The sequence below is a fragment of the Sphingobacterium sp. JUb56 genome (assembly GCF_014191365.1).
GTDB lineage: Bacteria > Bacteroidota > Bacteroidia > Sphingobacteriales > Sphingobacteriaceae > Sphingobacterium > Sphingobacterium anhuiense.
In genome coordinates this window covers 1787818-1903160 of record NZ_JACHWL010000001.1, presented here as the reverse complement: position 1 = coordinate 1903160, position 115343 = coordinate 1787818, and the positions used below count along the sequence as shown (strand labels likewise).

General features: G+C 35.6%; 104 protein-coding genes and 1 tRNA gene (2 of these 105 only partly in view). 67 read left to right on the top strand and 38 right to left on the bottom strand.

What is annotated here, in order from left to right:
• The 8 genes from FHR29_RS08000 to FHR29_RS07965 form a co-directional block, all read left to right on the top strand.
• Positions 1-1348: the 3' portion of a phosphocholine-specific phospholipase C gene (locus tag FHR29_RS08000; RefSeq protein ID WP_183913642.1), read on the top strand. 1133 nt of this gene lie to the left of the window's left edge; the window shows 1348 of its 2481 coding nt (coding positions 1134-2481); its start codon lies off the left edge, out of view; its stop codon occupies positions 1346-1348.
• Between the two features lie 207 nt (positions 1349-1555).
• Positions 1556-2020 (top strand): GyrI-like domain-containing protein, encoded by a 465-nt coding sequence (locus FHR29_RS07995; protein ID WP_168126384.1) that lies wholly within the window; start codon positions 1556-1558, stop codon positions 2018-2020.
• A 465-nt stretch (positions 2021-2485) separates the two neighbouring features.
• Positions 2486-3037 carry an RNA polymerase sigma factor gene (locus FHR29_RS07990; RefSeq protein WP_168126385.1) on the top strand — a complete coding sequence of 184 codons (552 nt, stop codon included), beginning with the start codon at positions 2486-2488 and terminating at the stop codon, positions 3035-3037.
• Positions 3038-3086: 49 nt separating this feature from the next.
• A complete protein-coding gene (locus FHR29_RS07985; RefSeq protein ID WP_183913640.1) occupies positions 3087-4172 on the top strand; it encodes a FecR family protein in 1086 nt (361 codons plus the stop codon).
• 131 nt (positions 4173-4303) lie between these two features.
• Positions 4304-7798, top strand: a complete 3495-nt coding sequence (locus FHR29_RS07980) for a TonB-dependent receptor (protein WP_183913638.1) — start codon at positions 4304-4306, stop codon at positions 7796-7798.
• A gap of 10 nt (positions 7799-7808) precedes the next feature.
• Complete coding sequence (locus FHR29_RS07975) at positions 7809-9635, top strand: RagB/SusD family nutrient uptake outer membrane protein (RefSeq protein ID WP_183913636.1); 1827 nt, start codon at positions 7809-7811, stop codon at positions 9633-9635.
• Positions 9636-9645: 10 nt separating this feature from the next.
• The gene (locus tag FHR29_RS07970) at positions 9646-10029 is read left to right on the top strand and encodes a BACON domain-containing protein (RefSeq protein WP_183913634.1); all 384 of its coding nucleotides are present in this window, start codon (positions 9646-9648) and stop codon (positions 10027-10029) included.
• On the top strand, positions 10026-11555 hold the full coding sequence (locus FHR29_RS07965) for a sulfatase (protein WP_183913632.1): 1530 nt from the start codon (positions 10026-10028) through the stop codon (positions 11553-11555). The genes FHR29_RS07970 and FHR29_RS07965 overlap by 4 nt, the downstream gene beginning before the upstream one ends.
• Positions 11556-11798: 243 nt before the next feature.
• Here FHR29_RS07965 and FHR29_RS07960 read toward each other — a convergent pair whose 3' ends face one another.
• Both FHR29_RS07960 and FHR29_RS07955 read right to left on the bottom strand, forming a co-directional pair.
• Positions 11799-13028, bottom strand: a complete 1230-nt coding sequence (locus FHR29_RS07960) for an MFS transporter (RefSeq protein ID WP_221197824.1) — start codon at positions 13026-13028, stop codon at positions 11799-11801.
• An 81-nt stretch (positions 13029-13109) separates the two neighbouring features.
• Positions 13110-13661, bottom strand: coding sequence for a Crp/Fnr family transcriptional regulator (locus FHR29_RS07955; RefSeq protein ID WP_183913631.1), 552 nt, complete (start codon positions 13659-13661; stop codon positions 13110-13112).
• A 134-nt stretch (positions 13662-13795) separates the two neighbouring features.
• Here FHR29_RS07955 and FHR29_RS07950 point away from each other — a divergent pair, with 134 nt between their 5' ends.
• The 4 genes from FHR29_RS07950 to FHR29_RS07935 all read left to right on the top strand — a co-directional run bounded on the left by FHR29_RS07950 (position 13796) and on the right by FHR29_RS07935 (position 16063).
• A complete protein-coding gene (locus FHR29_RS07950) occupies positions 13796-14194 on the top strand; it encodes a hypothetical protein (protein ID WP_183913629.1) in 399 nt (132 codons plus the stop codon).
• A 21-nt stretch (positions 14195-14215) separates the two neighbouring features.
• Positions 14216-14701, top strand: a complete 486-nt coding sequence (locus FHR29_RS07945) for a hypothetical protein (RefSeq protein WP_183913627.1) — start codon at positions 14216-14218, stop codon at positions 14699-14701.
• Positions 14702-14945: 244 nt separating this feature from the next.
• On the top strand, positions 14946-15596 hold the full coding sequence (locus FHR29_RS07940) for a hypothetical protein (RefSeq protein WP_183913625.1): 651 nt from the start codon (positions 14946-14948) through the stop codon (positions 15594-15596).
• Between the two features lie 74 nt (positions 15597-15670).
• Positions 15671-16063 carry a hypothetical protein gene (locus FHR29_RS07935; RefSeq protein ID WP_183913623.1) on the top strand — a complete coding sequence of 131 codons (393 nt, stop codon included), beginning with the start codon at positions 15671-15673 and terminating at the stop codon, positions 16061-16063.
• A gap of 202 nt (positions 16064-16265) precedes the next feature.
• Here FHR29_RS07935 and FHR29_RS07930 read toward each other — a convergent pair whose 3' ends face one another.
• The 4 genes from FHR29_RS07930 to FHR29_RS07915 all read right to left on the bottom strand — a co-directional run bounded on the left by FHR29_RS07930 (position 16266) and on the right by FHR29_RS07915 (position 19955).
• On the bottom strand, positions 16266-17105 hold the full coding sequence (locus FHR29_RS07930; RefSeq protein WP_168126391.1) for a DUF5694 domain-containing protein: 840 nt from the start codon (positions 17103-17105) through the stop codon (positions 16266-16268).
• A 309-nt stretch (positions 17106-17414) separates the two neighbouring features.
• Positions 17415-18107, bottom strand: a complete 693-nt coding sequence (locus FHR29_RS07925; RefSeq protein ID WP_168126392.1) for a DUF1080 domain-containing protein — start codon at positions 18105-18107, stop codon at positions 17415-17417.
• Positions 18108-18245: 138 nt separating this feature from the next.
• A complete protein-coding gene (locus tag FHR29_RS07920; protein WP_168126393.1) occupies positions 18246-19268 on the bottom strand; it encodes a hypothetical protein in 1023 nt (340 codons plus the stop codon).
• Between the two features lie 72 nt (positions 19269-19340).
• Positions 19341-19955 carry an MCP four helix bundle domain-containing protein gene (locus FHR29_RS07915; protein WP_168126394.1) on the bottom strand — a complete coding sequence of 205 codons (615 nt, stop codon included), beginning with the start codon at positions 19953-19955 and terminating at the stop codon, positions 19341-19343.
• Positions 19956-20175: 220 nt separating this feature from the next.
• On the opposite strand from FHR29_RS07915, the gene FHR29_RS07910 reads away from it, so the two are divergent.
• The 4 genes from FHR29_RS07910 (at position 20176) to FHR29_RS07895 (ending at position 25071) form a co-directional block, all read left to right on the top strand.
• Complete coding sequence (locus tag FHR29_RS07910; RefSeq protein ID WP_168126395.1) at positions 20176-20670, top strand: hypothetical protein; 495 nt, start codon at positions 20176-20178, stop codon at positions 20668-20670.
• A gap of 952 nt (positions 20671-21622) precedes the next feature.
• Positions 21623-22744 (top strand): VWA domain-containing protein, encoded by a 1122-nt coding sequence (locus FHR29_RS07905; RefSeq protein ID WP_183913621.1) that lies wholly within the window; start codon positions 21623-21625, stop codon positions 22742-22744.
• Between the two features lie 59 nt (positions 22745-22803).
• Positions 22804-24270, top strand: coding sequence for a sigma 54-interacting transcriptional regulator (locus tag FHR29_RS07900; protein WP_168126397.1), 1467 nt, complete (start codon positions 22804-22806; stop codon positions 24268-24270).
• Positions 24271-24546: 276 nt separating this feature from the next.
• On the top strand, positions 24547-25071 hold the full coding sequence (locus FHR29_RS07895; RefSeq protein ID WP_183913619.1) for a hypothetical protein: 525 nt from the start codon (positions 24547-24549) through the stop codon (positions 25069-25071).
• 991 nt (positions 25072-26062) lie between these two features.
• On the opposite strand, the gene FHR29_RS07890 is transcribed toward FHR29_RS07895, so the two are convergent.
• From FHR29_RS07890 to FHR29_RS07880, 3 genes are all read right to left on the bottom strand, one after another.
• Positions 26063-26296, bottom strand: coding sequence for a TIGR04139 family peptide modification target (locus FHR29_RS07890; RefSeq protein ID WP_132767738.1), 234 nt, complete (start codon positions 26294-26296; stop codon positions 26063-26065).
• Positions 26297-26658: 362 nt separating this feature from the next.
• Positions 26659-27687, bottom strand: a complete 1029-nt coding sequence (locus FHR29_RS07885) for a helix-turn-helix transcriptional regulator (RefSeq protein WP_183913617.1) — start codon at positions 27685-27687, stop codon at positions 26659-26661.
• The gene (locus tag FHR29_RS07880; protein ID WP_183913616.1) at positions 27687-28667 is read right to left on the bottom strand and encodes a helix-turn-helix transcriptional regulator; all 981 of its coding nucleotides are present in this window, start codon (positions 28665-28667) and stop codon (positions 27687-27689) included. The genes FHR29_RS07885 and FHR29_RS07880 overlap by 1 nt, the downstream gene beginning before the upstream one ends.
• Positions 28668-29071: 404 nt before the next feature.
• On the opposite strand from FHR29_RS07880, the gene FHR29_RS07875 reads away from it, so the two are divergent.
• Positions 29072-29560 (top strand): hypothetical protein, encoded by a 489-nt coding sequence (locus FHR29_RS07875; RefSeq protein WP_183913614.1) that lies wholly within the window; start codon positions 29072-29074, stop codon positions 29558-29560.
• A gap of 81 nt (positions 29561-29641) precedes the next feature.
• Here the strand turns inward: FHR29_RS07875 and FHR29_RS07870 are convergent, their stop codons facing one another.
• Both FHR29_RS07870 and FHR29_RS07865 read right to left on the bottom strand, forming a co-directional pair.
• A complete protein-coding gene (locus FHR29_RS07870) occupies positions 29642-29866 on the bottom strand; it encodes a DUF1456 family protein (RefSeq protein ID WP_232789260.1) in 225 nt (74 codons plus the stop codon).
• A 327-nt stretch (positions 29867-30193) separates the two neighbouring features.
• A complete protein-coding gene (locus FHR29_RS07865; RefSeq protein ID WP_183913612.1) occupies positions 30194-30511 on the bottom strand; it encodes a hypothetical protein in 318 nt (105 codons plus the stop codon).
• A gap of 313 nt (positions 30512-30824) precedes the next feature.
• Between FHR29_RS07865 and FHR29_RS07860 the strand changes: the two genes are divergently transcribed.
• The 6 genes from FHR29_RS07860 (at position 30825) to trxB (ending at position 37343) form a co-directional block, all read left to right on the top strand.
• Positions 30825-31829, top strand: a complete 1005-nt coding sequence (locus FHR29_RS07860) for an NAD(P)H-dependent glycerol-3-phosphate dehydrogenase (RefSeq protein WP_132767747.1) — start codon at positions 30825-30827, stop codon at positions 31827-31829.
• A 6-nt stretch (positions 31830-31835) separates the two neighbouring features.
• Entirely contained in the window at positions 31836-32735 is a 900-nt protein-coding gene (hemF, locus tag FHR29_RS07855) for an oxygen-dependent coproporphyrinogen oxidase (protein ID WP_168126402.1), read from the top strand.
• Between the two features lie 19 nt (positions 32736-32754).
• Positions 32755-34008: a pitrilysin family protein gene (locus FHR29_RS07850; protein WP_183913610.1), complete on the top strand. Its 1254-nt coding sequence runs from the start codon at positions 32755-32757 to the stop codon at positions 34006-34008.
• Complete coding sequence (locus tag FHR29_RS07845) at positions 33998-35302, top strand: pitrilysin family protein (RefSeq protein WP_183913608.1); 1305 nt, start codon at positions 33998-34000, stop codon at positions 35300-35302. Before FHR29_RS07850 ends, FHR29_RS07845 begins: the two co-directional genes overlap by 11 nt.
• 92 nt (positions 35303-35394) lie before the next feature.
• Positions 35395-36345: a 3'-5' exonuclease gene (locus FHR29_RS07840; protein ID WP_183913606.1), complete on the top strand. Its 951-nt coding sequence runs from the start codon at positions 35395-35397 to the stop codon at positions 36343-36345.
• 47 nt (positions 36346-36392) lie between these two features.
• Positions 36393-37343, top strand: coding sequence for a thioredoxin-disulfide reductase (gene trxB, locus FHR29_RS07835; protein ID WP_021190301.1), 951 nt, complete (start codon positions 36393-36395; stop codon positions 37341-37343).
• A gap of 71 nt (positions 37344-37414) precedes the next feature.
• On the opposite strand, the gene rnhA is transcribed toward trxB, so the two are convergent.
• Entirely contained in the window at positions 37415-37918 is a 504-nt protein-coding gene (gene rnhA / locus FHR29_RS07830) for a ribonuclease HI (RefSeq protein WP_183913604.1), read from the bottom strand.
• A gap of 107 nt (positions 37919-38025) precedes the next feature.
• On the opposite strand from rnhA, the gene FHR29_RS07825 reads away from it, so the two are divergent.
• The 10 genes from FHR29_RS07825 to FHR29_RS07780 all read left to right on the top strand — a co-directional run bounded on the left by FHR29_RS07825 (position 38026) and on the right by FHR29_RS07780 (position 49617).
• On the top strand, positions 38026-39867 hold the full coding sequence (locus FHR29_RS07825; protein ID WP_183913602.1) for an alpha-L-fucosidase: 1842 nt from the start codon (positions 38026-38028) through the stop codon (positions 39865-39867).
• A 42-nt stretch (positions 39868-39909) separates the two neighbouring features.
• Positions 39910-40356 (top strand): hypothetical protein, encoded by a 447-nt coding sequence (locus tag FHR29_RS07820; protein WP_183913599.1) that lies wholly within the window; start codon positions 39910-39912, stop codon positions 40354-40356.
• Positions 40357-40370: 14 nt separating this feature from the next.
• Positions 40371-41072 (top strand): Sir2 family NAD-dependent protein deacetylase, encoded by a 702-nt coding sequence (locus tag FHR29_RS07815; RefSeq protein ID WP_183913597.1) that lies wholly within the window; start codon positions 40371-40373, stop codon positions 41070-41072.
• A 177-nt stretch (positions 41073-41249) separates the two neighbouring features.
• Positions 41250-42875 carry a beta-N-acetylhexosaminidase gene (locus tag FHR29_RS07810; protein ID WP_183913595.1) on the top strand — a complete coding sequence of 542 codons (1626 nt, stop codon included), beginning with the start codon at positions 41250-41252 and terminating at the stop codon, positions 42873-42875.
• Positions 42876-42885: 10 nt separating this feature from the next.
• Entirely contained in the window at positions 42886-44388 is a 1503-nt protein-coding gene (locus FHR29_RS07805) for an alpha-L-fucosidase (RefSeq protein ID WP_221197823.1), read from the top strand.
• A gap of 87 nt (positions 44389-44475) precedes the next feature.
• On the top strand, positions 44476-45600 hold the full coding sequence (locus tag FHR29_RS07800; protein ID WP_183913593.1) for a DUF2891 domain-containing protein: 1125 nt from the start codon (positions 44476-44478) through the stop codon (positions 45598-45600).
• A gap of 4 nt (positions 45601-45604) precedes the next feature.
• Positions 45605-46465: an energy transducer TonB gene (locus FHR29_RS07795; RefSeq protein WP_183913591.1), complete on the top strand. Its 861-nt coding sequence runs from the start codon at positions 45605-45607 to the stop codon at positions 46463-46465.
• A 129-nt stretch (positions 46466-46594) separates the two neighbouring features.
• Positions 46595-48484, top strand: coding sequence for a molecular chaperone HtpG (gene htpG / locus FHR29_RS07790; protein ID WP_183913589.1), 1890 nt, complete (start codon positions 46595-46597; stop codon positions 48482-48484).
• 115 nt (positions 48485-48599) lie between these two features.
• Positions 48600-48673: transfer RNA gene (locus FHR29_RS07785), tRNA-His, on the top strand.
• Positions 48674-48930: 257 nt separating this feature from the next.
• Positions 48931-49617 (top strand): hypothetical protein, encoded by a 687-nt coding sequence (locus FHR29_RS07780; RefSeq protein WP_183913587.1) that lies wholly within the window; start codon positions 48931-48933, stop codon positions 49615-49617.
• A gap of 142 nt (positions 49618-49759) precedes the next feature.
• On the opposite strand, the gene bglX is transcribed toward FHR29_RS07780, so the two are convergent.
• The 5 genes from bglX to FHR29_RS07755 form a co-directional block, all read right to left on the bottom strand.
• On the bottom strand, positions 49760-52048 hold the full coding sequence (gene bglX, locus FHR29_RS07775) for a beta-glucosidase BglX (RefSeq protein WP_183913585.1): 2289 nt from the start codon (positions 52046-52048) through the stop codon (positions 49760-49762).
• A gap of 33 nt (positions 52049-52081) precedes the next feature.
• Positions 52082-53428, bottom strand: a complete 1347-nt coding sequence (locus tag FHR29_RS07770; protein ID WP_183913583.1) for a glucoamylase family protein — start codon at positions 53426-53428, stop codon at positions 52082-52084.
• A gap of 86 nt (positions 53429-53514) precedes the next feature.
• Positions 53515-54942 (bottom strand): RagB/SusD family nutrient uptake outer membrane protein, encoded by a 1428-nt coding sequence (locus FHR29_RS07765; protein ID WP_183913581.1) that lies wholly within the window; start codon positions 54940-54942, stop codon positions 53515-53517.
• A gap of 19 nt (positions 54943-54961) precedes the next feature.
• A complete protein-coding gene (locus FHR29_RS07760; protein ID WP_183913579.1) occupies positions 54962-58078 on the bottom strand; it encodes a TonB-dependent receptor in 3117 nt (1038 codons plus the stop codon).
• 359 nt (positions 58079-58437) lie between these two features.
• Positions 58438-61323, bottom strand: coding sequence for a transcriptional regulator (locus FHR29_RS07755; protein WP_183913577.1), 2886 nt, complete (start codon positions 61321-61323; stop codon positions 58438-58440).
• Between the two features lie 621 nt (positions 61324-61944).
• Here FHR29_RS07755 and FHR29_RS07750 point away from each other — a divergent pair.
• On the top strand, positions 61945-62658 hold the full coding sequence (locus FHR29_RS07750; protein ID WP_183913575.1) for an HAD family hydrolase: 714 nt from the start codon (positions 61945-61947) through the stop codon (positions 62656-62658).
• 173 nt (positions 62659-62831) lie between these two features.
• Here the strand turns inward: FHR29_RS07750 and FHR29_RS07745 are convergent, their stop codons facing one another.
• Both FHR29_RS07745 and FHR29_RS07740 read right to left on the bottom strand, forming a co-directional pair.
• Entirely contained in the window at positions 62832-63443 is a 612-nt protein-coding gene (locus FHR29_RS07745; RefSeq protein ID WP_021188397.1) for a hypothetical protein, read from the bottom strand.
• Between the two features lie 96 nt (positions 63444-63539).
• Positions 63540-64034, bottom strand: a complete 495-nt coding sequence (locus tag FHR29_RS07740) for a hypothetical protein (RefSeq protein WP_132767783.1) — start codon at positions 64032-64034, stop codon at positions 63540-63542.
• Between the two features lie 249 nt (positions 64035-64283).
• On the opposite strand from FHR29_RS07740, the gene FHR29_RS07735 reads away from it, so the two are divergent.
• The 3 genes from FHR29_RS07735 (at position 64284) to FHR29_RS07725 (ending at position 65820) form a co-directional block, all read left to right on the top strand.
• Positions 64284-64487 (top strand): hypothetical protein, encoded by a 204-nt coding sequence (locus tag FHR29_RS07735; RefSeq protein WP_183913573.1) that lies wholly within the window; start codon positions 64284-64286, stop codon positions 64485-64487.
• Positions 64488-64508: 21 nt separating this feature from the next.
• Entirely contained in the window at positions 64509-65177 is a 669-nt protein-coding gene (locus FHR29_RS07730) for a DUF421 domain-containing protein (protein ID WP_232789261.1), read from the top strand.
• Positions 65178-65346: 169 nt separating this feature from the next.
• Entirely contained in the window at positions 65347-65820 is a 474-nt protein-coding gene (locus FHR29_RS07725; protein WP_021188392.1) for a PA2169 family four-helix-bundle protein, read from the top strand.
• 107 nt (positions 65821-65927) lie between these two features.
• On the opposite strand, the gene FHR29_RS07720 is transcribed toward FHR29_RS07725, so the two are convergent.
• Together FHR29_RS07720 and FHR29_RS07715 are read right to left on the bottom strand one after the other, a co-directional pair.
• The gene (locus tag FHR29_RS07720) at positions 65928-66971 is read right to left on the bottom strand and encodes a DNA topoisomerase IB (RefSeq protein WP_183913571.1); all 1044 of its coding nucleotides are present in this window, start codon (positions 66969-66971) and stop codon (positions 65928-65930) included.
• 96 nt (positions 66972-67067) lie between these two features.
• Positions 67068-67316, bottom strand: coding sequence for a Rho termination factor N-terminal domain-containing protein (locus FHR29_RS07715; RefSeq protein ID WP_132767791.1), 249 nt, complete (start codon positions 67314-67316; stop codon positions 67068-67070).
• A 296-nt stretch (positions 67317-67612) separates the two neighbouring features.
• Between FHR29_RS07715 and FHR29_RS07710 the strand changes: the two genes are divergently transcribed.
• A complete protein-coding gene (locus FHR29_RS07710; protein ID WP_168126409.1) occupies positions 67613-67810 on the top strand; it encodes a hypothetical protein in 198 nt (65 codons plus the stop codon).
• Positions 67811-67916: 106 nt separating this feature from the next.
• On the opposite strand, the gene FHR29_RS07705 is transcribed toward FHR29_RS07710, so the two are convergent.
• Entirely contained in the window at positions 67917-68129 is a 213-nt protein-coding gene (locus FHR29_RS07705; protein ID WP_021188388.1) for a hypothetical protein, read from the bottom strand.
• A gap of 411 nt (positions 68130-68540) precedes the next feature.
• On the opposite strand from FHR29_RS07705, the gene FHR29_RS07700 reads away from it, so the two are divergent.
• A complete protein-coding gene (locus FHR29_RS07700) occupies positions 68541-69119 on the top strand; it encodes a hypothetical protein (RefSeq protein WP_132840226.1) in 579 nt (192 codons plus the stop codon).
• Between the two features lie 33 nt (positions 69120-69152).
• Here the strand turns inward: FHR29_RS07700 and FHR29_RS07695 are convergent, their stop codons facing one another.
• The 3 genes from FHR29_RS07695 to FHR29_RS07685 all read right to left on the bottom strand — a co-directional run bounded on the left by FHR29_RS07695 (position 69153) and on the right by FHR29_RS07685 (position 71844).
• Entirely contained in the window at positions 69153-71039 is a 1887-nt protein-coding gene (locus FHR29_RS07695; protein ID WP_183913569.1) for a PAS domain S-box protein, read from the bottom strand.
• Between the two features lie 99 nt (positions 71040-71138).
• Positions 71139-71324, bottom strand: a complete 186-nt coding sequence (locus FHR29_RS07690) for a hypothetical protein (protein ID WP_021188383.1) — start codon at positions 71322-71324, stop codon at positions 71139-71141.
• Between the two features lie 259 nt (positions 71325-71583).
• A complete protein-coding gene (locus tag FHR29_RS07685) occupies positions 71584-71844 on the bottom strand; it encodes a SemiSWEET transporter (RefSeq protein WP_206368250.1) in 261 nt (86 codons plus the stop codon).
• Between the two features lie 596 nt (positions 71845-72440).
• On the opposite strand from FHR29_RS07685, the gene FHR29_RS07680 reads away from it, so the two are divergent.
• The gene (locus FHR29_RS07680) at positions 72441-73217 is read left to right on the top strand and encodes a tryptophan-rich sensory protein (protein ID WP_183913567.1); all 777 of its coding nucleotides are present in this window, start codon (positions 72441-72443) and stop codon (positions 73215-73217) included.
• Between the two features lie 29 nt (positions 73218-73246).
• On the opposite strand, the gene FHR29_RS07675 is transcribed toward FHR29_RS07680, so the two are convergent.
• Complete coding sequence (locus FHR29_RS07675; protein WP_183913565.1) at positions 73247-73969, bottom strand: MBL fold metallo-hydrolase; 723 nt, start codon at positions 73967-73969, stop codon at positions 73247-73249.
• Between the two features lie 238 nt (positions 73970-74207).
• Here FHR29_RS07675 and FHR29_RS07670 point away from each other — a divergent pair, with 238 nt between their 5' ends.
• Positions 74208-75077, top strand: coding sequence for a DMT family transporter (locus FHR29_RS07670; protein ID WP_168126412.1), 870 nt, complete (start codon positions 74208-74210; stop codon positions 75075-75077).
• Between the two features lie 105 nt (positions 75078-75182).
• Here FHR29_RS07670 and FHR29_RS07665 read toward each other — a convergent pair whose 3' ends face one another.
• Positions 75183-75398, bottom strand: a complete 216-nt coding sequence (locus FHR29_RS07665) for a hypothetical protein (RefSeq protein ID WP_021188379.1) — start codon at positions 75396-75398, stop codon at positions 75183-75185.
• A 57-nt stretch (positions 75399-75455) separates the two neighbouring features.
• Positions 75456-75935, bottom strand: coding sequence for a hypothetical protein (locus tag FHR29_RS07660; RefSeq protein ID WP_132840216.1), 480 nt, complete (start codon positions 75933-75935; stop codon positions 75456-75458).
• Between the two features lie 257 nt (positions 75936-76192).
• Here FHR29_RS07660 and FHR29_RS07655 point away from each other — a divergent pair, with 257 nt between their 5' ends.
• The 3 genes from FHR29_RS07655 to FHR29_RS07645 all read left to right on the top strand — a co-directional run bounded on the left by FHR29_RS07655 (position 76193) and on the right by FHR29_RS07645 (position 77169).
• Positions 76193-76714, top strand: a complete 522-nt coding sequence (locus FHR29_RS07655) for a ferritin-like domain-containing protein (protein WP_206368252.1) — start codon at positions 76193-76195, stop codon at positions 76712-76714.
• 65 nt (positions 76715-76779) lie between these two features.
• Positions 76780-76932, top strand: a complete 153-nt coding sequence (locus FHR29_RS07650) for a lmo0937 family membrane protein (RefSeq protein ID WP_021188375.1) — start codon at positions 76780-76782, stop codon at positions 76930-76932.
• Positions 76933-76968: 36 nt separating this feature from the next.
• A complete protein-coding gene (locus FHR29_RS07645; protein WP_132767806.1) occupies positions 76969-77169 on the top strand; it encodes a hypothetical protein in 201 nt (66 codons plus the stop codon).
• A gap of 246 nt (positions 77170-77415) precedes the next feature.
• Here FHR29_RS07645 and FHR29_RS07640 read toward each other — a convergent pair whose 3' ends face one another.
• On the bottom strand, positions 77416-77610 hold the full coding sequence (locus tag FHR29_RS07640; protein WP_021188372.1) for a cold-shock protein: 195 nt from the start codon (positions 77608-77610) through the stop codon (positions 77416-77418).
• Between the two features lie 592 nt (positions 77611-78202).
• Here FHR29_RS07640 and FHR29_RS07635 point away from each other — a divergent pair.
• Positions 78203-79642: an SDR family oxidoreductase gene (locus FHR29_RS07635; RefSeq protein ID WP_183913563.1), complete on the top strand. Its 1440-nt coding sequence runs from the start codon at positions 78203-78205 to the stop codon at positions 79640-79642.
• A gap of 69 nt (positions 79643-79711) precedes the next feature.
• Positions 79712-80794 (top strand): nitronate monooxygenase family protein, encoded by a 1083-nt coding sequence (locus tag FHR29_RS07630; RefSeq protein ID WP_183913561.1) that lies wholly within the window; start codon positions 79712-79714, stop codon positions 80792-80794.
• A gap of 51 nt (positions 80795-80845) precedes the next feature.
• Here the strand turns inward: FHR29_RS07630 and FHR29_RS07625 are convergent, their stop codons facing one another.
• Entirely contained in the window at positions 80846-83011 is a 2166-nt protein-coding gene (locus FHR29_RS07625) for an ATP-binding protein (RefSeq protein ID WP_183913559.1), read from the bottom strand.
• 429 nt (positions 83012-83440) lie between these two features.
• Here FHR29_RS07625 and FHR29_RS07620 point away from each other — a divergent pair, with 429 nt between their 5' ends.
• Entirely contained in the window at positions 83441-86125 is a 2685-nt protein-coding gene (locus FHR29_RS07620) for a PAS domain-containing protein (protein ID WP_168126417.1), read from the top strand.
• Positions 86126-86262: 137 nt separating this feature from the next.
• On the opposite strand, the gene FHR29_RS07615 is transcribed toward FHR29_RS07620, so the two are convergent.
• Positions 86263-87102 (bottom strand): dienelactone hydrolase family protein, encoded by an 840-nt coding sequence (locus tag FHR29_RS07615; protein WP_206368254.1) that lies wholly within the window; start codon positions 87100-87102, stop codon positions 86263-86265.
• A 328-nt stretch (positions 87103-87430) separates the two neighbouring features.
• Between FHR29_RS07615 and FHR29_RS07610 the strand changes: the two genes are divergently transcribed.
• The 7 genes from FHR29_RS07610 to FHR29_RS07580 all read left to right on the top strand — a co-directional run bounded on the left by FHR29_RS07610 (position 87431) and on the right by FHR29_RS07580 (position 94650).
• Positions 87431-88660 (top strand): hypothetical protein, encoded by a 1230-nt coding sequence (locus FHR29_RS07610; RefSeq protein ID WP_183913557.1) that lies wholly within the window; start codon positions 87431-87433, stop codon positions 88658-88660.
• A 276-nt stretch (positions 88661-88936) separates the two neighbouring features.
• Positions 88937-89335 (top strand): hypothetical protein, encoded by a 399-nt coding sequence (locus FHR29_RS07605; protein WP_132767820.1) that lies wholly within the window; start codon positions 88937-88939, stop codon positions 89333-89335.
• Between the two features lie 162 nt (positions 89336-89497).
• The gene (locus tag FHR29_RS07600) at positions 89498-90436 is read left to right on the top strand and encodes a ketopantoate reductase family protein (RefSeq protein WP_183913555.1); all 939 of its coding nucleotides are present in this window, start codon (positions 89498-89500) and stop codon (positions 90434-90436) included.
• 177 nt (positions 90437-90613) lie between these two features.
• On the top strand, positions 90614-91108 hold the full coding sequence (locus tag FHR29_RS07595) for a GNAT family N-acetyltransferase (protein WP_183913553.1): 495 nt from the start codon (positions 90614-90616) through the stop codon (positions 91106-91108).
• Positions 91109-91161: 53 nt separating this feature from the next.
• Complete coding sequence (gene bla, locus FHR29_RS07590) at positions 91162-92061, top strand: class A beta-lactamase, subclass A2 (protein ID WP_183913551.1); 900 nt, start codon at positions 91162-91164, stop codon at positions 92059-92061.
• A gap of 843 nt (positions 92062-92904) precedes the next feature.
• Entirely contained in the window at positions 92905-93348 is a 444-nt protein-coding gene (locus FHR29_RS07585) for a hypothetical protein (protein ID WP_132767828.1), read from the top strand.
• A 195-nt stretch (positions 93349-93543) separates the two neighbouring features.
• Positions 93544-94650 carry a serine hydrolase gene (locus FHR29_RS07580; protein WP_132767830.1) on the top strand — a complete coding sequence of 369 codons (1107 nt, stop codon included), beginning with the start codon at positions 93544-93546 and terminating at the stop codon, positions 94648-94650.
• Between the two features lie 161 nt (positions 94651-94811).
• Here the strand turns inward: FHR29_RS07580 and FHR29_RS07575 are convergent, their stop codons facing one another.
• Complete coding sequence (locus tag FHR29_RS07575; RefSeq protein WP_183913548.1) at positions 94812-95627, bottom strand: hypothetical protein; 816 nt, start codon at positions 95625-95627, stop codon at positions 94812-94814.
• A gap of 520 nt (positions 95628-96147) precedes the next feature.
• On the opposite strand from FHR29_RS07575, the gene FHR29_RS07570 reads away from it, so the two are divergent.
• The 10 genes from FHR29_RS07570 (at position 96148) to FHR29_RS07525 (ending at position 103398) form a co-directional block, all read left to right on the top strand.
• Positions 96148-97473, top strand: coding sequence for a hypothetical protein (locus tag FHR29_RS07570; protein WP_168126422.1), 1326 nt, complete (start codon positions 96148-96150; stop codon positions 97471-97473).
• A 9-nt stretch (positions 97474-97482) separates the two neighbouring features.
• Positions 97483-97893 (top strand): Dabb family protein, encoded by a 411-nt coding sequence (locus FHR29_RS07565; protein ID WP_132767836.1) that lies wholly within the window; start codon positions 97483-97485, stop codon positions 97891-97893.
• Between the two features lie 29 nt (positions 97894-97922).
• Positions 97923-98399 carry a hypothetical protein gene (locus tag FHR29_RS07560; RefSeq protein ID WP_260291952.1) on the top strand — a complete coding sequence of 159 codons (477 nt, stop codon included), beginning with the start codon at positions 97923-97925 and terminating at the stop codon, positions 98397-98399.
• A 123-nt stretch (positions 98400-98522) separates the two neighbouring features.
• Complete coding sequence (locus FHR29_RS07555) at positions 98523-99209, top strand: response regulator transcription factor (RefSeq protein ID WP_132767838.1); 687 nt, start codon at positions 98523-98525, stop codon at positions 99207-99209.
• Entirely contained in the window at positions 99206-100579 is a 1374-nt protein-coding gene (locus tag FHR29_RS07550) for a cell wall metabolism sensor histidine kinase WalK (RefSeq protein ID WP_183913546.1), read from the top strand. Before FHR29_RS07555 ends, FHR29_RS07550 begins: the two co-directional genes overlap by 4 nt.
• A 114-nt stretch (positions 100580-100693) precedes the next feature.
• Positions 100694-100921 carry a hypothetical protein gene (locus FHR29_RS07545; protein WP_183913544.1) on the top strand — a complete coding sequence of 76 codons (228 nt, stop codon included), beginning with the start codon at positions 100694-100696 and terminating at the stop codon, positions 100919-100921.
• 125 nt (positions 100922-101046) lie between these two features.
• On the top strand, positions 101047-101760 hold the full coding sequence (locus tag FHR29_RS07540; RefSeq protein ID WP_132767844.1) for a DUF4397 domain-containing protein: 714 nt from the start codon (positions 101047-101049) through the stop codon (positions 101758-101760).
• Positions 101761-102131: 371 nt separating this feature from the next.
• The gene (locus FHR29_RS07535) at positions 102132-102467 is read left to right on the top strand and encodes an antibiotic biosynthesis monooxygenase (RefSeq protein ID WP_168126427.1); all 336 of its coding nucleotides are present in this window, start codon (positions 102132-102134) and stop codon (positions 102465-102467) included.
• A gap of 23 nt (positions 102468-102490) precedes the next feature.
• Positions 102491-102898, top strand: a complete 408-nt coding sequence (locus FHR29_RS07530; protein ID WP_168126428.1) for a GNAT family N-acetyltransferase — start codon at positions 102491-102493, stop codon at positions 102896-102898.
• A 14-nt stretch (positions 102899-102912) separates the two neighbouring features.
• Positions 102913-103398, top strand: coding sequence for a GNAT family N-acetyltransferase (locus tag FHR29_RS07525; protein ID WP_168126429.1), 486 nt, complete (start codon positions 102913-102915; stop codon positions 103396-103398).
• Between the two features lie 11 nt (positions 103399-103409).
• On the opposite strand, the gene FHR29_RS07520 is transcribed toward FHR29_RS07525, so the two are convergent.
• The 4 genes from FHR29_RS07520 to FHR29_RS07505 form a co-directional block, all read right to left on the bottom strand.
• Positions 103410-104126, bottom strand: a complete 717-nt coding sequence (locus FHR29_RS07520) for a LytTR family DNA-binding domain-containing protein (RefSeq protein ID WP_168126430.1) — start codon at positions 104124-104126, stop codon at positions 103410-103412.
• Complete coding sequence (locus tag FHR29_RS07515) at positions 104123-105184, bottom strand: sensor histidine kinase (RefSeq protein WP_183913542.1); 1062 nt, start codon at positions 105182-105184, stop codon at positions 104123-104125. The genes FHR29_RS07520 and FHR29_RS07515 overlap by 4 nt, the downstream gene beginning before the upstream one ends.
• Positions 105184-106221, bottom strand: coding sequence for a histidine kinase (locus tag FHR29_RS07510; RefSeq protein ID WP_168126432.1), 1038 nt, complete (start codon positions 106219-106221; stop codon positions 105184-105186). The genes FHR29_RS07515 and FHR29_RS07510 overlap by 1 nt, the downstream gene beginning before the upstream one ends.
• A gap of 71 nt (positions 106222-106292) precedes the next feature.
• Entirely contained in the window at positions 106293-108656 is a 2364-nt protein-coding gene (locus FHR29_RS07505) for a TonB-dependent receptor (protein ID WP_183913540.1), read from the bottom strand.
• Between the two features lie 505 nt (positions 108657-109161).
• Here FHR29_RS07505 and FHR29_RS07500 point away from each other — a divergent pair.
• Complete coding sequence (locus tag FHR29_RS07500; protein WP_183913538.1) at positions 109162-109887, top strand: hypothetical protein; 726 nt, start codon at positions 109162-109164, stop codon at positions 109885-109887.
• Positions 109888-110804: 917 nt separating this feature from the next.
• On the opposite strand, the gene FHR29_RS07495 is transcribed toward FHR29_RS07500, so the two are convergent.
• Together FHR29_RS07495 and FHR29_RS07490 are read right to left on the bottom strand one after the other, a co-directional pair.
• Positions 110805-111668, bottom strand: a complete 864-nt coding sequence (locus FHR29_RS07495) for an AraC family transcriptional regulator (protein ID WP_183913536.1) — start codon at positions 111666-111668, stop codon at positions 110805-110807.
• 502 nt (positions 111669-112170) lie between these two features.
• Positions 112171-113001 carry an AraC family transcriptional regulator gene (locus FHR29_RS07490; protein ID WP_183913534.1) on the bottom strand — a complete coding sequence of 277 codons (831 nt, stop codon included), beginning with the start codon at positions 112999-113001 and terminating at the stop codon, positions 112171-112173.
• Between the two features lie 823 nt (positions 113002-113824).
• Here FHR29_RS07490 and FHR29_RS07485 point away from each other — a divergent pair.
• Together FHR29_RS07485 and FHR29_RS07480 are read left to right on the top strand one after the other, a co-directional pair.
• Complete coding sequence (locus FHR29_RS07485; protein ID WP_183913532.1) at positions 113825-113986, top strand: hypothetical protein; 162 nt, start codon at positions 113825-113827, stop codon at positions 113984-113986.
• 31 nt (positions 113987-114017) lie between these two features.
• On the top strand, positions 114018-115343 hold the 5' portion of the coding sequence (locus FHR29_RS07480; protein ID WP_183913530.1) for a hypothetical protein. The gene runs 438 nt beyond the window's last position; only the first 1326 of its 1764 coding nucleotides appear in the window; the start codon lies at positions 114018-114020; its stop codon lies off the right edge, out of view.

Below are 115343 nucleotides of genomic sequence, written 5' to 3'. Positions count from 1 at the left end.
GTTTAGAGAAGATGTGGACAGTGGCAAACTGCCTACGGTATCTTGGCTAACGGCACCGCAGCTTTTCTCGGATCACCCCGATTCACCTTGGTTCGGAGCCTGGTATGTCAGTGAAGTTCTGGAAATCTTAACCAAAAATCCAGAAGTATGGAAAAAGACTATCTTTATCCTTACTTATGACGAAAATGATGGTTATTTTGACCATGTGGCACCTTTTGCGGCGCCAAACCCTTATCGTCAAGATTCAGGTAAAGTTTCTCAAGGCATCGACACACGGTTGGAATATGTAACAAAAGAAGAGCAATATCATCCCGAAAGCGGCCGTGAAAGTAACATCGGCCTTGGGTATCGTGTACCGATGATCATCGCCTCTCCATGGTCCCGTGGAGGTTGGGTAAATTCACAGGTGTTTGACCACACCTCACCATTACAGTTTTTAGAGCGGTTCATTAATCACAAAACACGTTTTGATATCAAAGAGACTAATATTACAGCATGGAGGAGGGCCGTTTGTGGAGATTTAACCTCCGCTTTCAGACCATATAAAGGGGAAGTTATAGCAAAACCCGAATTCGTTCAGAAAAAGCCATTTATTAAAAGCATTCATCAAGCACAATATAAAGATGTGCCCAAAGGATTTAAAGTCTTAAATCAAGCTGAAATAGAGCAGATAGAGCAAGATCCTCGAACTTCGCCCAACTTCCCGAAACAGGAGAAAGGGAATAGAGATTCATCCGGACTACCTTACGAACTCTATGTTGATGGATATTTTGATCAAGAAAATGTAGCATATAAGATCTCCTTTGAGTCTTCAAATCGCATATTCGGTACTGCATCAGCAGGAGCAGCATTTACCGTTTACAGCGAAACTTCTTATCATAATGAACAAGGAAGAAGTTGGAATTATGCTACCGTTGCAGGAGACCGGTTGCAGGATAGCTGGTCATTAGAAGCCTTCGAAAAGCCTGCTTATAAATTAAGCGTTTACGGTCCCAATGGTTTTTTCCGAAGATTTGCTGGAGGTAAAGAAAACCCAAAAATTAAAATTTCTTGTCGTTATGAACGCGATAAAAAAGGTAAAGGATTTACAGGCCGATTGCTGGTTGAGATCGCGAATCATGAAGACAGTCAGGTTGAAGTATGGCTTCACGATAACAGCTATGGACAACCGGAGCGTAACATTAAGGTGCGTGCCGGTTCGACCTCGGTTGCCGAAGTTGATTTATCCAAACAGCATTTTTGGTATGATATAAAAGTAAGCTGTACTGGATACTTGAACTATTTCGAGCAATTTGCAGGACGTATTGAAGTTGGACAAAACGCGAAAAGCGATCCATTAATGGCATAGAAGTCGTAACGATCCTTCTATTATTAAATAAAAAGCATCATACACCTCAAATTGTATGGTGCTTTTACTTAGATGCAAATTAATAGCGTACCATTCTATATCTGATTCCTTTTATCGGCTATAAGTTTAATTCAATGTGGCTATTACTGCTGACATACCGCTGTCACCCGTCATCGTTATCTTCGTTTAAATATTAAAAATCAAAAAATGAACAACATTACTATTGAAGAAAAGAAGATTATCGGTATGACCATTCGAACTACCAATGAAAATGGACAATCTGCAAATGATATCGAATTATTATGGCAAAAGTTTTGGAAAGATGAAACCATACATCAATTCGAGCAAAAGATAAATAACGACATCTATGCCGTTTATACAAATTATGAAACAGATTTTACAGGCCATTACGATACCATTATCGGATATGAAGTAAGTACGTTAACGGTGGTTCCAGAAGGACTTGTCGGTCTAGTAATCGAAGGGGGAGAATATGCTGAATTTGTGTCCAAAGGAAAGATGCCAGAAGCCGTATTCAATACTTGGTTGGGCATTTGGGGTGATGAAGAATTTAATTCAAAAAGAGCCTACAAAGCAGATTTTACCGTACATGGTGAAAAATACAATGATGGTCCTGAGGCAGAGGTAGAGACCTTTATCTCTGTTAAGTAGTGATCTTTATAGTTTTTTGTTTTTGTAGCGGTACCAAAAAAATATAAATAAGATAGTATTAAAATAAAAGCCGTTTGGAATGACCAAACGGCTTTTTATATGACCTTATTTTTGATGCCGTATTTTGCTTCAACTTTTTGAAAATCGAATAGTAAGAGATTCATGCATCATACAATATGAAGTATAACAGCAATATTTAGGTTGTTGCTAAGAAGTAAAATGTTTAAAACACCTTTTTAAACACGTAGATTATTAATCAAATCAAAAGATATTAAATCAAGTGGACATGTTTTCATTTAAAAGTTTAGTATTGCTTTTGGTAGTTATTACCAAATCTCTTAAATTATTCCAGCGGTTCAGAAATTCAGTCGGGAAGCTGAAGTAAAATTCTTTAAATTTTTTCAATTGTTAACGTTTTATGTATGATTTGTTTATATTAGTCAAGCCAATCAACGAACCATAAACATGTACGATATTAAGGATTTTAGTGAAGAGCAAAAACATAAAATCGCCATTATGCGTGATGAATATGTGTTTAAGGAGTTCTTCATTAAAAATTTAGAAATTCTGGAGGAATATGCCTTATCCATTGTTAAAGACGATTGTCACGCTGAAGATGTCGCTAGCGAAGTATTTTGGGAGATCTGGAATATGGGTCCAAAGCTTATGGAGATCAAATCAGTGTCTGCCTACTTATACCGGGCAACAAAAAATAAATGTCTCAATCTATTACGAAATAAAATAGTTCGTTACGAATCTGTTGAACTGCATTGTAATACCTTAATCGACGACCTATCTCCTGAAGCACTTCTAATATCTACCGAGAAAACCAAAGAGATTGAATTTGCAATCAATCAATTATCACCAAAAACCAAAGAAGCATTTCTTTTGGTAAAAGACTGCCAGATGACCTATAAACAAGCGGCCGAAAGCATGGGTATCGCAGTCAAAACAGTAGACAGACACATGCAGATTGCAATCGAAAAATTATATTTTCTATTAAAAGCAAAAAAATAACATATCGTATTGGGGATTTTGCTCTTTTCATGTGTCTTGCTATTAAACCATGAATATGTCATCAGCAGATCAGCAATATTTACAATTGATTCATAAAGTTTTGAACCAGTCGATTTCGGGTTCAGAATTGGATGAGCTGTATCGTCTAATGGCTGAAGATGAAAATAGAATCGATCTCTATCTCTTTCTAACACAGAGCAAAAGTATATCTGGAAAAAAAACAATCCCCAAAGAAACACGCTACGAAAGATCAAAGCAAAAATTTATGTCTGCTGCTGTTTCCCAAGAACCTGTAATAGCACAACCAATAGAGCCTGAACGTAAAGTGCGAAAATATAGATTCTCAATAGCAGCAGTGATTATATTTTTCATTTTAGCAATAGGAGTTACTTACATCTATATGCCAGTAGCTAGTAATGATAGCATCACACTTGTATCCGCCAAGGGAGAGCGTAAATTCTACAGGTTAAAAGATGGTACGGAAATCTGGTTGAATGGCGAGAGCCAATTGGAATATAACACGTCATATGGACATAGTAACCGTGATGTGAAATTATCCGGTGAAGCTTACTTTAATGTTGCAAAAAACAAAAATCTACCTTTTCAAGTCGATTCTTATGGCAACAGAATTGAAGTATTAGGTACTCAATTTAATGTCAGAGCCTATCCTGAAGAACAGAAAATGGAAACAGCATTGATTGAAGGGAAGGTCAATCTACAAATAAAAGACAATGGTAAATATCGTCAATATATTATGCTGCCGGGAGACAAAATCGAAGTAACCAACATCATGACCAATGCCATGCGTATCAGTAAAAATCGTCAGAATACTTCTCCTGATAACACACAAGTAATTATTGATATGAAAAAAGCTACCGCTACAAACGGTGAACAACTGGATATTCTTTGGACTAAAAATAAGCTTGTTTTTCAAAATGATCCATTGGAACTTATGACAAAAAAAATGGAACGGTGGTACAATAAAACGATTGTCATAGAAAATGAAAGACTCATGAATGAGTCTTTTACGGGTGTATTTGAGGAAAAAACCTGTAAAGATTTACTTGACCTGTTAATTAAAACAGGTGTCAATTTACATTACACAGAAAAACAAGACAGTATATTAATTTATTAAAAACCCAAAATTATGAATCAAACCTTTACAAAAAAGGGTATATCGTAACGATATACCCTAAAAGATGAATGAAAAAGCACAAAGCCCTAGTAAAGTAATGTGCTTAATTACTAACTTCTAATATCTAAATTATGAAAAAAAATTCACATGTCGTCAGTCATGTGCCAATTCTTTATTACCTAAAGTGGCTCTTCATGGTAAAATTTACGCTGTTGCTTATTGTAGCTTTGGGCTACAACAGTTATGCAAATTCGACACTTGCGCAAGGCAACATTACTTTAAAAAACAAAAGCATAAAGTTTAAAACTTTACTACAGCTGATCGAAAAACAAACTGATCTACGTTTTATCTACAATGACAACCAGATTGACAAATTTGTGATCAGCGATGTAAATGCAATTAAAAAACCATGGAATGAATTGTTAGAACCTATTTTAGAAAAAACAGGTCTTAAAATGCAGGAGATCAATGGTGGCCGGATTATTATTTCACCAATCGTAGTACAGGACCCCAGGTTTCATGGTAAGATCATCGATAGCAAAGGCGAACCTTTACCAGGAGTATCCATTAAGGAAAAAGGATCTGATAGGAGTACACTTACAAATGAAAAAGGAGAATTTACGATTGCGGTTAAAAATACACAAAGTACGATCTTAATCAGTAGTGTCGGTTTTGTATCAAGAGAGGTATCGTACTCATCTGCTTTTCAATCTATTCAGTTAGCCGAGGATCTTGCTCAACTTGAAGAAGTCGTTGTCGTTGGTTATGGAGCACAAAAGCGCGTCAATTTGACCGGTGCCGTTTCCGCAATTAGCGGACGTGAACTTGAAAACAGGCCCGTTGTCAATGCAACACAAAGCTTACAAGGGATCGTACCGGGACTGAATGTCAGCGTTGGAGGAAATACTAAGCCTGGTCAAAGTTTCAATCTCAATGTACGCGGAGTTGGAAACATCAGCGGAACAGATGGCCCATATGTACTTGTAGACGGAATGGAGATGTCACTTGCAGATATCAATCCAAGCGATATTGAAAACATTTCAGTACTGAAAGATGCGTCGGCATCTGCTATATATGGATCAAGAGCAGCATATGGAGTTATATTGGTAACAACCAAAAAAGGTACAGCTGGAAAAAAAGTAATCAGTTTTACCGGCAATACCGGAATTACTTCACCTGTTAGATTACCCGATATGGCTAATTCCGTAGAATTTGCCAACTTCTTCAATGCAGCGACCTTTAATGCATTGGGTACGAAGCAATATTCGGAAGACAAGATTGCGCTATTGCAACAGTATATCAATGATCCAAGCAGTCTTTCGATTTTTCCAGAAGTCAACACCAACAATTATGCAAGCTGGGAAAACAGTGCCAATGGAATTGCTAACACCAACTGGTTCAATCTGCATTATAAACCAACTGCTCTACGTCAGAATTATACACTAAACATGAGTGGAGGCAATGCAGGTACGCAATTTTACGTATCGGCAGGTTATTACAACGAAGAAGGAATCTTGCGGTATGCAGATATCGACTATAAACGCTATAATTTCAACAGTTCAGTTTCCTCAGATCTGACCTCTTGGCTAAAACTAAAAGCCAATGTTAAATATACCAGAAGCAATAACCAAACGCCTCTAGCAGGATATGAAGACATGTTCTTCCATAATTTAGCGCGTATGCGTCCCAATGTATCACCTTACGATTTTTATGGTAATTGGAATGAACAATCCATGGTTCCATATTTACAGTCGGGTACAAAAGACGATTTGACAAACAATACACTAGCAATATTAAGTGGTTTGGAAATAAGTCCTTTAAAAAACTGGAAGATATTTGCCGATCTCAATTATAGGTTAGATAATGATGCTAATGATATCTTAAAACTCCCAGGCACAATTTATGGCATTGATGGAGCTTCTTATCTTGTAAATCGTTCTGAATACAATATTCCATTAGGAGGCAGTTTTGAGCGTAAAATGAACAGCAACAATTACCTTACACCTAACATCTATACCAACTACAAATTATCGCTAGACAACCATAATTTTGATGTTACGGCGGGTTTTCAGCAAGAACTAGATCAGTTTAAAGAAATCTACACATCCGCTAGTGATTTGATTAGCTTCGATCGTCCGGGTATAGACCTGTCGACAGGAACCAAATCAAGTAAAGAAGCACGTAATCATTGGGCAACACGTGGTTTCTTTGCGCGTTTGAATTACAATTTCGACCAAAAATACCTCTTGGAAGTCAATGGCCGTTATGATGGTTCTTCCCGTTTCGCGCCCGACAATCGTTGGGGCTTCTTTCCATCGGTATCGGCGGCATACAACATCAGTGAAGAGTCCTTCTTTAAAGATGAAGTCAGCTGGGTCAATCAGCTGAAAATACGAGGTTCATACGGATCATTAGGAAATCAGGCTGGAGCAGGACTCTATGCGTACTCGGAAAACATGAGCATCATCGTACCAGGTGCCAACGGAGCAGGAGGAAGGTATTATTTTGAAAATGGCCGCGAGAGTTATATCAACGCTCCGGGTGCTTTCAATCCATTGATCACCTGGGAAACTGTACGTAGCGCCAATTTTGGTCTTGATTTTACGGCATTCAAATACAGATTGACCGGTGCAATTGATATCTATCAGCGCAACACCAAAGATATGCTCGGTCCATCTCGAGATGTAGCCGATCTTTTCGGTACAGTACCCGCAAAAAGTAACAATGCTGATTTAAGAACACGCGGTTGGGAAGTTAATGTCAAATGGCGTGATCAGCTTTCCGAAGACTGGAGCTATAATTTGGGCTTAATCCTCACAGATTACAAATCAATGGTTACGAAATATCAAAATCCAACAAAATTTGATCCAAGTGGACAATGGTACGAGGGCAAGACATCTGGTGAAATCTGGGGCTATACCGCCAATCAATTAATCCGTACACAGGCAGAAGCAGATGCTTATAATGAATTGGATCAGTCATTTTTGTCCGCTCGCGATTGGATCCCTGGAGATGTCATGTACCTTGATATCAACAATGATGGAAAAATCAATAATGGAACCAATCGCTTAGGTGATATGGGCGACATTTCCATTATCGGAAACAGCACCCCAAGGTATAGCTATAGTATCTCTGGTGGATTAACGTGGAAAAATTTATCGATGAATATGCTTTGGCAAGGTATTGGTAAAAGAGATTTTAGTCCAGCAGTGGCCGATGCTTACTTCTGGGGAGCAGGTGCTTTAGCGCAAGTGACCGTTTTCAAACAACATTTAGATTACTTCTCCGAAAGTAATCCCGATGCTTACTATCCCAATCCTTATGCAGCACCTGCAGGTGCCATTAATTCTTATATCAATAAGACCCAGCTATCTTCAACCCGTTATTTACAAAGTGCTGCATATTTACGCCTCAAAAACCTGACCATCAGTTATAATATCCCTAAATCACTGATCCAACGCTGGAAGTTCGAGCGTATCAATGTATTCGTTAGTGGCGAAAACTTATTGACTTTTAGTCCATTGGCGAAAATGTTTGACCCAGAAACCATCAATGGAGGTTCAGGTACAGGGAAGATATATCCCTTAAGTAAAGTGTATTCTTTTGGTCTAAACGTTAATTTCTAACCCGAGCAACATGAAACTATATAATTTATATTTATGCCTAATTACAGTGAGTATCACTGTGTTTTCAGGGTGTAATAGCAATTTTTTGGATCGAGAACCATTGGATCAATTATCCACAACAGGGAGTTTATCCTCGACCAATGAGCTAAAACTGTATGTCAATCAGTTCTATCAAACTTTACCCGGTCATCCGAATTTTACCGGTGGTATTGGGCCTGCTTTTGATGACGCACGTACCGATAACATGATATTTACCAGTGTAGATCCGAGACTTAGCGGACAGTTAACGGTTGCTAATGCTTCAAGTATCAGTGAATATACGCAAATAAGATCAATCAACTTTTTTCTAAAGCAATCAAAAAATGCAAAAGGAAATCAAACTGAGATCAACAAATATCTAGGTGAGGCATATTTCTTTCGTGCTTGGTATTATTTTGAGTTGGTGAAAAAATATGGCGATGTCACCTGGGTCAATCAATTGTTGAGTTCCGAAGATGAATCTACGCTATTAGCAAGGGACAGTCGTGTTATGATCGTAGATTCTATCCTCAGTGACTTGAACCGTTCGGTCGATCTTTTACCTACTGTATCTACCAATGCGAGTATGCGTGTTCACCGTGATGTGGCCCTGGCATTGAAATCACGTGTTGGTCTTTATGAAGGAACATGGCAAAGGTACCATAAATTAAAAGGGACATCATTTGCGAGCACGGAAGCTACAGAAGATAAGATTAAGAGTTATCTGACTCAAGCACGTGATGCCGCCAAGACCATTATAGATGGTAATCGCTGGAAAATATATACCACTGGAAAATTCAATGATGATTATCGCAATATGTTTAATACGGCAAATCTTTCTACAAACAATGAGGTTCTATTATATCGACGCTATAATCCTTCAGAAAATGTCGGTCACGGTGTTTCCAAATATCTATCAACAGGAGGGGGAGATATCGGTTTGACCCAGAGTCTCGTGAGTGATTACTTAACAGCAGATGGTAAACCTTTTGTAGGTACACTACAGACCGAAGCGCAAAAAACATACAGCCAAGATTTAAAACCTACAGTTCGTGATCCACGATTAGCACAAACAGCAGTAGTGCCACAGGCGCCTTTACGACCTGATGCTGTTGCCGCCAATTTTCCACCGATCAATCAAAGTGGATTCAATCGTTCAACTACAGGTTACCCGATGTACAAATATGTCGAGTACAATAGTCTTCCTGCCGTATCTGATGATGGCATGAGTGCTGCTCCTGTCATTTATTTCCGTTATGCAGAAGTATTACTCAACTATGCCGAAGCTATAGCTGAACTTAAGGAAGATCCGAGTAAAATTATTGAAGCGGTACGACCGTTGCGTGCCCGTGTTAATATGCCGGACATGGATTTCGATCGCGAGTACAATACTGCAGCAAACTACCCATTTGCACAGCTAGACAAATTCGTACAGGGAGTAAGAAGAGAAAGACGTGTCGAGCTCGTAGCCGAGGGACATCGTTTACAAGATATTTTACGTTGGGCAGCGGCAGATCAATTGCTTGTTGGCAAAAGACCTTTGGGAATTCTGTTTACAGGAAGCAATATTGCGCAAGAAAATAACACTACAGGTTTTTACAAAGACAATCTGTTATACTATGACACTGCGCCAGCAGGAAAAACAGTCAATTTCTTTTTGTCCGGTAATCCTGGTGATGCTATGCGCTATATGGATCCTTATAAAGCAGTATTGCCAAATGGGTATCGCTTTAGAGTCGATCGAGATTACTTACTTCCCATCCAACAACGGATGATTGAATTGACAAATGGCAAATGGAAACAAAACCCAAACTGGTAAAATCACTATCATGAAGATATTCATTTATAAAAAAGGAAACATCGGTTTCCTTATACTCCTCATTTTATTCGCGTTAGTTGCTTGCAAAAAAGAAGACCTTCCTGCTAAACCTGTCGCTGGTCCATTTCAGGTGACCAGTACCGTGACAAACGAAATAGAGAAAATAGCAAGTACTTATACCATAAGTATTGAGGGGACCACCAATGGTTGGTGGGTTACTTTACCTGCAAACGTACAGTGGTACACTATGGAACGCAAATACGGCTCTGGTAATGTCACACAGAAACTGACGATTAAGGCCAATGATTCAGGTCAAGATCGATCGGGCTGGGTCAAAATAAACTCGACTTCCAAAGAAGAAGTAATTATCAATTTTAAACAAAAGGGATCATGAAATTAAGTTTTATTATAATTCTAGCACTTGCCTTGACTACAGGAAGACATGTTTATGGACAAAAAAAACCCAATGTCGTCATCATTATTTCCGATGACCATGCATATCAAACCATAGGGGCATATGGCTCAAAATATGGAAAAACACCCCAAATAGATCGTATCGCCAATGAGGGTGCTATTTTTAAAAATGCTTTTGTCAATAATTCAATATGTGGCCCCAGTAGGGCCACTTTATTGACCGGAAAGTATAGCCATAAAAATGGTTTTAAGGATAATGAGACCTCCGAGTTTGATTTTAGTCAAGATCTATTTGTCAAACAGCTCCAGCAGGTCGGGTACAATACCGCCTGGGTCGGTAAAATCCATTTGGGAGACAAATTACAAGGATTCAATTATTTTGACATTCTGGTCGATCAAGGCACATATTTCAATCCAGATTTTATCAGTAAACAGGGACGTAAACGAAGTGAGGGATATGTTTCAGATATTGTGACCGATAAAGCTTTAACGTGGCTCGATACCATAAATCAAGAACAACCTTTTTGCTTGGTTATCGGTCATAAAGCTACCCATCGTACCTGGATGCCCGATCCTGCAGATTTTGGCACCTATGACAGCGTCGATTTTAAATTGCCGGAAACCTTTTACGACGATTACGAAAGCCGTAAACCAGCCAAGCTTCAGGAGATGTCTATTGATAAGGATATGCGCATGGGCTACGATCTAAAGATGTTCGAATCTGTTGAAGCGATGATGCAGGATGGTAATTTCAAACGAATGACACCAGCACAGCAAGAAAAATACATCAATTATTACAGACCGATTTATGAAGAACTTAAGCAATCCAAGTTGACCGGAAAAGCTTTAGCCGAGTGGAAGTTCAAGCGCTATATGACCGATTACCTCAATACAGCACAATCCATGGATAGGAACATCGGAAAAGTATTGGACTACATAGACAATAAGCAATTAAAGGAAAATACAGTTGTCATCTATCTGTCCGATCAAGGTTTTTATATGGGCGAACATGGTTGGTTTGATAAACGGTGGATGTATGAAGAGTCCTTCCGTACACCAATGGTCATGCGCTACCCGCCAATTTTAAAACCCCATACTGAAATCAATGGAAAGGTCGTCAATGCCGATATTGCACCGACTCTCCTGGAACTTGCATCAGTCAAAAAACCGAAGGACATGCAGGGCGAGTCTTTTGTACATGTGCTCAAAAACCCATCAACAGAACATCGGAAAGATCTTTTCTATCATTACTTTGAAAATGGAGAACATGCTGTCAGCCCACATTTTGGAGTACGTGATGACCGTTACAAATTAATCCGATATTATAAACGTCAGGAGACATGGGAACTTTTCGATTTACAAAAAGATTCTCAAGAACTTCATAATGTCTATCATGATCCGGCCTATCATTCCATCGTGAAAATGATGAAGAAAAAGCTAGTTAAGCAAATTCATCTGTTTGATGATACAGAAGCAGCAGCAATCTATAAGATAAATATCGATTAGCACTGTATCTATAGTACATTCTGAACAATTTCGAAAATATATTCAAATATAAAATAGCTTAAAGGTATAATTTAAATCAATTTTAAAGCCGTTTGGTATTCCAAACGGCTTTCTTTAATAAATATTCTTGTTAAATAGTTCAAAATTTAAATGCCAAACGAAGAACACATTGATACATCTGTTAATGGACCATGTTAGACATTTTTCTTCAAAAAGTAGGTCGATAAAAGTTCTGACACTTCCTTAATGCACCTGATGTTCCACCTGTTGCACAGCTGGTATAAAGAACAAAGAAACTCCTGTCAGCATCACAATGATACCCCCAAAAAGGAAAAGCTTTTCAACACCGATTTCGTCAGCAATAAAACCAGCAAAGAGTAAACCAATAATAGCTGGAAACTGGCTTAAGCTACCATATAAAGCGAATACACGACCTAAATAGACCGACTCAAATTGTGTTTGTATCAATACTGTAAACGGGCCTGTAAAAAGCGGTACCGCTAATCCCTGCCCAATTGTCAACACGGCGTAAGTGATGAAGAAACTAGAAGGTAATGCGCCACATAATGCAAGAACAAGCCCTAATCCAGAAAACCCGAATATAATTAATGTCACTTTTTTTAACTTCGGATTCCACACACTTAAAATAACACCACCAACGAGTAAACCAATTCCATACAATCCTTCGATCAAGCTAACCTGATAAGCTGATCCATGAAAGTAATGCAATGTCATCAACGGCATTACCGCGACGATGGGCATAACAAAGAAATTGACCACCACTTCAGAAGCCATCAGCCAGGACATACCTTTATTTCTCAGAATCGCCGTTGCGCCTCCTTTCATGTCTTGTAAAATACTCTTCGCAGATTTTCCGATATCCGTTACATGAGGGATCGAGACAAACAGTAATGATGTACAAGCAATAATAGCACCCGCTACATCTAGTAACATAACAGTACTCATGCCAAATGTCAATAAACATACAGCACCCAACATGGGCCCGCATATGATCGATATTGACTGAATAATTTCATTGATACCAGCAATACGAACCAGTTTAGATTTAGGAGCCATAACCGGTATAATAGACTTCATAGCTGGAGCATGAAATGCACTTCCTACAGATCTAAGCATCAGTAAAATATAGATAGACCATAATTCAACGATATCCAAGTAAAAGAACAAGGCAATGATTGCTGAACAGATGGCAACAAAAAAATCAGCACCGATCATGGTCCATTTGCGGTTCCATCGGTCTATAAACACACCTGCAAATGGTCCTAAAAGTATCTGTGGCAACAAACCTGCTATGGCAGCATAAGCAAGAGCTTCTGCAGACTCAGTTTCTATTCCGATCCACAATACCATGGAAAATTGAGCGATTGAACTGCTCAAGATAGAGAATAATTGTCCTGTCCAAATGATCCCGAATTTATTTTTCCAGTTGTTTATTTCTACGTTTGCTTCCATCTTTTTTTACATTAATGAGTTTAAAATGCAAAATTAGAGGTTTGAAGATCCGTAAACGTGAACATTTGGTAACTTCGACTGTTACTTTACGATTTGCCTTCGAATGCGACTTAGTGATTGCGGAGTCATACCCAGACAAGAAGCAATATACTTCTGTGGGACAAGCTGAAATACTTCAGAATCTTTTTCCAAAACGGTTAGATATCGTGCGCGAGCAGTAGGTTGACAGAGCATGATGAGCCATTCTGTAATTTCAAAATAGTATTGTTCTAAAATGGTACGAATTAGATTTGAAATTTCATGGGACTCTTGACAAAGTATGTCAAGATCATTTTTGGATATGACATAAGCTGAACTATTGGAAATTGATTCAATCCTATAATCTGCAGAAGCTTCTGAATATAGGATGTCGCCATAACGCTCGAACCATAGCGTTCTATCTTCGCTATCAAAAATCCGGTAACCCCTCCAGATCCCTTCGCTTATGATGTAATAATTTTGCTTCCGATTATCAGGTCCCATAACGAGTTCATGCTTACCAAATGATTTCTTCTCCATCTTCAATAGAAGCTGAGAGACTAATTCGGAAGAAACTCCATATTTGTCGCATAAAATGGAAACGAATGACTGCATATTTAAAGGTATAGAATATATATCGTTTTTAATACATCTTGCTCGAACAAGGAACTTTATAATATTTCAATGATCATTATGCAAGTTTTATTTTTAACTTGTCTGTATAAAGTAGGATATAAACAACTTTAATTATGTATAAAATCAAAACGCTTATTTTGTTAGGACTAGTTGCATCTATTGAAGTAATTTATGCGCAGAATAAAATTGTGCCTTCGTCAAGGAAAAATTTATTGGATCAATCATTGGTTTCTCATCCAAAAGAAGAAAGTTTGCAAGCATTCGTAGAAAATATCTATCTAAACTCTTCAATATTTCATTATGGTGTGAAGCCAGCTTTAGAAAAGGGTGACTTTTCTGTACTGATTATGACAAGTGCTTCAGATACTAAATTAATGAAAAGTAGGGAGCTTGCACGAATCAAGAAAGAAGATATCTCTGAAATCTCGTTTAAGAAATCTAAAAGTTATGATGCCCTTTATGGAGAATTTGCCAGCACTTTTGGAATGGTTATTATAACACTTAAGAATTAAGTTGATGGATTGTTAAATCCCATGATGAAGTTTGTAATAGGATTTATATTTTTCTGTTTATCTTCTGTTGATGTTTCTCCGCAGAAAGAAGATATCGTTGTATCTGTTATATTAAAAAATGTTATTGGTAAGTCTTTTACATTCAATCAGAGTGATAGGAAAGACTACTTAAATGATGTCATAATTACCTATCTAGGAAAGGTCGAAACTAAAGACAAAATTAAATATCATATTTTAACTTGGGGGAGAATATGGGGCCCAAATGGACATACAACAGGAATTATTTTGTTATATGATTATAAAAAAAGATACTTTGGTAAATATGTGCTAGGAGCAATTAATGATTTACCAGTTAAGTTAGATCGCAATAAGTTACTCTTTGATAATAAGCAAAAAATTGATTGTGATGGATCGATAATGACTAGGATTGACTTTGAAACTATTCCAAAGGATATATTTCTTAAGTGTAATGGTGATCAAGGGGATATGTATGAACTTAGTTTTTGATGGTTTATATCACCAGTTCCTGCTGCATCATTTACGTTGACGACGCATTGGGTAATATTATTTGTGTACAGAAGGAGTCGGTAAACAGCAAATTCGGCATAAACAAAGGATTAATTGCTGGATTTAAAAAACAGCTTTCTGATATTCGAATTTAAACATGTAAGTTTTTATTTTTGGGGACAATAATATATAAGTATCATAGAAAAACAGATATCACTATCATGAGCTGTTTTAATAAATAAAGATGTTTAGGTTATTTAAAAATAAATTTAGAGCACTAAAAAGCTGGGAAATTGATGTTTTCCATGAACTATTAAATCAATTAGGTGTTGAATATAAACATTATATAGCGCAACTAAATTTTATTGAAAAAGTAGGTGTTAATAGATCTGATATTCTAAATTTGATTAGTTTCATATATCCAACTTCCTTTTATAAAAAATTTGAAAATTATAAGGTATATAATTATAAATTAGAGAACCTAATAATAAAAGATCGGCGCTCAAGTAGAAATATAGTAATAACACTGTATTTTGCTCATGATATCTTTTTAGGTTACTCAAGTGATCTGAAAGACAGTACTTTTGAATTCGATATTAAAAATATTTTTTATGGAGATATTAAAAAGAAAGTGTGGGGCGAAGAAGGATTTAGGCTAATTAAAAAATATTTGACATCAGCGGAATTAAAGCATATAAATCGCAGTGATGTTTATATTTCAAGTATAGAGGGGGTTGAATATTTCCATTTAAAGGAGCTTAGTGATGGAGACTTTTTAGGTGTCAATAATAACGGAGTCTTTTTCATAGTTACTCATGACCCACTTGAAATGAAAGAAATTACTAGAGTGATTGCTTGTCATATTCTACAATTCGGTAATGAGCCGTTTAACTAAACTATTTTAGCATTAACTAGATTACATTCACTGAATAAGAATTGCTAAACTAAAAACTGCGAAAAATAAATATTATGATGAATAAATATGAAGACCCAATTCAATTTAATCTTCAAAAAAGTACAAGAGTGATCGAATTAACCTATTTGAAGTTAACAGAAATTTGTCAAGGTGGACCAGAAATTGGACACCTCACGATTAATGGAGTTAAGATTTCAGGATTATTTGGTGGGCCTGCAATTATTGATGGTTACTATGTTTATATCCCTCTTTTGGTGAACAAGGTGATTGGGCGGGGTTTTAAATTGGCAGTAATTGATACCTCTACTTTTGAAGTTCGTAAATTTGGTCGTACCAAAAGTCTTATTTTTTTAGACCCCATTGAAAATAATAAACTATTTTTTTTTGAAAACATTGATAAAGCAGTAGAGCGGTGTTTTGAATTGCAAAAATTGCACTCGATATGAGGGTAGATAAGCAGCGAATACAAATCGTGTTTAAATTTTTAGCATTTCTTTTAAGTACAATTTTAAACTACTAAAAATACGCTTGACTTTCTTGATATTCTCCTCAATATTAACAAAGATCGAAAAATGAAGAATGCCATTATCTTAAATAAATAATGACATTCTGTTTATAGTTTATTCGCTATTTCTGGAGGAAGAGTTTTTACTTAGCATCGAAGACTTTCGTTAAGTCAACAAGTTCAAAGTTTTTATCGACCTCAAAAAACTGTCTTAGTATAGCAGCATGTCCACTCCCCACCAGAACAAGAATAGTTTTGGTATGAGGTTTTAATTGATTCTGAATATTAGCGTACATAACCAAATTCCTTTTATACCAGTCAGTAACGAGATTGGACCCTAAATAATCTTTATTAGTCATCACTTTATTAGCAAATGAAATATAAAAACCAATGTTTTTATCCAAGTTGGACTTTTTATTTATACATATAAATATATCACTCAGATTGCTTTTTTCTAGGCAGTTATCCGACAAAGAGGCATTAATTTTACTAAATTCTTCTTTCAAAGCTGGATTTGAATTTACCTCTTTTAATAAAATATCAAATCTCATTTCTATCATACTATCAATAGGATATAATTCTTGGTGTTCTAATTTTTTCGCTAATCTATAACCTAATTGAAAAGTTTCACCTTCGATATAATATCTTTTTAACCGTTCTCTTTTTATTGTATCTGTGAACTTGTGATATTGATCTTTTAAATATGATTGGTAGTTTGCATTCAATTCGTTCTTTTTGTTAAAATTACTCTCGACAAATATTTGATCGGGTTTATAAGCAGATGCCTTAATTTTATTCGTAATTTCTTCTAAATCTTGTTGGCTTTCTTTAGATAATATATTTCTGTCTTTTTGTTTGATCATATCATTTCCAGGATTATTAAAGTGATAAGTTCCTAATAATATGACTTTTACTTTTTCTTGAGCCGATACAAATGAGAGTTGAAAAAGTAAGAAAAATAAGATGAAGTTAATTTTGCCCATGTTTATTTATATTTATTTAAGTTATTGATTTTTTGCAAATATATAAAATCACTTGCTTGTTAAATATAAAAAAGGGTATAATTTATAAAGTAAATGGAGCCTTTTCGGATCTGGAAAGAGTTGCGCCTGAGACTATCGATTTTGAATGTAAACAGTAAATCTGAACAGAATGCTACAAAGTGTCATCAATCTAGAAAGCCATTCCGTTAGGAATGGCTTTCTAGATTTTCATTTTTTTATAGCAACTAACTAACTATTGCAAATGCATGATTGCTTAGACTTGCATGAATGCTTTGTTGTCATTATCATTTATTTAGAAAGTTGCGTTATTGGCGTTAGTAAAACCTTACGGAATTCAACCTCAGCACCTTCAGCTTGAAGCGCAATCTGACCACTGTTTGCGGTACAGTCGTAACCTTCATTTACAAGGTCACCATTTACCCATACTTTTATCTTCCGGTCTAAGCATTCAATCCTCATACTGTTCCATTCACCAAGAGGTTTCTCAGAATTGTCGGTAAGATTCAAAATCCGACGTTTTTTATCTTCTGTAATGCCCCATTCAGCAGGTTCACCTCGACGCTCAACCATATTTGGTACTTTAATGTCCTCCACAATACACCAAAAGTCTCCCGCATTTTCATGCATCATCTGTACTTCAATAGATTTTGGAAACATTCCATAAAGCGCGCGTGGAGTAGAGGCATGCACCAGTACACCGCAGTTTCCTGATTTTCCTGCAAAACGGTATTCGACATCCAGACTATAGTTTTTATACGACTTATCGGTTATAATATGGCCATTTGGATTACCCATACTTACCAGCATCCCATCTCTGACAAGAAAAGGGCTTTTTACAGTCGTATTTTTGTCCATTTCTGGAACATCGATATGCCAGCCAGCTAAGTCCTTGCCGTTAAATAGGTTTTTTGATTGCGCACACGAAGATAGGGAAAACGCTAAGCTGCTGACAATAAAAAGAGCAGAATAATAAAAGTTCATATTTGGTTTAGGTTTGAATGATTATCGTTAAAACAAACATACATAATAATTTTCATAGGAATATTAGTTTTTACTTAGATTCGATTCTCTTTTAAACGATTAAAATTGACAAGGTAATGTGATAGTCGTAAGCAATATTTATTTAACTCGGATTGGAACTGTATAATCCATATTTACTTCCATACCTTGCAACCGTCCGGGGTTCCAATTCCCCATTTGTTTTATTGCACTAACGATTTGCTCTCGTACTTTTAAAGGTACTTTTTCAGAAATTCGAAAATTATTAGTATTACCGCCACGATCAATAGTAAAGGTGACAGAAATAGATTGACTTGATACATCCTTTATGAGGTCTTGGGGTATGCTTAGATTTTTATATAATGACTTCATAAATACATCCATTCCTTTTGGATATGTAGCCATACTTCTTACATTTTCTTGAGAATATATAATAACTTCTCCATTTTTTTTAAATCTTTTCCCTTGAACCAATTGATTATCTTGGTAAAGTTCTTCATAAAAAGTTCCCATATTCCTACCTTTCCATTTTCCCACTTTTTCATTATTCTTTAATTCACCTTCTGTATAATCTTCTCTCGCATTCTCAATTCTTAAAAAACCATTTCCCCTTTTAAGAAGATAATTTCCAATGGAATCGAGATACAATAAGTAAAAAGGTTGAGTATCTGTTGTTCCAGAAAATATTTTTTTACCAATTTCCTCATGAACAATAATCATCTTTAGCTTACCATTTGGGTAATAATAATATGAAGAATCAATTGGCTCTGAATATTCGTTAAACTTTTCTAAACTTTCTAAATTGCCATTGGGATAATAAGAAACAAGTTCACCAATATATTTGAGACCAAATTCAAATGGATTATTAAGCCTACCACTGTAACCATTAGATTTTAAAGAATCTGTATCAGTATAATAGCTTGTGATATTAAATAGATTTAATGAATCGTTTCCATAAGGAACTATTTTTTGATAGGAGTATGAATCTTTCTTTGAAGTGATAATTTCTCCATTATTATTAAAATAGATATATGTCGTATCTGGGTGAGAACCATCTATGTTGAAATCTTCTCTTTTGTTCGCAAAGCAGATCTGTGAAAAAGATGTGAATAATATCAGAAATAGTAAAATAATATAATTCATAATTATGGCTATGATAATAAAATTATAAATTTTTGTTCAAAATTCATAATTACTCAAATTTACAGGAAGCAATTAATTTAAGTTATGATCTTTTGGAACTTTTGCACCCATCTCAACTTTAGCGGAAAACACCAAAATTTGAATTAATATTGCAATAACAATTAGGATCACGATTTCGATGTAAGACATTAATCTACTTCTGCTCGTCATACTGATTACTTCATCTAGCTTGACTTTTCCTTCCTCCAATTGAATCGAAGACAATGTTTCTAAAGTTTGTCGTGCTTGTTTGCTGATCTCAATAGCTTTAGCATGATCTGTGGCATTAACATTTTGCGCTATTTGTTGAATATAGATTTTAAATGTATTAAAATTGACATTTTCTTTATCTGTTAGCACAGTTTTTTCATAAAGTGTATTGATTTGCTTGATTTTATCTAGTTCCAAATTAACGTTTTTAGATGAATATTGAGGTGCAGATAGTAAGACAAGTAATTTCTCCATGCGATTTGAAAGCTTGTGAATATAATCAGCCACCACTAAGCGATCCGAATATAAAGAAGTTACCGATTCATTAATTCTTTTGACCAAGTGTTGCTCTTGAATATTGGTCAACATCACCAAACAAAGGACAGAGAAAAACAACATCGCAGCCTTAATTTTATTTTTCACTGTAAAAGTCCACATTGGTCGTATATTTTGGTAAAAAAACTGAAGAATAGCAATTTAATAAAAATTAAGCTAAAGAGGAAAAAGTAGTTTTTTATCCTTAGTTTTCGTCGTTGAAGCAATTTAGATGACGTAGAACAGAATTATAGTAACATCTACATTGTTTACTCACTTATTAGGGATTAAACCATGCTATAGACAATAGTCAAAATTGAATTATAACTCATACTATACAAAAATGAAAATTTTATTATTTATCGTTACATTATTCATTTCTCTTCATCAAGAGTTTAAGAAGGTTTATATTCTTATGGATAAAGATGATACATCAATAATTTATAATGAAGATCTTAAAAAGGTCAATCTTTATATAGATCATACATTAATACCAGATGAAAAACTTCAAATGGGTATAAAGCTATATATCGCAAGTTTTTATGTAAATAATAGAAATAATTTGTCCGCCGATTTTATTAAAATTTTTCAATGCTCTATAAGTGATTTTGGACGCATGAATAGAAAACCTATAAGTAAAGTAATTTATTATTTAGAACACGAGAATCATGGGAATTTGCCTTTCGTTTATCAAAATGATGCATATTTACTATTAGAAATAAATGAATTAAAACCTAATATTACATCGATAAGAGAAAAATTGGAAAAAAGTGGAATGCTTTTAATTGAAGGTGATGGGAATCTTCAACAGAAAAAATTAAAATGGCTTAAAAAGTGATAATATAATAGGTTCGTGACGATCCAATAATTGATATAGTTATTAAAATGGGCAAAATGAAAGATATTGAACAAGTAGTTAGGAACCCAATTTCAGAACAGGAAATGATTACTATATTGTCCAAACTCTCGTATAGAAGTGATTTTATTAATGAATATAATTTTTTTAAAGTGGATGCCACATGAAAATTTAGAAGAATTTTACAGATCAAGTAGATTTAAGAACAATAATCAAACACTTGATGATGCTATTGTACTAGTTGATAGTATAGATTATTGTTCAGACCATCTTTTGAAGATAATTAAAGTAATACTTTTTTCAAAAAAGAATTATTTTATTAATTATCCTGTTTAGATTATTTGTTAAGCCAAAATAGAAAAATAGATCATTCAACTTATATGATGTTAAATAAAAGATTCAAAAATAATTTAAATGAATTTCTAAAACTTCATGCAAATATTAATCTTTTAATAACTGAAAATAAACCAGAACAATATGTGATACAAATAATAAAATCTGCGCATTATCCAGATATTTTTTATCGCTTTTTTAATTCTATCAGTTTTAATACCTCGTCATTTAAAAATCATATAAATAGCGATTAAATATATCGCGTTTACCGAATATTCGAATCGCATAATTTTCCCCGAGCTGCTAAAGGCGAGATAAAGCTAATTTTTGCATTTATGATTCAACATTTTGAGAGATGATATCAGATTGTTAAGAATGATTTATTCTAGGCAATATAGATTCGATAGTATTTGTTGATGGAAGTGATCTAATCTTTGCAACAAAAAGGACTAGTTCAAAACCCTCTTGCCACAAAAATTATTCTTCATATCACAAAGAATCTTGAATTCTTTATAAGGATTTTTATTTCGTAAATTCAACCTGAGAAGTTATTCCGATTACAATATGCGAATAGCTTCATTTATGCTAATAAAATGAATCCATGAACAGTACGAAACGAAATAAGGGTTTTATCTTTAAGCAATATGACGAGCCGTTTCAAACGCCTTTTGACAAATTATTTGATATTTTCAAGGAACTGATTACACACACCTCCGGTGATTTTAATGAAGCTATTGATTGGTTGCGGCAATTGGACAAAGAGTTTAAACTGACCACTTCAGCATATACCGTTGACGATTTCATTGCAGATCTGAAGAATAAAGGATACATCAGAGAAAAATTGGAACCAGGTGGCAGTGGTAGCTCAGCTATTACCTCAAAGCTGGAAAAAGCATTACGTCAACATGCCTTAGATCAGATTTTCGGAAAGATGCGAAAAGGTAAGTCCGGCAACCATAAAACCAATCACCAGGGGCGGAGTGATGAAAATATGGGCGATTTCAGAAACTATCAGTATGGAGACAGCCTTGAGAAAATAGCCTTGACGGAGAGCCTTAAAAATGCGCAGATTAATCATGGAATAGGAGAGTTCGCCTTATCAGAAAATGATCTCGTTGTCGAAGACACCCAGTTTAAATCACAGATGAGTACCGTGTTGATGATTGATATCAGCCATAGTATGATCCTATACGGTGAAGACCGGATCACACCCGCAAAAAAAGTGGCTATGGCTTTATCAGAACTTATCCTGACACGTTATCCCAAGGACTCACTGGACATCATCGTTTTTGGTAATGATGCTTGGCCTATAGCGATAAAAGATCTACCTTATCTGCAAGTAGGACCATTTCACACCAATACGGTCGCAGGCTTGAAGTTGGCGATGGAGATCCTCAGACGTAAACGGCATGCTAACAAGCAGATATTTATTATTACTGATGGAAAGCCGAGCTGTTTAAACATGCCTGATGGTAGTTACTATAAAAATCCGATGGGTTTAGATCCTTTTATCACCAGCAAGTGCTATAGTATGGCCGCACAGGCCAGAAAGCTGGGAATACCCATTACAACCTTCATGATCACTTCAGATCCCTATCTGCAGGAATTTGTTGACGAATTTACGGCTTCAAATCAGGGAAAGGCTTACTATACAGGACTTGGAGATCTCGGAGAAATGATTTTTGAGGATTACGAAGAAAATCGTAGAAAGAGAATACGATAAACAATTACGTTAATAAGATATACATTTTGCGCAGCATTTGCGCTTCATTATAAAAACATATGGATTACACGAAGATAACAACATTTGGCGCACTAAAAGCTTCTGGCTATAAACCTAAAACGATAAAAGAAGAATTGCGTCAGAATCTGATTACAAAGATAGGCAACGGCGAAACCGTATTTACTGGAGTACACGGCTACGAGGACACCGTTATTCCAGAACTAGAAAGAGCTATCCTCTCCAAACATAATATCAATTTCCTAGGTCTTCGTGGGCAAGCAAAGACACGTCTAGCCAGACTTATGGTTAATCTATTAGATGAATATATACCTGTGGTACAAGGCTCTGAAATTAATGATGATCCCTATAACCCAATATCGCGTTATGCTGTAGAACTATTAAAGGAAAAGGGTGATGATACACCGATTGATTGGCTTCATAGAAGTGATCGTTTTGCAGAGAAACTGGCTACTCCGGATGTAACTGTCGCAGATTTGATCGGCGATGTAGATCCGATCAAAGCCGCAAATCTGAGACTGAGCTATGCAGACGATCGTGTGATTCATTTTGGCATGATTCCACGGGCAAATCGCTCGATATTTGTTATCAATGAACTGCCCGATCTTCAGGCGAGAATTCAGGTAGCACTTTTTAATATATTGCAAGAAGGAGACATCCAGATCCGCGGATTTAAATTACGTCTGCCGTTGGATGTCCAGTTTGTGTTCACTGCAAATCCGGAAGATTACACCAACAGAGGAAGTATCGTAACGCCCCTAAAAGACCGGATAGGATCACAGATATTAACACATTACCCCGAAACAGTAGCGATTGCGAAAACCATTACTGCTCAGGAAGCTAACTTGGAAGCGGCACAAAAAGAACAAATATATGTTCCAGAACTGGCTCGTGAATTGATTGAGCAGATCAGTTTTGAAGCCCGCAATAGCGAATATGTTGATGAAAAAAGTGGTGTAAGCGCACGTATGAGTATTACCGCATTTCAAAACTTATTAAGTACTGCCGAACTGCGGATGCTCAAAAATGGAGCTCCGGCCACAGCAATAAGATTGAGCGATTTTATGGGTATTGTGCCGGCTATAACCGGTAAGGTTGAGCTCGTATATGAAGGTGAGCAGGAGGGAGCCGGTACTGTGGCAATTCAGTTGATTGAGAATGCCGTTAAAAGTATATTTCTTACTTTATTTCCAAAAATTGAGAAGTTTGAAAAGGAAAATGAACGCTATCCCTACGATGATATTGTCCGCTGGTTCTCGGAATCGGAGGGTATTGAATTATCCGATGAACTCACTGATGTAGATTACGAACATGCATTGGACGAAGTGACACCTATCCGCAGTTTGATACAGCAGTATCAGCCACAGACGAAGCCTGAAGATTTCTATTTTCTGACCGAATTCATCCTATGGGGACTTACGCTCAATAACAAGTTAAGTAAATACAGAGTAGGTAGCGGTTTGCAGTTTCAAGATAAGTTTCAAGAATATTTGAGGAACAATCTATAGCAAGCTAGCACTGGAAAATCATCTATTTTTTTCATTACTTACGTAAATGATGAAAAAATATGCTTTGTTTTATTTGCTGTTTATTATCTTCACTGGGCGAGCTATGATGTAAAAGTTTGATTCTAAATTTTGATGATATAAAAAATCAGCAAGTCACTTATATTGACTTGCTGATTTTTAACTTTTAGTGATTGTAGGCGCTCCTCCAAATCTGAAAAGAATAGAGTCTTTTTTTAGTAAGAATTGGTGGAAATAGTAAACTTATGAAATGCAGTGATGAAAATAGATTATGCTTTTGTTGTATTCTTATATGCTTATATAAATCAAATTGATTTGTCTTTGGATAGAAGTAGATGGGAATCCATTGATAATTTGAGGAATTTTTATAAAAATCAAATTTCACCCAAAAATATTGTTGCTTATCTAATGAATAGATTGAATTTAGAAGTCGAAAAAGTGGATAATTTAATTTTTCTTAAGGAAGAATCTTTCTGGGTGAGAATTAAAGATTCCTTATTGTCTTCTTTTAAAAAAAATATATTTTTGGAACAAGATAATGTTTACTTTTTGTGTAACAGGCTACTTCTTTTAAATCAATTTTTAGAGAAGGATATGCAAGTTCATCGACTAGAATTAGAAAAACTAAGAATAGATTTCTCGAAATTAAATTTTGACATATTAATGTTGAAATTAACCAAAAAAGATCGCTTAAGGGCATATAGAGTAGAACATTTTTTACAACACACATCCGTAAATACACTTTCTATCAGTGAATTTAGTAAGAACTATTTTAAAAATTAACTTGATCTCCTTCGAATAAATTGAAGTCTATTTTTTTAAAAAATTAGTGTTAAGATCCGCCGTTCATTATCATTGGCAAAAAATTAGAAGCAAGATTAAGAAAATCAGCGTTCAAATTTAATTTTTATCATTTATTATAGAATAATATTAATAAAAATGGAAGATTCAGTAATAGAAGTGTTTTCTCCAAAGAATTTTAACTCATTAAAAAAATATCAAAATTTATTATGCCTCATAGCTTTTATAAATTTATCGATTGCATTGGTAATGGAATTTCCTTTTTCTTTTGAATCAATAAAAATGATGATTCAGACTATCTCATTAACATTATTTTGTATTTGCATATTTTTGTTTATTCTGATTTCCATAATACTGAGAATTTCCAAAAGAATATCTTATTGCTATATAAATAGAAGTGTTCTGTATTAAAAAAAAGATAGTTGCCCAGAGGAAATCAGTATGGATAAAATCAGTTTAAATATTAGTTTATCCAATCTAGCTGAAAAAGATTCGTACTTAGATTGTGGACATTTTATAGAAATTAGCACTTCAGAGGGCAAATCCCAGTTTCCAATAAAATTTAACGTCAGTCTTTTACATGTATTTCCGGAATCTAATGTGAATTATATTCGTAAAAGCCCGATTTTGATGTGTGAAACTAAAAAATTACTTAAAAACTTACTAAATTTGACTTGGGCCACTTCATAGCAATTTGGAGAGGTTATTAAGATAACGGTTTATGTGATTTTACTAGAATAGTACTGAAAAAGAATTATTTTTTACAATCATATTTTGGTCATCATATATAAGTAGTAAATGAAGACTTCACATTTTGGTAGACTTATTATTTTATTAAAAAATCATCAAACAATCAAATATGTATTCTGACTAAGAATTACATATTTGATTGTTATTCAAAGAAGAGATGCTCTTCTTCATTCCATCTAATTTTTTTTAGAATAGATATTTAGCTAATATATCCCTAAGTTTATTACCACGTATTAGCTTCTGAACAATCTGAAGAATTGTCCCAAATTCTGCCAGCAAATGCCCCATATTGATCATAAGTATCAATATCTTGCTGACCTTGCGCATTCAGGAAGTTTGAATAAACGACTGAAGCGCCAATAGAACGACGGCCACCTTGTAGCATTTCCAAAGCTGTTTCATCTAACTTATTGTTTTCTAGTGAAGAGAAGCTCTTCATTCCACTTAACTTTTTCATAATTAAATTTTAAGATTTTATTAGCGATTACCTTACCCTGACCTAAGAGCTTTTGTTGCAATTGCTAATTATTAAATCTAAAATTCGTTATATACAGCAGGTGAAGCAAGCGAAGACTGATATTCGATGGTTTTAAATCTATAACTGTGGTTTATTTATGGATATTCGTTATAGAAGCTATATTTTCGATAATTACTATTGGATTAGTGATTTTTTCGGTATCCATGGTCTACCAACGGTCTTCTTTTGATTTTTTTTATCAAGGAAATGCTAAAGGAGAATTTGAAGGACTCTTTAAGTCAGTCTCTTGCCTAAAAAGTAATTCCCTATGGGCAGAGTACTGCCACATACCATCAACTACATTACGCTGTCGCTTCCTTGCGATTACTCGAGGAAACAAAATCCTCATTTGGAAGTACACCATATCTTTTTTTATAAATAGCCGAGAAATAGTCAGATTTTGAATAGCCCAGAGCATAAGCGACTTCATATATGGTATTGAATTGACCACTTCTTACCATTTCTTTTGCTAATAATAACTTTTCAGATAGAAAGAAGCTATTCGGATTGCATTTATATATTTTTTTAAATAGTCGGGTATATTTAGTCACAGACATACAGGCTATTTCGGCTAGCTTTTCAGTACCTGGAAATTTTTCAAGCAACTGTTGCATGAGGTAAATCTGACTATTCACAACTTGTTGTACATCAAATTCAGATAGCTTACCTACTACAAATTTCTGTTGACTTAACCTTTCAATAAGACTTCCAAAAGCCTGTAAGGCGGCACCTTTGAGAAATAGTTCGTAAGAACTGTCTTCGTATTGACGATCTTTCAGTTTTAGAAGTAAAACCCGGGTACGGCTATCAATGTGACTATAGAAATATATGGTATTCTTTTTGGCATACGTCTTCTCAACAATAGATTCTGGGACAATGTTGCCCAGATGTTTATGAAGAAGCTGTTTTGAAATCAATAACCGAAAAGAATACATTCGTTCTGAAATGGGGGGAATATAAGTACTGCTCAGACCTGCGTCAACAAGTCCCATTCCTAATTTTGAATGATAGCCAACTTTATTCTTCGTGTCATTGACTTTGTGAATGCTGATTTGGTCACTGATATCATAGTATGCAATGCAGAAATCACCGGATGAAGCAACTTTAGTAAAGGATATGCTTTGATGAAAGGTGAGATCTACAACAAGAACTGTCAAGCCAGGAATGACCTCCATAAGATAAGAGCCACCGCTCGCTAAATTTTCAGGAAAAACCAATTGCCGTTGATTAAGATATTTTGCTCCAAGTTTTTCGATAAAATCTTGCCTCCAGTCTGTATCCATGGTTACCGTATGAGAAAATTGAATACTATTTTTTGCAGATGTTTCCATTATAATTTTGTTAAGTAGTCCTTGGGTAAAACACCAAAGTAATTTTTAAACAGATGTGTTAAATTGGATGCGGTTGGGAACTGCAGTTCGTGGGCAATTTCTCCAATGTTATAGTTCCCGCTTACTAATAGATCACGTGCCAATCCCAGCTTATTATGAAGGTAAAATTCATAAGGAGTAAGACCTGTGATCTTTTTATACAATTTTTTAAATTTTGTTTCGGACATAAAAGCCTGTTCAGCAATTGTTTTGATTCCCGGGAAAGAATCTTTAAGCTTACTGATCAGAAATTCCTGAGAGGAAATGATAGCAGTAAAATCAGTGTCGTTAAGTTTACTGACAACAAGGTCTTTTTTGATCAGTTCATCAAGATATTCTCCCAATAAATTATAGACCGTTGCACTAAGAAACAAATCAAAGGTTAGCGGGGCAATATTGCTATTTCGAAATTCATTAATATATTGTAAACTATTATTGCTCATGATATTATAGTGAAATATCGTATTTTGATTCTGATCAAAGACCCGATTGATCAGTTTTTTTATATGTCCAGAACCAATTAAATATTCTTTGAGAAGTGTTTTACGGAGGAAAATGCAAAAGTTGTATGTCTTGGTTCCAGCTTTAACACGGTAGTCGAGGTTTACACTGCTCTCAACAATGGCAAGATTGTAATTCCATCTTCCCATTGCCAATGCGTCATTATTTGTGATGTGAGACGAGTCCCCTTCAGTGAGATTAAAATAGATGCCAATAAAATCTGAATTTGTATTGCGGAGCTTAAAGTGAATATCTTGGTGGTAGAGGACATCTGCAAACATAACAGTGATGTCTGGATTTACAGATAGCACATAGCGGGTTCCGGTATGGACGGTATCCGGAATTAGCATATGGTTACCGCTAATGTATCCACCTAAAGCTTTTGCCATTGGCTCTACCCAGTCAGTTTCTATACCAAACTCATGAATGATTTCTTTCATATATAAATTATGCTCCTTTATGTAACTAAATATTTTACTTGGTAACAGGTACTGTATGATTGATTAGCATTACGTTAGCCCTTTCATTTGTGAATTGATTAACAACTTTGTTTTATAACGTATGAATAGATCGAGATGATACACGAGATCATGTATAGCTTAGCTTTAAAATGAAATAATAATTTATTTATCTCAATATTAGCGCAATTATTTTACCAATATTTAAATAATAGAAATATGTATATGTCATGTCCTCAAATATTTTAAACACTTTGTTAATCAGAAATTTAGTTAAAGTGCAAATTGGTCTTCAGCTGATATTTTATAACGGTATGGTGGTATTACTTCTTAGGAGTAGCTCGTAATTTTGTCTTAAATAAAATTAATATATAAATATAATGAATATGAAGACAAGAAAGATGTTAGGTCAATTATTATTAGTATTAATAATAGCAATAGGCATTACAGCCTGCAGTAAAAATGATGCCGATGAATTAACACCTCCAACAAATGCAATCACATCTGTAAGATTAGTATTTACAGATAGTACAGTCAATGAAAAATCAGCTGGATCAAAAGTAGATCTAACAAAAGTAGCTTCGGTAAAAATAAAATATGCCGTTACTGAAGGAAATATAGGTATAAATGTAGTTAGGGAAGCAACGCTGATGGTAAAAGGTGATAGTTTAAAAGTAAGTACTTTTGATCTTAAGACATTAACTTTTAAAGGAGGAAGTAAACTTACAATTTATGGTGCAACGTTATACGATAACAAAGATAAAGTAGTAGGTGGATGGTCAAAAGCGGACAATGATGCCTTTGAAGTAACGAGCCCCGAAGGTGTAGTGGTTATGGAGCGTATTTATGGAACTGTAGGTTTAGAGCGATTATAGTCGTTAATCTTATACTAAAATAGTGTCGGAAGGTGATGCTTTCGACACTATTTTGCTTTTATTTATACGTTAAAGATTATATTATGCCTTCTGATCATTATTTTTAGTTCGAGGGCCACGGTTATAGATTATTAATCCATTTAAGAAGTTCCGAAGTAACTGGTCTCCGCAAGGTTTGAAATTTGGATGATCTTCTTTACGGAATATGGCACTTAATTCCGTTTTTGTTGCCCTAAAATCGACTAACGCTAATACATTAATAATGTCGTCGTCCGTGAATTTTAAAGCTACTCGAAGCTTTTTCATGATATCATTATTGCTCATCTTATAAATCTGTTACCTTAAAATTTTCTGTATTTTTTTATTCGTGCCCAAGCCAAAACGCTGTTAGCACTGAATATTTCTGTCAAACTTAGATATATTTGTCTTATTATACAATTATAATTAGATCTAATACAAAAGTAAATTTCGATAGCTGCTTGATCATCAAGAATCATTTTACAGAAGGATTATGGTTAAAATGTTCAGATATATAGATCGCATATTCTGTTACATGAAGCAACCCCCTAGTTAACAGTATGTAAATTCTTAAACTCAAGATTTATCGCAATTGGAAATAATACGCACAGTATTTTAGTTATCCTTAGACTTTACAAATAAAAGATATGCAAGTCGTTGTTGTGTAAAATCAGCTTTAGGATAAATATCGCGTATAAGGTTTTTACAATCTTCGGCACTGCATCCGGTGTCTAACCGAGCGATGTATTCAGTGATATCTTCTAGATTGATGTAGGTGATTGCCACAAGAGTGGCGCAACCTTTACTTTCTTCATTTAATGTAATCTCAAATACTTGCCCAGTCTTATACCGTTCATTGGGCATCCGTAATGTTGTAAATGCCTCGCAGTCCAATTTATTATTCCAGTTTTTCGAAAAGTTAATGTGTTCCATTGTGGTATTAGCGAGTAGTTATAGTGATATGCCTATTTGTAGAGTTCGTAATCAGTACAAATATAGGTACATATGGGTATGCTTTAAAATTTGGTCATTTATTCTTTTAATAATATTCATCTATCACATTACGATTTAAATGAATATTTATATAAGCCACCATGATCGCCAAATGACATGTCTTCATGAGTCTGTTGGATTTTCGTCAAAAATAACCTATTTTAAGGCATAATATACCAAGTTAGGACTCAGGTGAATGTTAATTATTATATAATTAAGTATATTTGCTCAAACTGTCTAGTAACAAAATTTAATGCAAAAAAATAGAGTAGGGCTTATTGGTAGTGGTAGTTGGGCTACAGCAATGATTAAAATGCTGGGTGACAACGTCGTTGAAAAGGATATACATTGGTGGGTCCGTAAACAAGAAGATGTTGACTATATCAAAAAGCATAAAAAAAATCCAAGTTATTTAAGTGCTGTTGAAGTAAAGCTGGATACAGATCATATTTCAACAAATGCAAGAGAAGTAATTCAGGTATCAAATATTATTATTTTGAATACACCTGCCGCTTACTTGAAAGCAGCCTTAAAGGATGTGACAAAAGCAGATCTGGAAGGGAAAATTATTGTTTCTGCCATAAAAGGTATCGTACCTGATGAAAATCTGATTATTGGCGATTATTTACAGGAGGTATACGATGTCTCTTTGGAGAATATTTTAGTTGTCGGTGGACCATGTCATGCTGAAGAAGTTTCTTTGGAGAAACTATCTTATTTGACTTTTGGTTCCAAATCTGAAGAAAATGCGAAGTTAGTAGCATCTTTACTGGAATGCCGGTATATAAAAACAATCATTTCGGACGATGTGTATGGGATTGAGTATGGTGCTGTATTGAAAAATATTTATGCATTGGCCGGAGGAATATGTCATTCATTAGGCTATGGCGATAATTTTCAGGCAGTTTTAATCTCAAATGCAATCCGTGAGATGGAAACGTATGTCGAGACCATTGATCCAAATCCGCTTCGCGATATTAATAAATCGGCGTATTTAGGCGATCTTTTGGTAACAGCATATTCGCAGTTCAGTAGAAACAGAACTTTTGGGGCGATGATCGGAAAAGGCTATAGTGTACAGTCTGCCCAGCTCGAGATGAATATGGTAGCAGAAGGTTACTATGCTTCTGCATGTATACAGCATTATATGCGTAAGCATCAGATCGCCTTACCTATCTGTGAAGCCGTTTACCAAATCTTATATCAGCATAAATCTGCTGCAACAATCATAAGCCAACTGGCTGAAAAATTAAGTTAATTCAAGATGATCGATAGATTAAAAATCGCTGAAACTTATAAAACAATTCAGGACGAAATATGTCAAGCACTTGAAAAGCTTGATGGTACCGCTAAATTTGAAGAAGAAATTTGGGAACGTGATGGCGGCGGCGGTGGCCGTACAAGGATTATGCAGCATGGCAATATCATTGAAAAAGGTGGGGTGAATTTCTCTGCTGTGCATGGAAAATTGCCGGAAATGATCAAGAAATCATTTGGAGTCGATGAAGATGAATTTTTCGCTACAGGTGTATCAATTGTTATTCATCCAAACAATCCATTCGTTCCTATTATCCACATGAACATCCGTTATTTCGAATTGAATGATGAAATTCGATGGTTTGGCGGAGGCATTGATCTTACACCGCACTATGTTATTGAAGAAGATGCACAATTTTTTCATCAACAGTTGAAAAACGTATGCGATATCCATCACCAAGATTTTTACAAAGATTTCAAAAAATGGGCAGATGACTACTTCTATGTACGCCATCGTGAAGAAACACGTGGTATAGGTGGGGTTTTCTATGATAAACTAACACCTGAAAAAACAGGTCTGTCATTTGAGGAAATTTTTCAGTTCTCATGTGACCTTGGACGTACATTTGCACCAACATATACCGAGCTGGTAAACAAAAATCGCCATAAAGACTATACAGAACACCATAAAAACTGGCAATACCTCCGTAGAGGAAGATATGTTGAATTTAATCTTGTTTGGGATTCAGGAACAAAATTTGGTCTTGAAACTAATGGACGTATCGAATCCATTTTAATGAGTTTACCGCCACAGGCAAATTGGGCCTATGATTTTCAACCAGAAGAAGGCTCGGAAGAAGCCAAAACACTTTCTCTTTTGAGAAAAGATATCAATTGGATACAATAAATTAATTTAAATAACCTGAATGGTTTCTTATCAGAAATTTGAACTAGAAAATGGTCTTCGCGTACTTGTTCATGAAGACAATAACACAGCAATGGCCTGTGTCAATATACTGTATGATGTCGGTGCGCGGGATGAATCTCCAGACCAAACGGGATTTGCACATTTATTTGAACACTTGATGTTTGGTGGATCAGTCAATATTCCAGACTATGATACACCTTTGCAACGTGTGGGCGGTGAAAACAATGCTTTTACCAGTAACGATATTACCAATTACTACATCACGCTACCTTCTTCAAATCTAGAAACGGCATTGTGGCTGGAATCAGATCGTATGCTGAGCCTTTCCTTCTCTGAGCAAAGTTTGGAAACACAAAGAAGTGTTGTATGTGAGGAGTTTAAGCAGCGTTACCTCAATCAACCCTACGGTGATGTATGGTTGAAATTAAGACCCTTAGCTTACCAAGTACATCCATATCGCTGGGCAACTATCGGGAAAGAACTTAAACATATTGAAGATGCAAAAATGGAAGATGTAAAAGCATTTTTCAAAAAACATTATACACCACAGAATGCCATTATGGTTATTGCAGGTGATGTTAAGTTTGAGGAGATCAAAACACTGGTAGAAAAATGGTTCGCAGATATTCCTGCAGGAAATAAATACATAAGAAATTTACCTCAAGAACCAAAACAAATAGCAGAGCGTAGGGAAGTGGTAGAAGCTGATGTACCACTTGATAGTTTGTTTATATCTTTTCATGCACCTGCACGGATGGATGAAAACTACCATGCAATGGACTTAATATCTGATCTACTCTCTCGAGGATCATCTTCTCGTCTATACCGTCGTTTGGTTAAAGAACAGGAACTATTTAGTGAGATCAATGCCTATGTGATGGGAAGTATCGACCCCAATTTATTCTTAATTGAGGGAAAACCATCAGACGGCATTAGTCTGGAACAAGCAGAGGAAGCCATCTGGAAAGAACTGGATATCTTAAAATCTACACCTGTTCCGGCAGAAGAGCTTGAAAAAGTGAAGAATAAGATTGAGTCTACACATGTATTTGCCGAATTGTCGATCTTGGATAAAGCCATGAATCTAGCATATTATGAGCTACTTGGTGACGCCAATGAATTAAACAATGAAACAGCCAAATATTTGGCCGTTCAATCGGAGCATATACAGCAACAGGCAAACGAAATATTTAGAAAAGAAAACGCATCTATATTGTATTATAAATCAAAGGAGGTGGCAAATGCTGAATAGAGCAGTAGCACCTGAAGCCAAACCGATTGGTGATATTCATTTAAAAAGCCCAAAAGTACTTGCTTTCAACAATGGAATTCCTGTTTATGTCTTTCATTCGCCTGATCAAGAATTGGTACGCATTGAGTGGATTTTTAATAATGTCTTCAATGAAGATGAAAATCCGCTCCTAAATAGTGCCCTAAGCGCTTTGTTGAAGGAAGGAACAAAAAACTATAACAGCGCTGAGATTGCGGATAAAGTCGACTTCTATGGGGCTTTTCTAATGCCAGAATACGGATTTGATATCACTTCGCTGACATTATACACATTAAATAAACATAGTAATGTGCTATTGCCTTTAATCAAGGAGATTTTAACAGAATCAGTTTTACCGCAGAAGGAACTGGATACCTATCTCAGAAACAATAAGCAAAAGCTTCAGGTTTCTCTTCAGAAAAACGATTATTTAGCGAGAAGAACCTATTATAATCATGTTTTCGGTTCGGGAAACCGTTATGGAAAAACACCTTCTTTAGAAGAATATGATTTGATTTCCAGAGATGCTTTAATCGATTTATACCATAAGCAATTTACCCCATCTAATTGTCGTTTAATTATTTCCGGCAATGTATCTGAATCTTTGCTTCAAGAGCTTAGCCTATATTTTGGCGATCAATGGCTGGCTACAGATGATGTACGATTAACCGAACCGAATTTAACTGCAGATACAGGACAATTGATTTATGACGAAAGAGCAGAGGCGTTGCAATCTGCTATACGTATCGGTATGCCGAACATCAATCGTAACCATGTGGATTATCCCGCTTTGCAATTTGTAAATACGTTACTGGGCGGTTTTTTCGGGTCAAGGCTCATGCGTAACATTCGAGAAGAAAAAGGCTATACTTACAGTATCGGTTCAGCTGTGGGTTCTTTAAAATATGGAGGTTTTCTGACTATTGCGACAGAGGTTGGTGTAGATGTAACCGATGCGACATTGACGGAAATCGAAAAAGAAATTGAAATTTTAAGAACAGAATTAGCGACTGTAGAGGAATTAGACTTAGTGAAAAATTACCTCTCAGGATCTATGCTAGGTTCTTTAGAGAGTATTTTTTCACATGCAGATAAGTTTAAAAATGTGCTACTTGCTAACATGGATTTGACTTACTATGACCATTATATGAATGAAATCAATGCGATGACTCCTGAGAAAGTAAAGGAAATCGCTATTCAGTATTTTGACTATAGTAAGATGATTAAAATTGTGGTGGGAAAAATGAAAACCCTAGAATTAGTCTCTGAATTGTAATTAAAGGCTGACAATAAATAATAAATCATTCATACTTTGTATTTTTGTTGTATACAATGATGTATGGAACAATTTAATAAATAAAATTCGTAATGGAATTGAAACTCAAGAAACCTTTAGCATTCTTTGATTTAGAGACTACAGGAATCAATATCTCAGCAGATAGAATTGTTGAAATATCAATATTAAAGGTGTTGCCTAATGCTGAGGAGCAAGTATATACGAAGCGGATTAACCCGCTTATGCCTATTCCTGCAGAATCATCTATGTTCCATGGTATCTATGACGAAGATATTATAGACGCGCCAACATTTCAAGCGATTAGTCAAGAAGTAGCAGATTTTATTGGTGACGCAGATTTAGCGGGTTATAACTCCAATAAATTTGATATTCCGATGCTTATGGAAGAATTCCTACGTTCAGGAGCTGATTTTTCGTTGGAAAATCGTGTTTTTGTTGACGTACAGAATATTTTTCATCAAATGGAACAACGTACTTTGAAAGCTGCTTATAAATTCTATTGCAATGAAAGCCTAGAAAATGCACACAGTGCAGAAGCAGACGTAAGAGCTACATATGAAGTTTTGAAAGCACAGTTAACCAAGTATGAAGGTGCTGTGTATGAAGATAAGCATGGTAAACAATCTGTACCTGTTGTAAATGACGTTGAAGCATTGTCAGATTTTACCAATATGACAAAACCAGTGGATTTTGCAGGACGGATAGTGTACAATGAAGACGGAGTAGAAGTCATCAATTTTGGAAAACATAAAGGACGTCCTGTTACAGAAGTTTTTGATGTAGAACCAAGTTATTATGCGTGGATGCAAAATGGCGACTTCCCACTTTACACGAAGAAATGTTTAGAAATAATCTGGAACTGTCATCGCTCAGCGAAAAAAGCAGCAAAATCAACAGAACCCATTCATGCGGCTGAAGATAAGAAGCAAGCTAAAAAAGAATTTCAAAAGCAAGAAAATAAAAGCCAAGCAACAGCGATCACAAATGATATGTTAGCAAGTCTAAAAAATAAATTTGGTTAGGTCATATTGCTCGTTAATTAGAAAACAATATTTTATAAAATAATATTATGTCTCAAGAAATAGAACACCTACAGTGTTTAATAATTGGTTCAGGACCCGCAGGATATACGGCAGCGATTTATGCAGCCCGTGCTGATATGAAACCTGTTATCTATACAGGGATGGTACCAGGCGGTCAGTTGACGCAGACAACAGAAGTGGATAACTTTCCTGGATACCCAAAAGGGATTACAGGACCGATCATGATGGAAGATCTACGTATGCAAGCAGAGCGTTTTGGTACTGATGTCCGTTTCGGATATGCAACTAAAGTTGATTTCTCTGGTCCAGTACATCAGGTTGAAATCGACGGAATTAAAACTGTTACTGCAGATACAGTAATCATCGCTACAGGTGCAACAGCAAAATGGCTAGGACTTGATAGCGAACAAAAGTATAATGGTTTTGGTGTATCTGCATGTGCAGTATGTGACGGTTTTTTCTTTAAAAACCAAGAAGTAGCGATTGTAGGTGCTGGTGATACGGCAGCTGAAGAGGCTACCTATTTAGCAAAATTATGTTCAAAAGTACATATGTTGGTACGTCGTGATGAATTTAGAGCTTCTAAAGCAATGGTTCACCGCGTGATGAATACACCAAATATCGAAGTACATTACAATTCGGAAACGAAGGAAATCTTAGGTGACGGTCAAGTGGTAACAGGTGTTCGTGTTTTAAATAACAAAGATCAATCTGAAAAAGTATTGGATGTAACAGGATTTTTTGTTGCTATTGGACACAAGCCAAATACAGAACTTTTCAATGGTATCTTAGATATGGATGAAACAGGTTATTTAATTACACAGCCAAATACGACGGCAACGAATATTCCAGGTGTATTTGCCTGTGGAGATGTACAGGATAATGTATACCGCCAAGCAATTACAGCTGCAGGAACTGGTTGTATGGCTGCTTTAGAAGCAGAGCGTTATCTAGCCGCTAAAGAGGATGTTGCATAAATAATAAGTAATCTCATAAAAAGGCCAGGAAATTATTCCTGGCCTTTTTTATACCATATTCGTTCAAAATTTTATAGCTGAGCTTTAGCTTCTTCCATTTCATATACTGAATCAATCTTCCAAGAAGATTGATCTTTCGAAGCTTTTACAGCCAACTGGTCACACCGCTCATTTAAAGGATGGCCAGCATGCCCTTTTACCCATACTAATTTAACCTGATGTAGTTTGTAAACCTGCATCAATCTTATCCAAAGATCTTTATTTTTCTTTCCTGCAAATCCTTTTTGAATCCAACCATATACCCATTTCTTGTCGATGGCATCTATAACATATTTGGAATCTGAATAGACTGTAACCTTCTGGTTGAGATTTTTTAAAGCTTCTAGACCAACAATTACCGCCATCAGCTCCATGCGATTATTAGTGGTCTTACGATAACCACCAGAAAACTCTTTCTCAATCAGTTTACCTTTATACGCTTCATTATCACCCGTATAAACTGTCCTTAATATCGTACCGTAGCCACCTGGTCCTGGATTACCGCTCGAAGCACCATCCGTGTATAATTCAATCATCAGTACAAAGATAAATTATTAAGCCAAAAAACCGACTTTAAGTTTGAATTGAACGAATAAATTCTTACTTTTCACCTTTTTAAAACCTGATATTTCAATAAGTAACTATGATTCGGAAGAAGTCAATATTAGCAGTGTTGTTTTTAGCGCTTTCTAGCTATAACGTTTTTGCACAAGAAACTAAAAACAAGAATGAGGAAGTCAAAAAAATGGAATGGTTTGAAGATGCAAAATTAGGCATTTTTATCCATTGGGGAATTTATTCCGTTAAGGGGATTTCTGAATCTTGGGCTTTTTTCAATAACTATATCAGTCATGAAAATTACATGAAGCAGTTGGGTGGTTTTACAGCCAACCAATATCAACCGGAAGAATGGGCAAAATTGATTCAGGAATCGGGAGCGAAGTATTCTGTTATAACAACACGTCATCATGATGGTGTATCCCTTTGGGATAGCAAATCGAATAATGCAATTACAACAGCGAAAGATGCCGCAGCGAAAAAGGATGTTCTGACTCCTTTTGTATCAGCGCTTCAGAAGAAAGGTCTTAAAACCGGATTGTATTACTCATTACCAGATTGGAGTCATCCTGACTATGATGTCAATACGAGAATAAAAAAACGTTATAACGTAGGCGATGATGCCAATCGTTGGAATAAGTTTGTGAATTACTATCAGGGACAGTTAGCAGAATTGTCTAAAGCATATAAACCAGATCTAATTTGGTTTGATGGTGATTGGGAACACAATGATCAGGAATGGCGTGCAAAAGAAACATTGACGCAATTGCGCAAGTATAATCCTAATATCATCATCAATTCCAGACTGAATCAACATGGTGACTATGATACTCCAGAGCAGGGTATTCCGGTTGTAAAACCTGAAGCACGCTACTGGGAGCTTTGCTATACCATGAATGATTCTTGGGGATATCAGCATTTTGACCATCATTATAAAACACCAAATATGATCGTCCGCACTTTGGTAGATTGTATTTCAATGGGCGGAAATCTTTTATTGGATATTGGCCCTAAAGCCGATGGGACAATTCCTACAGAACAGGTGCAGATCTTGAAAGAATTAGGAAGATGGACTTCTAAACACAAGGACGCTATTTATGGTACGCGAGCCGGAGTGCAATCTCGGTTTTGGAATGATAAAAATGCTTTTTCTAAAGATGGAAAAACATTATATATCTACTTGGACAACGTAAAAGATAAATTAGTTTTACAAGGTCTGAAAACTAAACCTACTTCAATTAAATTTGTTGGAAATTCAGACAAAATAGATTATCAGTATGATGATTACACGTTAGAATTAAATCTACCGACAGCTAATTTCGATCCAGCTGTAACTGTTGTAGCTATTACCTTTAATGAGAAGCCAGCTATTGATTTGGAAAGAAAAGAAGTGAGTTATACTGCTTATGAAATTGCAGGCCAAAGTCAAGTAGCGCATGCAATTGCCACAATTAGTAAATCTACAGCCATAGGATCCAATTTGTTTAAAGACAAGATCAGTGCAGACGGCGATATATTAGACAAAAACTTAAAATTTACAGCCGCCGAAATTAAAGAGTGGGTAACGAAAAATGCAGAAATCTTACATGATGCTGAAGCTGGAATTGCTGATGGACACTACGCGGGATTAAGTGCACTATCTAAAGATAAGCAGACACTTTATCTTTTCGTTGAAGGGACTCCAACGGGTCCTATTGCATTAAAGGGACTTAAGAATACCATAGCACGTATACGCATAGTAGGCGAAGGTTCTATGATCGGACATGATATATTCAATAAATTATACTGGAGCTCGACACCAGGTATTGTGTATATTGATGTTCCCAAAGAACGGATCGATAAAAACATGACAATAATTGCTGTTTTATTAGATAAACCAATTGAATTGTATCGAGAGCACGTAGGAGCTATTGAAAGTAATTTATAAATTTGTAAAGAGGCAATTAAAAATGCCTCTTTTTTTATGACTATGAAATTTTTATTACCACTGTTACCCTTGTCACTGCTACTTTCCTGTAATAACGGAAACGGAAATGAAATGCAAAAGCAACGTGCCGATTCACTTGCCCGGGAAGTGCTAGAGCAACGCCTGGATATTAGAGATCTCGCCAATTCGGATCATTTTATGTACTATGAGGATACCGAAGCTCAAAATACAACAGATATAAAGAAACTCGCTGGAGTTGAAAAAATAAAGGCTAAGGTAGTTGCTTATCGCATCTATAAAAATCTTAGTTTGGAAAACAACCGTTATGTTTTTAAAGCCAAATCTCCCTTAGAATTGCAAATACCGAATAAGATTTTTGTGAGTTTTGAAAGAGCATTTATAACATCCAATAATAATGTCATCAGCAGTAAAGACTCAATTAAATTGCAATTGCCCACAAATTTCCAAGATTCGGTCTTAACTTGGTAGTAGATAATGAAGATATGAAGAAGAAAATCATTGTATTTACCGGAGCTGGTATCTCAGCAGAAAGTGGTATTAAGACATTTAGAGATGCGGATGGATTGTGGGAGGGCCATGATGTAGATGACGTTGCTAGTATTGATGGCTGGTACCGTAATCCCAAACTCGTTCAAGATTTTTATAACATGCGGCGACAAGTCGCTATGCAGGCTAAACCAAATGCTGCGCACCAAGCTTTAGTTGTTTTAGGCAAATCATTTGATGTACAGATTGTGACGCAAAATGTGGATACACTACATGAACGGGCAGGTTCTGATCATGTACTTCATTTGCATGGAAGATTAGATCAAGCTTGCTCATCAAAAGATAAAAAGTTAATCTATCCAATTGACGGTTATGAGATCAAAATGGGTGACTTATGTGAAAAAGGTTCGCAATTAAGACCTAATATAGTATGGTTTGGTGAGGCAGTTCCAAATATGGAAATTGCCATTCACATGGCACGAGAGGCCGACATAATGATTGTTATCGGCACCTCTTTAGCGGTATATCCAGCTGCTGGATTAGTTGATGTAATAGCACCTACATGCGATTTATATGTTGTTGATAAACAAATTAACACATCGCGGATACCCAAACGGGCAAGTACCATAGAAAGTGCTGCATCGGAGGCAGTTCCCTATCTGGTTGCCCAGCTAATAGAGCGATATGCTACTTTGTAAGCAATTCATTACGCTAACGTTTTCGTCATTTACACAATCGTTTGCATCCTAGATATTCCCTGAGATGATCAGCAAGAAGCATATATTTAGATTTTATAAATCGAATTAATACGTTGTTCTTTCTGACCACATCTCGAGACAATCAAGGCGTAGTCGTGATAGGTTTAATAAAATTTTATGATCACAAAAAAACTTGGCAAAGCAGCAGCATTTATCTTCTTGTTGACGATTAACTCCAGTGTTACGGAAGCACAGCTATCGCTAATTCCGAAGCCAGATTTTATACAGATGACGGAAGGGGCGTATTTCTTCCCTTCAGTAAGTAAGATACAAATCGGAGATGAGGCTTTTGATACGGTTGGTCGGTATCTTCAAAAGCAGCTTTTATCAAAATTTGGTTATACAGGACTTATCCATCATGATAAAAAACAGGTTTCAGCAATTCAATTTGTTCGTAAGCAAAATCTTGAAAGTGAAGAATATGAAATTAAGACAGCGAGCAGTACGCTAATTATTTATGCAAGCTCTCCTGCAGGAGCTACCCATGCCGTCAGTTCGCTTTTGCAAGCATTTAGCTTTGGAAATAAATCTGCGTCTGGAATCACTATTCCTGCTTTTGAAATCAAAGATAAACCAGCATATCCGTGGCGAGGTTTTATGTTAGATGAATCACGTCACTTTTTTGGAAAGGAGAAGGTGAAATCCATTTTAGATTGGATGGCATTTTATAAACTCAATAAGTTCCACTGGCACTTGACTGATGAGCCCGCTTGGCGATTAGAAATCCAAAAATATCCTCTATTAACATTGGTCGGTGGTATTGGCTCCCAGACTGATCCATATGCTCCCGCGGCCTATTATACGCAGGCAGATATTACAGAGATTGTAGCTTATGCACAAGAAAGGAACATCGAAGTCATTCCTGAAATCGATATGCCTGGCCATGCCACAGCGGCAAATCGAGCTTATCCGCAATTAAGTGGTGGTGGAAATGATAAACATCCAGATTTTACTTTTCATCCGGCTAAAGATATAACGTATTCTTTTTTAACTCAGGTGTTGCGCGAAACGAAAGCGTTGTTTCCATCGTCGGTAATACATTTAGGGGGCGATGAAGTATCATTTGGCAGTGAAGCATGGAATTCAGATACTAAAGTGCACGATTTGAAGCAGAAGCATGATTTAAAAGATAACAAAGCGGTCGAAAATTACTTTATGCGTCGCATCGCAGATTCGTTAAAAACAATGGATGCCACTTTACTAGCATGGGATGAAATGGTAGATGCCGATTTGTCTAAAGAGAAAACTATACTCATGTGGTGGCGTCATGATAAACCTGAGCAGTTAAAAGCAATATTAAAGGCTGGCTATAAAACAATACTGACACCAAGATTACCACTTTATTTTGATTTTGTACAGGAAGAATCGCATAAATATGGGCGAAAATGGGGAAAACTGTACAATCCTTTAGAAAATGTTTATAATTTTTCTCCAGATAATTATGCCTCGTTGACGACCAATAAAAATCAGATTCTAGGTATTCAGGGAAATTTATGGACGGAAACCGTTATCAATACCAATAGATTAGACTATTTAACTTTTCCACGATTGGCCGCTCTGGCGGAGGTCGGTTGGACGAAAAGTTCAAATAAAAATTACCTGCAATTTTCAGAATCATTGAAAAAACATTTGAATTTGTATCGTGAAGCAAATTTGTACTACTACGATCCATTTACAAATGCACATCCTGAACCGGTGGTGATAAAAAAGACACAACGCGTTTATATTGATAATCCTGAATAACCAATTAAATATGAATAACTTATTAAGCAGATCTATGCTTGCTGTGGCATTGTTAGCTGGAGCCAATTCCCTACAGGCACAATGGACCGGGCCAAAAATTAAATCAACAGAAATCAAAGAAATTAAGTATGGACCGTTGTCACCTGCCAATCGGACAGATGAGGCAATGGTTGCATTCCGTAATTATGGATTAGGTCAATTTATACATTGGGGGCTATATGCAATTCCAGGGAATGAATGGGAAGGAGTGAGTGCACGTGGTGGTGCGGCAGCATCCGAATGGATCCGTTCATGGAGAGGACCATCAGCCCCTAAAGATTGGGTGAATACATACGACAACCTTTACAAACAATTTAATCCCAAAGATTTTGATGCAAAGCGTTGGGCAAAGCAGGCAAAAGACATGGGAGCGAAGTACGTGATTTTTACGACAAAGCATCATGATGGTTTCGCGATGTGGCCAACCAAATATTCGCCTTATAATATCAGTAAGACACCCTATAAAAAAGATATTGTGAAAGAGGTTGTAGATGCCTACACGGCAGTAGGTATCGATGTGTACCTTTATTTCTCTGTATTGGAATGGGACAATCCTGATTACATGGGTAAAGAACCTAAAACGGAAGAGGAGAAGAAAAAGTTTGATAAATTCTTGAAATATACTAGAAATCAATTACTGGAGTTGATGACAAATTATCCACAGATGAAAGGATTTTGGTTTGATGGCACTTGGGATCAGTCTTGGATAAAGTCTTATGATTTTACTTACAATCTTGAAAAAGAACTTCGGGAAAAACACCCTGGTCTTATCATTGGCTCCCGTTTTCGAAATGATGAATTTGGGAAACGTCATTTTGATTCTAATGGTCAGATGTTAGGCGATTATGAACAAGGCTGGGAACGTAAATTGCCGGGAGATATCACTTGGTTAGAGGGGCGCGATTGGGATTGTGTGATGACGATTCCACCAAACGGTTGGGGATATATGAAAGATTGGTCGGGTATTTATACCAAAACCACAGACGATATCATCGATATGCTGACTTATTCAGCATCCCTAAGTGGTAATTTTGTTTTAAATTTCGGTCCAGATGGCCAAGGAAATATGCATCCTGAGGAAGATAAAATAGCAAAAGAGCTTGGTGAATGGATGAAAATAAATGGTGAAGCAATCTATGGAGCCAAACATGCTGGGATGACGAATTCTAAACTAGGGTACTTCACTAAAAAAGCAGATAACTTATACCTCACAGTTTTCAATAGGCCCGTCAATAATATTGTCCGGATATCTGTGCCCAAGGCAGCGACAGAGGTTCCTGTGTCTGCCACGTTATTAGCCAATGGACAAATGTTAGAGGTGCGTCATTCAGATCTTGGTATCGATCTCGATAAAAATACCTATTATGACGTGTTATTGCCAAAAAGTTTCCAGTCGGATAGAGCTTTTGTCATTAAAATGAAAACCGGTGCACCTAAAGGAAAAGCAGAGAAGTTAATGGATGCTAAGATGTAAAATCTATTTTGAAACGTTTAAAAAAGCCAAAAATCATTCATTTTGGCTTTTTTTTGTTACTTTTAAAAATCAATTAATGTACCGCACATGTTCAAAATATTAGTTACCATTTTTACTTGTACTGTTTTATTGTCATGCAACAATAACAACAAAAATCAAGGAACAACTTCTCAACAAACAGAAACAGAAAATAGCGCAGAAGGAAAAAATCAACAGATCGTACTGGATTCTACTGAGGCAAAAAGGATATTGGCACTGCCGTTACATTGCCTTGAACAGGAGTATCCAAATAAACTGGGGCAGGTCATCGGATCTGCTAAGGATCTAAAATCACCAAAACAATTACATCCCATTTTTTATGGCTGTTTTGATTGGCATTCATCCGTTCATGGTTATTGGTCCATCGTTAAAATATTGAAAACATTTCCTAATCTTAGTGAAAGTAAGCAGGCGCGACTGATCTTGAACGATAAAATAACTAAAACGAATGTTGATCAGGAAATTGCTTTCTTTCTAGACAGTAATAACACAAGCTTCGAACGCACCTATGGATGGGCGTGGCTCTTGCAGTTACAGGCTGAATTATTGACTTGGAATGATGCAGAAGGGAAACAGTGGGCCACAGCATTGCAACCTTTGGCAGATCTGCTCGTAAAACGTTACGAAGGGTACTTGCCTAAACTCGTTTACCCAATTCGTTCGGGACAGCATGATAACACCGCTTTTGGATTTACATTATCAATGGATTATGCGAAGGTGACGCAAGATACAGCTTTTCAAAATTTAATTACACAACATGCAAAGCGCCTTTTTATAAACGATAAATCCTGCTCTCTGGCCTTTGAACCAAGTGGTAGCGACTTTCTTTCTCCTTGCTTAGAAGAGGCATTATTGATGACAAAAGTTTTAAATGATGACGAATATAAAAAATGGTTAACAGACTTTATGCCCGATTTATTTGTGAAAGACTTTAAGTTAGAGCCGGGTATTGTTAAAGACCGTACGGATGGCAAGCTTGTTCATTTAGATGGATTGAATTTTAGCCGTGCAACTTGTCTTAATGGTATCGCGACAAAATTACCGGAACTAAATCATTTACATCAACAGGCCAATAACCACCTCACTTACTCGCTGCCAAATATCAGCAATGATGACTATATGGGTTCGCATTGGTTAGGAACTTTTGCTTTATATGCCATAACACATCAGTAAGTTTATGATCAAGTTTATTTTTTTGATTATAATCGCATTGAGCATGATCAGTTCATGTAGCCCGATTTCTTTAAATAAAAAGAAGAGTGATGCCGATGTTGTCGATCAGCATCCTTTACCACCTAAAGGCATGGATGAATTTATGCGCTATATTGGAGATAATTTTCACTATTCTAAGGAGATGATCGATAATCAAATTTCAGGTTTGGTGGAGATCTCATTTGTGGTTGAAAAAGACGGATCAATAGTCGACATGAAAGTTGAAAAAGATTTGGGGTTTGGTACAGGGGAAGAAGGAATACGGCTCATTAAAGAGTATGGCAATTGGAAACCTGGTTATCAAAAAGGTAAACCGGTCAGAGTAGCCTACACACTTCCGATACGCTTAAATTTAATGGATACTCCTGAAGCACCGTTGATTAATAAATCTATTAAGGCGATATTTGATATGCCCTTATCGTGGAAAAAAGATGAAATCATTGGATTCGTAAATCAGAATAAATTTTCCGTTCATGATCAAGGTCATACTGTTTTTGTTCCCAATTATAAATTCAAAGAACTAACATCCAATTTTTTTGGAATTCGTGCATCTGACGAGAAAAAGGTTGATGAATTTGCACTCATGTATAAATTTTCAAATGATGGAAAAGACCAGATAATCTCTAAATACAATCGTTTTTTGCAAGAAATGATACTCCTTTATGGCGAACCTTCGCTTATAAAATTTAGGAAAATTGATCAATATACCGATTTGAATCAATTGGAAGCAAATCCTGTTATTTGGAACTGTACAAATGCAGTAATTTCAATAGCATTTGATAAAAATGCAAATGAATTGTTGACTACAATAACAAATAAGGATTAAATCCAGAAATATACGACTCCGGTATTGTCATTTTAACTTAAAAGATGACATCTTGTCTCAAATTGACTGTTTGGAATATGGATTGATGTTTAACTGTGAAATCAATTAGCAATTAAATATAAAATATATATGAACACAGAAAAAGGATCTATTTCAATCCACACGGAAAACATTTTTCCTGTCATTAAAAAATTCTTATACTCTGATAATGAGATCTTCTTACGCGAGTTAGTTTCAAACGCGGTCGATGCTTCTCAAAAAATAAAACGCTTAGCTTCATTAGGTCAATACCAGGGTGAAGTAGGTGATTTATTAGTTGATGTCAAACTTGATGAAGCTGCGAAAACGATTACCATTTCGGATAATGGTATCGGTATGACAGCTGACGAGATTAAAAAATACATCAATCAAGTTGCCTTCTCAGGTGCAACTGAATTTATGGAAAAATTCAAAGAAGCAAATGATGCAAATGAAATCATCGGTCGATTTGGATTAGGTTTTTATTCCGCATTCATGGTTGCTGATAACGTTGAAATCGAAACGTTATCTTACCAAGATGGGGCAGAGGCTGCGCACTGGACATGTGATGGTAGTACTTCGTATGAAATTTCTGCAGGTACACGTAAGACACGTGGTACTGATATCATTTTACACATTAATGAAGAGTCTTCAGAATTCCTAAGCCAATCGCGTTTACAGGAGATCTTGGACAAATATGCGCGTTTCCTTCCTGTAAATATCCGTTTCGGAACGAAAACAACTTCTGAACCAGATGGCGAAGATGAAGAAGGAAAACCAAAATATAAATCTGTTGAAGTTGATAACATCATCAACAACACAAGCCCAGCTTGGACGAAAGCTCCATCTGAACTGACAGATGCAGACTATTTGGCTTTCTATAAAGAGTTGTATCCATATTCAATGGACGAACCATTATTCTGGATCCATTTAAATGTGGATTATCCATTTAATTTAACCGGAATTTTATACTTCCCGAAAATTAAAAATGAATTAGAAATTCAACGTAATAAAATTAAATTATACTCACGTCAAGTATTCATTACCGACGAAGTAAAAGATATTGTTCCTGAATTTTTAATGTTGTTACATGGTGTAATTGACTCACCGGATATCCCATTAAACGTTTCAAGAAGCTTCTTACAAGCAGATAGTAACGTGAAAAAGATCAACAACTATATCACTAAAAAAGTAGCTGATAAGTTGCAGGAAATCTTTAAAACAGATCGTAAAGGTTTTGAAGAAAAATGGAATGATATCGGTTTATTTATCAAATATGGTATGTTGAGCGATGAGAAATTTGCTGAAAAAGCAAATGAATTCTGTTTATTGACCAATACAAATAAAGAGAACTACACAATTAAAGAGTATTACGAAAAAGTAAAAGATATTCAAGTTGATAAAGATGGAAATATCATTTATTTATATACCCATGATTCCGCTCAACAAGATAGCTTTATTGCTACAGCAAAAACAAAAGGCTATGATGTATTGGTTTTAGACGGACCTCTGGATACGCATATCACTTCTTATTTGGAACAAAAAGGAGGTGACAAGGTACAGTTGAAACGTGTAGATGCCGATGTCATCGATAAGCTGATTCAAAAAGATGAGAAGCAAGAATTGTCAATTTCCGAAGAGGAGTCTAAACAAGCCTTATCAATCTTTGAAAAAGCAATCAGCCGTCCTGACATGAAAGTTGAAGTGGACGCTTTATCTGCAGAAGAATTACCTGTATCAGTAACGATCGATGAGTTTATGCGTCGTATGAAAGATATGGCCAAAACCAATGGCGGAATGAACTTTTACGGTAACTTACCTGACAACTATAAGGTAACCGTAAATGGTAACCATCCACTGGTGAAACGCATTTTATCAAGTACTGAAGAAGAAGGTGCACAATTGGCAAAACAAGCGTTTGACTTAGCATTATTATCTCGCGGTTTGTTAACAGGTGCTGCATTAACATCATTTGTGAAACGCAGTGTTGAGATGATCTAATAAAGATTAAAAAATAATACCTTAATCCTCATTACGATACGTTGTAATGAGGATTTTTTGCTTAAAAACATTTGGAGTATATCAAATAAAATTCTACTTTTGTAGCACAAACACGGTAGATGTAGCTCAGTTGGTTAGAGCATCGGTTTGTGGTACCGAGGGTCGTGGGTTCGAGCCCCATCATTTACCCAAAAGGCGAAAGATTTATCTTTCGCCTTTTCTTTTTTTAGCGCCTTATTTTAATCTTTCACGATTATTCAAAATCAGATCGAAACTATATGCTTTTAAAAGTACGCTTGGGGTTTAATTCTTGCATCTGTATGCTTAAGTTTATGATTTGAAACTTAGTATCAAGAATAGTTATCTTTATTGGGAAAGATAGCAGCTGTTTCTAATAAATCACTAATTTGATCACCTGCAATCATACGTGATTAGTATCCTATATTATGAAAAAAATCATTAATAAAAATCCAAAACTGATATTTGTCATACCATTAGGTATTTTTCTGCTTCTAGGACTCTTGCTATTATTTTTCGCAGTGAAATATCCAGATAATGTACCGTTCTATGGATGGATTACCATTATCCTGTTTGTACTTTTGCCAGCGATCTGTATGTATGGTTTTATATTTGGTTTCCGCTTAACTGAAAAACAACAACGATCTAGTGAAACACAACGCAATGTGATCACTTATTCAGAACAAGGAATTTGGATTCATAAGTCGATACTTGACGGCACCTATAGCATTAATTGGTGTATTATTGATAAGATCGTCTATTTCGATTATCCCGGCGATGATCATGCTTATTATACCTTTTATCTGAACGATTTCCCTGAATTTATTAAAAATAAGAAGCAATGGTGGTTAAATAGACTATTTCCGGTGAATGTAAAGATGAGAAAGTTTACTCTTTATAATGATTGTCAAAATTTTTATGATTTACCGGAGAAGTTAAACGAATATTTAAATGTGGTTACTGATATTGATTTTGCAGATCTTCGTAAAGGAAAACTCATCTCGAAGAAAGAGATCTATAAATCTGGATATACTGAAACGATTGAACATTGGCAGCCGAGTCGTAATATCAAATGGGAAAAGGTTTTATTTCAAAAATCTGACAACAATACGTAGGAGCAAAGAGCAAAACGTTCGAAATAGCAGATCATTTACTAACCTATACGGATATTACCATTAGACATCGATGATGGCTTAATAAAATAAAAAAGGAGCTATCCGGTTAAAGATAACTCCTCTAATATAAGGGGAAATGATATTATTTTAATTCAAATTTAGTAGCTAAAAGATCCTGCGAATTTTTACCGATAAATAAGGTGAAATCTCCCGGTTCAGCGACAAACTTGAGATCGTTATTATAGAATTTTAAATCTTCTTCCGAAACAGTAAAAGTTACGACTTTAGATTCTCCAGCTTTTAAGAATACTTTTTGAAAACCTTTTAATTCTTTAACAGGACGTGTAATTGAACCAACCAGATCTTTAATATAAAGTTGAACAACCTCTTCACCGTCATATTTACCCGTATTACGCAACGTCACCGATGCTTGGATAGATTGTCCAGCTTTAAAAGAAGACTTATCCAATTTCAGATCTGAATAATCAAATGTTGTATAACTCAAACCATATCCAAATGGATAAAGCGGGCTATTGATCACATCAATGTAGTTAGATCTAAATTTTTGGAAAGAACCACCTTCTGCTAATGGTCTTCCGGTGCTTTTATGACCATAATAAATAGGTAACTGACCAACATTTCTAGGGAAAGTTGCCGTTAATTTACCTGAAGGGTTAACATCTCCAAATAATACCTCAGCTACAGCAGCTCCAGTTTCAGATCCACCAAACCATGCATTTAAGATAGCAGGAACATGTTCATCTTCCCAAGTTAAAGTCATCGGTCTTCCTGCAAACAAAACTAAAACAACAGGTTTTCCTGTTTTTAATAGCGCTGCTAAAAGACGTTGTTGAATAGCCGGAATACCAATCTCTGTACGGCTAGAACTTTCACCGGACATCTCCGAAGATTCACCTAATGCTGCTACAATCACATCTGCTTGAGCAGCAGTTTGTAACGCTTCAGCAATAATATCCGACTCAGGTCTATTATCTCTAGGGATCGTACGTCCAAACATGGTAGCATGTTCTTGATAAACAGGGTCTTCAAGTAAATTTGAACCTAAATGTGTAACGATCTTCACTTGGTTGCCCAATACCGACTGCATACCCTCAACCAAAGAAGGAGTATTCACTAAGTCAGAGCTTACTGACCATGTGCCCACCATGTTCGCACGTGTATTCGCTAATGGACCTATTACGGCAACTGTACCTTTTTTCTGTAAAGGAAGAAGCTGCTTGTCATTCTTTAACAAGACAAATGATTTAGTAGCCGCATCACGGGCAACTTTAAGATTTGCAGGCGTCAGTAACTCGGTTTTAGCACGATCTTCATTACAGTAACGGTATGGATCCTCAAATAAACCTAATTTATATTTAGCCTCTAATACTAAACGGCATGCGCGGTCTATATCAGGTTGAGAGACTTTCCCTTCTTTTAAAGATTTTTTTAAGGTATTTAAAAAACCTTCAGAAATCATATCCATATCCACGCCTGCTTTTAACGAAAGTGCAGATACTTGTTGTAAATCTCCTAAACCATGATCCATCAGCTCTGCAATACCGGTATAATCTGTAACCACCATACCGTTGAATCCCCATTCCTTGCGAAGAACATCAGTTACTAACCACTTATTAGCTGTTGCCGGGATACCATTGATATCATTGAAAGATGTCATAACTGTACCTGCACCAGCTTCTACAGCCGCTTTGTAAGGAGGGAAGTATTCATTGTACATGCGGTGCAGACTCATATCTGTGGTGTTGTAATCTTTTCCAGACTCCGCTGCACCATACAAAGCCCAGTGCTTCACACAGGCCATCATGGTATTGATTGCTTTTAAGTCATTGCCCTGATAACCTTTAACCATCGCTCTTGCAATCTGTGAGCCTAAGTAAGGGTCTTCTCCGGAACCTTCCGAAATTCTTCCCCAACGGGCATCACGAGAGATATCGACCATAGGAGAGAAGGTCCAGTTGATTCCATCTGCAGTAGCCTCTTGTGCTGCGATACGTGCAGTTTTTTCGATTAGAGGGATATCCCACGTAGCTGAAAGACCTAATGGAATTGGAAAAGTAGTTTTATAACCATGGATGACATCTAGACCGAAGATCATCGGTATTTTAAGTCTTGTTTTGTTGACAGCAAGTTCTTGAGCAGCACGAATTTTTTTAGGTGTAGTCATAGAAAAGATTCCGCCAATTTGACCAGCAGCAATTTTTGCTTCAACTCCAGTACTGGCAGTGGCACCTGTGGTCACCTCGCCTGCAGTAACTAGATTCAGCTGACCAATTTTTTCGTCAACTGTCATTTTTTTCATCAGTTCTGAAACAAACTTATCCATTTTGGGATCTTGTTTGTGCGCGGGCTGTGTGAATGCCAGAGTCGGAACTAATGCAACAGCGACTAATAGGGAAGTCCATTGTTTCATGTTCTAGTAGTTATTTGTATGTGAATAAAATGCTTATAGATTCGGACCTTTAAAACCTAAGTTCTTCAATCCTGCTTTAACTTCGGGAGCCTGCATAAATAAATTCCAGATCAATCCAGTTCTGTAATTTTCAATCATGACAACAATAGGTCCCTGGTCAATTGCTAGATAACGCTGTGGATACCAGTTTTCTGTTTCTGAAAAAGCATCATAAAATCCATATTTACCAAAAAGCTCTGCACCTTTTTGTTCATAAAAATAGCGCATCGCTTGCAAACTCTCTTTAGGAGCATATGGAATGGATGATAGCGCTGCTGTAGGAGAAATAACACCTTTATCATTATCAGGATGGTGAGCATCGTATCCCTTTACAGAATAGCTCGCGGTCAATCCCCATGAGTTTTCGCCATATCCTTTAAATTGATGAGGATTTTGCTTAGCGTATTCAATGTTAATTTTAGTGTGATTAACGTTCACTTTCCAGTAATCAGCATATTCATCTTGTAAGCCCTTTGGATTTAAACCTAAATAGGAGTAATGAGACCAGAATAGTGGACCGACAGCATTTTCGGGTGCATTGTGTTTTAGCACCAGTGGAATTCCAAACTTCTCAGCACTGGATACGATTGCACCACTTCTTGCCCAACCTTTATGGTAAGTGGAGGCAGGGATTGGATGTGTCGGAGAGCTCGCACCCAGCACATAGCTGATCAAGCATTCATCATAACCCTGTATCGCATGATTCATACCCCAACCATGTGTTGGACTCCAGTGCCAGTATAGGACATCTTTGCCATTGCGAAAGAAATTCCAATCAATACCTTTCCAAAGTGCGTCTGCTTTTTGAGCGACTTGTTTTTGTTGATCATTTCCATTTTGGTAGTACTCACGTAGACAGATTAAGGCCTGGGCCATAAAAGCTGTTTCTACGATATCGGCAGCATCATCCTGATTTCCGAAAACCTTTGATTTTCCAGTAGGACCATCGATCCAGTGTGACCATGCGCCATGGTAACGATCGGCTTTTGCAAGAAAATCGACAATGCGATCAAACCTTTTAGTCGCTTCTTCAGCAGAGATAAAACCACGTTCGGCAGCTACGATTGTAGCCATTATACCAAATCCGGATCCGCCGACAGTGACAACATTAAAATCATTCAACGGATATTGACCATCGATATGGATCCTTTCTCTTGCCATTCCCGAATTAGGTTCAGCACCTTCCCAGAAATAGTTGAAAGTTTGCTTCTGTACCAAAGTCATTAAAGAATCATCAGAAATAGTGGTCTTTTGCAAGGTCTGAGGTGTTTTACACGCAGTAATGCTTGTACCAATTAAGATTAAGCCTAAGATAAGCTTGGGATTAAATTTTAATTTCATAGTAGAGTAAGTAGAGCGATGGATATTAAAGAACTGGGACTTAGTGCTAATAAGTCCCAGTTTCGATGTTTTATTAAGATGTTGGCTTAAAAACCAGGATTTTGCACCATATCTGGTGTTTGTGTTAATTGTTCATATGGAATTGGGAACAAATAGTTTTTGTCAGTGAATGTTTTTCCATCCGCTTTCATAGCTTCAGGGGCTTGTTTCGTACGAACTAGATCAAACCAACGATCGTGCTCAAAAGCTAATTCTAGACGGCGTTCCTTCCAGATTGCTTTGCGTAAGTCCGCTTGATTGATCGCTGTGGTATTAGGCAATTTAACCCGAGTACGAATGGTATTAAGAGCAGCTGTCGCTTCTCCGGTGTTGCCCATTTCATTAGCTGCTTCTGCTAAGATCAAATATACCTCGCCTAAACGTAAATAGCGTACATTTTTATCCCCATCAGCCGCACCTGCATTTGCCGATGAGTATGCTTTCTCATTGTACATTGGATTTTCAACTCCTGTTCCAACAACACGGCCATCCCACAAAGTTTCTCCACGGAAGATAATGGTCGCGTCGCGACGGATATTATCTTTTTCCGTATTAAATGCGTTTAACAAATTCTCAGATGGTGTATTGAAACCCCAGCCCCAGCCGGTAACTCCGCGTGCACCCTGCACTTCAGAATATTGTTGAACACCATGTGCAATTGCTTCGCCACGCGCCTGGAATTCAAAGATGGACTCGGTACCATTCTCAGAACTTGCGCGCCAAAGAACTTCATACTTCGATTCCAAACCATATTGACCGGAGTTAATCACTTCTTTCGCTAACGTATAGGCCTCATTCCAATTTTGATTGTATAAATATACTTTTGATAATAAAGCCTGAGCAGCACCCTTTGTAGCACGGCCAAGGTCTTTAGAGGCATAAGCAGATTTTAAAGGCAATGCTTCGATTGCATCTTTTAAATCTTTAATGATGTAAGCATAAACTTCTGCTTTAGGTGCACGGATTATTAGGTCTTGCGACTGAATAGGGACATCGCCCCAGCCACGGACTAGATAGAAATAATTTAAGGCGCGTAAAAACTTAGCCTCACCAATTAATCTATTTTTATAAGCAGCATCTGCAATTTCTGTGGACTCGGTCAATTCGATAGATTGCGTAGCGCGTCCGATAGATTTGTACCAGTGTGACCATAATGCTCCAAAAGATCCTGAAGAGCTTGTATACATTAAATTGTCAATTTCTTGTTTATCACCCCCTGGATCGGTTGGAGAAGATCCCTTATCTGCATTATCAGAAAGCATATCCGTAATCGCAACATAAGAAAAGGAGTAATTCCAGTCGGTAAACATACCATAAACCGCATTGACATAAGATTCAGGAGTGTAAACCTGATCTTTGTCACCTTCTTCAACAATTTCTTGAGAAGGTACATCTAAAAATGATGAATCTTTACAGGCTGACATGCTCAAACCTGCTGTTAAAATTAAGGCTATATGTAATTTGTTAAATTTCATGATTTTTAATTTTTAAAAGTTAGAATGAAACATTTACTCCGAAAATAAAATTACGTGTCGTTGGATAAGCCGAAAGCTCAATTCCCGCAGTTTCCGAAGGAACACCAGAACCTGTACCTGTAATTTCAGGAGAGAAGCCTGTATATTTTGTGAAAATAAAAGGGTTCTGAGCTGTTACGTACATTCTAATTTTAGAAGTTGAGTTGTATAATTTCGGAATGGTATAACCTAATGTTAAATTATTGATTCTAAAATATGCTCCTGACTCTAAATAGTAACTGGAAGCTAAAGCGTCGTGCGCTGCCCCAGGATGTGTATTAGAGGTTCCTGCTCCAGTCCAACGGTTGTCAAAAGTTTCTTTTGTAATGTTTTCTCCACCATCAACACGAGTACCTTTTAGACCATTGTAGATTTTATTTCCTGCAACGCCATAACCTTGAGCTGTAAAATCCCATTTTTTATAGTTGACACTTAGGTTTAAACCAAATGTAGATGAAGGAAGGTATGAACCATGAAAGATTTTATCATTTTCATCGATAACACCATCTTCATTCTGATCTTTGTATTTTAAATACCCAGGTTTTGCTCCAGTTGTTGCTACGCCATTAGCAATTTCAGCTTCTGTTTGCCACACTCCAACTGCTTCATACATGTACCAAGCATAAATAGGTTGCCCTTCTTTTAATTGTTTTGTGATTTGTCCATTATTTAAGCTTCCACCTATAGCTCCGTCATATGCTGGTTTTACCTCTTTCAATGTGTTTTTGTTGTAAGAATAGTTACCGCCGATACTGTAGGATAAGTTTTCATTAATTTGATCCGTCCAGTTTAAACCAATCTCAACTCCCTGGTTAGACACTTTTCCGCCATGATCAAAATATTTTTGAGAAAATGGTGAATTTAGTAAAGGTTTTACCTCTAAAATAACATTCGTATTAGACTTGTTGTAATAATCAACGTTACCACTTAAACGGTTATTCAATAAAGTAAAATCAAGTCCTAATCCCGATTCTTCAGTTACTTCCCAACCCAGATTTCGTGCCGGACTTCCGTATGCTGCTCCAAATACTAAATCCTGACCGGGCCCAAAAACATAATTGTAGTTATCGGATCCTGGAGATGATAATATTTGCGAAACGTTCAAAGGCACGTTTTGATTACCTAATCGGCCCCAGTTCGCTCTTAATTTTAAGAAGTCGATGCCTGATCCTTGCATAAAGCTCTCGTTGGATACGGTCCACCCCGCTCCAAAAGAAGGAAAGATATCAAAGTATTCGCCTGATGCTTTAAATTTACTTGAACCATCGCGACGTACGGTTGCAGTTAAATAGTATTTCGAGTCGTAATTATACTGTGCACGGGCAAAATAAGATACCAATGCGGTTGGTGTATAATAGGTTTGTTTGATTTGCTTCGTATACGTTGATGATGCTAGATCAATATTCCAGTATTGTGATTGATTAGGCACGTCATAACCTGTTAGGTCAGACATATTTCCAATTCCAAATTTCTCTCTTGAATTACCTAAAGTAGCGTCTATATTATGCTTTCCGAAGCTTTTTTGATAGGAGACAAAATTTTCCCATGTCCATCGGAAAGTCTCTGTTTTAGCGATATTTAAACTGTTGTTCGCATAAGTCAAAGAAGTCGGGTTTTGTGCCTTCAAACGCTCGAATTCCGCAACTGTATTTAGAGGATCTACATTGAGATAACGGTCTCTTATATCATTAAAGCCTCTGTTTTGCGAAAAGTATTTAGTAACTCCTAAGCGAGAAGTGAATTTCAAATCGCTGGTGATTTGATATTCCGCTTGAAGTCCACCTTGAATGCTCAAGTTTTTATTATACTGCTGCTGCATTTTGTTTTCATACACAGGGTTACCGGTGTCGTTTAACTTTCCGCCAACTTGACCTGCTCCAACGATATAGGTTGCTTCACCAGTTGTTTTATTGTAAATAGGTCTACCGTAGCGTCCGTTTTCATACATAACAGGAACTAAGGGTGACTGACGGTAGGCAGCATCAAAAGCACTTAATGGCTTAGTACGGTCGTTTGCAAAAGAAATATTTAAAGTCTGGCTTAGTTTTAATTTATTATCAAAGAATTTGTAGGTATTATTATTACGGATTGTGTTGCGGACATATTGAGATCCTTCTGTAATTCCTTTTTCTGTAAAATTGTTATAACTAAAGAAATAATCTACTGCATCTGAACCTCCAGATAAGCTAACGACGTTATTGGTCACTATACCAGTCTGTAAAAGTTCGTCGTACCAATCGGTATTGTTTTTTTGATCTGAAGCTAAAAATCCTGTTTTTGTACCAATACCTTTTAAGTTTTCATTAAAATGAGTGACATACTCATTGGCATCAGCCATTTTAACACGGTTGAGAATTCCTTTAGCACCAACGTACCCATCATATGTAATTTGAGCACGTCCTGCTTTCCCTTTTTTAGTCGTTACTAGTATTACACCATTGGCAGCTCTTAAACCGTAGATTGAAGCTGAAGAAGCATCTTTTAAGATGTCAATCGACACAATATCCGCGGAGTTGATATTGGTAATGTTATCAACAGGGAAACCGTCGACAATATATAAAGGTTCACGACCACCAGAAGCTGTTCCTAGACCACGGATAATCACTGTAGGAGCAGAGCCCGGAGCTTCATTAGCAATGATGTTAACACCAGATATCTTGCCCTGTACAGATTGAACAGCATTCAATGCCGGTTGTTTTACAATGTCACTTGAAGTAACACGGCCTATAGAACCAGTTAGATCGACTTTCTTAGCTGTACCATAACCAATAACCACGATTTCATCTAAAGCCGTATTTTGTTCTTCTAGATTGACTTGTACATTGTTCTGTTGACCAATTACAACTTCTTTTCCATCATAACCGATATAGCGGAAAATTAAAACCTGATTGGGGTCTGCTGTAATTTTAAATTCTCCATTCGCGTCAGATTGCGTAGCAACGCTAGTTCCTTTAACCGCAATGGTTACTCCTGAAAGTACAGCGTTTGAAGATTTAGCTGTAATTTTTCCAGTGATCACTTTTCCACTCTGTGCATAAACTGACACATTGAATTGGCAAAATGCTGGGAGTAATAGTAATGTAAATAACTTCCTCATAGGTGTGACTTTTGTGTTATTTTAATTTATCAATTCCAATTAATCTGAATGTTTGTTAACAAAATTTAACCCTTTCATTAAATTTTGATACAGCAAAGATGTGATGTAGTATGCGAAATGTATAATTTAACACTTATACATTAATACATCACCATTTGAGATAAACGTAAAAATTCAATTTAAAGAAATAACTTTGCTGATAGTCAGATTATTAAAGTAAGTGATATATTACTTTATTTAATACTAAGTGTTTAAAGCACACTATAGCGCGTGAGAGGTAATGATGTAGTGTTTTAGTGTGTTTTAATAACAAAATGATCTCATGTCGTAGATAGGGTTCCACGATTAAGGGCATTTTTCTAACTAATATTCATTAAAAAATCAGTTAAATTCTGTTCAGTTGTTATATTCAATTTTTTACGTAATCGGTAACGTCTAATCTCGACACCACGTGTCGTTATATTTAATAAGCTGGCAATTTCTTTACTGCTCATGTTCAACCTCAGATAGGCACAGAGTTTTAAATCATTGGGCATTAATTCGGGAAATTGATGCTTTAACTTTTTAAAGAAATTCTCATGAGTTTCATTAAAACTCTGCTCAAACAGATGCCAGTCCATATTATCTTCATAAGCATTTTTAAGGATCTTGGCCACTTTTTGTAATTGCTCAGGTTGCAGTTTATTTCCATTTTCGTCCTTCAACTGTAATAATTCGTGATTCAGTGCATTTAATAATTCATTCTTTTGCACAATATTCATCGTAGCATTAGTCAGTTCTCTATTCTTATTATATAATTCCTGTTCCAGTTGCTTATTTTTAATTTCGATCAAGTGTTGCTGTGCTCGGATTGCTTCCTGCTTTAAAAGTTCCTCTTGTTTAAGCAAATAAGCCTTTTTTACCTGTTTCTCATGTTTAATTAGCTTTTTGTTGTACCATTTACGGACTTCTTTTATTGCTAAAACCAGTAATATTAAATACCCTAAATAAGCATACCAGGTTCTATACCATGGAGGTAGGATTTCGATTTCAACTTTTGTTTCCTTAGTGATAAAACCGTTTGGCAGTTTTGCACGAATTGTAAATATATACTGACCAACTGCCAGATTCGTAAACTCTTTGTAGGGTAATTTAGACCAATCAGACCATTCCTCCTGCGTGTTTGTTAATTTAAATTGATATTGAACAGCAGTTTCAGTGTAATAAGGTAGCGCATAAGATACTTGTATACTGTTGTTTTTGTATTTTATCTCAACTATTTCTTTATCATTATTAAAATCTATACTGTCCGTTGAGAAAAGAGATCTGATATTCCTGATGAGGGGAGCCGGCACATCAGTGGGTTTAAAATTATCCCTTCCCAAATTGAGCAAAGAGAAGCCATTATCGATACTGATCAGGTATTGATTAGGATTGAGAGCCGAGATATTTTCATAATATTTCATCATATTATCTTCTAGAGAAGCTAATTTGATGGAATCAACCCGAATTTGCCCTCCTTGTAATAAATCGACTAAAGCAATTCTGGTTTTATTAATAAACCAATAGCTATTATTTCCTGCTGGTATGATCTTATTTGCTTTGGAGAATGTGCCCAATTTATTGTTTAATTGATGATAGGGCGTGAATTTATCAATAAGCTCGTCATAAACATATAGTCCACTATCTGTCGTAAAAACATTGATGGCGGCCAATTTGTAAACACCTAAATAACCCGATTTGGGTAAACCATTTTTTTGGGCATAGGGTTTAATCTGTTTAATAACACTATAATCATCTGAAAATTTAAGTAGATTCAGTTCATTATAACCTGCCGCCCAAACCGAATTTTTACTTTGTGTTTCTAACAATTGTACGCCAGATCTGAAATTAGGATATTGCGTCTGATAAGTTAATGCATTAGGTAAACTTTTAAATAGGGACACACCTGTATAATTTCCCTGTAATACATATGGTGCATGAGGGGAAAGCAGTTTGATAACCCAACCACCTGTTTTTGGTGATAATAAGGACATCGCTGTACCTTGAATTTGAAAGGTACCTGTATTATGTCCACATACCAATACGTTATTGATTACCTCTAGATTCCATACTTGGCCCTGAGAGCCATGGATCATCTTAAAGTCTATAGGTTGATATTTTTTGTTCGGATTCCATGAAGTATAAAATAGACCTTGATTAGTCCCTAAATAAAGATATCCTTGGTAAATTTTTGCAGAATAGATGGTGCCAAGTTTTCCTGAGTTATCCGAATAATAGTAGAGATCAGCATTAATCGCAATGCGGTCAATACCATTGTCCAGACCAGACCATATATTTGACTGTTTATCTACTGTTAGACTAAGAACAGTATTGTTTTGCAAACCAACACTTTTATTAATATGCTGAACAAAAGATCCATTTTCATCAAGAATGTAGATACCGTTTAAGATCGTTCCGAATACGTAATAATGGTTGAGTAGCTTGATCCCATTGTTGATCTGTACATTTTTTAATTCTTCATTGATGTCATTTTTCCAGGGCGTTATTTCTCCAGATTTGCTCATTAAAAATAATCCGCCTTTAGCTGTTCCAATTAAGAATGACGCTGCATCAAAAGGAAGAATACTTAAAATGTTATGTCCCTTTAACTGCTCTTTACCCGAAACAGGAATGAGCTTATTATTTTTTAGTTCATGAAGTCCACTCGGTATTTTTTCTACGAAAATTCTCTTATTTGCTTGAAATGCAAATAGAAAAGGCTCTCCATCTTCAGTAATAGTTTTGATCTTGTCATTTTCATAAATATAGATCGTAGAGAAAGATTGGAAGATAATCCGATGGTCTTGAATGATTATTTTCCAGATCTCATCATTAAGATCTTTAAGTAAGCGCTTACTTATGGAATGGTAGGTTAAACGACCATTATTGTTTTTCAGCCAATAGCCAAATTCTGATTGGCCTCCCGTATAGATTTTCCCATCTGGATGTACCTGTGCAACACGGACGATACCTTTATTAGGGTGAGGATAGAGATTCCAGTATGCGCCATCATACTCTAATAAACCATCAGAATTAGCGGCGTAAATCAGACCATTCTGATCGACACTCAAGCCCCAGTTTTGATTGCCGGCTTTGTAAGTAGATTTTGTAAATTGCTGTACCCAAGGGCTAGCGAGATATTGAATATCATTGGCCTTGCTTTCACCAAAGAAGATCCCGAAGATTATAAAAAGAAGAAAAAATATTTTAAATAAAAATTTCATGCACAAAATTATGTTTGCCTTAAAAATAATTCTACCATTCCAAAAAAACGAAAGTGTCTCTGAGCGTATTTATGTAATAGAAATTGAAAGAATTATTCCCTATACAAATTTAACAATAAATTTAGCTGTATGAGTCATTATAAAGTATTAAGATGTCTATTCAGCAATTCCTTAAGGATCTAAACACACCGTTTTCGAAACTTTTAGCTACTCATGATCGTGTTTAAAAATAATTAATAAAAATTTAACATAAATTTTGTTTAGTTTTAATGAACAAAGTTTAGTTTTGTTAAACATATAGAAACGTGAGATTGTATGCGAGGGAAGATTGTTGTGTAACAGGGCTCATATAAGTTCATACATAACTGTATGGAAGGAAATTAAAGGCTATAATCGACTTGTTTTTAGATTAGAACCTTTTCTAAAAGGTTTGTTTTACATCCTCTTGACAGGATAGCGCCTGTAAATACTGAGAATAAGGAATACGGACATGCTTTGAGGACAAAGGTGGAAATTAATTATGATTGAGTTTTAAATGTAGCCGAAATAGGCATAAAGGCCTCATACAGCCTATATAGATTGATTAAAATAAATAATAGCATAATAACACAATAGAAAGATATGGAAAGTAAAATTAAGATGGTCGTATTTGATATGGCGGGAACAACTGTTAATGAAGATAACATCGTTTATAAAACACTTAGAAATGCAATCAATAGCGTTGGTGGTTTTGATCTTAGTTTAGAAGAAGTTTTAGAGCATGGTGCAGGTAAAGAAAAGTTGGAAGCTATAAAAACTATCTTGAAAAATAGTTTAGATTTAGAAAATGATCAATTGGCAACAGAGATTTTTCAATTGTTTCTTGTGCAGCTTAAAAGTGCTTATGAAGTGGAAACCATTTATCCATGTACTAATGCGGCAGTACTTTTCATAAAGTTAAAAGATATGGGTATTTTAAGAGTACTTAATACTGGATATGATCGATTGACAGCAGAATCATTATTGAAAAAACTGAATTGGGAAGTAGGTAAAGACATTGATCTTCTCATTACTGCTTCGGATGTTGAACATAATCGACCAGAACCAGATATGATTCAATTAGCAATGGCGAAGATGGGTATTACCGATGCTTCAACAGTTGCAAAAATTGGCGATTCAACGATTGACATTCAAGAAGGACAAAATGCAGGCTGTGGATTGAGCATAGGTATCACCACAGGAGCACATACCGCTGTACAATTGGCTACTGCCAATCCGGATCAGGTTATTAGTGATCTGTTGGATATCCTATCTGTAATTGAAAACTATAGTAAGAACAGTACCGCAGTATCATAAAAAAACTGATGCTGTGATTTTTAGAAATGAAGATCACAGCATTTTTATTCATAACGAGGGTTTATTTTAATGATTATGCAGTCTTTAATATGCCTGATTAACGTTTGATCCTTAAAAAGGAAAGAAGCAGAAGTATTTTGAATATTTGTAAATCAAAGCATCTGATTTGTAAATTACACTTCTTTAACATCATTAGCAAAACCTTTAATAAGGGCCTTCCATTGCGGATAAGATGCCCCCAAAACCGCACCAAGTCCTACCATAAAGTTTCGGACATTATCGATGATATGCGTATTTTCGGTATTTAAAACCTCATTTCGTCCAGCATACTGAAACAATAAACTGTTATTTCTTTGCTCAACAATCAAAGTCGAAGTCGCTATTCCCTCAAAAAAATGTGCTGTTTCTTTATTTTCAGGATCAGTAGGATCTGGACATGGCTTTAGACTGACTGATAGGATTTTAAATTCGGCCATTTCCTTAGATTCCATATGCACAACGTTAACCCAGTCATAACCTTTTGTTCGGGGTAATCCAGGTCCTGGAATATCAATTTTGATGTAATCGTGTAACTGAAGTGGACGATGCAATTCGAGACCATTGTTGTCAACAAGCTTAAATACCGCCGCAGGAAGTTCTGCAATTTTGTGCCATTCATTGACCGCCAATAGGTTGTAGGATGCTATAATAAAAGCCTCGCTGGCAATTTCAGTGCTTGTAAACTCAACTGTTTCAAAACAGTCAAGTTTATTGCCTTCTTTCTGGGTTGGAATAATATTCTTCATCTTTTTAATAGAATAACAATTAAAAATGAACTTATGTTCATGTGAATCAATAGATTTACTTGGGTTGAGGAACTATCTGATTTTGTAAATTCTCCATTATGTAGAAGTATAATAGACCCAACCCTGCAAATTTTCATATGCATCTGCCTGCTTCAGATCGATTAAAATATTACTATCCATAAATAAGAGGCGTTTTGTGTCCGTATTTAAATCGTAGATAGGATAGAAGATGGCATTCTCATTTGGAAGTTCTACATTACTCTGTAAAGCAGTATAACCCTCTGCAAGTAAATTGTCAATAAGTGTTGGAGTAATTGCGTTAAGGTACCGCATCATCTTACCAATCCATTTCTTTTCGTTTTCTTCATTGCCAGGGTAGTGTTCAGTTGTAAAATCTAAGATTAATTTTTCGCCTTCTTTATCCAATCCATCTCTGATCATGCGCAATCCCATGCACCTCGTTTCTTCCTGATAATAATCATGTCCATACTCAAATTGAATATCACCTGCAATGGGGCTATCTTCAATTTTTGCTCGAAGTGCCATCTGGCGATTCAGCAATTCATGTACATATGCATAAGTCTCATCCATAGTGATTTGATTTAAAGCTATAAGTATTTATGATGTCATCACCAAAAGAACAATTCTGAAAGACTAAAAGTTTGTTTAAGAATACTTTAGGATAAGTAGAAGGATACGTGATGCACGTTTAAAGTATATTTTTGAAGCATTGATCAGGTATACTGTCGTTAATTTCAGGTATTTGTTACGGTAATTGAAATACAAACTTTTGACATAGCACCACGTTATATCATTACAATAAACTAAATGAATACGATTATGGCTACTAAAAATGAAAATGCAAAAGTCGGTATTGTTGATAAGGACAAGCAACCGAAGAAAAAGAAAACAATTACCTCAGTTGTAGATAAGAGAAATAAAAAGCAGGAAGGTGACGGGGAAGCCGGCGTTCATCCTCAAAATGATCAATTGAATGATATGCCAGAGCCAGATACATTTCCTCGTGAGCAGGTAAAACCTTAGTGCAGAGGACGTATGTTTGAAATGAAAAAGATAATTTGGGAAGGCGCGGAATGGGATTTCCTTTTAGAAATTGTGGGACGGTCAGTCATCATGTTTATCCTGATATTGGTGATTCTTAGGCTTTCAGGAAAAAAAGGTGTAAGGCAATTAACGCTTTTCGAGGTGGCGATTATTCTGAGTCTCGGATCGGCGGCTGGTGATCCCATGTTTCAAGAAGAATTACCCGTTATTTATGCCTTTGTTGTATTATTTTCGGTTATCATTATCTATAAATTTATAACTTGGTTATCATCAAAATCGGTGTTTATCAATAAGATTTTAGAAGGCGAAGCGATGGTAGTTGTTAGGGATGGAATGTTTGATTTAAAACATGAACATGATGGTGACTTTTCAAAAATGGAATTCTTTTCCGAACTACGTAATCAGTCGGTTGAACACTTAGGTCAAGTGAGAATGGCCTTATTAGAAATTGATGGTTCGATGAGTATTTTATTTTACCCAGAAGATGAGGTGAAGTATGGTCTGCCTTTATTTCCAGATGATTATAAAAAAGTTGAATCATTTCAGTTATATGACTTTCACGCCTGCATGTATTGTGGTTTTATCGAACAATTGCATAATAGAGAATCAAAATGTCCACGATGTAGACATACAGAATGGAGTAAAGCAATCAACACAAAACGAAATTAATCTATTCTTTTAAAGCCATCATGCATGCTTCAGTACTTCCCCTAGGGGTTATAAATACGATTCAAATGTTCTAAATACCCGAAATGATTATGATTTAAACTATTTCTGCCTTGAGGTTGTTTTCTAGATAAATCAAGAGTTTTAAATTTATATTTCAAAAAATAGAGCTATGGAAAACAGAGCAAATGATCCGGCAATTATCAATGATCTGATAAAAATTAACAACGATAGGATAGCTGGATATAGAGAAGCATTAGATCTAGCACATAGTATGCGGATCGATGATCTAGGTGGTATATTTGCCAAATATATCCTGCAGTCAGAACAGTTTATTACCGAGCTTACTCCATATGTCACACTTGAAGGTGAACAACCTACAGACAGTACGATGTTGAGCGGTAAACTTTTTAGACTTTGGATGAATATAAAAGTTAATATTTCGGGAAATGATCGTAAAAGTCTATTGGAAAGCTGTGAAAAAGGAGAAGATGCTTTTAAAGCTACCTATAGGAAGACCCTTGAAGAAGATCGGGAGGCTTTATCCATCCATGTGGTCAGCTTAATTGAAAATCAATTAAGTAAACAATTGGTTGCGCACGACCAGATTAAATTGTTACGAGATACCATTTCCGATACGATTTAATTATATCAAGCGTTTAGTATAAAAAATCATTTCAATATTGAGGTTAACAGGGAAAAGGGGCAATTGCCCCTTTTTTCATAGTTTGCACGATGATCACATGTAATAGGTTATTTTTCACAACGTGATCTGATAAATTTCAGCAGCGCTTTTTCGGTCGCACCATCTGTATTTTGCACCATTTTCCCTTTAAGTTTTAATAATTCATTTTTTAAATCACCCTCTACATACTGTTTCTGCAATTCCGGATGAATATAATAGTTCCTTGTAACTGATCTGGTATTGCCGAGTTGTTTAGCGACATGATCAAGGATGGTGACCAGTACTTTTTTACGTTCAGAAATAAGTTCGCCATAAGGCTCATTAGCCATCATCATAAAGGCAAGCGTGCAACCTGCCCATGTACGAAAATCTTTACAGGTATAATCTTCTTGCATCGCTTGTTTTAAATAGCGGTTCAGATCTCCTGAATCAAGCCGTTGAATAGCACCATCATGATCGTAATATTGAAAAAGCTCCTGACCGGGGATTTCTTTGACGTTTTTAAGCATTTTAGCTATTTTTGCTTCCTTGATATAAACCTGCTGAAGTACGCCTTTTTTTCCTTTAAATTTAAAAAAGATTTCATTTTTGTCAATTTTGACATGTCTGTTTTTCAATGTGGTGAGCCCATATGAGCCGTAGTTATGTTCATAGGATTTGTTACCTGCACGTATGTAAGTTGCATTCATGGTAGAGATTGCAATCGCACAGACTTTTTCTTTGGATAATTTCTTTTTCCGTAGATCTTTCCGCAATTGCGTGCGGAGTAATTTCATCTTATTTGCAAAGCCTAGTAAACGATCAAATTTTTTGACATTGCGTATGGTTGACCAGTCCAGATGATAAATATATTGCTTCCTACCACGCTTATCAATACCTGTTGCCTGTATATGACCATTTTTAAATTTGCATATCCAGACATTTTCCCATGCTGGTGGAATCACAAGAGACGCTATCCGCTTTAAAGTATTTTTATTTTTGATAGGCTTGTTCTTGGATAGATAAGTGAATTTGCCTTTTGTGTATGTGCGGCAATAACCAGGTTCCGTATCTGTAACGTAACGTAGATTTAGAGCGACAGATGGGTGAGATGAAGGTGTTAATGTTTTCATGTGCTCCAAATTTGTGAAGGAAATGTTTTGTTAATATTCAATTCCACCGCCACATGTAATATGCGGAAGAAATTATTTTGATTAATTGAAATAAATTTAATGGTTCCTAATAGCCTTTATCAGTTCATCTTTTTTCATTGAATGCCTACCGGCTATGCCAATTTTTTTTGCTTCTGCAAGTAGATCCGATTTTGTCCTCGAATCCAAGTCAGTAGCTTCTCCGCCTTTCTTGCTGGCATCCGGAGAATTTGCAATTCGTGCGGATTTTTCCTTACTCATTCCTTTCTTGCGTAATGCTTCATATTGAGCATCGTCTTTAATCTGTTTTCCGTGATCTTTTGCCATTGTTTTACATTTTAAAGTTTACATTACTCTCTTCTTAGCTGAGATTTCCCAAAGTAAGAACGGCTTGAAACGAACAATGTTTAAGAAGACGCTTCGAATGCGTAGTATTTGAAAAAAACAGGTATTTTCTTACTATTCTGGACAGAAAGTTATGATTTTATCAATCAGGTATTTTGACTTGTAGTCTCACGTACATACAATGATTTCTTACCAAATTATACCTGTTTTAAAATATTTTATTAACCACTTTTATTTCACTTTGTTTTATAATAGTATTTCCGTTATAACTTTTAAATATGAAAAACCTGATTGTACTTTTATTTATTCCGGTCCTGTCATTTTTAGGCTTAGTGATTAATCTGCTTATTGCTATGCTAACCCGCATCAGACTAAGAGCATATTCATTTTTTAAATCAGAAGACAAGGGTAAGAAAAATTTCATTACTGCAGTCCTGATTAATGGAATTTACAATAGCGACACGATCTTTATTTAACAATCGGCCATTAAGAATGCATCGTATTGTGATTATTATCATATTAATGAACCATTTAGGTAAATTTCAAATTATTGATATAAATTAGAGTGAAGCTGGTAGATGATCACGTATCGTGATCATCCATAAGTTTTGCGATATTATTATCAGCCTCCTTTTTTGCAAAATGTTCTCGCGCAAGCTTTAGTCCTATTGCAATAGCCGTTCCTTCACTGGCGCCTTCTTTTAATAGCGCATTCGCAATTTCTACAGCTTTATCACGAATTTCAACGGGCTGGTTTTTATAGGACGGTGGATAATCATTGTTGTACCAGGGCATAAATTCTCCTTTCTAGTAGTTAAATAAACAATATCAAAGCAATGAGTTCCATAAAATCGGTGACTCACTAAAATCTTTTGTGAACTGTAATTGTATAACACATAAGCGCTTATAAAGTTGATTCTTATATTCCAGATAAAAAGAAATTATAAATTTTCTTCAAAAACCGAATAAAAAAGCAAACAACTTGAATTACAGATTTGTTCTATAATAACAACAAACTACTATGAAGTAAAATTTTTTATTTACCTAATCCTACATGTTATGCGATTCACTTCCTTATCCCGACCCTTACTTCTAGATCTCAAGTGCAGAGGATATAACTTATTGACGTCCTATAATTCTCTTGATTTATCTAACTCGACATGGCAACCTCTCCGGGTTCACAATGTGCACGAATATCTTCTACAAATGAATTTTAATGGAAGTAATACTTATCTAAAAAAGCCGACCATTCTCGTAATAGATCAGGTTTTAAAACACATAGATGATAATAAATTTGGTGGAGAAGTATTTGTAGAAGATGATCATTCGCAACGTTTGCAGCAGAAATGTAGACTATATGATCTTCGTTATCATTTCACAGCCAATCCAGAAATTTACGATTTTTCATTCGATCCACAACGGCTACTGATCCGGAATCATGCCTTACGTACGGGGGACCACGACATTTATTTTAAATACCTAGCGATGTACTATCAGGAGCATGTGACTTATGAAAGGCGGGATATAGAAGAACTGACCGGAACGCTAATGTGTCTGGATGCAAATCAAGCTGAAAAATGGTTTAAAAAGCATCATGTAACCGTTATGGAATCAGATATTTGGATATGTGACGAAGATGCTATTCTGAAAGTACTTGCTGTGAAAGAGCATGACCATCATTGGGGAATTTTAGATGATACAGAGGAAATGATCTATAATCTAATTAACCCGCAAGAACTCGTGTTATTACGTGATATTTTCTGGATAGATCCCAGGATAATTTAATGACTAATTGGACGTTTCTATTTATGTTTATTCCTAGCTAGGGATTGGATCACCGATCTCATCAAGTGAAAAGTAGAAGGTCGTTCCAGATCCTTTCTCGCTTTCTACTTCAATTGCTGAATCATGATAACGCAGGATCTCAGAAACAATGTAAAGCCCGATGCCGAACCCTGATATGTGTGCAATTTCATCATTATCAACTCTGTAGAAACGGTTAAATAACTTTTCTTGATCTTCTTTAGCAATTCCGATACCTTCGTCACTAACAAACAATTTGACTTTCCCGTCTTTTTTCTCACAACCAATCGTGATGGTACCACCGGCAGGTGAATATTTTATTGCATTTGAAATCAAATTGGTAAAGACCTGTGCTATTTTATCATGATCTGCAAAGATTGTAATTGGTTCTGCGCAGGCAAACTTAATTTTATGCTTAGATATCATCAATTGCGCTTCCTCTCGCACTTCCTCAAATAAAGATAGAAGTGTTATGGACTCTTTATTTATTTGCAATTGATCTTCTTCAATCCTGGCGAGGCTGAGGAAATCCCGTATCATGGCAATCATTTTTTTAGACTGGGTTTCAATTTTGTTACTCATCTGTTTACCCAGATCATTTTTATTGTCCTGGTAATTTTTCTGCATGATCTGAGTAAATAATAAAATGGAGGTAAGCGGAGTTTTCAGTTCATGGCTCACCATGGAGATAAAATCATTTTTCCTCCTTTCTTCCTGTTTTTTTTCAGAAATATCCCTAGCAATTTTTGAAACTCCTATTATTTGACCAGTAATATCCCTAATGGGTGATATGGTTAGAGACACGTCCAGCAGCTGTCCCGTTTTGGAGATACGAATAGTCTCAAAGTGTTTTAATGATTGACCAGCTCGTAATTTCGCAAGGATATGATCCTCTTCACTTTTGCGGTTTTCAGGAATTAACTTCAAAATAGGCTGACCGATTATTTCACCAGCTTTAAACCCAAATAATTCTTCTGCTGCAGCGTTCCAGCTTGTTACGATGCCTTCTAAAGTTTTACTGACAATGGCATCATTGGAAGAATTAACAATTGCCGCCAGTTCAGCATTTTTAGTTTCCGAATTTTTAAGTTCAGTAATATCAAGTACCGAACCAATAATTCTATGCATCTTATTTGTATTATCCATATAGGTAGCTCCTTGAAAGCGTATCCATATGGTACTATTTTTATCGCTCTTTAATACCCGGCATAGAAAATCAAAGTGTGAATTGGAACTGCTTTCTTTTAGCTTTTGTATTATAAAGTTAACGTTATTTTGATCCTCTGGGTGAAGGAGCTCTAAAATGTGGTGGTAGTTAAGGTCATTGAGGTGTAGCCCAAGAATTTTTTCGGCTTGTTTAGAAATATAGAGTTTGTTTTCTTCAAAATCCCAGTCCCAAGTGCCTAGATCAGTGGCCTCAATGGCCAGTCTAAGTCGTTCTTCACTCTCTTCCAGTAAAGTCATGAGCTTGTTTTTCCTTTTTTCTTCTTCAACCAGCGGCGTTACATCTTTTGTAAAACAGCGAGAATGTATAAACTTTCCATCTTTGAAAAGTACATTTGAACTGATTACAACATACTTAATAGAACCATTTTTACATTTCAATCTTGCAGGAAAATCCCGTATGGTTTCTTTGGCGGTAAGGCGGTTAAGAATTTCTTCGATTACTGCTGCATCCTTATGGAAATCACTGATCGGATGGCCAATATATTCTTCTTTGTCATAACCCAATAGATCTAATTCTGCTTGGTTTGCCCAAATAATAATCCCGCTCTCATCCACCCAATGTAATGGGACAGAACCATTTTCAATAAAGTCGGAGAGTTCAGCAACGCGATTTCTAAGTTCATTATTTTCCTTTTCCAGAATTGCTAAATTATCAGATATATCAATCTTATTCATGCTGTACGTCTCTTTTTGTATTTAAAGATAAAGAATAACTGCACAATTTTGTACTAATAGTCATATAAATTAGCAATTAAGGAAGTTTTTGGAATTGCATTACGCTTCGTCCTTGGTGTTTTTAACCAAGCCTATTCCAGAGAAGAAAAAGATTAGTCCAATAATTCCGACTACGATGAGCGTCGTATAAGCCGTACTCTTATTAACCAATTCATAGCCCGTATAAATCATTCCTACAACACCTAATAGCGTCAGTATCGTTCCGAAAATTCGTTTTACATTCATCTTTTTTTATTATAAGTGATTTTTTTTGAAATTTTATCTTACCAACATCATACTTCCACCCAGAATAGTAAACTGTTATGGATAGCAATTAAGATTACCCTTATTCGGTTGCTGTCTTTTGGTTGCTAGTCATGGTTTTTGTTTCGTATTGGTTTTGATGCATTTCTTATACAACAACTGATAAAGCAAAAGGTTCGAGTTTTAGAGATTAGTAAAAAAGTAAATAGGTAATAAGGAGAGAAGATCCTAGTTGCTATACTTATTTGTCCTTAAATCTCAGGTAATAACTCAGTAAAAACAAATTGACTAGTACAGCAAAAGCGTTTGAAATAATAATCGGTAATTCATTCTTTATTATTCCATACCACACCCATAAGGATAAGCCCGTTATCAGGATAATGATCATGGGCAAAGAAAGGTCTTCAACGGTTTTTTCCTTTATCACTTTTAAAAGCTGAGGCAACATGGATATTGATGTTAAAATTCCGGCAGTGATTCCGATTAAATTTTCTAGGATCATAATTTTTATTTTTATAAAGTGATAACGTGCGTGAATATCCATTTTCTTTATGTTCGCTTTCGTATTTGTACCGTATGTTGAAATTAAATACGGGTTTTAGGACACATTGTTGAAAATAAGAAGTAATAGTTATTAATTTTAATATTCGGTTCATCACCGTGCTATTAATTTGGTATATAAAAGGGTCTCAGCTTTGAACAGGCTGTGACCCTATTTTTTTGCGAAACTATCTTACTATAGAAATATGATGGTTTTCAAAAAGATTTACCAGGTAGAGCAACGTGTAAAAGTTATGTTTTACTTAAAATAAAATTCATGCTTCTCAGTGAGAACTATACTAGTGACTGGAATTGCTTACGCTATCTTTCTGCACTAGGCAAAGTCTCGAATTCATCGAAAATTTGAATACAAATTCATTTGATCCCATCTTAATTATATTTCTTTTATCACTTTAGAATCTTTTTCGGATCATAAAAGTTCGATGAAGTTGAAATAAATTGGCAAAAGAAGCTTTGATCCCATGAGGTGTAAATTTTAACATATGAATGGCAAACGACTACGTTGTTTGATTGTTATTGAATTATAATCAACATACTATGAGAAATATTACCTTTGCGATTACTAATCTTGTGGCTTTATTAACTACGATCGTTATTAATTACTTATCGAATACCGGTTTCATAAATGGCAGAACAATGAAAACTGTTTCCGATGACTATCATAACTTTTTTACTCCCGCGTCGTTTGCTTTCTCTATCTGGGGACTGATCTATTTGCTTTTGATCGGTTTTGTTACGTATTCATTTTTCATATTGAAAGCAAAGAAAGAGAGCCAAATTATAGATCGGGTAGGAGCATGGTTTACGGTTTCATGCCTGTTAAATAGTATATGGGTTATTGCTTGGTTGACAGATTATATCGGAATTTCTGTATTATTGATGATTTTGTTACTGCTAACGTTATTGAAGATTGTTGTGAATGTTAACGTAGCACTGACTAATCCTCCATTTCGTATTGTCGCATTCGTTTGGTGGCCATTCTCGCTATATGCAGGGTGGATATCGGTTGCATTAATCGCAAACATAGCCGCTTATCTCGTTAAAATCGATTGGAATGGATGGAATATTTCACCGGTATACTGGACAATGATCATGGTAATTGTAGCGGGTATTGTTAATGTTTTTATGACCTGGAAGCGTAATATGCGCGAATATGCTTTAGTAGGAGTATGGGCATTAATAGCTGTAGCGGTTGCCAATAGAGATAACGGAACAGCTATCTTCCTTGTTAGCATGGGTACTGCAGCAGTTATTGCTACAAGTTGCTTGATTCATGGCATCAAAAACTTTCGCGGCTTTGGAAATGAAATTTAAACAGCAGGATTAAATGGTCAGCTTAAATTTTAGAACTCTAAGATAGCTCTTTTCATGTCGTGATACAGAAGCACTTTCCAATGCTCCGCTTTTGCAAGTTTTTCCCATTCAGTACGTTGCTCCATAGCTTTCTTACCATCGAAATCGCTCTTAAATGCAATTGGATATTTTAAATAGCCTGCTGTTGGGAGGTTATCAGCACCGTAGAAGGCAATGCTTTCTTTGTCGCGAATTAAAAACACCTGATGAAAGGGCGTATGGCCGCCTGTCACTTCAAAAGAAATTTCTGAGCATATAATACCTTTATCTTCGTCCATCCAAACAATGGTGGCATTTTCGGTAATAAAATCCAAAATGTCAAAATCAAAAGAGGGATTATTGGTCTTACTTTTAGCAAAAAGATATTCTCTTTTCTGCATATAAATCTTTGCATCAGGAAAATTCAGAAACCATTCATTTCCTTGTGTATTGACTAAGCCAGCAATATGGTCTTTATGGAGATGTGACAATAAAATAGTTGTAATACATGAGGGAGTGAAACCGAGGGCTAGTAGGTTATTAAGTATTACGGGAGATCCTTTATGATATCTCCCTAGCCCTGCATCCAGCAAAACAACATGATCCTCAACCTCAATTAGAAAAGGCTGGACAGCCATTTTAAGGCCTGTCGCGCTTGTTAATTCTTCCAAAGGAGTAAATACCTTGTTTTTGTCGACGCAGAAGTCACCATCTTTTAATACATGAATTTTCATATAACAGCAAAATACTTTTATTCAGGGATATTAGCAAGCAGAGAAATACAATATCTTGCTTATGTTTAATAAAAATTAGTTATTTTTGAATCAATCATGAATAGAAAAAGTAGCCTTCCTCCTCCAATAGCGTAATGTCCTATTAAAATAGATTGACATACTTTCGGCTGATAAGCCGTGTGCATCAGTATGTCAAAAATTTAGATATTAACTATAAAAAAGAAATACGCTCATTTTCATGAAAAAATCATATTTACGCTTACACATTGCTGTTATATTAGCCGGTTTTACGGGAGTTTTTGGTAAATTAATATCCTTAAACGAGGGTTTATTAGTGTGGTACCGAGTACTTTTATCAGCAATTATATTGTTCTTTGTTTTAAAGTTCCTTAAAAAAGATATCAAGCAGTCGATGCCCGAAAAACTTACTGTAAGTTCTGTAGGCATGTTGATTACCATCCATTGGATATTTTTCTATGCCAGTATAAAATATGCAAACATATCAATCGGAGTGGTCTGTTACTGTTTGACAAGCTTATTTACAGCAATTTTCGAACCTCTGATCAACAAAAAACCTTTTTCAGTCCCACAGCTTTTATTAAGTTGCCTAACTTTATTAGGCATCAGTTTAATATTTCATTTTGATTCATCTTATCAGCTTGGGATATGGCTTGGAGTTATATCAGCCGCATTTGCAGCATTGTATACTGTATTTAATGAGCGGTTGGTAAAAAAGCATGATAGCATCGTCATCAATTACTATCAAATGGTAGGAGGGACAATCGGTTTGGGAATACTATTACCATTTTATCTCTATTTTTTTCCAGTGACAACGTTGCTTCCTTCTACAACAGATCTACTCTACCTATTATTGCTAGCCGCTTTTTGTACCGTCACGTTGTATGTCCTGTTTGCGGAAGTTTTACGGGTAATACCTGCCTTTACGGTTAATTTAAGCTTCAATTTAGAACCTATTTATTCCATAATCTTAGCATTTATATTTTTTAATGAGGGTAAAGAGGTCAATACTTCGTTTTATTTAGGTTGTGCTTTTGTTATGTTATCTGTTATCTTACAGAGTGTATTTTCAAAACCAAAGCAGGTCTAAAGGTAAGAGCCGATTGCAATTGATGTAATCGGCTCTATTGTTGTGTTTTAGATTATTTTGTAACCTTTTGTGTGTCGGGCTATTCAGCTCGGTAAAGGCAACAACTTATTCCTGTATTCTTTTGATGGCATCTGAAATATCAAGTTCAACGTTGTTGTCATCAAAAAATGCATCTGCTACATCAGCGGAAGAAATCATAAAATATTTTTCATTTTTAGAATTAATAAAAGTTGTTTTCACCACATTAGCTCCATCTATCAGCAGATTTTCACTAAATGTAGGAGTAAGGTCGTAAGTGTCTTCGTTTAAAATATACAACATCGCTATAATTTTTAAGTTTACTAGAATAATAAAAAGACTTTTCCAACATGAAGTTGCTTATGATCCTGTATGTGGCAATTTAATGTTTATCCACACCGGATATGGGAATTCTAATACATCAAGCGGTAATATATGATGGAGTATCAGGTGATCCTTTGCTAAGTAGTTATCTACATCATCTTCAGCAGGGATTGCAACAACCTTAAAAATGGCATCTTTATCTGTCGAATTAATATCCGATTGCAATAGGCGTACATTATAATCGATCAGCCATCTCGCCAATTCATCCTTTCCGAATCTTTTGAGATATAATAACTCCTTATCATAATTTAAGAGCTCTTCCTCTTCCTTATCAGGAAAAAAAGTATTGAGGAATTTAGCGTAAAGAGATTTATCCTTATTTCGTAATGTGTAATTTTTAATAATTAATCGCTGCGGACTATAATCAAAGCTAAAAGTTTTAGGTTGTTCTAGAGCCTCATAATACTCCTGATAGTTGATAAGTCGACCTTCCAAATTCATTTTTTCCTCTTCCATATATGTATTATTTTATAATTGTCATCTATAAAACAAATAGGACAAGAAGTGGTTTGCTTTTTTCTTATCAATTTTTCTTATATATTATTATTCTTAATAATACTTCGCTTTCAAAAGTCATTTGAAGACGAAGTATTAAATTTTTTATAACGAGATTTTTACCTAATATCTTCTTTTTTATACGCGTTCTATATTTCGTAATGAACTATTATCTGTCCCATAGGTTATTAGTGTAGTTTAAATTAAAACTTAAGATCATGGCTAAAAAAAACAAAGATGGCGAAATGCCAAATGCGCACTTACATGAATTATTTGTAGATGAGTTGAAAGATATTCTGGGTGCGGAAAAGCAACTGCTTAAAGGTTTAAAAAAGTTAGCAGACGGAGCTCATAGTGATAGTTTAAAAGAAGCATTTAAAACGCACTATAAACAGACAGAAGGGCAGATTGAAAGATTAAAAGCGGTATTCTCGAGTCTGGATATGACCGCTCGTGGTAAAAAATGTAAAGCGATGGAAGGCCTATTAAACGAGGCTGATGAAATTTTGGAAGAATTCCAGGATAGCCCTGAAGTACTGGATGCTGCTTTGATCGCCGCTGCACAAAAGGTGGAGCATTACGAGATTGCAACCTATGGTTGTCTTGTTACTTATGCGAAATTGATGGAACACAGTGAAGCAGAAGAACTGTTAGCGGCTACATTAGCGGAGGAAAAGGATACAGATGTATTATTGACTGAAATTGCAATGAGCGAAGCTAATCTCGGAGCAGCAAAATAAATTGATCAAGAACAGGCCGGTATATACTACCGGCTTCTTTATTTTAAATCTAATATTACTTTACTATGGGAAATATATTATACACAATCGCCGTAATTTTGATAATTATTTGGGCGATCAGTTTTTTTGGAGGATTTTTTACTGGTGGGATTATTCATATTCTATTAGTGATTGCCATCATCGTTATTTTATTGCGTGTTATCCGAGGGGGTGTTTAATCCCCCTTTATAGCTGAATTTTAGATTTTTAGTGCTATGAGAAAACCCGATATTTACAAGGAGTTAAATAATGGTAGACAATTTTTAGCTTGGATATTACATGATGATTCAAAAATTGTTGAAATCAGAAGCCCGGTTATAGTGGATGGCTTAATCGTAAATGTTGAAGTTGAGCGATATCATGAAAATAGAAAAATAGCGGTTTTAGAAATGGAGAATCTTTTAAATAAAGAATAGTATCATTGGCTTTAAGTTGCTTATGCTCAGGTTTCTATCATAAATGTGCATTGCCGCTAGATGAATGAGGGCCAATTGAATACAGTTTTTTATGAGTTTGTAGAGGTTTCGCAGGATAAGCATATGAGATATGCACCATACTATTTGTGGGTGGGAGTGGTTATTGTAAAAAATGTAGTTAATTAGCATAATTGCTAATCACTACATCAGAAATAGAGAGAATTACAATATAATTCCCCAATTCTTTTATCTTGCTACGCGTACATTGAATGCGTTAACACCTTTTTGACCGTTTTCTACTTCATAAGTAACACGCTCGTTTTCACGGATGTCATCTAGTAAACCTGTTGAATGTACAAATACATCTTGACCACCATTTGATGGTGTAATAAAACCGAAACCTTTGGTAACGTTAAAGAATTTTACTGTTCCTTCTTGCATTATATTATAGTTTTTATTAAAAATTATTTAATTCTGTGCCACCCTTCATGTCATAAGATATAACTTGATAACTTGCGGAAGTCGATCGATCTGCTAGCAAGAAAAGGAGGTATGTATTAGTAGAGGTTGATTGGAATCAAGCTCTACAGAGTACTGCGCACTTTTTATGAATAACAAAAATCGGCAAGTGATGTGGTGAATGATCACGTAAGGTACTTACTGGGACTAAATAACCACTACAATGCCCGATACTATCTCAAATATAAATATAAATAAAATATAATCAAATTATTTTTTCAAAAGTTATCAGTTTTTATTTAAGGTAAAATTGAAAAATACATAAATTAAATAGCAGAAGACTTACTTTTACCGATACAAATTGTTATTATCTTTACTTGGCGGAATGGAAATGTGAACGTACATTACTCCATGTTTTAGATGTCCAGTACAAGATCTATCATGTACATGGGGCATGGATAATACTTATTGACGTTGTATTTAACGGGCTGACTCTTGAACGATCACAGGACGCTTGAAGATAATTCTATTACGAAGTGGTGGATTATATGTTTCTTAATGAAAATCTTTACTGATGAAAATACTATTGACAGGAGCCACGGGTTATATTGCTCAACGCTTACTTCCAGTCTTGCTTGACAAAAATCATCAAGTTGTATGCTGTGTTCGTGATGTGAATCGCTTTGATAGGAGCAAATATGAAGGTTTTGATTTTGAACTGATAGAGGTCGACTTTTTGAAGAATGATTTTTTGGATCAAATTCCGCAGGATATTGATGTCGCTTACTATCTGATGCATTCGATGTCATCCTCAGAAAACGATTTTACAGAGGCCGAACTTACTGTAGCTGCTAATTTTAAAGCAAGTATCGAACAAACAAATATTAAACAAGTTATTTTTTTAAGTGGTATTGTTAATAGCAAAGAGCTTTCAAAACACCTGCAATCACGTTTAAATGTTGAAGAACGTTTACAATCGCACCATTATGCTTTAACTACTTTAAGAGCTGGAATTATCGTAGGGTCGGGTAGTGCGAGTTTCGAGATCATAAGAGACTTGGTCGAGAAGCTACCGGTTATGATTGCTCCGAAATGGTTAAAAACAAGGTGCCAGCCAATTGGCATTCGTGATGTCCTCTCATTTTTAGAAGGAGTGCTTATGAAGGAATTTACCTTTAATAGAACCTATGATATCGGTGGGCCTGATGTAATGACATATAAGGACATGCTACTCCGTTTCGCACAAGTGCGAAAACTTAAACGCTGGATCATTACCGTTCCTGTCATGACACCCAAGTTATCTTCTTATTGGCTATATTTTGTTACCTCTACTTCGTTTCCATTAGCCAGTAGTTTAGTTGAGAGTATGCGGGTAGATGTAATAGCAAAACCTAATGATCTACAGGAAAAAATTAATGTAAAACCTATGCGTTATGAACAAGCTATTGAATTGGCCTTTGGTAAGATCGAACAAAATCAAGTCATATCGAGCTGGCGAGATGCACTGAATATAGAAAGGTATCCCAACAGCTTTGTTAAACTTATTGAAGTTCCGCAAGACGGGTGTTTTAAAGATGTCAGATCAATGAAAGTGGATGATGTGGATCTTGCCTTGCGTAATATTTGGTCAATAGGAGGGAAAACAGGATGGTATTATGCAGATTGGTTATGGGGTATTCGTGGATTTTTGGATAAACTGGTTGGCGGGGTTGGTTTACAAAGAGGAAGAACAAATTCAGATACGTTGTCTACAGGCAGTGTCATTGATTTTTGGAGAGTAATTCTTGCAGATAAAAAAGAACGTAGACTACTGTTATATGCCGAAATGAAATTGCCAGGAGAGGCCTGGTTAGAATTTAAGATTGATCAAGATGATACGTTTACCCAAACAGCAACATTCCGGCCACTGGGTATATCCGGTAGATTGTACTGGTACTCTGTTTTGCCTTTCCATGCTTTCATTTTTAAGGGTATGATGCAAAACATAGCAAAAAAAACGACTAAAAAGATGTAAAATTATGCTTTATATTTGTTTATGAACTTCTTAAATAAGATGTAAAGCTGGAATTTAACACCCCATATCATGAACTGGAAAAATAATATAACCAAACTATTAGACGTTGAGTATCCCATTATACAAGCACCAATGTTTGGTGTTACAACTCCAGCAATGGTAGCTGCGGCGACTAATGCAGATTGCTTAGGTACTCTTGCCCTGGGCGACCTGCCTGCTGAAAAATGTATTGAACATATTCGCGCAACAAAGCAGTTGACAAAAAATAACTTTGCGGTGAATATTTTTGTAAATGATATACCTGAACTGACGGATACGTTAAGAGAAAAATATACTGAAACCAAAGATTTTATTGAAAATATTGCACGTGAACACCATCTCGATGTTCATCTGCCCAGCATTGAAGAAATACAGATCAATAGCTATCATGACCAAATTGATGCTCTTATTGCGGAAAAATGTAGGTTTGTAAGTTTCACTTTTGGTAATCTTGACGAACCAAGTATTTATAAGTTAAAAAATAATGGCACCCTGCTTCTGGGAACCTGTACATCTGTTAGTGAAGCGGTTATTTTAGAAAAATCTGGAGTTGATATTGTTTGTGTGCAGGGACTTGAGGCTGGCGGACATCGGGGTAGTTTTAGTCGCGATGACATACCTACCATAGGAGGTTTATCTTTGTTACCTCAAGTTTATGATAGCGTCAATATACCGATTATTTATGCAGGCGGTATCTACAATGCCAAGACCTTACTGGCTACGCAACTCCTGGGAGCACAAGGATTTCAACTCGGAAGCCTCCTCTTGGGATCTTCAGAAAGTGCGTTAGAACAATTTGAAAAACAGCGTTTAAGGGATGTCGATGAAACAGCTATTGCGCTTACTAAAAGTTTTTCGGGACGTTATGCACGAGGTATCAAAAATGTTTTTACAAATCTAGTAGATGAAGGACATATATTGCCTTATCCTTATCAGAATAAGTTAACCGGCGAACTGAGAAGAGTCGCAAAAGCGAACAATAATAGCCAGTTTGTTAGTATTTGGACAGGTCAATCTAATAATGGGTATAGTGGGAAATCTACAGCTGAAATTATTAAAAAGCTGATCACAGAAGTGGAGAATTTGTATAGCATTAAAGAGGATAGAAAATAAGGAGCTACGATTTCTGATCGTGTTCCTTAAAGATCAAGACAGAAGAATACATTATTCAGCATTCTCAAATATAATCTCAAATGTTGTTCCTTTTCCTACAGCACTTTCAACTCGAATATCCGCTCCTAATCGATCAATAATTCTTTTTACAATAGAAAGTCCGATTCCAGAACCATCATATCCTGAGGAGTTTGAAAGTCTTTGAAAGATATCAAAAATATTATTTTCTTTCTGAAGATCCATTCCAATACCGTTATCTACAATAAAGTAGGTTACCATCGTTCCAGATTGTGTACTGTATACTTCAACTTTTGGATTTTCTTGCTTGCTGCTGTACTTAACCGCATTTCCGATAATATTTAAAAAAAGTTGATAGATCAGAGTTCGCTCGCCTCTTATAGGAATAATTTCACCCATTTTAAAATCCAGACCATCAACACCGTATTGATTTTTCGCAATCTCAGTAATGGAAAGGATATTGCTTTTTGGATCCAAGATTTCAAGGTTTAATGCAACCGAATTCGATTTAGATAATTCATGAACCTTATCGATCATTTCGGTAATAAGCGCTGATGCATCTAATATATTGTTCGCCAGTTTAAGTAAAAGCTCCCTTGGAATATCATTTTTCATCAATAACATCTGTGCTCCCAGTTTGATGGATGACAACGGATTTTTAAGGTCGTGTGTCAGAGTATAGCTGAAAGTATCGAGCGCATTATTAGAACGGACAAGATCTTTGTTAAGTTGTTCTATTTCGGCATTCCTTTTGGCAATTGCTTGTTGAATAAGGAAAACAATGCGCTCTAAGAATGATATCTCGATCTTAAGCCATGGTGAGGATGTATTGCCGGTTATTTGTTTCCATGCATCAAAAGAAGTTCTTGGAGAAGGAAAGCTTATTTTTTTTGTTGCATCGTACTGAAGATGCTTTTCAGGTTTTCCAGCCCATATCTCTTCTATTAAGCGCTCTTTGCGGAACAGGTATATTTTCCAATCTGATTGTGGTAATATCTCTGCAGCCATCACGCCCGGAAGTTGGTTTATACCACTGCTGAATTTATATTGATTGCTGGAAATTATTCCAATGTCATTTTTTATGAAATTATGGATTTCCTGCAACTGATTTCTGTCGGGAATTATGCCGAAAGATTTTTCATTTTTAGCATATTTTAAATACAGTCCATCAGCATTCATGATGTGCATGATCTTCTCGCCAAACCTTTCAAGAACATCATGTGTATCTCTGTTTATTAAAAGATCACCTTTTAGATCTTTCTCTAGAATATGCATTGTATTCTGCAATTCTATATCTTTTTTTAATAAATTAGAAATATGATGATTCGTAGCAAATTGGGTCAAAAAAGTACAAAGATGCCTCTGGGCAAGATCCACATGTAGCGGTGTATTATTCTGACAGGTAACCAGTCCCCATAATTTGCCATCTTTTATAATAGAGAAGCTTGCACTAGCGCTAACTTTAGAATTTCTTAAATATTGGAGATGGATGGGAGATAGCGCTCTAATGCTTGTTTTTGTTAAATCGATATCCGCGCGATCATTACTGATGATTTTATGTGTAGCTCCATCTATATCTGCAGTATGTCTGGCAAGAAAGATGGTGTACAATTCGCGGGCCTGCTTGGGTATATCAAATTCAGGATAGCGATAGCCTAACAGTGAATGTATGTTTTCCGATTTTGATTCTGCAATAACCTTCCCACTGCTGTCTTCCAAAAATTGATAGACCATTACCCGGTCATAATTAATAATCTGGCGTATGATATTCGTAAGCGATTTCCAGATATCTGTTTTATTCTCTTCTAAATATTTAGCATAATAATACAATCGATTAGGTTTTAACAGATTTTTATTGCAAATCTCCGCTTCCACATAGGTATGATCATTATAGCGATAAATACTTAAATCATAATTTTCATTATTGATGATTATTTTTTCTGTAAATCTGTAAAAAATAGAGGTATTGAAACTATCTTCTACGGTTTCAAAGACTAATTTGTCATTGCCCGTTAAAGCAGCTAGAATGATATCGATATTAAGATCTAAATATTTTTCTAAAGGAGTATTAGACAGTAAAGTAACATTCTCACTAGCAGCTATGCATCTTTTATTGTTATTGAATACAAATAGAAAACCGAGATCCTGGATCAGACCACATAGTGTAATTTTCTCATCTTCACAATCTAAAAATTCCATAAGAGCTATTAAAAACGTTCAATAATATATTATTGTTATTTTGATGTAATATCGAGGAGGAATTAGATTTTTTTACAAGCTTATTCTTTCAGAATATTATTTCAATCAGAAACAGAGAGTAAATTTAAGAAATAAAAATGAAATCATTTTAAGCGTCACCCTGCTCGTACTGCTATAATACGAATTAAAACGTGCGGTAAAGGTATAAATACGTATATTTCATTAATTTTTTATTTATAGTTCTACAATAAAGATATTCATGATATTTTTGACCAGCAGAACATAGCATAGCAGTTTTTTTGACATTGACCGTTTATATTATTTGCCTAAGAAGGGCAGGCTTTTGGACTTTACTATAGCATAATAGCAAGTTTTTGATACATCTACCTGCGCGACAATCAGCTACTTTCGTATTTTATTTTGTAATGAATGAATTTTAATGATAACCATCTACTAAAAGCCTTAGTAGACACTGCACCAATTGGAATTTGTATCCTCAATTCGGATGGTTTTATTGCCGAATTAGCCAATGAGAAGTTTCTCCAGATCGCAGGTAGAAGGGAAGAGGATTTAATCGGTAAATCTTATTGGGAAACATTTTCAGAAGTGAGGGAGCAATTTGAGGATATTTTATGTCATGTTGTTTCTAATAATAAGGCCTATCATGCCGATCAGGTGCCAATGATTCTTATTCGCAACGATAAGCAGGAGCCTATTTATGTAACATTTGTTTATGCACCGATGGTAGATCTTGACGGTAAAGTCCATAAGGTAGCGATATGGGTTCAGGAAAATACGAAAGAGGTCATGGAACGTGAAAAAGATACTGCTTTAAATACCGCAATGAAAATAGATCGTGACCGTCTGCACGATTATTTCCTTCAGGCACCTGTTGGGATTAGTGTCATGACTGGCGAGAATCTATTAATAGAATTTGTAAATCCCAATTATCAAGCCATGTTGCCAGGTCGCTCACTTGTTGGCCGCCCGTTTTTCGAATCTCTTCCCGAAATTGTTGATACCGATATTGCACAAGCTTTAACCGATGTCTTTAAAACAGGTCTTCCTGTTTCTTTTCGTGATCGCTTAGTCGCTATTTCAAAAGAAGAAGATGGACCGACAACAGACCGTTATTTCGATTTTAGTTATGTTCCCCGGTTTGATTCTAACGGACAAGTAGACGGGGTTTTTAATTTTGCTTTCGAAGTGACCGCGTTCGTTCATAGCAGAAGAAAAGCGCAACAGGAAAGTAACAACATGTTGCAGATACTGGATATGCTTCCCGCTTCGGTAGTCGTGATCCGCGGGTTTGATCTTGTCGTAGAAATGATCAATGACTCCAATCTTGCTTATTGGAAGAAAACAAGAGAGGAAGTTGTCGGTAAACCCTTCCTTGAAATCCTTCCTGATCTTGCTGACCAGCCTTTTGCAAGCCAGCTTCGTCAGGTCATGAAAACAGGCCAGGTGATCGATGTAAAGGAAAGTCCGGTTATTTTCACAAACGCTGATGGTACCATGAGAGAAACCTACGTGGATTATACCTATCAACCATTGTCAGATCTAGATGGAAATAGAAATGGTGTGCTGGTGATGTCTTTCGAAATTACGGATCGTGTTCACGCAAGAAAGCTGTTGGAGCAATATGCAAATGAGCTTGCGGAAACAAACGAACTGCTTGCCCAAAGTGAATCCAGATTTAAGTTTCTCATTCAGGAGGCACCCGTGGCAATTGGCGTGCTTCAGGGTAAAACACTGATCGTGGAGACCGCTAATGAAAAAATACTTGAAGTCTGGGGTAAGACCAGAGAAATTGTGGGTCTTCCATTAGCGTCGGCATTACCTGAACTTGATGGTCAGCCTTTTCTTGAAATATTGGATGATGTATTTGCAACAAGAGAACCATTCTATGCTAATGAAATACCAGCATTGCTTGAACATGGAGGGACATTAAAACAATTATTTTTTAATGTCGTCTACCAGCCTATTTTTGATCAGCATGATAACGTTTCTGATATTGTAATTGTAGCAGTTGATGTAACCGAGCAGGTAAATTCACGAAAAGCATTAGAGATCAGCGAGCAGCATTTTCGCAAGTTATCTGATCTTGTTCCTGTTAAAATATCCAATGCACTTCCAAACGGAGAAGTAACTTTTTTCAATCAGGGATGGCTTGATTTTTCAGGACTGAGTTTCGAAGACCTCCGTGATTTTGGTTATTTTCAAATGATACACCCGGATGAAGTAGAGAATTTTCAACAAGGGCTCTTACAAGCATCCAAAACTGGAGTTCCATTTATTTCGGAGATGCGGTTTAAAAATAAAGATGGTCAGTATATCTGGCATATTAACGTTGCTTCTCCTGTGCTTGATGCTCAGGGAGAGTTAATCATGTGGGTCGGTTCTACAACAGATATTCAGTCAATCAAAGAAGAAGAGCAACGTAAAAATGATTTTATAGGGATGGTATCCCATGAATTAAAAACACCGCTTACATCCCTAAATGGCTATCTGCAGATTTTACAGTTAAAACTAAAACAAGATGATGGTTTAGCATTCGCGGAGCATGCGCTAGAGCGTTCATTAAAACAAGTCCGGCTAATGACCTCCTTGACAAATGGTTTCTTAAACGTATCACGTCTGGAATCTGGAAAAATGCACATAGAAAAATCAACATTTGATCTTCGTGGATTATTTAAGGAAACCTGTGATGAATATCGTATTCTATTTCCGAATAATAAAATCACATCCAAATTTAGTGACGAAGAAATTCCAGTTTATGCCGATCGGCAGAAAATAGCACAGGTATTTAACAATCTGATCGGAAATGCAGTCAAGTATTCACCAGCAGCTAGTGATATTTGGGTAACTGTTGAGCAAATTGGTACAAGGGCACGGGTTATGGTATCTGACCAGGGCATCGGCATAAAACAAGAAGATTTATCAAGGCTTTTTGAGAGATATTACCGAGTGGGCGATACGACTGTTTCTGGATTCGGTATTGGGTTATATCTAAGCATGGAAATTATTGAGCGCCATGGGGGCAAGATCTGGGCAGAAAGTGAATTAGGAAAAGGTTCTAAATTCTTTTTTGAACTGAATATATATCAAAATTGATAAAAAAGATCTTTTACGATCTTCCAAACAGCTATCGACAATAATTTTTCATTAAGGATTTAAAAACAGAAGGTATTCAACAGAACAATGACAGGAGCTATGCACAGTGCAATGAAATCGAATCAATTTCCTGAAATCTATAGCTGTTTACTAAATAGCCATTTCTGAAGTTCATCTGTTAGTAAATAAGGGATTACAATGTTGTTATGATCGAGATTTTTAAACGTTGTGAAGACAAGCTTGGCATTACCATCTAATTTTTTGTATAATACTTCGCTTCCGCTGTATGGATTACTTGTGTCTTTTTCTCCATGAATTAGCCAAATATCCTTATGCTTTAGTTTATCAAGGTTTGATAAGTCAGGAACAGCGGCTATAGAAACTATTGCGGCAAATTTTTCAGGGGCTAGGTTGATCAAATTTTGAGCTGTTGATGCGCCCATAGAATAGCCAATTAGATAAATTCGATTCAAGTCAATATTGGGATGTCCCTTTTCTAGTTTTTTAATCAGAGTCAAAATTTGAATAGCATCTTTTGATGGACTAGCTGTCAACATCCCTTCCGCATTCTGCGAATAGGTAGAGGAACGCTGTTCAAATTGAGGTGCTAATACAAAGCAATTAAATTTGTCAAAGATATCATCCCTTACCCAAGTTCGAGCTAAATGTTCCAATTGATTTTCGTTATCATTGCCTTGTCTTGAAGAATTATGAAATGTAATTACAAGCGGATATTTTTTAGTTGTAGTAAAGTTCTTCGGAAAAAGGAATCGATAGGGGATTTTAGTACTTTCATTTGTAAATACTTTTTTTTGAAATATATCTACGGGTAATGCGCTCAGTATATTTCTAGTCTCTGTAAACCTGGTGCTATCAATAGACATTTCGTTATATAAATGTGTTTGCGCATGGGAAAAATTGCAAATCATTACACTGAAAAAAAAGATGATTTGCAGTTGGATTCTGTTGTTATACATTTCGTTTTCTAGTTCGGTTGACTAAATTACATTTTTTTATTAATCTCACTCCATGAGATTTTGTTTACGAGCAGTTTAATCAACTTCACGATGGTTGGTTACGATCAAAAGACATACTCCTTCAAAAGGATTATGGGAATTGGAGTGCAATGAGCGTGAAGTGTAAACAAGTAAACCTGATCAAATCGTAAAAGGGATAAAACGTATTGTAAATATCTTCTTGTTTTATCATTTCATACATTAATTTAGTCCCTGTTAAGGATTATATCTGAGCCAGTAACAATAAATTACCAATAGTTTAGATCATTAAAAATTTAGAAAGATAAATATGAAAAGAATATATCAAATAATTATTATACTTTTTTTTCTAACCAGCAGTAATTGTTCAAATGGTCAATCCAAGCAGGAATGTCTTGATATGCTCAATGATAATCTACTGTTGCTTGATAACTTCTTGCATGCCGATAAATATGAACCCTCGGATCTCCGAGATTTACGGGCTAATTTTAGTGATCTGCAAGATCTGACGCAAAATGATAGTAAGATAGAGGAAAGCTATTTTTTTCCCAAAGGATATCCGCCAATAACAAAATATGTATATCCTAATACATTAATTGAAGTCCGGTTTGATCGATTTAATATATCCAATATCCTTGGAGATGGATATAATTTTACTTTAGATTTCGTAGATAACATCCCGGATGCAATTTTTAAAGTAAAAAAAATATACTTTTTAGATGGAACAATCGAAGGGGGCGAAGACATTTCGGTTGATAAAATAATTTCCCCGCAATTTGGTCATCAAACGTTGGTACTTAAAGGCACAAAACCAATCAAAAGCTTTGATTATAGTATGGAGACAAATTTAAGCAAGGAAATTATTTATGAAATTAGTACAGCAGGACAAACCATACAGACCTCTGCAGGGCAAATCGAAATCGTACACTATGGCAATGGATATGTACGCGTCAAAGTTCCTGAATCAATGCGGCATGTCATAAAAATTGAAGCAGAAAATGCACAGGGTCACAAATTGTCAAAAGTGATGTCTGGAAACGGAGCTGCTTATAAAAGTGAGTACCTCAGACCTTATATAGCAGCTATTAAAAATGCCATAACACAACTTGAGAATGATAAAATTACATGTGCAGAAGCCTATAATAAGTTTTCATATGAGCAAATTATTGCAGACTTACAGCGCAAGGAGAACTCTTTGTTTCTAACTGAATATTTTGTTTCTGAATTTAAGAAAGCATCTATCGTATTTTGGGATAAAACACAATTAGACAGAAAGCACTATTTGCGTAATTCCGTTGACCAGTCTGATGGAGTGCCTGAAACCTTTTATGAAAGATGTGCTTGCGCTGTCGCACAGGATAAAAAGACCGAATTATTTGGAATTATTGGTTTGGATGGAAACTGGATCATCGCACCAAGTTTTTTAAAATTAACTCCCAACTGGGGAAATAAGAATTTATTTAGAGGACAACCATCTGATGAAGAGAAGAGTTATGAATATAGGTATGATAAGGAAAAAAAATCCTTGACCAAAATGTAACCCCTTCCTAAGTAATAAACGACTCTAAAGAATACATACAATAAAAATATCTCCTTTCTTTTGGCATTATATGGAAGTGTCCTATAGTTTAGAGGAAATGTATGGGTAATGATATCAACAAGTACGGCATTACCTTCATTAATCAGTATATCTTTATTCCTAGAGAAATTGCTTTGATAGCGTTTCATGCAGATAACTTACCATCTCCGGGTTAATTATAAAAATACATATATGGCTCCGTTGGTATGATATTTGGTTTAAAAGAGAAAACTTTATATGGAAAGAGCTATTAAAATATTTTTGATGGTGTGTGTCGTTAGTTTTATTTGCGGCAGTTGTTCAAAAGAATCTGATTCAGATTCATCAAGCTATCAGATCACTTACACTTTAAAGGGACCTGCCACAACGGCACAAGTTCAATATACCCCTACAATTACAGATCCTTACAATATTCCAGATAACTATGAAGAGATTGTTAGCGTTCCTTGGCAAAAGACAGTAACATTGATAGATGCTGTGGGGGGAGCAGGCTTTTCCGTATCCATCGACGGCGGAATACCCGGAGCGAAATATCAGATGTCAATTCTAGGTAAAGATGGTAGTATCTTAAAAGATGGAGAGTTGGTTCTGGATAATGAAGGCTATGGGGTCTTTTTGATAAACTATTATAAATAGTTAAAGAGATCAATACTAAAATAGAAATGAATAGAAAAGAGCTTATGAAATTTACAATTCATAAGCTCTTTTTCTATACTTTGATTTTATTTATAAAATTGACAAAACTTAGTTTATATTCACTTTTGATTATTTTTATTGATAAACATAGTTAAACAAACAATGGAACAGCATATATTAATTGTGGGATTAGGCGGAGTAGGCGGATATTTCGGTGCCATGTTAGCACGAAAGTATGAAAACAGCGATATTCATATTAATTTTTTGGCACGTGGAAATCACCTTAACGAAATACAGCAACAGGGATTAACTGTTGTTTTGGAAAAAGAGACCTTTACAATCAAACCTTATAAAGCTTCGGATCAGGTGGAAGAGTTCAATACGATGGATTATATATTCCTATGCACCAAATCGTATGATCTTGAAGAGACAGTGAGTTCGTTACATACATGTGTGGGCCCAAGCACAGTTTTTATACCACTGCAGAATGGCGTCGACAGTAAAGAGCGTATTAAGAAATACTATCCAAATAATTTAGTTGTCGATGGTTGCGCCTATATTGTATCTCGTTTGAAAGCGCCCGGAGTTATTGAAGTAACGGGGAAATGGGGTACCATGAATTTTGGATTAGATGGAGAACATGATGTACGGCTAGAAAGGTTACATGATCTTGTTCAAAAAGCCGATATCCATGTGAATTATTCAGATAAAATAGAAAAAATAATATGGGATAAGTTCATATTTATATCTTCTATGGCGACGGCTACCTCTTATTACGATTGCTCGATTGGTCAAGTTATAGAAGATCCAGAAAAAAGGCATGCTGTTATTAGGCTTATTCAAGAAGTTGAAGCCTTAGCACTACGAAAAGGGATTGTGGTTTCAAAAGATATTGTGAATGAAACGTTATATAAAATGGAACAGATGCCCTATGATGCGACATCATCTATGCATACAGACTATATCAATAAAAAACCACAAACAGAGCTGGCATCGCTAACACATTATGTCATTTCTGAATCCACGAAGAATAATCTTCCAACAATAGTCTATCAGTGTATGTATGATGACCTTCAACAAAAGACAATGTCTGATCGTTAATTTTCGAAGATATTTAATTTATATCAATTCAAAAATTAATATAGTATATAAGCAGCGGGTCATTATATGTGGCCCGCTATCTAATAAGATCAGTCCCTACAACACGCGTCGATAAGTTTTATGAAAGTTAAAGTAGAAAAGCCACATGCGCGGAGTTTCATTTTAGAAATATAAAATATGCAGATAACCTTAGTCAAATATGTAGCAGCAGATTTTGATTATTTCAAAAGACTGGTCAGTGATTTGGAGACAATGAGATACATAACTGGAATCGAGTGGGAGGAAATCGAGGCTAGATTACAGTTTGACGCAATGCTTGAAATCAATGCTGTAGAGGAAAGTTTAGGATTTTTTAAGGTAGTTAATCAGAAAAACGAATTTATAGGAAATTGTTCATTGGATTGCTATAAATACGATGCTGCAATTCTTGAAATAGGATATGTTCTTAAGAGAGAATTTTGGCGAATGGGTTATGGATCAGCAATTCTACAACGGCTCGTCCATAAAGCTAATAATTCATTCCCAGGCATGGATGTGATTGCCATTATCGATCCAGAGAATCAGGCATCAAGAAAATTACTTGAGAAGAATGGTTTTGTTTGTTATTTTAAGGGGGTGGAAGACAGTAAGTTTGCTGAAAAGTTTATCCTTAAAAATTTTCACACATACTAAACCAACATTTATTCGTTTTTTATACTTTTACTTTTATGGTCAATTTCAAAAATATGAAGTACATTTTCGCTGTACTATTGTTTATTCCACAGCTGATGCTCGGTCAACAAAAGAAGTCTATTCAGCAACTTCAAGAAAGGATAAAACACATTATAGATACTACTGGAGGAAATATCGGAGTAGGGGTACAGGGAATGGATTTTAAAAGTGGTTTCATCATAAACGGCAACCATGAGTATCCAATGATGAGTGTTTTCAAGTTTCCGCTTGCTTTTGCTATTCTAGATAAGGTAGATAAGGGCGAACTGAAACTCAGTGATAAATTTCATATGCCGAAAGCATCTTTGGATACCAACACATGGAGTCCGATGGTAAAAGATTTCCCTAATCAGGATCTTGATGTCACTTTAGCTGATCTGTTAACTTATGCCGTTTCAAAGAGTGATAACAATGCCTGTGATTTTCTATATACAAAAGTCGCTGGTGGCCCAGTTGCGGTAAATCAATATCTCCATCATGCAGGTGTAAAAGATATCTCGATCGTCTATACCGAAGGAGAGATGGAAAAAGATTGGGCCTTACAATATAAAAATTGGTGCAAACCTGCAGGAGCGATTAAATTGCTGCAGCTCTTATATAACCAGCAATTACTCTCAAAAACGAGCAACGATTTTCTTATCCAGATAATGAGAGAATTGCCTGATTGGGGCAAAAGAATTACAGTTCTTCTACCACCAACAGCTGAATTAATTCATAAAACGGGTGCGTCAGGAGTTAACAAAGAGGGGATAATGGCTGCATTTAATGACATCGGTATTATCACATTACCCAATGGTCAACATCTCGCAATAGCAGTATTTGTCTCTGATTTTAAGGCGCCCCAACAAAGAGGCATAAATGTAATTGCAGCAATTTCGAAGGAGATCTGGGATTACTATGCATCAAATCCATAAGGAGAACCATAATTTTTTTAGTAATGGCTATCTTTAATGAAAAGTATATGCCCTTCATAAACATCAAAAGGGTCTAATTTTCATTAGACCCTTTATCTTGGCGTTTAACTGCACAGTAATTTTTGTGTTTCTTATCGTTTCCTCTTTTTTGTTTCGTCATCCAAAAGATTATGGGTCAATTGGATTTATTACTGTACTACCGTCATTTATCATTTTACACTTTTTTGGGAAAGTATGTTTGTTATTGTTTCTTATAAAAAGAACACCTGTTGCCTAAAATAGTTTGAAAAAATTTGAAAGAATTACATCAATCTATTTCCTTCATTCATCGAGTTTTCTTTAATAGTTGGTCAGAGGCATTTAAAGCAGTTTTTAATTGATTATTTTAATATGCGGTCAAATGTTATGTGGCACCACCAGAAAGTCTTTCGGTAATATCTTGTTCTACTTGTGGCCGTATAAACGCTTAGCATTACGGTCATCATCAATTTGAAATGCTACAAAACCTTGCAATTTAAGTTCATTATTGAATTCTGAAATGCTGGAGACCATTTTCGTTTCCATCGGTAAAAGTTAAGAAAATCAAATTTAATAGTCGTTATTACAATTTCACTATAAAGCGATTTGTATTTTTTAAAATTCATATTTCCACTCTTTTGAGACGTAGCTAAAACTACGGATTCCAATAAATCCAGTTGTTTCTATATATGAAAACATCATAATCATGAACTTTTTAAACATTAATTTTCCCTTATTTGAGAGTATTCTATTGCATTATTAATTTAAAGCTTTATTTTTGTGGTTGTTACATTATAATGAACAGGATTACAAAGTTGTTTTTTGATGATGGATAATAATTGTGATTTAATCTTAGGATCATTTTATACTAAAAAGTTAGTAGATCAACTTCAGCTTTCGATGTGTATATTTCTAAATAAAGAAAGACGTAAGGCAATTGGTTTATTTTTGGCGGCAGATAAAAATGAAGAAGGGGAATTATTAATTAGTTACGTACAAGATAATATTGGTAAGCCTTTATCACTGATTATAAATAAAGATGTGGTATTAAGCAATATCAATCATAAAAAAGAAAACTTTTATTATTGGCAGGGCACTGTCGGTACAATTCGAAGTTTGTTGCAGCTATTGGATTTCTATTGTATTAATGAGTTAGGCCAAAAACCTGTTATTTCAATTGTTAGTCATCCCTTTGTTATCGAAATCATGCATATGTTAGAGGAAATTGAAAAGAGAAATCTGCAGATTGAAGCAAAGCTAAAGCTTTAAATTCGTTTGGATACTAAATATCCGACGTTAAAAATTGAAGCTTTGATGGACAAAAATGAGCTAATCCTTTTCCTTTGTTGGCCAAATAAATTTTTAACTGAAGTCTTTTTTAAATAAGTTTCAATACGATTTGGTCTTTAGTAAGTAAGTTGTATATTAGATAATTAACTGTTTTCGCCTTTAAATTCCTTCTATATGAACAGAAATCAATTTGTATTCATTTTTATGGCAATTTGTATGCTGACCATGTTGTCAAGTTGTAAATTTGGTCGTTTCATATGGTATAATTTTGCAGACATTGATGATTACAAAATTTTTCCCACCCGGGAGCTACAAGCTTCTACAAAGCCTTTTACTTTCTATACTGCAAGTAAGGAATCGGTTCCGAGCAATAGAATATATGAAGAGGTAGAGCTTTCGTTTGATAATTTTTTAGATCAGACAAAATCTGTCGCTTTTTTGGTTATCCGCAATGATAGTATTCTTTATGAACGTTATTTTGATGACTATGATACCGCTTCAATTGTGCCTTCGTTTTCTATGGCTAAGTCCGTTACTTCGATGCTCATCGGTTGTGCCATTGACGACGGGCTTATCAGTTCTGTTCAAGATCCGGTAAGTAAATATGTCCCTGAAATGGCAAAAAATGGATTTGATAAGGTGACGATAGAGCATTTGTTACAAATGACTTCAGGTCTTAAATTTAATGAAGGTTACTACAATCCTTTTGGAGAAGTCGCCACATTTTATTATGGCCTTGGTTTGCGCAAGAGTACCGAGAATCTAAAGCTGGAAGCAGAGCCCGGAACCCGCTTTGCCTATGCGAGTGGTAATACCCAGATTTTAGGGTTGGTGCTGGACCATGCATTAGCAGGAAAATCAATTACTGATTATCTGCAAGAAAAGATATGGCAACCAGTAGGGATGGAGTATGCTGCCTCCTGGAGTATCGATCAAAAGAAAGACGGTATAGAGAAAACCTTTTGTTGCCTGAATGCGCGGGCACGTGATTTTGCAAAATTGGGACGGTTGTACCTTCATCAGGGGAATTGGGAAGGAAAGCAGTTGGTTCCCGCAGATTGGGTGAAGGAATCTACACGAGTTGACAGTACCGGTGGAAGCTCTAAAAACTATCAGTACCAATGGTGGTTGCCTACACAGAATGGCGATTTTATGGCGCGGGGTATCCTTGGACAATATATTTATGTGAATCCACAAAAAAACTTGGTTATCGTTAGACTGGGACACAAAGTAGGCACCAATTGGAGTGAAGAGTTTGTACGCCTATCTGATGAATATTAAGGTGGGCTACTTTCTTTCTAAAATTCACCTATCTCAACAGTTTTAAAACAAGGAGGCTTGGGGTAGGATTGGTATTCCTTGAGTATTCATCAAAATTATAGAGAAGCGTTATGCTATCCAATATTGAAATTACCCAAAGTACTAAGGAAGTGCTCATTTTTTTACTGCTTAACAACCCTGTTGAATTCCTCCAATAGTATTTCATTTTCTGTTAAGACCATATTTTCTATATGAAATTTCTGATTGCGAAATTGCCAGTTACGTGTTCCGTCAATAACTTTTGTTAAGTCCATTTTCTCGACCCTTACAAGTTCTTTATGAATATCGATCTTTAGGAAAGTCTTAGATGCAGGTGCAAACGTTTTAATTTTCTTTTCTTTACCATCTTCTTCTGTAGTCATGCTGTTAATTTCCAAAAGCAAAAGATGATCATAAATGTGGTAATGGCAGACATACGTTCTTTTAACATCTGTTTCCTGTATTATTGTGGCTTGACCAAATGGTGTAAACTGAATTAAATCATGCGATGAATTCGGACCTTTGAACCAGTATTGGTCTGTTGTTAACCCAACGGTTCTTCCCATTTCGATTACATTCAAGCGATCATTTCCAAATGATACCGCTACTCTGGTATCGTTAAAGTCTTTCAACGTTAATTTACTCGGAGTTTCTTCTTTAGAGACAGTTAGTCCGCTGCTATACTTCTTGTTTACACGCAGCCTAATTTCTATTATATAGGGATCGTAGGTGTACGTTCCTTCACTGGTATTTACAGACCATATACCACCAGAATATCCATTGTTGTAGACAAAACTTCCATCATCAGCAAAATAAAAGTTTTTAAAGAGTGGGCCTTTAGACCATGACCAAAATTCATTAAATAAAAAGCTGTTTTCCATTTCAAATGTATTTTTCATTTGTCCATACGCTACCATATTTAGTAGGAACATTAATTTTAGTAAACAAATTTTTATCATCTTTAAGCATTTAGTGAGCATGTCTACTCGTGAATCCCTTTACCAAAATTAGGATTATTTGACCCATTTCTATCATGCTACTATTCAATGGTATAAGTGCAAATATAGTATATATCACCAAATCATCTAAAATTTGTAACCCTTAATGCAGCGAGCAGCATCACTTTACTTTTGTTCAATAAGTAAGGCCTGAAAGCAATTCTTTAATCATCTTAGCTTTTCCCTATTCATTTTATGAGAGTCCTAATAGATTTGTGTACAGATCTACTAAAAAATCAAGGAGCTCGAAGATTAAATTTTTTTTGCAATTTCATTAAAATTTAACGTTTTTTTTCTCAAAAGTGTATTATTCTTTTTTTGTAAAAAACCTAAATAAAGATTTATCTGAATACATAAATCTTTGCAATGCCTATTTTAAGCACCTTATTAATTCATATTTCTAATAGATTTCTAATTATTTGCCTCTATATTCCAAACTAAATTTGTCTTAACAAAAGAATCAAATTAAAGACAGATTATCATGAATAAAAAGCCGCTATTAGCGTCGTTGTTGTTGACCGTAGGTCTAACTGGTATACATACAAGTAATGCGCAGACAAATGATTTTGGAAATCCAAAACTCATACACTATCTAAATAAGGAGCATACCCGTTATGTTAGCTTCAGTGGCTATGCAGAACTTTGGGCACGTTACACACAATTAAATCCAGGCAGTCTTGTTAATAATGAGCAGGTAGGTAGTGTGTCCGATTTGTCCCTTCGTCGCATTCGTGCCAAGATGACGTATAAACCAACTGAAAATTTATATTTCGTATTACAGATGGGGCCTACAAATGTTAATGTGAACAGTAAAAATAACACCTATATGGATTTACTTGATGCGTATGCAGAATATAGCTTTAGTCCAAAGCTTGCAATAGGTGCCGGACGTTCGACCTGGAGAGGACTATCCCGTTTTACAACAGGTCCGCAAGCAACTTTACTCTATGATCTACCCCTATATGCTACATCAAACACCGGCATTACCGATATGACTGTTCGTGAGATGAGTGCTTATATTAAAGGTCAATTGGGACGATTTGATTATCGCTTAGTCCTTGCTGATCCCTATACCGCTACGACTGCAGATCCAGCATTGAATGTTGCTAAATTCAGTAAAAATGAAGCCCGCAAAGATGTATCCGGCTATTTTAGATATGCCTTTTTTGACAAGGAAAATAATGAAACACCTTTTAATGCAGGAACATATGTAGGAAAGAAAAAGGTGTTAAGCGTAGGTGGAGGTTTTGAATATATGCACAATGCATTATGGCATTTAGATGCTGATAAAGCAATACAAAATGATGATATGAAAAGTGTTGCTCTTGATGTCTTCTATGATGCTCCTGTTAATAAGGAAAAAGGAACTTCTATCAGTGCATATGCTATGGCCATGCACAATGACTATGGCCCTAATTATATCCGGTTCTCTGGAACAAATAATCCAGCTACGGGAATAGTTGCAGCGAATGCAAGTTTAAATGGATCCGGAAATGCATTACCTACTGCGGGAACGGGTAATACATTTTATGCCCAAATAGGAGGTACATTACCTTATTTCAGTCGCAATAATCACAACCTGCAACTACAGCCAGCAGTCTCCGTACAATTTGCAAACTACAATGCTTTAAAAGATAATAGTGCAATATACGATGCCGGGATATCGCTATTATTTCACGGAAGTAGTAGTCGCTTGACTTTTGATGCACAAAATAGACCAATTTATAATTCGAATGCGGTAAACGAAAGTTTGGTAACAGATCATAAATGGGCATTTATTCTTAAATATCGAATTGATTTTAATTAAATATATAACATGAAAAGGAAAAATTTCATACAAACATTAGGAACAGTTGGCGTCTTAGGCGTTACAAGTTCTACCTTATTAGCTGCTGATCATAAAAAAAAGAAACCTGTGTTTTTTCATTATTTACTTTTTTGGTTAAAACCTGAGCTTTCAGTAACGCAAGTTGAAGAATTTAAAGAATTTTTTGAAGGACTTAAAAAATTGCCATATGTCAAAAATGTGCGTTACGGCAAACCAGCTGCTTCAAGTCCACGTACGGTTTTAGATAATAGCTTTACCTATAATGCAGCTATGGAATTTGATAGTCTCGAGGAGCTGGAAGCGTACGGCAAATTACCACAACATCTTGCTTTGGTGGCTAAGTACAAGCCCTATTTTGACCGTATGATGGTTCATGACACTGTATTTGAAAATTTGTAAAAAAATAATAGATCTTAAAATTAATAAAAATGAAAATTATCTCGAAAACAGTACTATTTTTCTGTTTAGCATTTATTGCTCCATCTTTACATGCTAAGGAAAATCATCGAAACATCAAATCGGTAAAAGTTGAAGAAGGTGAAGGTAAAATGCCTGCTATTCGATTAATCAATAATGCAGATGGAACTTGTACTTTTGAAAAAGGCTATATTCCAACCTTGAAACACGCGAGTACAACCACTTTTTGGTCGAGCAATAAGACCGAAGATTGGGAGAAAAATGCACATCCAGCTCCAAGACGTCAATACGTCGTAACATTAAAAGGCAATATTCGCTTTAAGGTGAGTGACGGCTCTACATTTTTGATCAAGCCAGGTGTTATCTTACTTGCTGAAGATTTAAAAGGTAAAGGCCATAGTTGGGAAATGGTACACTCGAAAAGCTGGGAACGTTTATATATACCAATACAAGATGGAGCTGACGATCTGTTTGTCTCAGATCACTAATCAAATGAATCATTAACTTTTGCTTTCCTTGCTGTTAGGTACATCAAGGAAAGCAATTGTATGTCACTATTTATCTGAGATTTCAAGATTTATTTTATTTAAAAAGTATCTACATTTGTTAATATGAGGGTATTAGTTGTAGAAGACAATCAACGGGTGTGTTCGGTATTGCAAAAAGGATTAGAGAGTCAAAACTATCAGGTAAATATTGCGCTTGATGCTGAATCAGCTTTAAAACAAATAAAGTTGTTAGATTACGATCTTCTTATTATTGATATCATGCTTCCTCGTATGAGTGGTATAGAATTGAGCAAACGTATGAAATGCACTTATCCTAAAATCCCGATTATCATGTTGACAGCCCTAGGTCAAATCGATGAAAAAATTGCAGGATTTGATGCAGGTGCAGATGATTATATGGTAAAACCTTTTGATCTTCGCGAATTATATGCCCGTATTGCAGCTGTTTTAAAAAGAAATAAAGAGTTTGGCAGTTGGGAAAATAATGAATCTTTAAACTATGATTCTTTAACACTGAATTTGAGAAGTAAAAATGTGAGTCGCGATCACATCGATATTAAATTGACTCCAAAAGAATTTGACTTACTTGTATTTTTTATGCGGCATCAAGAAACGTTATTGAGCCGTGATGAGATTGCTAGAAATGTATGGGGAAAGAATTTTGATACCGGAACCAATTACATTGATGTTTATATCAATTATCTCAGGAAAAAAATTGATAAAGACTTTATTACTAAACTCATTCATAACAAATCGGGGCATGGTTTTATCTTATCAAATAAAGAATGAAAATAGCTTCTCGTACTTCCTTAGTATTAACGTTATTCTCTGCGGCGATACTATTTCTTTTCGCCTACAGTATCTATTTCTTTTCTGAAAAAAATAGAGAGGAAGAATTTATAGACCGCTTGCGGTATAAAATTACCTGGCGTGCTGAATTTATTTTTGATGCCAAAGTCAGTGAAACGCAACTGCGTCAGATTCATGAACAAAATAAAAAAAAGATAAATGAAGCGCAGATAACAGTTTTTGACAATCAATTTAAAGAGCTTTTTGTTGATGTTGGCGAACAGCATTATGAGCGTGCCATATTAGAAGAGATTCGAAATAAAAATTTTATGACCTGGAATCAGGGCGATGAGCTCTTTATGGGGATGCATTATCCTTTTCAGGGTAAACAATACTATCTGATTGGACATGCATACGACCAGACAGGTTATGCCCATATGCAACGTTTGAAGCAGCTCCTCATCAGTATTTATTTTGTTGCCATTATTTTTATATTTATAACCTCTTTTTTCTTTGCCCAGTACATTTTAAAACCCATCAAACATATCATTAATGAAATACGGGATGTCTCCGAACATAATCTTAGTAAAAGGGTATATTATCGAAAAGCAAAGGATGAGCTCTCTGAATTAATTGATACCTTTAATGGAACATTCAATCGATTAGAAAAGTCATTTAACAACCAAAGGCATTTTGTTTCCATTATATCCCATGAGTTTCGTACTCCCTTATCAGCTATGATTGCAGAACTCGAACTCGCAAAAGAGCTAAATACAACCTTAGCAGATTACCAGCATTCTATTGATACCGCTTTATTAGATGCTAAGGAAGCAACAATATTATCCAGTTCCTTATTGGACTTTGCCCGTGCCAATTATGATAGTTCACAAGTTAGCTTTAGTTCTTTGAGACTGGATGAAATTCTTGTAGAATCAAAATTTATGGTCCAGGATAAAGATAAAGATTACCGTGTTAGCATATCTTTTAATTATGACCTGTTGCATAATGCAGAGGATCAAGAAGAAATTTTGGTCATGGGAAATGCCTATTTACTTAAAGTAGCTTTTGCTAATTTAATCGAAAATGCCTGTAAATACAGTTCAGATAAACACTGTCTAGTAGATATTATATACCATGAAGGGATAGCTATTGTACAGGTTTGTGATAAGGGAAGAGGCATTTCGTCAGAAGACTTACCACATATTTTCGAACTTTTTTACCAATCAGCATCTTCGCCAGGTCAGCATGGACATGGTATTGGACTTTCTATTGTTCAGCGGATTATTGATATGCATAAAGGTCAATTACAGGTGCAATCCGAACTTGGTCAGGGTTCTACATTTACGGTACAATTTAATAGAATTTCTTAATTTGTGGGAAGGATAAACGTTATCGACAATTTTATTCAAACCTTACCAAGGTAAACCATATCCAATTCGGTCTCAAGAGATGATATTAACACATTTGTTTTAATTTGTAAAATTATGTCAAGATCAGTACGGAAAACGAAAATATTTGGAATTACAAACGCAAAGACAGAGAAACAAGATAAGAGAAGATGGAATAGAACTTTTAGAAAAGTTTGTAGAAAATTAATTCGCCTTGAAAAAGAAGCTCCTGTTAAAATTCACAGTATCACTAATGCCTGGGATGGTGCAAAAGATGGAAAACGATACTTTAAAGATGCCCCAATAAAACATATGCGAAAATAATCCGTCATACCGTAATCACGCAATTTTTTTATACAATATGTAGCACTAGCTGTTGCACCCCCGTTTATTATGATAACACTAGCGCAATGTGTATTTTTTAAATATAAGATTTAAGTTAACATATTATGAAAAAATACTTAAGATTACTAAGTTTAATAACTGTTGTTACTGCAGGAATTTTTGTGACCAGTTGCAGCAAAGATAAGGACGATCATCAACCTGTACCAGCAGCTTTATTTACGATGGTAAATGGATATAGTGGAGCAAAGGCTGTACTGTATTATGCAGACCGAAATATCCTTCAAAATCCTAATTTTCCGCTGTTATATAAATCGCAGAGTAAAGTAGCCCTATATCCGGGATCACGCAAAATAACCGTTACTGCTGGAGAAGGTAATTTGATCGATAGTACGATTGTGGTTAAAGACAGTACCATTTATAGTTCTTTTCTTTACGGAAGTAAATTAAAGCCAGTACAGGCAATTACGACAGACCGCGTCAACAAAGAGATCAAAAAAACAGAATCTGGATTACGCTTTTTTAATTTCTCTGAAGGTAGTGATCAAGTAACGCTTCACATCGGAGATCAAGCAGCGCCTGCAGCATGGACCGACCGTGCTAAAGAAACACAGCAATCTGTGACTGCAAATGAAGGTTTTATCGCACAAAAAAGTGGCACTTTCACAGTAGTTGCTAAAAATAAAGCAGGTAAGACGCTCGCAACACGTGAGCAAATTAAATTAGCTGAAAATCACTATTATTCTTTTATTCTGGTCGGTGATCCAGCTCAGGACAGTCAATCCGTATATTTAGGATTAGTAGAGCAACATGCAAATTAGTCAAATTTAATCTCATCTATTTTAAAAGCAAACAAAGCCCTTATTTAACCATAAGGGCTTTATTTTTAGAGTATAAAATTATAAGAGCTTCATATACGCCTCGTTTAAATCATATGCCGGATAAAAGCATCTGGACTATCCGCTTTATTCAAACTGGATGATAAAGAAAGTCTTTTTTTAAGATAAATTTACATCGGAAGGAATGAAGCAATTGATTTGGCAATCCAAATACATGCGTTGTTGGCTAGATAAAGTCTTCAGATTATTCAACCGTTATCGAATAAATGATTTATTGCTCATTTATGATATGTATGTGAAGTAGCTGCTCCCAAAGATTGCAGCTATTTGTAATTTAATTAAAAAAAGAAGCTATGATAGCAGTAATATTTGAGGTAATTCCCAAAGAGGGAAAAAAAGAAGAGTACCTGAACATCGCAAAGGCACTAAGGCCAGAATTAGATCATATTTCGGGATTTATCTCCATAGAACGGTTTCAAAGTCTTGTTGATCCTAAAAAAATTCTCTCACTTTCATTTTGGGAAAATGAAGAGAGTGTTAGAGAGTGGCGTAACCTGACGAATCATAGAAACGCACAGCAATCAGGAAGAAGTTCGGTGTTCGACGACTACAGGTTACGTGTAGCAGCAGTAATTAGGGATTACGGTATGACTCCACGAGACGAAGCTCCTGCAGATAATATTTTTTAACGTAACCATAAAAAAATCTGAAAATGCTAACATACCAAATTGAAGAAACAGTCGGAGCAGAGGAATTTAAAGAAGTATTAATAAATTCCACACTAGGAGATAGACGACCAGTCGATGAGCCTGAGAGAATAGCAGGAATGCTTAAGTATGCAAATCTTATTGCCACCGCAAGAGATTCTGGAAAATTGATAGGTGTAGCAAGGTCTTTGACTGATTTTGTTTACTGCACCTATCTCTCAGACTTAGCAATCGATGAGAACTATCAAAAGATGGGAATCGGAAAAGAATTAATACGTCTTACAAAAGAACATAGCCCAAAAGCAAAACTTATTTTATTAGCAGCACCAAAGGCTGTGGGTTATTATCCTAAAATTGGTATGACCCAATGGGAACAATGCTACGTATTGGATAATGTTGAGGATTTAAAATAAGTTGTCAAAGGATAATGGAAAAGTCTGTAATAATTAGGGAAATGCAAAAGGCGGACATCCCCGAAGTATTAAGATTAATGGAGGCAATAGTTGTTTTTGAGGGGGACACCGATTTTAGTCTTACGGAAAATGACCTGTTGAAACGTGGTTTTGGCGATAGACCCGAGTTTGGGGCAATCGTTGCACAAGGAGAGAAGAACCAGCTCATAGGCATAGCAGTTCACTATAACATTCCTTTTATGCATAACCACAAACCTTCATTGATGCTCAAATGGCTGTACGTTGATACCAATCACAGAGGAAAAAGTGTAGGTCGAAAATTGCTTAGTGGTCTTGCACAATATGCCATGAAACATGGATATAAAAAATTCAACTGGTTTGTACTCGGAAGTAATGTTGATGCCCAAAAATTCTATCAAAGCATTGGAGCAAACCCTGACAATAAATGGATTCGCTGGACAATTACACCGGACAATATGGTGCAACTGTTCAAAGAATAATAACAGTTTTTCTATTTTCTTAAATCTAACCTCAGCATGCACTCAAAAAAACTATTTTTGTAAGCACTGCCGATACCTATCTCATAATCTTTGATAAATACATCATTATTGTCAAATGAGTTGATGTGTGATTTATTGACGATAAAAGACCTGTTGATTCTGAGGAAAAGCTGTTGTGGCAATATTTCATGAATCTGCCTGACAATCATTCTTGTAATGATTCTTTCATTTTCCAGCTGAATAATAACATAATCTTTAAGTCCTTCAATAAATAATATATCATGGTGCTTTATCTTGAAATATCTACGGTCCGATTTGACAATGATATAATCATCTTGAATTTGATCTAAGTTTTTTTTATCCTCTGTCATTAATAATGTATGATAATTAATGGCTTTATCCACTGCTTTTTTTAATTTCAGAGAATTTATAGGCTTTACTAAATAATCTATAGCGTCAACTTCATAGCTGTCTACTGCATATTGAGAATAGGCCGTAGTAAAGATAATAAGCGTTAGTTTAGGTATACTGCGCGCAAACTCCAGGCCGTTGATTCCCGACATGCGAATATCGAGAAATATCAGATCGACAGGGGTATGCACTAAGAATTCGGAAGCGGTCTCCGCACTATTAAAACTTCCTAATAATTCCAATTGTGGAATCAGATCAACCATTTTCTTGATACCATTTCGTGCAATTGGTTCGTCGTCAACTATAATGTATCTCATTGTAAATCTAGGTATAAGGTAACTGTATATCTTTGATCTGTATCTGCAATATGCAGCTGGTGCTTTTTATGGTAAAGTAATGCTAAACGGCGTTTAATATTTTCCAATCCCAATCCACCAATAACCCGTTTTGATGGGGTAGTCGGTTTGGAATTTTCGCAAAAGAAGTAAAGCTTCCGGTTCACTACTTTAAACTCCATATTGACATACGATCCTTTACGATCGGAGCTATGTTTTACGGCATTTTCCACAAAATGCACGAATAACAATGGTGGTACGGTTATACTATCAAAATTTCCTTCTCTTTTCAAGCTAAAATCGCATTGATCACGTCTCAACTTTTCTAATTCCAGATAGTCTTCTAAAAATTTAATATCGTTCAATAACGGAACTAGTGCGTTTTTAGTCTCACTGAATTGATACTGAAGTATATCTTCAAATTTTTTTAGGATCATGGATGCTGTGATAGGGTCATCATCTACTAGAATATTGGCATTATTGATCATGTTAAAGAGAAAGTGTGGATTTATCTGGCTTTTTAGAAAGTGCTGTTGAATACGAGATGTTGCCAACTGTAATTCATGGATACGATGATTATTGATCAGCCACTGTTTGAACAATTGAAGGGCCGATATTCCAGTTAAAAAAAGTACGATAGCAAACAAAGAGGAGGTAATACTGAAAAATATGGCTATTGGCGATGGCTGTTGTCGAGTAACGGCAATATCATAAAAAAGCTCCTGCAGGATAACCATGATGCACAAAGCAAATACGGTAAAAATAACGACAGAAATAAGGTAATCTGCCATTTTATTTTTAGCCAAAAATCTTGGAAATAGTAAATTTTTATTTACATATACGAGACAATTCAGAAATAAATGATAACTGAACCAACCTAAAATGCGATCTGTGGATAGGTTAAGCTTATCAGGTGCATCGAAAAATATACCAATCGAAATGGCAAGGATGGCAGATTGCAATAGTAAAGTCCTCAGGAGACTATATTCAGGTTCAATTAGTAATCTGGTTAGCGAATTTGTATTTAATAAATTTTTCATTATTGGGACAATGCTAATTTAAGTGTAACACATCCTATTTCTAAGCGTAGTGTATACTGGTCGCTATACGTCAGATCAAGTCTCTTTCGTATCAATGTGAATTGATTCTCAAGTGTTTCTGTGATTGAATGCGATTTGCATACAAATGTGAGCACGTTATTTTCTATACTTGAGCTTATTGCCAATGTATTACTCTCTTTGATGAAACTTTGAACTAATGTCAAGAGTAACATGGGAGATATCTGGTGATACATATGTTGCTTTTCAATTTGAAGTTGAGATTCTAAAGTAGGTCTACAAAGCTTTTCAAGTGATATAAATTTAGTAACATAAAGGAGTTCCGAGTTTATTAAAGTCTTTTCCTGTTGTGCGTCATAAAGCTGGTAGCGCAATAATTCGCTTAACGTGAGGAGGATATCATTTGTTGTTCCTGGATCTTTTATTGTCCATAATGAAGCATGATGCAATGCTCTCGATAGAAATTCTGGTGTGATTTGCCCCTTGAGTTTATTCAGTTCAGAAGTAAGATGCTCTATTTCTAACATGCTCACGTGCTGGTTTGCAGAAGACCACGTCCGGTAAAGCAAAATTAAGGAAATCCCACAAAAACAGATTAGCGTTATCACAGAAGTGGAGAGGATATCGACCAGTATTAGGGGACTTGAATAATCTATTATTCTATGGTTTAAGTTTGCCCAATTGCGGATCCCGTACTCTATCCATAGCGATAATACTGGTAAGGATAACACACATATAATGGTGAGGATCAAATAGCACAATATGCGATCTCTTAATAGAAATTTGGGCGTAAGATAGAAATAATTAAAATACATGACGATTAGGTAAGTCATTAATGATGATCCGCCAATCAAATAAATATGATTTCCTAACATTATTTGGCAATCCTGATAGGAAATGAGAACCTGATTAAATGTGATCACAGCGGCAAAGGTAATGAAGAGCACGTGTCGCCAAACCTGATACTTTTTATCGAATACAAAAGAGCTTAATAAGTGTTTTTTCTCAATATCATTCATTGTTTTATAAGCTGTGGTTTAAGATACATTAAAATCTATTGTTTAACAATTTTTACAGGATGACCTTGTTATTATAAGTCTATCCTATAACTCACATTAAAGAGTGAATTGGCTGCAAAATAGGGCTCTATGGTTTGCGTCATGATATTAAATTTATGTTTTATAAATTCTTTTTGCTTTGTAGCATTTACGCTTTTTATGGCAAAAGTATGTGAAAAGCGACCACGGTTCATTTTATAGCTTAGTGTCAAATCACCTATAAACATACAGCGAAGTTGTTTTTCAAACATGCGGTTTTCGTCATACTGAACTTCTTTATCCGGATGTAATAATGTTGCTGCTTCATCTACTGGGGAATATCTTTGCCCTCCCAATTTGCTCGCCTTAAAATTGACCCCTAGTATATTGCTTCCAAAAATCCATTCTTTTCCTACTAAAAAATTGAATACATAATTACGGTTAAAGCGGGTGTTGTACCATTTATCATCTGCAGCTTTGTATTTAGAATCAAACAATGAGGTTGTCAGTAGGTAATAATATCCTTTTTTAAAGGATTTCGAAAGTGTAAGATCAACGCCTAAGTTTTTACCTTTTCCTTTGCTTATAAGTGATTGTGTCGTATAAAAATCAGTCCTGTTTAGAATGGAATAATTTCCTATCGGTGCGATCGGAACATCATAAAGTAATTGAAAATAGGGTTCTATCTTTAAATACAAATCAGATGTAAGTTCTTGGTTATAACCCACAGTGAACTGATGGCTTTTAAGAAATGCTAAATTGCGATTTATAAGTTCTTCTTCATTATTTTTAAAAAAATAAACATCAGGTCTTTCTATTCTGCTATGTAAACCATATGCTGCTGAAATAGAACGTCCTGGTAATGCATCCCAATTTACACCAACTCGAGGTTCTGCAACCGTATTTTTATTGAGTATGAAGTGTTGTACATTAAATCCGCCTACAACGGTGAAATCGTTGCTGATTTTTATTTTTGAATTGGAATAGGCTGAAATCATATTTGTATGGCTATTTGAATGAGCAAAATTGATCAATTGTTGTCCATAATAAGGAGTGTGATCTACATGTATATTATGATGGATATTGGTCAACGTCACCCCGGTTTTGTTGATATGATTGGGATGGAATTTGTGTTGTAATGTTGAACTGAAGATCAGGTTTGTCGTATTGTACGTCAAATCAGTTTTAGGACTTTTATGGTTTTCTATGTCATAAAAATCTTCATGAATATGATTGCTTGAATAGGTGGTGGCAAATGTACTTTTTAAAGAAGTTTTGTTGTTTTTTAAAAAATAATGGTGCGATAGGCCTGTTGCTCCGGCTTTCTGTTCAGCAGCAGATAATACACCATTATCTAAGTATTTTCTATTGGTCGATTGATCTAAAATTGGCGCAACATTATCGACCAGACCTAACCCCCATATGGAGAATACGCCCGATTTTTTGGTTGGAAAATTTAGATTGAAGTTCAAATCTTGATAACCGAGTTTTCCGCCAATATTCTCGTCTTTTCTTATTTTCTCTAATAGTCCAGTAGTAGAGTACCGATAATTGATAATGTAAGTAGCATTGCTGGATTTACTGATAGGACCCTCGGAAGCGACATCAATACCTAGCAGACCAAGCTGAAAGCTATGGTGATACAGTTTTCTATTACCTTTTCTCATTTTGATATCAAATACTCCAGATATGGCATTATTATATTCGGCGGGAAATGATCCGATCAAGAAATCTGAATTTCCAATCACATTGTTGCTCACCGCACATAAAAGACCTCCACCGAGTCCATTGATATCCGAAAAATGATTAGGACTTGGGATCTCAACACCTTCGAGCCGCCATTGCAATAAGCTCGGTGCATTGCCCCGAATGGAAAGCCCATTACTTGACATACTAGAAGTGGTCACGCCGGCATTGCTACTGACTAATCTAGCAGGGTCGTCCATGCCACCAGCAAAACGGCTAGCTTGTTCCGGACTGAACGTGTTTCCTCCAACAACTGTAAATGGATTAATTGGTTTTGCATGGAGTGTTTTAGGTTTTGACTCAACTTCCTGCAATGTAATAGCATTTTCATACATTGGAACTTCGATATATACCTGATGAACTGATCCGACAAGAACTTCCTTGATAATCTGACTTTCGTAGCCCGTGAACGATATCCTTAATTCATATCTTCCAATTGGAATATTTTCTAAAATGAACTTTCCGTCCATATTTGTCTTAGTTGATATCGGGTATGATCCCATAATTACAATTGACACATCTTGTAGTGCTTGACCTGACGCTGAATCATACACAAATCCTGATATTGTTTGATGTAATTTCTTATTTTGGGCATACAACATGCTGTTGGCGAATAAGCAGATGATGAGCAGCAGTGCTGCGAAAATTGAATTAGCTTGTTTTTTTGTCATTTTCTATGTAGAATTGATTTTGACAAAAGTATTTTTTGTTAGCACATCAATTTTGATTATGAGATAAACTAGCCTTATTTTGATACAAGTACACTTTTGGTGTCGATCATGTAGTCTTATCGGAATTAAAGCAGGACGCATGAGCTCATCAGGTTAGTAGCTGCAGACAAAAACAAATGAGCACTTCAGTTTGTTTAATAATAAATATATTATCAATTAAAACAACTATGTACTGAGGTATATCACTCCGTATCGACATTGAGTTCGTCAAGAAGGCATTGCCCGAGATACGGGACGAAAGTAAACAGCTCGATTATGACTGTCGATATTTTGAAAATTTGCAAACGATTACCTTCACGTCTGTCTCGTTTACAATTTAGGATGATATGTCAACATGTCTGATGGAAAGTATCGGTACAAACGCTATCAATCGTGAAATCTGCCGTCCTTAAGACATGAAGGACTGCTGCAGCAAAGTTTGTTTTAATTATATCAATGAGATTTTATGAAGTTTGTACCCTTGAGCCAGCCTATACTTTTAGATTTAAAACGGAGCGGTTATAATATTTTGACATCCAAAAATGCAGTTGAAGACAAAAACCCAACATGGTATCCGTTAACTGTCGCAGATGTTAATGACTATCTGTTAAGCCTGGACTGTAAGGGGAGCATTGGTCCAATGCAAGAGTCCGCTCTATTAGTTATTGAAGATACCCTTAATCATATAGATGAAGTGCAGCTTCAGGGCGAAGTATTTATTGAAGTAAATCATTTACAAGAATTACAGGACAAAATTAATTTTTATGGCAAGCGATATACGTGTATTTCCGATCGGGAATACTACGATTTTGCATTCGATCCGAAGCGGGTTCTCGTACGTAATTATGCCTTGCGAACAGGCAACCATCTCCTGTATTTAGCTTATATCAGCTTAAATTATAACAATCATCTTCTCGATGAAATCCAAAATCTTGAGGATCTTACCCTTTCTTTGATCTGCTTAGATCAAGACCAGGCTAGAGATTGGTTTAAGACATATGAGATTACTATGGTGCAATCAGATATCTCGATATATGACAAGGATGCTATTTTAACCGTTTTTTTACTTAAAAAGGATCAACAAATAACGATTCCTTTAGAAGATAAAGATGAGCTGGTTTATAATCTGATGCATATAGAAGACCTGTTGCAACTCCGTGATCTATTTTGGATAGATCCGCGATTACATTAATCGTTCATTATTTTGTTTAGGAATTATTGCATTAAATGTCTTCCAGCAAAAATATTTCTTTCCAAATTTTTTACTTCCAATTTTATATAAAAAGTTGTTTTTTTTCTCATTGATTTGTTTGCTTTTAAGTATGACTTTAATAATGGTACTTTATGAAACATTTATTGATATATTTAGGACTTGTAAAATAAGTTGGAATTGTAGAATACCTGCTACGTCCCAATTTCTGTTTTTAAATTTTACTGCTTTCATGGTCATTTATCTTTAAAAGTTATTGAACAGTACAAAGATATTTTGATTTGAAGACACGACGATTTAAGTAATTACGGGAAGACTTTAATTATTTACTGATTGGAGAAAATGCATGGAACACTACCCGTTCCTTTTTTAAATAACGTTGCGAAAAATACTGGTAAATGATTCAGAAGTAGCATTTCTCATCCAGCGCAGATGTTCAATTTCCTTTTTCAACAGTTGTTTTTCAGCATTAGATTTGATCAGTTGAATAGTTTTTTCGTCATGTTCAATAGCCTTAACAATATCTGTCAGCAGATAGCTTTTCTATTCCCAAAACTTTCGCAACATAGCACACGGTCTGTTTAGTACTGTAATTGGCAAATATTCATTTAAAATAATCTGATTGTATAGTTGTAAGATGTATTGCCATTAGTTTTGGCCTGTAAGTGTAGTGTGCATATAAGCAATTCCTGCTATTAAATGATAATTTGAAATTTCATTTCCGTTTGTGGCACTTATCAAATCATTAGTATCCGCTTTCATTAATTGATTTAACCCACAAATTTTATCTTCCCATCGAGCAAAACAACTTCACCTTTATGGTTTGTTTTTGTTTCCTAGCGTGAACTTTGAAAATACATCAAAGCCAAGACATAACCAATCACAACGTTTATATCCAGCTACTGGTTTCGGAAAACAGTTGGCGAAATGCCTGTTTCCTTTTTGAAAAATGTTGCGAAATAGGAAGGATATTCAAATCCTAAACTAAAAGCGATCTCGCTAATACTCACAGAACTTGTTCTTAATTTATTCTTTGCTATCTGTATAAGCAGTTGATGGATATGTTCTTGTGGTGAACGTCCTGTATAATGTTTGATGAGGTCTCCAAAATAATTAGCAGACAAATTAGCTTTATCAGAAAAATAAGAGACAGATGGCATTTTCAGGGCATTTTGCTCATCGTTATAATACGTTTCGAGGTTCTTATAAAAATCGGCAACAGTAGTATTATAGAGCTCCTGTCTTGTATCAAATTGTCTGCTGTAAAATTTTTGTATATAGGATAGAATAAGCGAAGCATACGAAATTACAATTTCCTGTGAAAAATTTTCGTTACCATCAAATTCTTTTAATGCTTTTCGAAAAAGGTCAGTGATTGTTTTCTCTTCCTCTTTGGTTATAAAAAGTGCTTCATGATTGCTGTAGTAAGTAAAACTATATTCTTTGGCTATTTTTCTGAATAGTCCCGCATCAATCAGAATTTGGTAGCCTAAAATTTCATGTGCTATGTCCCATTGAAGAAAATCTCCCGGTTGGTCTAGGTATACAAAAGCATCTGCCTGATCAAATATTGTCTGACCGAAATTCTTATCTTTATCAAAATTCAACTTAATTGCTAAAAGATAGAAATCAAGCTCGATAGGGACAGATTTTCTCCGCATATCCGTTTGATTCTCGTATTCGACCAAATGGATGTAGCTATTCTTAAAACCGCTAATATTGGTATATTCAAGAAAATCTTTTATGTTATATTTTTTCTTCAACTGATTTATTTATTTTAATACACAAAGTTAAGAATTAATGTCGCTGAAGACTTTAAATATTTATGGAAATGTTTTCAATTTTTACGGTTAAAGTTGTTACAACTTTAACTTAAGCAGTGCAACGGAATTGTTATGTTAAATCTCTTAATGTGGTATACGTACTGTTTTTTTATTCGGTTAAAAAGTGAGAAAGCTTTGTAAGGGAAACCTCCGTACGCACTTCCTGTATTTTTTTTTCCTGCTCTGAGATTTATTAAGTCATTTCCAGACGATCTTTATCCTTCATTTTTGAGGTGTTAACGATAAAATCAGTTTATGGCAGGCCTGTTTAATTTTTCTTTGAGCACTTCGATTTTATCAGATAAAATGCAAAGATGATGAGGCTATCAAGGCGGTTAGTGATTTGATCAGATATCGGAACACTTGCATATGGGATACTTTTAATAGCCAATTATTTCTTAATAAGGTAAGCTCAAAAATCTTTTTTAGTATAACTGTGATTTTATATTTCAATAAAGAAAAAAAGGATCATCCTTATAGTTGAAAAATATTTTTCACGGTATTCAGTCGGAGTCAATTTCGTTATTTTTTTAAAAAATGAGAGAAAATTATTAGTCTCCGAAAATCCAAGATCAGAGGCGATATCCTTTAATGGCATATCAGATTGTTTCAAGTGAGTTTTTGCCATTTCTACAATATGAGAGTCGAGTATACATTTTGGACTTTTTCCAAATGCTTTTTTTGTGATCATTGATAAAGTTCTTTTACTGACCATAATATGATCGGCATAAAATTCAAGTTTTTTATTCACCTTATAATATGTGGCGACAGCATGAACAAATTCCTGTGCTCTTTGCTGAATGTATCGAGAGTTTTTCCTAACAGGGGCTTTTCCTGTCTGTTGATCCAATACAAGCTTGTAATACATGATCATTTGACTTAAAAGATTTGATATATATTTATCACCTAGATCATAATCTTCATTATTTTGATAGCCGGAAATGACTCTGCCTATCTGGCGTAAATAGATCACTTCATCCTCCGGAAGTTCAAATGAATAATCATTACTGATCCGGTTATCGAACAGTATCCTGACAGTTGGATCTTCTATCAAAGATTTGTTATAGAAAAAGTAGTCCGCATCTTCGTAAATTTCAATAGGATTTTCGGAAGGTAGATCGATTACCTTTGCAATTTGCCTGTATTTATTATTTTCTAATGGAATAATCCAGTTAATAGACAATATATCGAATTCGATAAAGTACTTTTCAACTTTATCGGCTTCCTTTATTAACTCGGAGCCTGTCGTATATAAATAATTCCTTACACTCATAAAACTTCCTCTTTATATAAACACTAACAGTTGAGAAATAAAACAAATAATGATTATTAGAAGATTTTAGTACGTCTGCAGCAGTTATAAACTATTCTTATTTATTCAAAACCTCATAAGTACATAAATAGAAAACTTAATTCGCTAAGGAACTTCGTTTAGAATACTTATTTGGATTATACTATCTGAAATAGTATAGCTTTTAATTGATTTGTGCTACCGCAGAAAAGAACTAATTGCATGAGCCATTTTTCAACTTGAAAAAAGGAACCCTCTAATGTAACAAAATTAATATATCAATTTTTTAAGCAACAATAGAATTGGGAATATTTTGCTATGTAAATAGGATTGTTTTAACAGTTTGCGGGCATTCATTTCAGTAGGTCTTATATCTATTATTTGTAGACACACCGTTGTTAAAGTTTTTTTTGTAAAAGCATGAACTTTTCTAAAAAATGTATATTTAAGTACTTATTAAGTTCTTTTGTTTGAAAAAATGTGTTTTCATTCTTTTTTTTCTTTATTTGATATTTTTTTCTTCTCCTTTTTATACCTAAAGTGGTTTTTATCTTATCTAGTTTTGTGCCGATAATAGTTTTCTTAATATGGAGCTGTATTTAACTGCGTGTCTATTGAATGGTTTAGTATCATGAAACTAATGTTATCGATTTTTTAGATGATTGCCATTAAATCTTTGTCGTAGGTCAAATGTGTATTGACTAAGCTGGAGTTAGATTTTATAAGAAATATCGATCATGATATTTTTTATCCTACGAGTTTGCGTGGTAGTTCAATGGTTTAAAATTTAAGACAAATAATAATTATGAAAAGAAACAACAAAAATGTTTATCAACCACCTGTTATTCTGGGGGTTGAGGTTGAATTGGAGCAGGGGATTGCTGCTGGGTCTGCAACCGGAACTCCTTCTCCATCAGTTAACGATTGGGGTAATGGTTCTAGTGATAGTCAAAATGGAGATTTTTAATTAGAGGTATTTACGAAAACGAATTAGTTTTATGAAGTTAGGAAATTTTACATATGGAAATTGGGTTTTAGTTGCAGCAATGTTGGCGGCATCGGGACCTTTATTAACAAGTTGCTCCAAAGATCGTGATGTTGAGATTGTCGATAAATTTGAGGGAACAAAATTGGTGATTTCGGTTGCAGGCATTAATGAGGGGCAAGTAATCTCTGGAGGAAAAGCTACTTCGAAAGGTGCAATGGGTACTCCAAAAGTTAAAAGTTATGGTGAATTTGATGCACAAACAGTACTTGATAGTAATGTACCTGTTCGTGCTGGTAGTTTGGGAGCGATGGTCAGTAATGGGATAAGTAAGAAAGCTGCCACTGGTACCAAAGCTGCTACTATTGCAAATGGTGTAAAGTATCGTGTGTTTTTGTTTACAGCGGATGGCGGTACTTTGGTAACCTCTGCTGAATTCACTTCAGGTACAGCTGGTACGATTGATGTCACGAAAGGTACAACTTATAAGTGGGTAGCTGTTTCATACAACAATGGAGAATCAGTACCAAGTACAGCTTCTTTTGCCATACCAGGTGGAAAAGATGTTTTGTATGCATCGGGAACAACTACCATTCCTACAGGAGCGGGGACAGTCAATGTACCCATTGGGATTACATTTGCGCATAAGTTTTCACGGATTGCAATTGAGCTGAATTCGATGGGTATGTTTGGTAATATGCAGTCTCCTACAACAGTAGCGATTTCCGGTTTGAGCCTACAAACAGGAACGCTCAATGTCGTAGATGGTACTGTAGGGGGCTTAACATCGTATGCGCAGACGATCAATTTTGACAGCTTCACCGACGTCGATCCTTTATATCAAGACGATAAGATAGTTTATGCTTATACAGCAGGTACTACCGCTATGAACGTAAATGTTGGTGTATCAAATTTAACCATTAATCACGTGGATGGAGATATCGGTACAGGTTCTGGAGATGGTATTCGCCGGTTTTCAGCAGCAGTAGTTAATTTTCCGTTTAGTGTAACCCCTCAAAGTGGAAATAGCCATCGCTTATTGGTAAATTTGGTAGAATCACCATTAACATATAGTTATAATGGTTCCGCTTCTGTGAGATGGGCAAGAACAAACCTGTATTATCAGGCAGGGCATAATTCGTATCGTTTTTACGGAGCGAATAAACAGCGAAATGATATCAATGGATATTTTTCGTTCAATGGTCATATTCCAATGAAATATGCCCAATCTGTGAATCCAATTGATCCATGTACCCAAGTATATCCGCAAAATGTATGGAGATCACCAAAAAATACGGAATTCAATGTATTTACAACTGATCAAGGATTGTTAACGAAT

What these genes read in the sequence shown, in the direction of transcription:
- FHR29_RS07995 (WP_168126384.1), top strand. Translation starts at nt 1,556, where the DNA reads ATGAACAACATTACTATTGAAGAAAAGAAGATTATCGGTATGACCATT.
- FHR29_RS07990 (WP_168126385.1), top strand. Translation starts at nt 2,486, where the DNA reads ATGTACGATATTAAGGATTTTAGTGAAGAGCAAAAACATAAAATCGCC.
- FHR29_RS07985 (WP_183913640.1), top strand. Translation starts at nt 3,087, where the DNA reads ATGAATATGTCATCAGCAGATCAGCAATATTTACAATTGATTCATAAA.
- FHR29_RS07980 (WP_183913638.1), top strand. Translation starts at nt 4,304, where the DNA reads ATGAAAAAAAATTCACATGTCGTCAGTCATGTGCCAATTCTTTATTAC.
- FHR29_RS07975 (WP_183913636.1), top strand. Translation starts at nt 7,809, where the DNA reads ATGAAACTATATAATTTATATTTATGCCTAATTACAGTGAGTATCACT.
- FHR29_RS07970 (WP_183913634.1), top strand. Translation starts at nt 9,646, where the DNA reads ATGAAGATATTCATTTATAAAAAAGGAAACATCGGTTTCCTTATACTC.
- FHR29_RS07965 (WP_183913632.1), top strand. Translation starts at nt 10,026, where the DNA reads ATGAAATTAAGTTTTATTATAATTCTAGCACTTGCCTTGACTACAGGA.
- FHR29_RS07960 (WP_221197824.1), bottom strand. Translation starts at nt 13,028, where the DNA reads ATGGAAGCAAACGTAGAAATAAACAACTGGAAAAATAAATTCGGGATC.
- FHR29_RS07955 (WP_183913631.1), bottom strand. Translation starts at nt 13,661, where the DNA reads ATGCAGTCATTCGTTTCCATTTTATGCGACAAATATGGAGTTTCTTCC.
- FHR29_RS07950 (WP_183913629.1), top strand. Translation starts at nt 13,796, where the DNA reads ATGTATAAAATCAAAACGCTTATTTTGTTAGGACTAGTTGCATCTATT.
- FHR29_RS07945 (WP_183913627.1), top strand. Translation starts at nt 14,216, where the DNA reads ATGATGAAGTTTGTAATAGGATTTATATTTTTCTGTTTATCTTCTGTT.
- FHR29_RS07940 (WP_183913625.1), top strand. Translation starts at nt 14,946, where the DNA reads ATGTTTAGGTTATTTAAAAATAAATTTAGAGCACTAAAAAGCTGGGAA.
- FHR29_RS07935 (WP_183913623.1), top strand. Translation starts at nt 15,671, where the DNA reads ATGATGAATAAATATGAAGACCCAATTCAATTTAATCTTCAAAAAAGT.
- FHR29_RS07930 (WP_168126391.1), bottom strand. Translation starts at nt 17,105, where the DNA reads ATGGGCAAAATTAACTTCATCTTATTTTTCTTACTTTTTCAACTCTCA.
- FHR29_RS07925 (WP_168126392.1), bottom strand. Translation starts at nt 18,107, where the DNA reads ATGAACTTTTATTATTCTGCTCTTTTTATTGTCAGCAGCTTAGCGTTT.
- FHR29_RS07920 (WP_168126393.1), bottom strand. Translation starts at nt 19,268, where the DNA reads ATGAATTATATTATTTTACTATTTCTGATATTATTCACATCTTTTTCA.
- FHR29_RS07915 (WP_168126394.1), bottom strand. Translation starts at nt 19,955, where the DNA reads ATGTGGACTTTTACAGTGAAAAATAAAATTAAGGCTGCGATGTTGTTT.
- FHR29_RS07910 (WP_168126395.1), top strand. Translation starts at nt 20,176, where the DNA reads ATGAAAATTTTATTATTTATCGTTACATTATTCATTTCTCTTCATCAA.
- FHR29_RS07905 (WP_183913621.1), top strand. Translation starts at nt 21,623, where the DNA reads ATGAACAGTACGAAACGAAATAAGGGTTTTATCTTTAAGCAATATGAC.
- FHR29_RS07900 (WP_168126397.1), top strand. Translation starts at nt 22,804, where the DNA reads ATGGATTACACGAAGATAACAACATTTGGCGCACTAAAAGCTTCTGGC.
- FHR29_RS07895 (WP_183913619.1), top strand. Translation starts at nt 24,547, where the DNA reads ATGAAAATAGATTATGCTTTTGTTGTATTCTTATATGCTTATATAAAT.
- FHR29_RS07890 (WP_132767738.1), bottom strand. Translation starts at nt 26,296, where the DNA reads ATGAAAAAGTTAAGTGGAATGAAGAGCTTCTCTTCACTAGAAAACAAT.
- FHR29_RS07885 (WP_183913617.1), bottom strand. Translation starts at nt 27,687, where the DNA reads ATGGAAACATCTGCAAAAAATAGTATTCAATTTTCTCATACGGTAACC.
- FHR29_RS07880 (WP_183913616.1), bottom strand. Translation starts at nt 28,667, where the DNA reads ATGAAAGAAATCATTCATGAGTTTGGTATAGAAACTGACTGGGTAGAG.
- FHR29_RS07875 (WP_183913614.1), top strand. Translation starts at nt 29,072, where the DNA reads ATGAAGACAAGAAAGATGTTAGGTCAATTATTATTAGTATTAATAATA.
- FHR29_RS07870 (WP_232789260.1), bottom strand. Translation starts at nt 29,866, where the DNA reads ATGAAAAAGCTTCGAGTAGCTTTAAAATTCACGGACGACGACATTATT.
- FHR29_RS07865 (WP_183913612.1), bottom strand. Translation starts at nt 30,511, where the DNA reads ATGGAACACATTAACTTTTCGAAAAACTGGAATAATAAATTGGACTGC.
- FHR29_RS07860 (WP_132767747.1), top strand. Translation starts at nt 30,825, where the DNA reads ATGCAAAAAAATAGAGTAGGGCTTATTGGTAGTGGTAGTTGGGCTACA.
- hemF (WP_168126402.1), top strand. Translation starts at nt 31,836, where the DNA reads ATGATCGATAGATTAAAAATCGCTGAAACTTATAAAACAATTCAGGAC.
- FHR29_RS07850 (WP_183913610.1), top strand. Translation starts at nt 32,755, where the DNA reads ATGGTTTCTTATCAGAAATTTGAACTAGAAAATGGTCTTCGCGTACTT.
- FHR29_RS07845 (WP_183913608.1), top strand. Translation starts at nt 33,998, where the DNA reads ATGCTGAATAGAGCAGTAGCACCTGAAGCCAAACCGATTGGTGATATT.
- FHR29_RS07840 (WP_183913606.1), top strand. Translation starts at nt 35,395, where the DNA reads ATGGAATTGAAACTCAAGAAACCTTTAGCATTCTTTGATTTAGAGACT.
- trxB (WP_021190301.1), top strand. Translation starts at nt 36,393, where the DNA reads ATGTCTCAAGAAATAGAACACCTACAGTGTTTAATAATTGGTTCAGGA.
- rnhA (WP_183913604.1), bottom strand. Translation starts at nt 37,918, where the DNA reads ATGATTGAATTATACACGGATGGTGCTTCGAGCGGTAATCCAGGACCA.
- FHR29_RS07825 (WP_183913602.1), top strand. Translation starts at nt 38,026, where the DNA reads ATGATTCGGAAGAAGTCAATATTAGCAGTGTTGTTTTTAGCGCTTTCT.
- FHR29_RS07820 (WP_183913599.1), top strand. Translation starts at nt 39,910, where the DNA reads ATGAAATTTTTATTACCACTGTTACCCTTGTCACTGCTACTTTCCTGT.
- FHR29_RS07815 (WP_183913597.1), top strand. Translation starts at nt 40,371, where the DNA reads ATGAAGAAGAAAATCATTGTATTTACCGGAGCTGGTATCTCAGCAGAA.
- FHR29_RS07810 (WP_183913595.1), top strand. Translation starts at nt 41,250, where the DNA reads ATGATCACAAAAAAACTTGGCAAAGCAGCAGCATTTATCTTCTTGTTG.
- FHR29_RS07805 (WP_221197823.1), top strand. Translation starts at nt 42,886, where the DNA reads ATGAATAACTTATTAAGCAGATCTATGCTTGCTGTGGCATTGTTAGCT.
- FHR29_RS07800 (WP_183913593.1), top strand. Translation starts at nt 44,476, where the DNA reads ATGTTCAAAATATTAGTTACCATTTTTACTTGTACTGTTTTATTGTCA.
- FHR29_RS07795 (WP_183913591.1), top strand. Translation starts at nt 45,605, where the DNA reads ATGATCAAGTTTATTTTTTTGATTATAATCGCATTGAGCATGATCAGT.
- htpG (WP_183913589.1), top strand. Translation starts at nt 46,595, where the DNA reads ATGAACACAGAAAAAGGATCTATTTCAATCCACACGGAAAACATTTTT.
- FHR29_RS07780 (WP_183913587.1), top strand. Translation starts at nt 48,931, where the DNA reads ATGAAAAAAATCATTAATAAAAATCCAAAACTGATATTTGTCATACCA.
- bglX (WP_183913585.1), bottom strand. Translation starts at nt 52,048, where the DNA reads ATGAAACAATGGACTTCCCTATTAGTCGCTGTTGCATTAGTTCCGACT.
- FHR29_RS07770 (WP_183913583.1), bottom strand. Translation starts at nt 53,428, where the DNA reads ATGAAATTAAAATTTAATCCCAAGCTTATCTTAGGCTTAATCTTAATT.
- FHR29_RS07765 (WP_183913581.1), bottom strand. Translation starts at nt 54,942, where the DNA reads ATGAAATTTAACAAATTACATATAGCCTTAATTTTAACAGCAGGTTTG.
- FHR29_RS07760 (WP_183913579.1), bottom strand. Translation starts at nt 58,078, where the DNA reads ATGAGGAAGTTATTTACATTACTATTACTCCCAGCATTTTGCCAATTC.
- FHR29_RS07755 (WP_183913577.1), bottom strand. Translation starts at nt 61,323, where the DNA reads ATGAAATTTTTATTTAAAATATTTTTTCTTCTTTTTATAATCTTCGGG.
- FHR29_RS07750 (WP_183913575.1), top strand. Translation starts at nt 61,945, where the DNA reads ATGGAAAGTAAAATTAAGATGGTCGTATTTGATATGGCGGGAACAACT.
- FHR29_RS07745 (WP_021188397.1), bottom strand. Translation starts at nt 63,443, where the DNA reads ATGAAGAATATTATTCCAACCCAGAAAGAAGGCAATAAACTTGACTGT.
- FHR29_RS07740 (WP_132767783.1), bottom strand. Translation starts at nt 64,034, where the DNA reads ATGGATGAGACTTATGCATATGTACATGAATTGCTGAATCGCCAGATG.
- FHR29_RS07735 (WP_183913573.1), top strand. Translation starts at nt 64,284, where the DNA reads ATGGCTACTAAAAATGAAAATGCAAAAGTCGGTATTGTTGATAAGGAC.
- FHR29_RS07730 (WP_232789261.1), top strand. Translation starts at nt 64,509, where the DNA reads ATGAAAAAGATAATTTGGGAAGGCGCGGAATGGGATTTCCTTTTAGAA.
- FHR29_RS07725 (WP_021188392.1), top strand. Translation starts at nt 65,347, where the DNA reads ATGGAAAACAGAGCAAATGATCCGGCAATTATCAATGATCTGATAAAA.
- FHR29_RS07720 (WP_183913571.1), bottom strand. Translation starts at nt 66,971, where the DNA reads ATGAAAACATTAACACCTTCATCTCACCCATCTGTCGCTCTAAATCTA.
- FHR29_RS07715 (WP_132767791.1), bottom strand. Translation starts at nt 67,316, where the DNA reads ATGGCAAAAGATCACGGAAAACAGATTAAAGACGATGCTCAATATGAA.
- FHR29_RS07710 (WP_168126409.1), top strand. Translation starts at nt 67,613, where the DNA reads ATGAAAAACCTGATTGTACTTTTATTTATTCCGGTCCTGTCATTTTTA.
- FHR29_RS07705 (WP_021188388.1), bottom strand. Translation starts at nt 68,129, where the DNA reads ATGCCCTGGTACAACAATGATTATCCACCGTCCTATAAAAACCAGCCC.
- FHR29_RS07700 (WP_132840226.1), top strand. Translation starts at nt 68,541, where the DNA reads ATGAATTTTAATGGAAGTAATACTTATCTAAAAAAGCCGACCATTCTC.
- FHR29_RS07695 (WP_183913569.1), bottom strand. Translation starts at nt 71,039, where the DNA reads ATGAATAAGATTGATATATCTGATAATTTAGCAATTCTGGAAAAGGAA.
- FHR29_RS07690 (WP_021188383.1), bottom strand. Translation starts at nt 71,324, where the DNA reads ATGAATGTAAAACGAATTTTCGGAACGATACTGACGCTATTAGGTGTT.
- FHR29_RS07685 (WP_206368250.1), bottom strand. Translation starts at nt 71,844, where the DNA reads ATGATCCTAGAAAATTTAATCGGAATCACTGCCGGAATTTTAACATCA.
- FHR29_RS07680 (WP_183913567.1), top strand. Translation starts at nt 72,441, where the DNA reads ATGAGAAATATTACCTTTGCGATTACTAATCTTGTGGCTTTATTAACT.
- FHR29_RS07675 (WP_183913565.1), bottom strand. Translation starts at nt 73,969, where the DNA reads ATGAAAATTCATGTATTAAAAGATGGTGACTTCTGCGTCGACAAAAAC.
- FHR29_RS07670 (WP_168126412.1), top strand. Translation starts at nt 74,208, where the DNA reads ATGAAAAAATCATATTTACGCTTACACATTGCTGTTATATTAGCCGGT.
- FHR29_RS07665 (WP_021188379.1), bottom strand. Translation starts at nt 75,398, where the DNA reads ATGTTGTATATTTTAAACGAAGACACTTACGACCTTACTCCTACATTT.
- FHR29_RS07660 (WP_132840216.1), bottom strand. Translation starts at nt 75,935, where the DNA reads ATGGAAGAGGAAAAAATGAATTTGGAAGGTCGACTTATCAACTATCAG.
- FHR29_RS07655 (WP_206368252.1), top strand. Translation starts at nt 76,193, where the DNA reads ATGGCTAAAAAAAACAAAGATGGCGAAATGCCAAATGCGCACTTACAT.
- FHR29_RS07650 (WP_021188375.1), top strand. Translation starts at nt 76,780, where the DNA reads ATGGGAAATATATTATACACAATCGCCGTAATTTTGATAATTATTTGG.
- FHR29_RS07645 (WP_132767806.1), top strand. Translation starts at nt 76,969, where the DNA reads ATGAGAAAACCCGATATTTACAAGGAGTTAAATAATGGTAGACAATTT.
- FHR29_RS07640 (WP_021188372.1), bottom strand. Translation starts at nt 77,610, where the DNA reads ATGCAAGAAGGAACAGTAAAATTCTTTAACGTTACCAAAGGTTTCGGT.
- FHR29_RS07635 (WP_183913563.1), top strand. Translation starts at nt 78,203, where the DNA reads ATGAAAATACTATTGACAGGAGCCACGGGTTATATTGCTCAACGCTTA.
- FHR29_RS07630 (WP_183913561.1), top strand. Translation starts at nt 79,712, where the DNA reads ATGAACTGGAAAAATAATATAACCAAACTATTAGACGTTGAGTATCCC.
- FHR29_RS07625 (WP_183913559.1), bottom strand. Translation starts at nt 83,011, where the DNA reads ATGGAATTTTTAGATTGTGAAGATGAGAAAATTACACTATGTGGTCTG.
- FHR29_RS07620 (WP_168126417.1), top strand. Translation starts at nt 83,441, where the DNA reads ATGAATTTTAATGATAACCATCTACTAAAAGCCTTAGTAGACACTGCA.
- FHR29_RS07615 (WP_206368254.1), bottom strand. Translation starts at nt 87,102, where the DNA reads ATGTATAACAACAGAATCCAACTGCAAATCATCTTTTTTTTCAGTGTA.
- FHR29_RS07610 (WP_183913557.1), top strand. Translation starts at nt 87,431, where the DNA reads ATGAAAAGAATATATCAAATAATTATTATACTTTTTTTTCTAACCAGC.
- FHR29_RS07605 (WP_132767820.1), top strand. Translation starts at nt 88,937, where the DNA reads ATGGAAAGAGCTATTAAAATATTTTTGATGGTGTGTGTCGTTAGTTTT.
- FHR29_RS07600 (WP_183913555.1), top strand. Translation starts at nt 89,498, where the DNA reads ATGGAACAGCATATATTAATTGTGGGATTAGGCGGAGTAGGCGGATAT.
- FHR29_RS07595 (WP_183913553.1), top strand. Translation starts at nt 90,614, where the DNA reads ATGCAGATAACCTTAGTCAAATATGTAGCAGCAGATTTTGATTATTTC.
- bla (WP_183913551.1), top strand. Translation starts at nt 91,162, where the DNA reads ATGAAGTACATTTTCGCTGTACTATTGTTTATTCCACAGCTGATGCTC.
- FHR29_RS07585 (WP_132767828.1), top strand. Translation starts at nt 92,905, where the DNA reads ATGATGGATAATAATTGTGATTTAATCTTAGGATCATTTTATACTAAA.
- FHR29_RS07580 (WP_132767830.1), top strand. Translation starts at nt 93,544, where the DNA reads ATGAACAGAAATCAATTTGTATTCATTTTTATGGCAATTTGTATGCTG.
- FHR29_RS07575 (WP_183913548.1), bottom strand. Translation starts at nt 95,627, where the DNA reads ATGATAAAAATTTGTTTACTAAAATTAATGTTCCTACTAAATATGGTA.
- FHR29_RS07570 (WP_168126422.1), top strand. Translation starts at nt 96,148, where the DNA reads ATGAATAAAAAGCCGCTATTAGCGTCGTTGTTGTTGACCGTAGGTCTA.
- FHR29_RS07565 (WP_132767836.1), top strand. Translation starts at nt 97,483, where the DNA reads ATGAAAAGGAAAAATTTCATACAAACATTAGGAACAGTTGGCGTCTTA.
- FHR29_RS07560 (WP_260291952.1), top strand. Translation starts at nt 97,923, where the DNA reads ATGAAAATTATCTCGAAAACAGTACTATTTTTCTGTTTAGCATTTATT.
- FHR29_RS07555 (WP_132767838.1), top strand. Translation starts at nt 98,523, where the DNA reads ATGAGGGTATTAGTTGTAGAAGACAATCAACGGGTGTGTTCGGTATTG.
- FHR29_RS07550 (WP_183913546.1), top strand. Translation starts at nt 99,206, where the DNA reads ATGAAAATAGCTTCTCGTACTTCCTTAGTATTAACGTTATTCTCTGCG.
- FHR29_RS07545 (WP_183913544.1), top strand. Translation starts at nt 100,694, where the DNA reads ATGTCAAGATCAGTACGGAAAACGAAAATATTTGGAATTACAAACGCA.
- FHR29_RS07540 (WP_132767844.1), top strand. Translation starts at nt 101,047, where the DNA reads ATGAAAAAATACTTAAGATTACTAAGTTTAATAACTGTTGTTACTGCA.
- FHR29_RS07535 (WP_168126427.1), top strand. Translation starts at nt 102,132, where the DNA reads ATGATAGCAGTAATATTTGAGGTAATTCCCAAAGAGGGAAAAAAAGAA.
- FHR29_RS07530 (WP_168126428.1), top strand. Translation starts at nt 102,491, where the DNA reads ATGCTAACATACCAAATTGAAGAAACAGTCGGAGCAGAGGAATTTAAA.
- FHR29_RS07525 (WP_168126429.1), top strand. Translation starts at nt 102,913, where the DNA reads ATGGAAAAGTCTGTAATAATTAGGGAAATGCAAAAGGCGGACATCCCC.
- FHR29_RS07520 (WP_168126430.1), bottom strand. Translation starts at nt 104,126, where the DNA reads ATGAGATACATTATAGTTGACGACGAACCAATTGCACGAAATGGTATC.
- FHR29_RS07515 (WP_183913542.1), bottom strand. Translation starts at nt 105,184, where the DNA reads ATGAAAAATTTATTAAATACAAATTCGCTAACCAGATTACTAATTGAA.
- FHR29_RS07510 (WP_168126432.1), bottom strand. Translation starts at nt 106,221, where the DNA reads ATGAATGATATTGAGAAAAAACACTTATTAAGCTCTTTTGTATTCGAT.
- FHR29_RS07505 (WP_183913540.1), bottom strand. Translation starts at nt 108,656, where the DNA reads ATGACAAAAAAACAAGCTAATTCAATTTTCGCAGCACTGCTGCTCATC.
- FHR29_RS07500 (WP_183913538.1), top strand. Translation starts at nt 109,162, where the DNA reads ATGAAGTTTGTACCCTTGAGCCAGCCTATACTTTTAGATTTAAAACGG.
- FHR29_RS07490 (WP_183913534.1), bottom strand. Translation starts at nt 113,001, where the DNA reads ATGAGTGTAAGGAATTATTTATATACGACAGGCTCCGAGTTAATAAAG.
- FHR29_RS07485 (WP_183913532.1), top strand. Translation starts at nt 113,825, where the DNA reads ATGAAAAGAAACAACAAAAATGTTTATCAACCACCTGTTATTCTGGGG.